Source organism: Ochrobactrum sp. MYb379, assembly GCF_037479515.1.
Lineage (GTDB): Bacteria > Pseudomonadota > Alphaproteobacteria > Rhizobiales > Rhizobiaceae > Brucella.
This window is the reverse complement of the sequence record NZ_JBBGYW010000003.1, coordinates 115344-229188: the sequence shown is the minus strand read 5'-3', so window position 1 is coordinate 229188 and position 113845 is coordinate 115344. Positions and strand designations below refer to the sequence as shown.

Here is a 113845-nt window from a genome sequence, read left to right as displayed (position 1 = left end):
AGCAGATATGATCTGGGGCACTGTTCTCTCGGCCGCATCAGCCTATGTTGGCTATTGGGTTGCGTCGCGGATAAGTGGCTAGTTTGGAGTAAACATATGCATAGATTAGGTCTTTTGGCTGTCTTCGCTTTTGTTATCGTTGTCATTGGAATGGCTATTGGTATCGGTTTCCCACCCGGGGAATGGTACGCATCGCTTCAGAAGCCTTGGTTTACTCCGCCGAACGCAGCATTTGGGCCAATCTGGACGATACTTTATATCTTCATTTCGATTGCGGGTTGGCGCACCTGGATCAGTGATAGTGGGTGGCAGCGGCGTGGACCATGGTTTGGACAAATGGCCCTGAACTTCATCTGGTCGCCGATTTTCTTTGGCGCACATATGACTGTATTAGGGCTCTGCGTGATTATCGGCGTTTGGCTTTGCGTGCTGTTGTTTATCGTTCGCGCCTGGCGACCAGACCGTATTTCAGCGCTGCTCTTTGTGCCGTATCTCGTGTGGCTTTCGCTTGCGACAGCTTTGAACGCGGCAATTGTCGTGTTGAACTAACAAAAAAGGCGGCATATCTGCCGCCTTTTCTTTATATGCCAACCAATGGCTGTACGAGCCGCATAAGCCAGCTCTGAAATTTTAACGGTGCGTCAGTCACAGCAAGGCAGATGCAATCGCCATCGGGCGAAGCAATAGGCTGGTGCACGAGATCGGCATCCGCCTCTTCAATGTCGCCACGCGCGAAAATCCCGGTGCCATCGTCAAAACTTCCACTAAGCACCAGCGTCAACTCACGGCCACCGTGGCCATGTTCGGGTACTGGCTTGCCGGCTGGAATTCGTAACAGGCGAACCTGTGTTTCTTTATCGCGTGTTTTGATAGGCACTTGATAAGCACCCCGACCCAGCGATTTCCATTTCAAGTTTGGCAAGTCGCCACCGACATAGGATCGCAGCGGCTCCGGTATTACGACAGGCGTTTTCACTTCCGATCGCGGCACGGAATGTTCTTTGGGCTGCGGCACCTGTTGTAATTTGCCTTTTAAGCTTTCCCATGAGCTTGCTTCGAATTTTGCTGGCTCAACTGCTTCAAGAAGCTGCCCGCCGATCTGTTCAAACTGCTTAAGTCTTGAACGGCAAGCGGGGCAAAGTGCAAGATGGGTAGCGACAGCAATGCTCCAACCTTCTGCAAGTGAACCCGCAGCATAGCTCGTGAGTAGTTCGTCGCTGAGATGATGTTTGATATCCATTAGTGCGCTCCCGAATTATCGAGTGCGGCACGCAATTTGCTGAATGCCAGACGAAGGCGGGATTTTACCGTGCCAAGCGGGAGATTAAGCTTCTTGGCTATAGCGCTATGTGTGCTTTCTTCGAAATAGGCGAGTTCAAGCAGGGTGCATTGCTCTTTCGGTAAATTATCCATGGCCGCACGCAACTGGTTGGCCGATTGTCGTTGGACGATCTTCATATCGGCTGGCTGTTCTTCGTCTGGAACAAAGGCCGGGTCGGTTGCGTCATATTCAGGGCGGCGGGTGCGACGCACAGCATCAATGCGCTGGTTGCGTGCGATGGTGAATATCCATGTCGACAAGGCGCCTTTTGAAAAATCATAGTGGTCTGCCTTGTTCCAGACCGCAATCATGGTTTCTTGCATTAATTCTTCCGCTGTTTGCGTATCGGCAGACAGTTTGGCCATATAGGCCTTCACCCGAGGAGCGAAATGTTTGAAAATCACCTCGAATGCGTCCACATCGCGTCGAGAACTGACCGCCAGCATCAATTCCTCTAATGAGGGCTGATTTTCAGAAGCAGTCCGTTCAATCATTCGGTTCGTATCCCGTACGCGCTGATATGGTGAAGACAGAAGCCGCAAATCGCGCCCCATTTTCTTTTGCCATGTCTGCGGGCTTAAGGAAATGCTTGTATTCATATCTCGTGATACGAATAGTTTGAGACATTGGATCACAGCGTATTGTAAATGGATTTTTTTTTTGCGTAGAAAGACTTTGCAGAGCGTAAGCTGGATCGGTCGTTATATTGACCAAATTCGCGTAGAATTTCGGTGGCTTTTTCGCACTCTACAGCTTTTGAAAATGCATAGCCTTGCCCAAGTTGGCAACCCATTTTTTGAAGTGTTTCAGACAGTTCAAGAGTCTCTACTCCCTCTGCAACAAGTCTGATATTTAAGTCTCGTGCGATCTGCACAATTCCTTTGACAATGGCGACACTCGGATCGCCGGGCGCGAGGCGGCATACAAATGATCTGTCTATTTTGATGATATCGACGGGAACGGTAAGAAGATGAGCGAGCGCCGCGAATCCTGTACCAAAATCATCGAGTGCGACCCGTACACCCAGTAATCGCAGGTTTCGAATGCCTGATGCTACTACATCATCACGTTGCCCGATATATGCGTTTTCTGTCACCTCTATAATGAGATGATTAAGTGGTACGTTGTAATCTGAGAATTTTTTTGAAACAAAAGCAGCAAGGTCACCTACGTAGAAATCCGCTGCTGTTACGTTAACTCCGACATGTTGAACTGGCAAACCCAGATCAAGCCAATGTCGTATATCCTGAGCAACAATTGAAAGCATATATTGGGTGATTTCTGATGCAATGTGGACATCAGAGAACGACTCCTGAAACATTGCGGCGGAAAGAATATCACCCGATGGAGTTGTCATTCGACTTAATGCTTCAAAGCCAACAACCTCGCCAGTATCAAGCCGAATAATGGGCTGATAATGCGCTGTGATACGTTTTTCCTCGAGTGCTTCGCGTACTTCTTTAATTGAGTTGCGACGGTGTAAAATGCGTGTTCCCAGGTTGGCTTGATAAAGCACAAAACTGCCACGGGCGTTGTCTTTGGCGTGATAGAGAGCAAAGTCTGCATTGCGACGCACTATTTGCGGGTGGGTATCAAGTGCAGAAAGTACAGCTCCCCCGATGGTTGCGCGAGGCAAAATAGTCTGACCATCATAATCAATTGGTGAAGAGAGCGCTTGGAAAATCAGGTCTGCAGTATGATCAAGGTCATAAAGCGCCTTATGATTTTGGATGATAACGGTGAATTCGTCGCCACCTGTTCTAAAGGTTATATCAGGCGCTAACGTAGCTGAAACCCGCGCGGCAATTGTACTGATCAAGAAGTCGCCGACATCATGGCCAAAAGTGTCGTTGGTTATTTTGAGATTGTCGACGTCAATGACAAAGAGAGCCCAACTTCCGGGCAGTTCGCAGCGCAATTGCGATAGAGCATCGTCAAATGCTGAACGGTTTGCCAGTCCTGTTAATACATCTACAGTTGCTCTGCGTTCATAGTTGAGAATGCGCATTTCGCGCATCATCGCGAGCTTGCAGAGTTGGGCGCCGGCCTTGAGTATATCGCTCTCTTCCGTGGTAGGAGTATGCTTTCTGAGAAAATAGATAGCGATTGCACCAATGACTTCATCGGCGTCATTGATGACAGGTAAAGAGCTACAGGCCAGAAGGCCTATTGGTAAAACAAGGTGCCTGTAAGCAGCCCATTTCGGATCTTTTTCAATGTCGTGGACAGTCACTGAAACGTTATTGTAGATAGCACTGCCACAAGAGCCAATCTCCGGGCCAACTACAACACCATTCAAAGCATATGTATAACTGGTGGGCAGACTTGGTGCTGCCAACATATGTATCATCCCGGCGTTGTCCACGGAGCAGACCATAACGCGAGAGTCCTCTATGAGTTCCTCGATGCCAAAGCACATTTCTTCCAGTGTTTGCCTGAGAGGTTTTCCCCTAGCGATTAACTCAAGAACTGTGTTTTGAAATTTGAGCACGAATTCCTCGTATGTTCCTATGATTATTATAACCGCGGATTTATTCGCTTTGTCAATTTTCAGAACATTATTTTAGCTCGTAATATTATATTTATTTGTATTTTTTCTCATGTCTATGAGAATTGTTTAACCGTTACTTAATATCATTAATTGCTCGATTGAAGTTTCTCACAGATTTTGAGACAGCATAAACATGCTTCGGATAAAACATTGAGCATCACATTTATCAAGTAGAGCGCAGAAAGACGTTTTCACATTGTAGTTAGTCTGCGAATGAGCGTTTGAGTATTCGTAATTGATAGTAACTTATCATTGCGCCTGCATTTATATGGTCATGTGGTGTGAGGCGAGGCATACTTAGTCTCCGTAGTGGCACGCCTGTTTCGCCAATTGGTGGCACCGTTGCTGACCGAGTGTATCTCCTGCGATTATTTGATAAGGTGAATAGCTCACTGGTGTGTCATCCGGCTGTCATGCAGCCGGAATAGAAGCGCGCAAACCATTAAGATTGCGCGCTTATGTTACATGAAACTAAAATACACGCAGATGTTGCTGTCGAGGCAGAAGGCCTGAGCCTCGCCTATGGCAATAATACGATCCTGAGAAATATTGATCTGACCTTACCAAAAGGCCAGACGCTTGCTCTGCTTGGTCCGTCGGGTTGTGGAAAGACCACATTGCTTCGTCTGGTGGCAGGTCTTCTGGCACCCACGAGCGGATCCGTTACGATCAATGGCGTAAAAGTTGCTGATGCTGCGACGGGCAAGTTTTCGCCGCCGGAAAAGCGTCATCTTGGCATGGTGTTTCAGGATTATGCGCTTTGGCCGCATATGACTGTTTACGGGAATGTTTCATTTCCGCTGGAAATGCGCGGCATTGGACGCGCTGAGCGTGAAACGCGTGTGAAATCGGCTTTGGACCGTGTTGGTCTTAAAGGCTTTGGTGATCGTTCGATCAGCGATATGTCGGGCGGTCAGCAACAGCGCGTGGCGATTGCGCGCGCAATCGTTGCTGAACCCGGTCTCGTGCTTTTTGACGAACCGCTCTCCAATCTTGATCGCGAATTGCGCGAGAATATGGTCACCGAAATTGGTCAGCTTGTCGCAAATCTTGGCCTGACGGCTATCTATGTGACCCATGATCAGAGTGAGGCTTTTTCGCTTGCTCATCAGGTCGCGATCATGCGGGCAGGGGTTATCGAACAGCTGGCAGCGCCAGAAGTTCTTGTCGCGCAGCCCAATACGCCTGCCGTTGCTGATTTCCTTCGTCTTGGCTGTGTGATGCCCGTTGAGCGTGAAAGTGCTGGTTATCGTATCGCGCAAACGGAAATCCGGCTTGCGAACAGCATAGCGCCCGCTCAGGCGACGCATGTGCTTCTGCCATCGCGGTCGGTGCGCAGCGTCGAATTGTGCAGTTTATCCATTCCGGCAACGGTTCTGCGCACGCAGTTTCGCGGTGACGGTCATCTAACGACGGTACGCATCGGTTCGCAAACCGTGTCGCATGAACTCACTTATCTCGACAGTCATCGTCTTACACCCGGCGTGCCGGTTGGTATCGCAATCGATGCGGAGCAACTCCGCTGGTTCTCCCGCTAAAACTTCTGTCTCAGGCACATCTCAGGAGAGATTAATGAAAAAGTCCCTTATCGGCGCAGGCATGGCGTTTGCCGCAGCTCTGCTCGCAAGCTCGGTAGCTTTCGCCGACATCACCGTTTATTCGGCTGGTCCCGGCAAGCTGATCGAAGGTCTGGCCGCTGGCTTCACAGCCAAGACCGGCACCAAGGTCAATGTGTTTCAGGCAACGACCGGCAAGGTTATGGCCCGTATTGAAGCCGAAGCTGCCAATCCTGTTGTGGACGTTCTGATTTCTGCTTCCTGGGATACAGCAACTGATTTCGCCAAGCGCGATTGGCTGGTTGCTTACACCAGCCCGAATGCTGCAAAAGTTCCTGATTTTCTGAAGAACGAAACCGCTGTTGCACAGGGTGTTTCGGCGCTTGGTATTGCGTGGAACCCAAACAGCAAGACGCCAAAGCCAACCGAATGGGCTGATCTGGCCAAACCAGAATATAAGGATCTGGTGAACCTCCCAGATCCATCGCAGTCGGGTGCAACATTTGAACTCGTTGCCGCACTTTCGGAAACACAGGGCTGGGACCTGTTCAAGAACCTGCAGGCAAATGGCGCAGTTGCAGCCGGTGCCAATGCAGAAGCGCTGAACCCAGTGCTTCAGGGTGCAAAGGCCGCTGTTTTTGGTGCTGTCGATTATATCTCGCTGGCTGGCAAAGCCAAGGGCGAAGCTATTGACGTTATCTTCCCGGCATCGGGTACGGTAATTGCGCCACGTCCTGCCATGATCCTCAACTGGTCGAAAAATCAGGACGAAGCCAAGCAGTTCATCGATTACATGCTTTCGGATGAAGGCCAGAAGATGGTTGCTGACACTTACCTGATGCCTGCACGTTCCGACGTTGTGGCTAACCGTCCGCTGATCAATGATCTGAAGATTCTCAAGATCGATGCAGCAGCTGTTTACGGCAAGCGCAATGAAACGTTGAAGGAATTCAACGCGATTTTCGGCGTGAAGAAGTAAAATCCGGGTGGCTCTCCTCAAATTGAGGAGAGCCATTTCTTTTGGCTATTTTTAGATTGCTGTCATTTTTCATGGCAGCTGGAATACCGTAGAGGCAATCATGAGTGCAAAGACCGCTACCGCTGCAAATCCGCTTGGGCTTGTGGCCGTTATCGGCCTCGCTATTGTCGTCGCGGTTCCGTTTATTTTCATTGTCTTACAGGCGATTTTCCCGCAGATCGGGCAGGGCGTGTTCAGCGCACCTTTTGTGCATCTGCCAGCTTTGTTTGAAGATCCAAGACTTCTGCGCATGACCGGCAACACCATTTTGCTTGGTGTCAGCGTCGTGATTTTATCGGCGATTATTGCGGTGCCTCTCGCTGTTTTTCGGGCGCTATATAAAGTGCCGTTTGCGCTGGTGTGGGACGTGCTGATGCTCGTGCCTTTCATGATACCGCCCTATATTGCGACGCTTGGCTGGATCATGACTCTGCAGCCACGCGGCTATCTTGATCAGCTTGCAGGCTTTAACCTCGCGCCTTTTCTGTTTTCGCTTGCCGGCATGACATTCGTGATGGCGCTCAACACGTTTCCGCTGGTTTATTTCGCCGTGTCGCGGACGATTGAAGCTGTTGGCGCACGTTATTCTGATGTTGGCCGTGTTTTTGGTGCGTCGCCTTGGCGGTCGTTTTTCCGCATTACGCTGCCACTTGCAACGCCGGGACTGGCAGCAAGCCTGCTTCTCGTCTTCGCTTCGGCAATTGAGGAATATGGCACACCGGCAGCACTTGGCAGCCGATCCGGTTTTGAAGTGCTGGTAACGGAAATCGATATGCGCATTTCCGATTGGCCGATTGATCTTTCGGGCGCCGCGGTCTTTTCGCTGGCATTGGTTTTGTTATCGCTCGCAGCTTTTATGCTGCAGCGCTGGATTTTGACGCGCCGTTCTTATGTGACAACGGGTGGTAAGCCACAAAACAAAGACAAGCGCGAACTTGGCGTGTTCAAGGTTCCGGTTGTCATCCTGTTTGGTGTAGTCGCTTTTGCTGCAACCGGCGTGCCGCTGCTCGCAATTCTTGCGACAGCCATGTCGAAGACTATTTCCGGTGGGCTTACACTATCCAATCTCGGCTTTGATAATTTTGCAGATATTGCAGATAATAGTGCAGGTGCTATGCGCGCATTGACCAACAGCCTTTCCTTGGGTGTTGCGAGCGCGTTGCTAACCGGATTTCTGGGTGCCGTAGCTGCTTATGCGGTTGTCAAAATGCGCTTTCGTGGGCGGTTCTGGCTTGATGTTCTGACGGTGTTGCCAAACTCTCTTCCCGGTGTCGTAGTTGCGGTCGGTTTGATCCTTGCATGGAACCAGCCATCTTTGCTGATTTCGCCGTATAATACGCCACTGATCCTACTGCTTGCCTATTGCTGCATTCTGTTGCCACAGCCAATCCGCTATGCAACTGCAGCGTTTCATCAAATTGGCGATAATCTTGAAGCCGCCGCGCGCGTTTGCGGTGCAGGTAGTTTTACAACTTTCCGCCGCATCATGCTGCCGCTGATCGCGCCAAGCCTAATTACCGCAATGCTGCTGGTTTTTGCTGTGGCAACGCGTGAGCTGGTCGCTTCGATACTGGTGGCACCTGTTGGGATGCAGACGATCTCGATCTTCATCTGGCGACAGTTTGAGCAAGGTTCGATCGGCCTCGGCATGGCGATGGCTTTCATTGCGATCCTGCTCACAACGCTGCTGCCGCTATTACTGATGGGCCTTCTCAAGCGCACAGGTCTGGTGAAACTCTAATATTGTCGACAAATTGCGTACAGAGATTTATCCTTTCAGCATGTCACCGAGTCCGTGGCAGGCTGAAAGGAATAAGCAATGTCTCTCACTACCCAACGCCCCAGCATTTCCAATGATGAGCGGCTTGAGCGTATCAATGTTCTGCGCCGCAATTTAACCGAAAAAAATATCGGTGCCTTGCTGCTAGGGTCGACTGAGAGCCTGCTTTATTACACTGGCCTTGTCTGGCATTCGAGCGAACGCCTGCTTGGTGCAGTGATTACGCAAAGCGAGATTGTCTATGTCGTTCCGGGTTTTGAGCAAAGCCGTGTGGAAAGCCTTCCGCATCTCCCCGGTGAAATCCGCATCTGGCAGGAAGAGGAAAATAGCGCTGCTCTCGTCGCTTCGCTTCTGAAAGCCGATGAGACACTTGCCGTTGACGAAGCAGTCCCGCTGTTTGTCTATAATGCGTTGCGTCGAGAAATTGGCGCGGATCGTCTTATTGACGCTGGCCCGGTCATTCGTGAGCAGCGTATCGTCAAGTCACAGACTGAAATCGACATTATCAAATATGCCATGGGGCTGACGCTTGAAGTGCATCGTCGTGCGCATCAATTCATTCGTCCGGGCATTGCCGCATCCGATGTGGTGCGCTTTATCGATGAGCAGCATCGCGAAATGGGTGCAAGCGGCTCGACCTTTTGCATCGTTTCTTTTGGTGAAGCGACGTCCCTCCCACATGGTGCCGATGGCGAGCAGTTTTATAAGAATGGCGATGTTATTCTCGTCGATACAGGTTGCCGAATTGATGGCTATCACTCCGATCTGACCCGCACCTATATGCTTGATGAGCCGACAGCCGATTTTGAGCGTATCTGGACTATTGAACGACAGGCACAACAGGCCGTGTTCGATGCTGCAAAGCTTGGTGCTGCCTGTTCCAGCCTCGATGACGCTGCGCGCGCCGTGTTGGTCAAGCATGGCTTGGGGCCGGATTATCAGCTTCCCGGTTTGCCGCATCGTGCAGGTCACGGTCTTGGATTGGAAATTCATGAAGCGCCTTATATCGTGCGTGGCAATCAGTTGCAGCTGGCAGCGGGTATGTGCTTCTCAAATGAACCAATGATTGTCGTGCCGGGGCAGTTTGGTGTGCGTCTGGAAGATCATATTTACATGAGCGCTGATGGTGCGCAGTGGTTTACGCAGCCTGCAAAAGGACCAACGGAACCATTCGCCTAATACTTTCATGAGGAGCTGCCGATGACGGAAAGCGATAACAACGCCATCCCTGAACGCAAGCGCGGTTCTGGCGGGAAGATGGTCTATGACCTGTTGCGCGATGAAATTCTCGATCTGGTGCTGCCGCCTGGCAGCCCGATCGATGAAGTGCAGCTTGCCGAACGGTTTAAAATGTCCCGCACGCCAATCCGTGAAGCTTTGGTGCGGCTGGCGGGCGAGGGGCTGATTGATACGCTGCCTAATCGTTCGACGATGGTGTCGAACATCGACTTCCTCAACATGCATACCTATTTCGACGCACTGACTTTGATGTATCGCGCCACAACACAGCTTGCCGCTAAAAATCATCGGCAGGAAGATCTGGATATCATCGCTTTGCATCAAGCTGAGTTTACCGCAGCTGTGGAAGCACAGGACGCGCTTGGGATGATTGCGACCAATGCAGCTCTGCATCTTGCAATCGCAGAAGCGGGCCGCAATCCATATTTCACCAGTCTTTTTAAACGATTGCTGGATGAGGGGCGGCGCATTTTGCGGCTCTACTATCAGTCTTATAATGATCGTCTGCCACGGCGTTTTGTCGAGGAGCATGAGGAAATGATCGCTGCAATCGCTGCGCGCGACATGAAACTAGCCGAACAGCTGGCGCATGAACATGCAGAGCAGATCGTGCGTCAGGTACAGAAGCTGGTGATGCGCGATGACCGTCTGGAAATAAACCTGTAGCGCCGTGTAATTTCTGTCGACAAATAAAATACAGACTGATATATCAGTTGCAGCGAACTGAAAATGGCCAGATCCATGACAGTCCAATCGCTTTGGTTTTTGTTTGTTGCATTGCCCGTTGTAAAACTGCACCGCAGTTCGACGGTAATGCTCTGAGAGGAGTTTTCGATGGCTGCCAATATTTTTTCCGGCGTGATTCCGGCTCTGATGACCCCGTGCAAGGACGACCGCACGCCTGATTTCGATGCGCTGGTGCGCAAGGGCCAGGAACTGATCGACGCTGGTATGTCGGCTGTCGTTTATTGCGGTTCGATGGGCGACTGGCCTCTGCTTACCGATGAACAGCGTATGGAAGGCGTTGCTCGTCTGACCGCCGCTGGCATTCCGGTTATCGTGGGTACTGGCGCTGTGAACACCGCTGTTGCTGCGGCTCATGCTGCACATGCTCAGAAAGTTGGCGCAAAAGGCCTGATGGTCATCCCGCGTGTTCTGTCGCGTGGCTCGGTGATTGCAGCGCAAATGGAACACTTCAAGGCTGTGCTTTCGGCTGCTCCTGATCTTCCTGCCGTCATCTACAACAGCCCTTATTATGGCTTTGCAACGCGCGCTGATCTGTTCTTCGCACTGCGTGCGGAGCATCCGAACCTCGTTGGCTTCAAAGAGTTCGGCGGCCCAGCCGACATGCGTTACGCAGCCGAAAACATCACCAGCCGCGATGACGATGTCACGCTAATGATCGGTGTTGATACGGCTGTGTTCCATGGATTTGTGAACTGCGGTGCAACAGGTGCTATCACCGGCATTGGCAACGTTCTGCCGAAGGAAGTCATCCAGATGTGCAAGCTTTCGCAGGCTGCAGCAAAGGGTGATGCGGATGCGCGCCAGCGTGCGCTTGAACTTGAACAGGCGCTTGCTGTTCTGTCCTCTTTTGATGAAGGCCCGGACCTTGTGCTTTACTTCAAGCACATGATGGTTCTGAAGGGTGACAAGGAATATACGCTGCACTTCAACGCAAGCGATAAGCTCTCCGACAGCCAGCGCGGTTATGTTGAAGCGCAGTTCAAGCTCTTCAACAACTGGTATGCCGAGTGGAGCAAGTTGCCCGGCGCTGTTCAGACCTACAAGGCTTGAATATAGAAATAGATTGAAAAAGCCCTCCGTTTGGAGGGCTTTTTTGTTTTGGTTTTTAGTTGATGGCGTCGAGGCCTTTTTCCAGCAGAAGATCGAGTTGGTCGATCTCCGCTTTGGTGAGTTTGATGCCTTCGCTTTCAGACTCAGCGCGTGCCTTGAAGCGACGCTGCGAGGGAAGGCGGGCGCCTTGTCCAACAATAGCGTCAAACAGCATTTCGGCACGCGTAAACGGATCGCCCGGACGGCCTTTCGCAAAAGCTTCCGGTGAAAACGCGATGATCAGTTCGCCATGCACTGGTGACAGAGTCGTCGTGCCGAGGAAGTCGAGTACTTCGGGGCTGGTCAGGTCACCAATCATGATGGCCGCAAGCAGTTCGACCATCGTGCTGATCGCAGAACCCTTATGGCCGCCAAATGGCAGCATGGCACCGGCGAGTGCTGTTTCAGGATCAGTTGTCGGGTTGCCTTCCGCATCCAGCGCCCAGCCTTCCGGTAGTTGTTTACCAGCGCGGCGATGTAATTCGATTTCGCCACGTGCTGCAACCGATGTTGCAAAGTCGAAGACATAAGGCGAGGTTTCCTTGCGCGGCCAGCCAAATGCAAAAGGATTGGTGCCGAGCAGTGGTTTGTTGCCGCCCGTTGGCGCAACGGTCGCGTAGCTTGGGCACATGACGAGGGCGGCCAGTCCTTCGTTCGTCAGTGCTTCGACCTCTGGCCAGAGTGCTGAAAAATGTGTGCAATCATTGATAACAAGCGCTGCAATACCATTCTTACGCGTGCGCTCGGCAAGCACAGGAACACCTGTTTCAAATGCAGCATTGGCGAAGCCAAAGTTGGCGTTCACCCGCACGATGCTTGAAGCTTCATCGGCCACAATTTCAGGAATCGCGTCTGCTTTTACCTTCCCGGCCTTGACTGTGCGCAGCGCACCTTCGATACGATATATGCCGTGGGATTTGCAGTGATCGCGTTCACCCGCGATAATAACATGCGTGACAGCAGCAGCCTGTATAGCGTTCAGCCCTGCTTTACGAAAAATCGCCTCTACGCGGTCGTGAAGCGTGGCAATGCTCAGGATGGTGGTCTCGCTCATCATGCATCTTTCATGGCTAAACCTGCATGGAACGTCCCGCAGGCAATTGATATGTGCGCACACACTGTATACAAACAAACAGGGTATACAATCATTAGACAAGTACAATTTAGATGCAGTGAGATACTGGCTTAATTGTGCGTTGATTTCTACAGGAGGATGGACGAATGGCATTTACGCCCAAAGGGAAACACTTTGTTGCTGGCGAATGGCTCGATGGAGCCGGGACTTTTCAATCTTCACCAGCAAGTGGGCCAGCGCATTCGTTTGCAGTCGGTACAGTCGAGCTGGTGAACCGCGCTTGTGAAGCTGCGGAAGATGCTTTCTGGTCTTATGGCTATTCGACCCGCACTGAGCGCGCCACATTCCTGCGCGCTATCGCCGACGAAATCGAAGCACGCATTGCTGATATCGTTGTTATAGGCTCGCAGGAAACTGGCTTGCCGGAAGCGCGTCTTCAGGGCGAAACCGGCCGCACCACTGGACAGCTGCGTTTGTTCGCTGATCATATCGAAAAAGGCGACTATCTTGATCGCCGTTTTGATGCTGCACTTCCTGATCGTCAGCCAGCACCACGTCCAGAAATTCGTCTCGTTCAGCGCCCAATTGGTCCTGTTGCAGTCTTTGGGGCGTCCAATTTCCCAATGGCGTTTTCGACAGCCGGTGGTGACACAGCAGCAGCACTTGCAGCTGGTTGCCCAGTTGTCGTGAAGGGCCATTCGGCGCATCCCGGCACAGGTGAAATCGTGGCGCAAGCCGTTGAAGCCGCTATCAAGAAGACCGGCGTTCATCCGGGCGTGTTCTCGCTCATTCAGGGCGGCCGTCGTGATGTTGGCCATGCGCTGGTTCAGAACCCTTATATCAAGGCTGTTGGCTTCACCGGTTCACTCGGTGGTGGTCGTGCATTGTTCGATCTTTGCGCTGCACGTCCTGAGCCAATCCCATTCTTTGGCGAACTCGGTTCGGTTAACCCGATGTTCCTTCTGCCAGAAGCAATGAAGGCACGTGCTGAAACGCTCGGACAGGGTTGGGCTGGTTCGCTCACCATGGGCGCAGGTCAGTTCTGCACCAATCCGGGTATCGCCGTTGTTCTCGATGGCGCAGATGCCGATACCTTCACAACTGCTGCTGTCGAAGGTCTCAAAAAAGTTGCTCCGCAGACCATGCTGACTGATGGTATTGCGCAGGCATACCACGAAGGCAAAGAGCGTTTTGAAACGCGCAATGCCGTGAAACCGCTTTATGAAACCGAGTCATCGGGTCGTCAGGTTTCGCCAAATCTGTTTGAAACAACTGGCGAGCGCTTCCTGTCTGACCATGCGCTTGGTGAAGAAGTGTTCGGTCCTCTTGGACTGGTCATCCGCGTTGGTTCCGTCGATGAAATGGAAAAGCTTGCGCGTGGCTTTGAAGGTCAGCTGACTGCAACGATTCACATGGATGCAGGCGACATTGCTGAAGCACAAAAGCTTCTGCCGGTGCTGGAGCGCAAAGCGGGCCGCGTTCTCGTCAATGGCTTCCCAACTGGCGTTGAAGTTGTGGATTCAATGGTTCACGGCGGACCATACCCGGCATCGACAAACTTCGGCGCAACCAGCGTTGGAACAATGTCGATCCGCCGCTTCCTGCGCCCAGTTTCTTACCAGAACTTCCCGAAGGAACTTCTGCCAGAAGATTTTGCGTAAGCGCGCGAATACGTAGTAGAAAGCCCCGCTTAGGCGGGGCTTTTTTGTTAAAAGTCCTGCTTCATGCCGCCCGGCAAAAGTATCGCTGCTTTTTCAATTGTTGCGGGATCGCGGCCTGTTTCCTGGCAAAAGCGAAGCAGCGTTGGCTCGTGGCTTAAGTAGAATTGCAGCACGCCTGCAAGAAAACCAGGCTCTTGTGCAGCAGAGCGAATTGAAGAGACTTCGATGCCCGTCAAAGCGAGAAAACGCGGCATCAGATCGTTATCTTGTGCCATCCACACGAGTGCTTCCACCGCAAGAGCTTCTGCCTCTGTCTCACTCATGACAGTTTTCATATTAGTTCTCTCCGCTTTAAGCTCAGTCAGTGTGCCGTAGATCGCTGAAAATTCGATTCACGCTGATTTGCACTATACGCTAAAATGAAAGGCAATTTCAGTTGTTGGGTGAAATCACTGCAATGTCGGATTTGGTAGAATATTTGCTATTCGTCAATCAAATACGCTTAAACTACATAGAATCCATGTGGGCGTAATGGGCACAACAAACCTGTCGTGTGGCGGACAAGAATAAGGCCAGGGAATATTCGATGACCAAAACTGTGATGATCGTCGAGGACAACGAACTGAATATGAAGTTGTTTCGCGATCTAATCGAAGCCAGTGGATATGAGACCATCAGGACCAGAAGTGGCCTTGAGGCGCTTGATCTTGCCAGTGAACATCGCCCCGATCTGATTTTGATGGATATTCAGTTGCCTGAAGTTTCCGGTCTGGAAGTCACAAAATGGCTTAAGGACGACGAGGAGCTCAAGCATATTCCGGTCATCGCCGTCACCGCATTTGCGATGAAGGGTGATGAGGAACGCATTCGACAGGGCGGTTGCGAGGCTTACATATCCAAGCCAATTTCTGTTCCGCGTTTTATTGAGACGATAAAGTCTTATCTCGGCGATGCCTGATTATTTTGAATAAAGGCACGTTCGCGGTATAAGGTTTTAGGGGGGGGCAGGGGATCATGACAGCACGAATTCTCGTCGTGGACGATGTAGAATCGAGCGTAAAGCTGCTCGAAGCTCTGCTTTTGCGCGAATATTACGAAGTTGTGTCCGCTTATAATGGTGCGGAGGCGATCGAAATCTGTCTGGGTGGGCAGATTGATGTCGTCATTCTTGATGTTTTGATGCCGGGTATCAATGGTTTTGAAGTCTGTCGTCGTCTGAAAGACGATCCGCGCACGACAAATATACCCGTTGTGATGTTAACGGCGCTTAATAGCGCTCAAGACAAGATCACAGGTCTTGAAGCTGGCGCAGACGATTTTATGACGAAGCCAGTGAATGATCAGCAACTGCTTTCGCGCGTCAAAAGTCTTGCCCGTTTGAAGATGGTTTCAGATGAATTGTTTCAAAGAACCGGCACGGTCGCCGATACAGAAGTTGAAGCACTGCTCGTTACCAAGCTTTCCGGTCGTTTCGGTGGTGGAGAAGACGCCGCGCGCATTCTGATCGTTGACGAGAACGAAATTGCGGCTGCACGACTGCGCGTGATTCTGGGCGAAGACTATTTCGTCGATGTGGCCAATGATGCCAATGATGCGCTCATTAAGGCGATTGAGAACGACTATGACAGCATCGTCATTTCAGCTGATTTTACTTATTATGATCCGCTGCGCCTCTGTTCGCAGATACGAACGATTGAACGCACGAGGCTTGTGCCGATCATTCTGATCGTCAATGAAGATGAAGGCTCGTTAGTTGTTCGTGCACTTGAGTTGGGTGTGAATGATTATGTCATGCGTCCATTGGAGAAGCTGGAGCTTTATGCGCGATTGCGCACACAGATCAAACGCAAGTGCTACAATGATCTTTTGCGCCAGAGCCTGCATCGTACCATAACTATGGCGGTTACAGACAGCCTCACAGGGCTGCATAACCGCCGTTACCTTGATACGCACCTGCCAGTGCTTCTATCGCGTGCTACAGGCCGTGAGAGGCCGTTAACGGTCATCATGATCGACTTCGACCACTTCAAGCGCGTCAATGATCAATATGGTCATGATGGCGGCGATGATGTGTTGCGAGAATTTGCTACGCGGTTGCGCACAAAGATTCGCGGCATGGATGTAATGTGCCGCTACGGCGGTGAAGAATTTGCCATCGTGTTACCGGATACTGATTTGGCTTCTGCTGCGGCCGTTGCAGAGCGAATTCGTGATGCAGTATCAGAAGAGCCATTCTTGCTTGCTGGCGGCAAGCATCAGATTGCTATGACAATTAGCATCGGCATTGCGTCGCTTCGCTTGATGGGTGGCGATACGGTCGAAGCGCTTTTCGCGCGTACGGATGCAGCCCTTTATGAGGCCAAGAAAAAAGGTCGCAATCGGATCGTTCTTTCGGCGGCCTGAATGCCTTAAACAGCGCCTAACAAAAAAGCCGTCTCATAAGAGACGGCTTTTTGATTCCTGCCAGTTATTCTGGCGGCAGAAACGAATTACTTAATCTTCGTTTCCTTGAAGTCGACGTGCTTGCGCGCGATCGGGTCGTACTTAGTCTTTGTCATCTTATCCGTCATCGTGCGGCTGTTCTTCTTCGTTACGTAGAAGAAGCCGGTGTCAGCGGTCGACAAAAGCTTAATCTTGATGGTCGTAGCCTTGGCCATATCGAAATACCTGCTCTTTTATGATTAAACCGCTACGAGTCTCACCTGTTGGTAAGAAGCGGAAATTCGGCGCGACACTACGGTTTAGCGGCGAAAAGTCAACCCCGCTTCTTCTTTTGAACGAGCCTAATCGTAGCAAAGAGTGCAAAAGCCGCAAAAAAGATGCCGAGTGTGAGCGGGAATCCCTTGGGTCCCATCGCATCCATGCCGACTCCAACCGCTTGCGGGCCTGCCAGCATTCCGATTGCATAGCAGAAGATGAATGCAGCATTGGCGGATGCAAGTTCGCGTCCCGTCAGCTCAGAACCAAGATGGGCAAGGCCTACGGTATAGAGACCGGCGACCACGCCGCCCCACAAAAACAGTACGGCGGCCATAAGATACCAGCTGTGCATAAGGTAGGGCAGGGCGATCATTCCGATAAGGCCGGTGACAGCGCAAAACAGCAGCAATTTGCGGCGATCTGAAATCTTGTCGCTGATGATTCCCAATGGAATCTGCATCAACACATTGCCAAGGCCGATCATGGTCAGCAGCAATGCGGCATCGCCTTCGCTAAAGCCTACGCGTGCGCCAAAGACCGGGAACAGTGCGAAGCCACCAGTTTCAACAGCGCCGAAAACGAAGACGGCCATCGTCGCGGCTGGAACTGCAAAGATAAACGGCAGGAAGGGAACATGTTCGCCCTCCTCGAAATCTGGACTATCGCGCCATGCGATCAATACTGGAATGATGGCAATCAGAATGATTGCGAAACCGACATAGAAAGGCATGCCACCAGCACTGCCGATCTTTGAGAACAGCCAAGGTCCAAGGGCAAAGCCCATTGATAGGGATGTCGCATAGATGCCAAGCACCAAGCCTCGCTTTTCTGGCGGAGCGGAAGCATTGATCCAATATTCCGAGAGAACGAAAAGCACGGTCAGTGCGAAATGCAGTACGATTCGCAGTGCGAACCATGCCCAAAGTGGCTGGAAAAAGTGAAAACCAAGAAATGCGAAACTGCCGATAACCAGCATAAGAACGATTGCTTTGGCCACGCCGAGGCGCGCTGCAATCGGTGCTGCAAGGGGTGCTGCAACAATGGAAGCAAGGCCAGCGACAGCAGTATTGGCACCAATCAGACTGGCCGAGTGACCGCGACTTTCGAGCAAAACGCTTAAAAGCGGAATGCCAAGACCGATAGCGGCCCCCATAGCGCTGATCGTGGCAATTGCTGCCGCAAGCGAACGCCAATGCAATTCGCCTTCATTAGGCCCGTTGCCAGGTTGCCGCGCTGCGAGATCGGCAGGATGAATTTCTTTGTTCATAAGGTTAGATCACTTCACGCACAAAGCGGCCATGCCGCTTGCTGTATTGTACCACCGGAAGGGTGGCTGGCAATTCGTGCCGGGTTTCTGTCAGCAGCGTCTGCGCTTCTTTCAGAATGGCCTGAGTAATACGGGCAACATCCAGTTTATCAACCTCATCGATAGAAACCCAATTCAAATCCTGTAGTTCTCCACCGGGAACAAGTTGCTGGTTCGGCAGTTCTGGCAGGCTGTCACGAAAAGCAATGAAAAAACGCGCATCAAATCGGCGGACATTTCCGGGCGGCGTGATTGCGCGTGCAAAATAGCGCAGATCGCCTAGCGCAGGCAGCGCACCACCTTCCAGAAATGATAACCAGTCCTTGTTTGCAGGAGAATTGCCACCGTTTGATGACATGGCTTCGTGGTGATTTCGTCGGGCAAAACGAAGCCCGGTTTCCTCAAATGTTTCGCGAATGGCGCAAAGTCCGAGCGCTCGTGCTCGGCGTTGTGAGGCACGCGATCCCATCCCTGTAACGAGCTTGACCGTGTCCTCAGCGGTTAATTCGGATGCAGCAGCCATGCTGCCATCGCCGGGGTCGGCCCGACCTCCCGGAAACACGTATTTTCCGGGCATGAAAGCAAGAGATGGATGGCGACGTCCCATCAAAATACGCGGGATACTTTCTGTCCGATCAACAAGAAGAAGCGAAGCTGCATCGCGTGGGCGAAGCAGCGGTTTTATTTTATCATTTGTGGTGTGTGAGGCGGAGGTCACGGGGAAAACCCTGTCAGGTAACGTCGCCGTATTCACCTTCGCCTTTTCCGCCAAAACCATGCATGAACAAGGCCCATTGCAGTCCAATGGTAGCACCCTTGATCGGTTGCAGAAGCGCCAGCGACATGAGAACGATCATCGGTCCCCAAATGGCCATATGCGCTACGAGCGAAAGGTTTGTTGTTGCTTCAACGCCCATGAAGGCACCGACAACGATATGACCGACAATCAAAATTGTCAGGTAGGCAGGAAGATCATCGGCGCGCTGCTCCGTATAATCTTCATCGCAAACGGAGCAATGATCGACGGGCTTTACAAAAGAGCGAAACAGTTTGCCTTCGCCGCAATGCGGGCAGCGAGACTTAAACCCGCGCCACATAGCTTGTCCAAGATTGCGTGTTGGCCGGGCTGTTTTCTCGCTATCGCCACCGAAAACGTGGATTTGATTATCTGTTGAACTGGCCTCTAACGTGCTCATTTGCGACCTTTTCTTTTTGAGCGCGAAACGCCTGCTGGCTTTCCTGTGCGCCCGCGCATTCCCTTGGTTGCCTTATGATGCGAACGCGTCGACATCGGCAGGGAGTGCGGTTCCGAAACCATCTCAAAACGAAGCGCACCCGCGACAGGGAGCGCTTCCACTAGCTTCACCGTCACCGTATCGCCGAGACGGAAGCCTTTTCCGCTTCTTTCACCCGCGAGTGCGTGGTTTGCTTCATCATACAGATAGTATTCATTGCCCAAAGTTGAAATGGGCACAAGTCCGTCTGCGCCATATGTCGCAAGAGATACGAAAAGTCCGGCTCTTGTAACGCCGGTAACACGGCCCTCATACTCGTCGCCGAGATGCGCTGCGAGGAAATGCGCAATCAGGCGGTCAACGGTTTCGCGTTCGGCCAACATGGCACGGCGTTCGGTTGACGAAATAAGTGCCGCTGTTTCCACGAGCTGCGCTTCTTCAGCGGTGGTCAGGCCGTCATTGCCAAGTCCGAGCGCCTTCACCAATGCGCGATGCACGATCAGATCGGCGTAGCGGCGAATAGGCGAGGTGAAATGCGCATATTTGTGCAAATGCAGTCCGAAATGGCCAATATTATCAGGGCTATAAATCGCTTGGCTCTGCGTGCGCAGAACAACTTGATTGACCAGATCCTGATGATCGGTGCCGTCAACGGCTTCAAGAATACGGTTGAACTGGCCGGGCTTGAGTTCCGCGCCTTTGGCAAGGCTCAGATCAAGCGTACGTAGAAATTCGCGGAGCGATTCCTGTTTGGCAAGCGCTGGGGCATCATGGATACGGAAGATGAGCGGCTGGCGTTTCGCTTCCAGAGCTTCTGCCGCAGCCACATTGGCCTGAATCATAAACTCTTCAATGAGCTTATGCGCATCCAGGCGTTCCGGCACGATGACCTTTTCGACCTTGCCATCAGGCGCGAGAATGATTTTCTTCTCAGGTAAATCAAGCTCAAGCGGCTCACGCGCATCCCGTCCGCGTTTAAGCGCTGCATAGGCAGCCCAAAGCGGCTTCAGGATGGTTTCGAGGATCGGTGCGGTCTTCTCGTCCGTTGCGCCGTCAATCGCTGCCTGTGCCTGCTGATAGGATAGCTTGGCATGTGAGCGCATAAGGATGCGATGGAACTTATGCGACTTCTTATGACCGTTTGCGTCAAACACCATCCGCACGGCAAGCGCTGGGCGGTCTTCCAGTTCACGCAACGAACACAGATCGTTTGAAATGCGTTCAGGCAGCATCGGCACCACCCGATCCGGGAAATAAACTGAATTGCCGCGCTTCAATGCCTCGCGATCAAGGGCTGAGTTGGGGCGAATGTAAGCGGCAACATCGGCAATCGCTACAACAGCGACAAAGCCACCGAGATTATTCGGATCGGTATCTGGTTCTGCGTAAACCGCGTCATCGTGGTCTTTTGCATCTGCTGGGTCGATGGTCAGCAGAGGCATTTCGCGCCAGTCTTCACGACCATCCAGCGTTGCGGGCTTTGCAGCCGCTGCTTCACGCAGAACTTCCTCAGGGAAGATATGCGGGATTTCATGCTCATGAATAGCGATCATCGACAGCGCTTTTTCACTGTCAACGGAACCAACGACCTGACGAACCTTACCGCTTGGCAGACCATAGCGGCGCGACGACAGAAGTTCCACTTCGACCAGATCACCACTTTTCGCATCTAACAGCGATTGCGCGTCAAGCTGTACTTCTGGCTGTTTGCGATTGACCGGCTCAAGCCGCCATTCGCCATTGCTCAGCTTGCGCAAAACGCCAAGCACAGCATTGTTGTTTTGCTCAAGAACCTTGATGACACGCGCCGAGTATTCCGGACCGTCATGCTCTTTGCTGCGGAAAATTTTTGCCAAGACGCGATCACCGACGCCCACAACCGGACCATCGGATGTTTTGTTCAAACGCGTGCGACGGATCAAAATGACGGGTGGTTTGCCATATTCCGCCTCGTCCCAATCGACCGGGCTAGCGACGAGGCCACCTTCTTTATCGCGACCAGTGATGTTCAAACTGGCAATCGGCGGCAAGGAACCCGGACGTGACAGGCGACGGTCGCGCTTTTCGACCAAGCCTTCATCGCTTAGTTCACGCAACAGGTCTTTGAGATAAACCCGTGCATCACCTTTGATGTTGAACGCTTTAGCCAACTCGCGCTTGCCTGCACGGTCAGGATTTTCCTCGATAAATTTGAGGACTTCCTCACGCGTTGGCAGATAAGCAATCGGGTCGGCTGATTTTGCTTCGTTCAATTTCGCTGTTGCTGCACGCCGTTCGGTCCGTGCGGATCGTCCGGTATCGGGTTTTGGGAAACGACGTGCCAATTCTTACTCCTCTGCCGACTTAGCTTTTGCTTTAGACGGGGCCTTTGCTTTGGGTGCGGCTATTTTCTTCGCTGCTGGCTTTTTAGCCGCAGCTTTTTTCGGCGCGGCTTTCTTCTCGCCATCTGCCGATTTAGCGGCTGATTTACGAGCCGGAGCCTTCTTGGTCTTGGTGCTGCCAGCTTTGGCAGCGATCAGAACCAACGCTTCTTCCATGGTCACACTTGCCGGGTCTTGACCCTTTGGAAGCGTAGCATTGACCTTGCCCCAATTCACATATGGACCGTAACGACCGTCACGAACAGTGATTGAACCGCCATCCGGGTGATCGCCAAGTGTTGCAAGTGCGGTAGGGGTTGCACGGCCACGACCGCCACCGTTGGACTTCTTGTCTGCAAGCACAGCAACAGCGCGGTTCAGACCAACAGAGAAGACTTCTTCTGCGTTTTCAAGGTTCGCGAAAGTTCCATCATGGCTGACATAAGGGCCGTAGCGGCCGATGCCTGCCGAGATCATTTTGCCGGTTTCAGGATGCTGTCCGACGTCGCGTGGCAGTGACAGAAGAGCAATCGCCTTTTCATGATCGACCGTATCCAGTGACCAACCCTTTGGCAGGCTGGCGCGCTTGGCTTCCTTGCCTTCGCCACGTTGGATATACGGGCCAAAGCGCCCACTGCGTGCCGTGATTTCTTCGTTCGTGAATGGGTCTTTGCCAAGTGATTTTGGCTCATCGGAAGCTGCGGCGTCACCATTGCCTTCGCCATTAAGCTGACGGGTGAACTTGCACTCAGGATAGTTGGAGCAGCCAACGAACGCGCCATATTTGCCGAGCTTCAGCGAAAGCTGACCCGTGCCGCAGGTTGGGCACGAGCGTGGATCGCTGCCATCGCCACGATCAGGGAAAGCGAGCGGTGCAAGTTCTTCATTCAACGCATCAAGAACATTGGTAACACGCAGCTCTTTGATATCATCGATGGAGCCTGAGAAGTCGCGCCAGAAATCGCGCAATACGTCTTTCCACAGCAACTTGCCGTCAGAAATCAGATCGAGCTTTTCTTCCAGATCAGCGGTGAAATCATATTCCACATAGCGTTTGAAGAAGCTTTCGAGGAACGACGTAACCAGACGACCTTTCGGATCGGGTGTCAGCTTGCGCTTGTCGATAGTGATATATTCGCGGTCGCGAAGAGTTGCGAGTGTCGCGGCATAAGTCGATGGACGACCAATGCCCAGTTCTTCCATCTTTTTGATGAGCGAAGCTTCAGAATAACGCGGCGGTGGTTCTGTCGAATGCTGTGTGGCATCGATTTTTTCGCGTGCAATCGCTTCGCCCGAACGAATTTCAGGCAGCTTTGCGCTATCTTCATCCTCGTCCTCTTCCTCACGGTGGTCGGTATAGGCGGCGAGGAAGCCGTCGAACTTTGTTACCGAACCGTTGGCGCGTAGCATTGCTGATTTCGAGCCATTGGTGGCTTCGATGTCTGCGGTCGTGCGTTCAATGTCTGCTGCCTGCATTTGGCTGGCAATTGTACGCTTCCAGATCAGTTCATAGAGGCGGGCCTGATCTTCATCAAGGAAACGGCGCATTTCTTTTGGATGACGTGAGAAATCCGTTGGGCGGATTGCTTCGTGCGCTTCCTGCGCATTCTTGGCCTTGCTGGAATAATAGCGCGGCTTTTCCGGCACGTAATTCGGACCGAAGTTTTTGCCAATCGTTTCACGCGCAGCGGTAATTGCTTCCGGTGCAATCTGCACACCGTCAGTACGCATATAGGTGATCAAACCGGCAGTTTCGCCGCCAATGTCGACACCTTCATAAAGACGCTGCGCAACCTGCATGGTGCGCGAGGCCGAAAAACCAAGCTGGCCGGATGCGGCCTGCTGCAGCGTTGAGGTGGTGAATGGAGGGCCGGGATTGCGCTTGGTCGGCTTTGCTTCGACAGAAACAGCCTTAAAGCTTGCGCCTTCAAGCATTGTGCGAATTGCCGTTGCCTGCTCTTCATTTTTAATGTCGAGCTTGCCGAGCTTCTTGCCATCAACTGCCGTGAGGCGTGCGATAAAGGCATCATTGCGCGGCGTTTTCAACGAAGCAGCAATATTCCAATATTCTTCACGGATAAAGCGTTCGATCTCAGATTCGCGATCACAAACCAGACGCAATGCGACCGACTGAACACGTCCAGCGGAACGAGCGCCCGGCAGCTTGCGCCACAGAACCGGCGATAGATTGAAACCGACGAGATAGTCCAGCGCACGGCGTGCCAGATAGGCATCGACCAACGGCACGTCGAGGTCACGCGGATTGGCGATGGCGTCGAGAACCGATTTCTTGGTGATGGCGTTGAACGCTACACGCTTTACGGTTTTGCCCTTAAGCGCCTTTTTCTGGTTCAGAACTTCAAGCACATGCCACGAAATAGCTTCGCCTTCGCGATCCGGATCGGTTGCGAGAAACAATGCGTCGCTATCTTTGAGCGCCTTGATAATATCGGCCAGTCGTTTGGAAGAATTGCTATCCACTTCCCATGACATAGCAAAGTCTTCATCCGGGCGAACTGAGCCATCCTTAGCTGGCAGATCGCGCACGTGACCGAACGAGGCCAGAACCGTATAGTTCGAGCCAAGATATTTATTGATTGTTTTTGCCTTTGCAGGCGATTCTACGACGACAACATTCATTAAAGCAGCCCAGATTCGCGATCTTCACAGGCAAAATGCCAATTCATCGCGTTCAAATTGTTGCCATTCACATGAACAGCGGTTTGCGTTTGGTCAAGAGCGACATGCGAAAAATCGTCAAATACAACCTAAGATTGATGTTGTTAATTATAAACCAGATGGTAGTATTGCTGTGGGGTATATCCAAATGCAGATATCAAATGGATGATTTTAGGATGGAGATAAACGAACGATCTTGGGGGCAAGTATGGTTCAACGGGTGGCGACACGCCGGGAGTTGTTGATGTATATTGAGCAAATGCTTGAGGAATTGATTGTCATGGCTAAAGAAACTAATCAGCCTTTGCTTGTTTACATGATGGATATGGCGTTGCAGGAGGCAAAAGAAGGCAGCCGCAAACGCAAATCTGCAAAATAATATTCAAATATATTTTCTATTGAGGCACCAATGCCACCTGATTGCCGGGATAGCGTAAAAGCCGCCCGGCAAGATCAAGTTCTAACAAAATGAGTTGCGCGCTGCTGGCATCAAGGCTTGTATGGCGCACAAGACTATCCACATCAATCGGCACAACACTTAGCGCATCAAGCAGAATGTCGCGCTGCTCGTCGGTGGTTATTGCATGTGGCGGTTCTGGCGGTTCGTCAAATTGTTTGAGCAGGTCCGGTTGATCTTCGTCACTGTGAATTGCTTCTCGACCTATCAGTGGGTTCAGGGCTTCAATAACGTCATCGGCATTTGTGACGAGTGTGGCCCCTTGTTTCAGCAATGAATTGGTTCCGCGAGCGCGTGGATCAAGCGGAGAGCCGGGTACGGCAAACACCGTGCGGCCCATTTCGCCTGCCATACGTGCACTGATAAGCGAACCTGAGCGTTCTGCTGCTTCGACGACGATCAATCCGAGCGACAGCCCTGCGATGATACGGTTGCGACGGGGGAAATCGCGTGAGCGTGGTTCTGCACCCATCGGCATTTCGGTGATTAATGCGCTCTCATGTTCCGGTATTGCGCGATAGATGGGCAGGTTTTCGGGTGGATAGGGTCGATCAAGACCACCTGCCAGTACAGCGACGGTTCCACTTGTCAAACTCGCCTTGTGTGCCGCTGCGTCAATTCCGCGTGCTAGGCCTGAAACAATTGCGAAGCCAGCGTCACCAAGATCGCGTGCTAGTCTTTCCGTGAAGCGGGCACCGACAACGGATGCATTGCGCGATCCCACAATTGCAACGGGTGGTTTGCGAAAGACATTTGGATTGCCCTTGATAATGACAAGCGGCGGTGGTGCCTCGCAGTTTTTAAGCTGTTGTGGGTAGTCAGGTTCGCCCATGCCGACAAGCCGCGCGCCTATGCGCTCAATCGCTTCAATCTCGCGTTCGGCATCTTCAAGCGGCGTAACACGTACGGGCTTTGAACCACCGCCACGTATATTAAGATCAGGAAGCCGTTCTATGGCACTGGCCGCAGAGCCACAAAACATGATGAGATCGCGGAACGCGACGGGTCCGATATTTTCAGTACGAATGAGACGCAGCCAATTGAGCCGCTGCTTATCTGAGAGGCGAATTCCGTTTTTTGAATTCGCGCTCTGCTTCATCCCTTTTTGCCAATCTTGCTTTCAGTGCCGCTTAGAAGGCGTGAAATATTGGCGTGGTGTTTGATGAAAATGATAATTGTCATAATTGCAAACAGGGTCGCAATCGACAGATCACCACGAACATAAAGCGCGATTGGGACAATGAGGCTGGCCACAAGTGCAGACAGCGACGAATAGCGGGTGAGTAGGGCGGTTACGATCCAAGCAGCGATGAAAATCAGTGCGCTGGGCCATGCGAGGCCAAGCAGAATGCCGAGATAGGTCGCAACACCTTTACCGCCTTTGAAGCCGATCCAAACCGGAAATAGATGGCCGATAAACGCACCAAAACCGGCAGCGATAGCCGCATCCTGACCGAATTTTGAGGCAATGAGGACAGCTGCTGTGCCTTTCAGTGCATCAAGAATAAGTGTTGCCGCGGCGAGTTTCTTATTTCCGGTACGCAAAACATTGGTTGCGCCAATGTTGCCCGAGCCAATTGAACGTACATCGCCCAGTCCTGCCAGCCGTGTCAGGACAAGCCCGAAGGGAATGGAACCAAGGATATAGCCAAATATCAGCGTGCCGAGTGTCACCAAATTGATCAGACCTGCTTCGGCCATGAAACTCCCCATATCTTCTTTATGAATTCAGTTGAGAAGAAAAGCCGTCTAAAATCAAGACGGCTTTTCAAAATTCGTGTGAGCGGCAAGAAAAGCCTAAGGCATTATTCTTGATGCTTATTTAGTGACTGCTAAGCCGTATAAACGGTTTTCCCGCCAACGATCGTGCGGTTGACACGGCCCTGGAAGCGGGCACCTTCAAAACAGCTGTTTTTCGAGCGCGAATGCAGGTCTTCTTCACGAACCACCCATGGCTCATCCAGATCGACAATCGCAAGATCAGCCTTTGCGCCAGGCTTCAGTGTGCCAGCGTCCAGACCGAAGATACGGGCAGGAGCGGTTGAAAGCACTTCCACCAGACGAAGCAACGGAATGCTGTCATTGTGGTGAAGGCGAAGAGCCGCTGCCAGCAGTGTTTCCAGTCCAATTGCGCCCGCTTCTGCATCCGCAAAAGGCAAGCGTTTAGTATCCACGTCCTGCGGATCATGGGCTGATACAACAATGTCGATGGTGCCGTTTTTGACGGCTTCAACCATTGCCAGACGATCCTGCTCACTACGCAAGGGCGGTGACAGACGGAAGAAGGTGCGGAACTCACCAATGTCATTCTCGTTGAGTGAGAGATGATTGATGGAAATGCCAGCGGTGACATTTGCGCCAAGGTCTTTTGACCGCTTGAGCGCATCAGCAGACATGGCGCAGGAAATCTGTGCCGCGTGATATTTGCTGCGGGTGAGCGCAGCCAGACGCAGATCACGTTCCAGTGGAATCACTTCTGCTTCACGTGGACTTCCCGAAAGACCAAGCCAGCTCGCAAACAGGCCTTCATTCATAACGCCATTGGCACCGAGATATGGATCGCGGGTTTCACAGGCAATGACGGCATCGAAGTCGCGCGCATAGGTGAGTGCGCGACGCATCAACTGCGTGTTGGCAATCGTATGGCGACCTTCGGTGAAGGCAACGGCTCCTGCATCTCGAAGCAGGCCGATTTCGGTCATTTCTTCGCCGTGCAAGCCCTTAGTAATGGCTGCTGCGGGGTGCACATTGACGATGGCGGTGTCGCGCGCCGTGCGCTTGACAAACTCAACCAGTGCCACATCATCAATTACCGGATCGGTATCGGGCATCATGATAATCGAGGTTACACCGCCCGCCGCTGCGGCCTGACTGGCCGATGCAATGGTTTCGCGGTGTTCCGCACCCGGTTCGCCGACAAAGACGCGGGAATCAACGAGACCCGGCAAAATCGCCATGCCATTCAGGTTAATGACTTCAGCACCTTCAGGTACGCCCTGATTGCGGGCGTCAGCACCGCTGGCGACGATTTTATCGTCTTTGATCAGCAGGCTTCCGATTTCATCAAGCCCGCGTGACGGATCAATGATGCGGGCATTTTCAAAAAGGATCGCACTCATGAGCGTTCTCCTGCAATTTCTGCGCGGCGCGGATCGAGCAGGGCTTCCATAACCGCCATACGCACCGCCACACCCATTTCCACCTGCTGCTGGATCATACTCTGCGGACCGTCTGCGACGTCGGATGCAATCTCGACACCTCGATTCATCGGGCCGGGATGCATAACCAGTGCGTCAGGCCGTGCGAGTTTCAGCTTTTCTTTGTCGAGACCGTAGAAGCGGAAATATTCACGCACTGAAGGTACGAAGGAACCAGCCATACGCTCGCGTTGAAGGCGCAGCATCATGACCACGTCGGCGTCTTTCAGGCCTTCTTCCATGGTGTTGTAAACTTCAACACTCATATCGGCGATGCCGGAGGGCAGCAGGGTCGAAGGGGCGACGACACGAACCCGTGCGCCAAGTGCATTGAGAAGCAGAATGTTGGAGCGCGCAACGCGCGAGTGAAGCACATCACCGCAAATGGCAACGATCAGGTTTCCGATGTCGCCTTTGGCGCGGCGGATGGTCAGTGCATCAAGCAGCGCTTGTGTTGGGTGTTCATGCGCGCCATCGCCCGCATTGACGACTGCACAACCGACTTTTTGCGCAAGGAGTGCTGCAGCACCGGCAGACGCATGGCGTATAACCAGAATGTCTGGCTGCATGGCGTTCAACGTCATCGCGGTGTCGATGAGCGTTTCGCCCTTCTTGACCGATGAATTGCCGACCGACATGTTCATCACGTCCGCGCCCAGCCGTTTTCCGGCGAGTTCAAACGATGATTGCGTTCGCGTCGATGCTTCAAAGAAGAGGTTGATCTGGGTGCGACCGCGCAGCACGGACTTTTTCTTCTCGGACTGTCTTGAGACAGCCACTTCCTGATCTGCAAGATCGAGAAGACAATTAATGTCCAGGGGCGATAGCCCCTTGATGCCAAGCAGGTGGCGATGAGGATAAATCGGTGAGACCGTTTGATTTGTCATGGCAAGTCACCCGTATAGAGCCGCAAGAACTGGACCGCAACCGCCCTTATAATGGCTTTGGCCGATTCACAAAGAAAAACCTGTATTCTTTGGGCATAAAGCGGTGGGCTGTGTGAAAATGTTAGGAAATTACGATGCAAGAAAGCATAGAATATTAAATCGCTGAGCTTCAAAAGGCTCGCGAGCTGATTTTGAATTGACCAGAACCAAACGGATGAGCCTGTGAAAACGCACGAAGTCACCAACCAGACACCGTCCATGACGGGCACAAATGCATATCTGGGCGATCCGCTTCTGATACAGATCGCAGCACGCTTTCCCAAAGAACTGCATTCTGATCTGGAAAACACCGGACGTTTTGTCATGTCGGCGGAAGCGCAGGATCTGGCGCGCCTTGCCAATACAGAGCTTCCAAAGCTGCGTACCCATGATCGTCAGGGTCGGCGATCTGATCTGGTGGAATATCACCCCGCCTATCATGCGCTAATGCGCCGTTCGATTGCACAGGGTCTACATTGCTCGATTTGGGAAGCCAATCCAGCTGAAGCCGGACGTCGCCATCAGGCACGCGCTGCGCGCTTCTTCTTGACCGCACAGCTTGAGGCAGGGCATCTGTGCCCGCTCACCATGACCAATGCGTCGCTTGCTGCCGTCATGGCGTCGCCTGATCTTTACAAGGAATGGTCGCCGCAGATTTTGTCGCGCAAATATGATTCCTCGCAAAAGCCTGCCTTGCAAAAGCATGGCATAACGCTTGGCATGGGCATGACCGAGAAGCAGGGCGGCACGGATGTGCGCGCCAATACAACCAGCGCCGAACGCAACGAAGACGGCACCTATACAATCAGTGGTCATAAGTGGTTTATGTCGGCTCCAATGTCGGATGCTTTTCTGGTGCTGGCGCAGGCGGAAGAAGGTCTGTCCTGTTTCTTGTTGCCGCGCCTGACCAATGAAGCGGCTGGCAACGGCTTCTTCTTCCAGCGTCTCAAAGACAAGCTCGGCAACAAATCCAATGCCTCCGCAGAAGTCGAGTTCGATGGCGCTATCGGTCATCTGGTCGGCAATCTGGGCGAGGGCGTCAAAACCATCATGGATATGGTCACGCTGACGCGGCTTGATTGTGCTGTTGCCTCTGCTGGCCTTATGCGTTCGGGACTGGCTGAGGCCGTTCATCATGCACGTCATCGCGAAGTGGGTGGGCAAAAGCTGATCGAACAACCGCTGATGAGCCGCGTTCTCGCTGATATGGCGCTTGATGTGGCGGGTGCGACTGCACTGTCCATGCGTCTGGCGCGTGCCTTTGACATGGCTGCAAGTGACCGCGCAGAAGCGGCTTTTGCGCGCTGCATGACGCCGGTTGTTAAATATTGGGTCTGCAAGATTGCACCGGCATTGCTTTATGAAGCGATGGAATGCCTTGGCGGCAATGGCTATGTTGAAGATGGCAATCTTGCACGCGCTTATCGCGAAGCGCCGGTCAATGCGATATGGGAAGGCTCGGGCAATGTCATGGCGCTTGATGTGGCGCGTGTGCTTTCGCGTGCACCGGCACTGTTCGACGAAGTTCTCGACTGGATTAGCGGACAGTTGGGTGTACGCGGGCAGGGCACCATTGATGTGTTGCAGGCAGCTTTGCAGCTAACCGAAACCGATCAGGGTGTTGCACGCCTTCTGACGGAGCAGCTCGCTTATGCTGCTGCAGCTGCAGAACTGCGCAATCTTGGGGCAGATGATGTGGCAGACGCGTTTATTGAGACACGTCTTGGCGGGCAGTGGCGTTCGACCTATGGCATGCTGGATGCACGACACAATGCCAACCGGATATTGGATCAGCTTTATCCTGCGTCGTAATCGCTGTCGTCAAAATGCGATGAGCGCAGCATGTGCAGACGATCCAGTGCACCTTGCAGGATGAAGGAAGCTGCGGCCGAATCGATGCGTTCGGCCCGCTTGCCGCGGGAAACATCCATGCCGATCAGCGCGCGTTCGGCAGCGACTGTTGAAAGCCGCTCGTCCCAATAGACGAAAGGCAGATCGGTCAGGGGCTGCATGGTGCGCACGAAGGCACGCGTTGCCTGAACGCGTGGTCCGGCTGAACCATCCATGTTCATAGGCAGGCCAATAATGATGACGCCAACTTTGTCGGCTTCAAGCGCTTTGAGCAGCACCTGTGCATCGATTGTGAACTTGGTGCGTTTAACCACAGGACGTGGATGCGAGAACGACAGGCCGAGATCAGAAACTGCAAGGCCAATAGTTTTAGTGCCAAGGTCCAGCCCGGCGACAGTCTGGCCGGGTTGCAGGATTTCCAAAACGTCTTCGATTTCAACGACGGCCATGTGTCCTCATAGTATTTTGATCAGGCTTCATATTGCCTGATGGAATTGAGCCGTAATATCTGTTTTAGAGTTGAAAATCGAGCCACACGGAGAAATACAATGAAAATCACTTGGTTGGGCCATGCAGCCTATCGCGTTGAAACAGATAAGGCCGTTATTCTTATTGATCCGTTCATCAATGGAAATCCGGGTGCTAAGGGCATCGATTTCAAGGAAGCCACCAAGGGCACCACGCATATCGCGCTGACGCACGGTCACGGCGATCATATTGGCGATACGGTCGCGATTGCTAAGGAACATGGTGCGACCGTTATCGCCAATGCTGATCTGGCCACATGGCTCGGAAGTCAGGGCGTTGAAAAGCTTGACGCTGGCAATACTGGCGGCACGCTGGCGCATGAAGGCTTCACTGTGACTTTCGTCAATGCCCTTCATTCATCGGCTATGCTGACCGAAAATGGCGTCAGCCAGGCGCTTGGTAATCCAAACGGGTTGGTTTTCCATTTCAACGATGCACCGACACTTTATCATATGGGTGATACGGATATTTTCTCCGATATGGCGCTGATCAATGAATTGCATCAGCCGGAAATCGGCATTGTGCCGATTGGTGATCGCTTCACAATGGGCGGGGCTGTGGCGGCTCTTGCCTGCCAGCGTTATTTCAACTTCAAAACCGTTCTGCCATGCCATTATGGTTCGTTCCCGATCATCGATCAGACGGCAGACAAGTTTTTTGAAGCTATGGCTGACCATAAGCACACAAAGGTACTGGTGGCGAAACCGGGCCACGCTCATCGCTTCTAACTATGGATGGGAGCGCAAGAAATGTTGCGCTTCCGCACCCACACCGTTATAGCCGGTAAAAGAACCTTTTCGGGGTGGCGGTCCGCCGCCCTAAACATGCATTTGCGGAGAACAGGATGTCCGTCGATATTTCAACCGTCAAGCGCGTCGCGCATCTTGCGCGTATCGCCGTCACAGAAGACGAAGCCGAGCGCATGACTGGCGAACTCAATGCAATTTTGGGCTTTGTTGAGCAATTGAATGAAGTTGATGTTGAAGGTGTTGAGCCTATGACCTCGGTTTCGCCGATGAAAATGCGCTTACGTGAAGATGCCGTGACGGATGGCAATATTGCCAATGCCGTTGTTGCGAATGCGCCTGTTACCGAAGACAATTTCTTCGTGGTGCCAAAGGTCGTTGAATAGACCTTTTATCATTCACCACGAATGCGCCGGTTGCGGCGTGACTTTACAGGATTTGATGATGAGCGAACTGACCGCACTGACCATTGCCGAAGCGCGCGACAAGTTGAAGGCTAAAGCCTTCACAGCGACCGAACTGACTGACGCCTATATTGCGGCTATTGATTCCGCCAATGACAAGATCAATGCCTATGTCGCTGTGACGCCTGAAAAGGCGCGCGAAATGGCAAAGGCTTCCGACGCTCGCATTGCCGAAGGCAAAGCCGGTGCGTTGGAAGGTATTCCGCTTGGCGTAAAAGACTTGTTCGCGACCAAGGGTATTCACACGCAGGCCTGTTCGCACGTTCTTGACGGCTTCAAGCCTGAATATGAATCAACCGTCACTTCCAACCTCTGGGCTGACGGCGCTGTCATGTTGGGCAAGCTCAACATGGATGAATTCGCGATGGGTTCGTCCAATGAAAGCTCCTATTACGGTCCGGTGAAGAATCCTTGGCGCGCAAACGGCTCGGATGTTGATTTGGTGCCGGGCGGTTCTTCGGGTGGTTCCTCCGCAGCTGTTGCAGCGCATCTTTGCGCAGGCGCTACGGCATCTGATACCGGCGGCTCGATCCGTCAGCCAGCTGCGTTCACCGGCACAGTTGGCATTAAGCCGACCTATGGTCGCGTTTCGCGCTGGGGTGTTGTCGCTTATGCATCGTCGCTTGATCAGGCTGGTCCGATTGCGCGCGACGTTCGCGACGCTGCAATCCTGCTCAAATCAATGGCATCGGTCGATCTGAAAGATACAACGTCTGTTGATCTGCCGGTTCCAGATTATGAAGCAGCTATCGGCAAGTCGCTGAAGGGCCTCAAGATCGGTATTCCGAACGAATATCGTATCGACGGTATGCCGGAAGAAATCGAAGCGCTTTGGCAGAAGGGCGTTCAGTATCTTAAGGATGCTGGTGCAGAAATCGTCGATGTTTCGCTGCCGCACACTAAATATGCGCTTGCCGCTTATTACATCGTTGCACCTGCTGAAGCTTCGTCCAACCTCGCGCGTTATGATGGCGTGCGCTATGGTCTGCGCGTGCCGGGCAAGGACATTGCCGATATGTACGAACAGAGCCGCGCCGCAGGTTTTGGCAGGGAAGTAAAGCGCCGCATCCTGACGGGAACCTATGTTCTGTCGGCGGGCTATTACGATGCTTATTATCTGCGCGCGCAGAAGGTTCGTACACTGATCAAGAAAGACTTTGAAAATGTCTTTGCAAGTGGTGTTGATGCAATTCTGACGCCGATTACGCCTTCTGCTGCGTTCAGCATTGGCGACAAGGAACTCGCAAACGATCCGGTTAAGATGTATCTCAATGACATCTTCACCATCACGCTCAACATGGCGGGTCTGCCGGGTATTGCTGTTCCTGCGGGCCTTAACGATCAGGGCTTGCCGCTTGGTTTGCAGTTGATCGGCCGTCCATTTGAAGAAGAAACTTTGTTCCAGGCAGCCAATGCAATTGAGCAAGCAGCTGGGCGCTTTACCCCAAAGAAATGGTGGTAAGATCTGAAACTCTCATTCGCCGGGCATCGCCCGGCGAATTTGTTTTGATGGCTGAGCTAGCAGTTCGGGCATGGCAAACCGCAGCACGCAACATTACGCTCACGAATGAAAGCTGGGCAGGGCTTCAGGCCAAATTCCTTCGTGATTTGTATGAGAATGCCGATGGTGTTCTGCTCGCGGAACGAAGCAGCGAGATTTGCGGCTGGGGGGCTCATGTCCCGAAATCAAACTATATTTCCGACCTCTGGATTGATCCTGCCCATCACGGTCAGGGACTGGGCGGCGCGTTGCTTGATGCGTTGATGGCTCAGATTGTTCTCAATGGCTTTTCAGATGCCGAAATCGGCACACATGCCGATAATCTCCTGGCAATTAGACTGTATGAGAAATTAGGCTTTCGCATTTATCAGCGTAGCGAAGAATGGTCGGCAAGCTTTGAGCGCAATGTTGAAAAAGTCCGAATGCGCGCAGACTTATAAAGCGTCATTGCCATTTTAAGACATGCGCCTATCCTCTTATAAGGAATCGTTTTTCAGAGGAGGGGCTTATATGTGGATTATGCTTACGGACGTCAGCGGCGAGCGAGTCGCGGTCAATTTCAACCACGTTTTGTCATATAATGCCTATGGTACAGGAACGCGTATTGTAACGCTGAGCACTGATCTTACATTCTTTGTCAAAGAATCGATTGATGATATTCAAACCAAGCTCGGCATTGATGTAAAACAATAAATCACCTGTGGGGGCGTGCTTTCGTTTATTTTAGTTTTTGATATCTAATTGCTTGACCTTCCAACGATGGCAAGCCTCATCTTTTGGCATGAGATAAACCACGGAGGTTCTCATGCCATTTTTGAATATGTTTTTGGTTGATTATAAACGCGCGACAAAGAGTTTTTTAGCGGGTGTGGTGGTCGTATGTCTGGGAGCAGGCATTGCTCAGGCGCAGACAAATGCTGGCGATTCACACATGCATCATGGTAGCAGTGCTGCGAAAGCTGATGCGACTTCCGATAATTCTGCGGTTTCGGCTTATAAGGATGCGAATGACCGTATGCATGCAGGCATGAGCATAGAATATACGGGCGATGCGGATGCAGATTTTATGCGGGGAATGATTCCACATCATCAGGGTGCGATTGATATGGCTCGCGTTGTACTCAAATATGGCTCTGATCCGAAGGTGAAAGCCCTCGCGGAAGAAGTCATTTCCGCACAGGAAGCCGAAATCAAAATGATGCAGCAATGGCTGGCAGATCATAATAAATGATCTGATGGCGGGCGAATATATGCGCCCGCAATCCTTCACGGATCTGTATTCCGACTTATTGCTTACATGCCGTTAAGCTGAGCTAAATATCAAGCTCTTCTACGAATGCAGCGCGATCCTGAATGAAGCGGAAGCGGGCTTCCGGCTTTGTACCCATCAGATCATCAACAGTGACGCGTGTTTCTTCGATATAATCTTCATCAACATGGACGCGCAGAAGGGTACGCTTCTTAGGGTCCATCGTGGTTTCTTTGAGCTGTTCGGCGCGCATTTCGCCGAGGCCTTTGAAGCGGCCAAGCTCTACCTTACCGCGACCTGTAAACATTGTGCGCATCAACTCATCTTTGTGCGCATCGTCACGTGCATAGGCAACTTTGCCACCCTGACTAATGCGGTAAAGCGGCGGAACGGCCAGATAAAGGTGCCCGTTACGGATAAGGTCCGGCATTTCCTGGTAGAAGAACGTAATCAACAGCGATGCAATATGCGCGCCATCCACGTCCGCATCTGTCATGATGATAATGCGATCATAACGCAAATCTTCTTCGCGATAGTTTTTACGCGTGCCGGCACCCAAGGCCTGCACGAGATCGGCAATCTGCTGGTTTGCTGTTAGCTTTTCGCGGCCAGCACTGGCGACATTCAGGATTTTACCACGCAGCGGCAGGATCGCCTGATTGGAGCGATTGCGCGCTTGCTTGGCAGATCCGCCAGCGGAATCACCTTCCACGATGAACAATTCAGCACCCGCAGCCGCATTTTGCGTGCAGTCAGCAAGCTTACCCGGAAGACGCAGCTTACGCGTTGCGCTCTTGCGAACGGTTTCCTTTTCCTGACGACGACGCAGACGTTCCTCTGCACGGTCAACAACCCAATCGAGAAGGCGTGATGCCTCTTGCGGCGACGCGGTAAGCCAATGATCGAATGGATCGCGGATTACATTTTCTACAATTCGCTGCGCTTCGACGGTTGCAAGCTTATCCTTGGTCTGGCCGACAAATTCAGGCTCGCGAATAAAGACGGACATCATAGCAGCGGCAGATATCATCACGTCATCGGTGGTGATGATTGAAGCGCGTTTGTTGTTGGTCAGTTCCGCATAGGCTTTGAGGCCACGTGTGAGGGCAATACGAAGACCCGCTTCATGCGTGCCACCATCGGCAGTCGGGATCGTATTACAGTAGGAATTGACGAAGCCGTCGCCGCCATACCATGAGATCGCCCACTCAACGGCACCATGACCGCCTTGCTTTTCGGTTCGGCCAGAGAAAATCTCACGCGTAACCTGATGCTCTTTGCCAAGTGACGCCGAGAGATAATCTTTCAGACCACCGGGGAAATGGAAAACGGCCTTTTCAGGTGTTTCTTTCTTTGGGTCGAGAAGCGACGGATCGCAACTCCAACGAATTTCGACACCACCAAACAGATACGCCTTTGAGCGCGCCATGCGATAAAGCCGGTGCGGATCAAAATGGGCGCTCTTGCCGAAAATATCGGGGTCCGGATGGAAACGTACGCGCGTACCACGACGGTTGTGGACTTCGCCGACATCTTCAAGACCACCCTGCGGAATGCCGCGCGAAAAGCGCTGGCGATAAAGGCGTCGATTGCGCGCAACCTCTACTTCCAGAACATCGGAAAGTGCGTTGACCACCGATACACCAACACCGTGCAGGCCGCCGGAGGTTTCATAGGCTTTGCCATCAAACTTACCGCCTGCGTGCAGCTTGGTCATGATGACTTCAAGCGTCGACTTTCCCGGCACCTGTGGGTGCTCATCAACCGGAATGCCGCGTCCGTTATCGCTAACTGTCAGGAAGCCTTCAGTATCCAGGCTGACTTCAATAAAATTGGCATGGCCTGCAACCGCTTCGTCCATCGAGTTATCGATGACTTCTGCGAACAGATGATGCAGCGCCTTCTCGTCAGTGCCGCCGATATACATACCGGGGCGCAGACGTACAGGCTCAAGGCCTTCAAGAACGCGGATGGAAGATGCGTTGTAATCATCGCCACTCGACGAAATAGGTGGAGCTTTTGTTGTCACTGAAGCAGGTTTCGGTGCAGATGGCGGTGTGACCGTTTGGGCAACAGGCTGTGGTGCCGGAGCCTTATCGGGCTGTCGGTCCGTCTGCCGTTCACGGGCATTGCTGACTACTCTGGAAAAGAGATCGTTATCGTCCATCTTTGTCCGAAAAGCTTTCTGTCTGAAACCTATAGGACCGCCCCATGCGAACGGTACCAAATCTATATCTGCGAATCACACAGATGATGCCACGATAATACCCGTAACGCGAACAAAGTTCGCCTTACGTTCCGCTTTTGCCCGAACTTATCAAGTGGTTTTGTGCGTTGCGAGACCGATTTGCACCACAAACATGGCGAAAGTCAAACCGCAGGCTCAATTACGCGGATTAAGATAGAAACAAGCCGATCATTCGCGTAAGCGCAATTGCAGTGATGAAATTGTGAGTGATAAAATGCACGGCACGGCGACAGGCGGTACAGAAGCGCATGTAAAGGGCATGGCGATCATGGTGCTTTCGGTGCTGCTACTGCCGCTAATGGATGCCATCGGCAAGTGGCTTGCCATGATGGATAACATGCCTCCGGCGACCGTTACCTTCATGCGCTTTTTCATTCAGTCCGGACTGATGTTTGCAGTTTTGATTGCCATGGGCGGCTTAACCGCGCTGCATACGAAACATCTTACAGGCAATCTTGTGCGTGGCGCGCTGATGGGCTTTGGCGGAACGTGTTTCTTCACCGCCGTTAAATATATGCCGCTCGCCGACGCCATGGCGGTGTTTTTTGCCGAGCCGCTGATCCTCACATTGCTATCTGCTATATTTCTTAAAGAAAAGGTCGGTTGGCGCCGGTTCAGTGCGGTCGGTATCGGGTTGATTGGTACGATGATCGTTATTCAGCCGAGCTTTGAGATTTTTGGTGCGGTATCGCTGTTGCCGTTGGCAACTGCCGTTACTTTCGCGATCTATCTGATTTTGAACCGCAAATATGGTGCGAAAGAAGGTCCTGTCGTCATGCAGTTTTATGCAGGCGTCGGTGGATCGCTGATCGCAGGTCTGTTTATGATTTTTGGCACGGCTGCTGGCGTTGAAGATCTAAGCTTCGCGCTGCCTCATAGCCTACAGCCTTGGTTGTTGCTGTTTCTGCTGGGCGCAATTGGCACAGTCAGCCATTTGTTGGTTGTGCAGGCATTTAAGCTTGCCCCAGCATCCATGCTAGCACCGTTTCAGTATTTGGAAATCGTCAACGCGGTTCTGGTTGGGCTGATTATATTTGGTGATTTTCCGACGCCGTCCAAATGGTTCGGCATCTTCATTATCGTAGGGTCGGGCTTTTACGTCTTCATGCGCGAGAGGCGAATAAAAGTCGTCTGATTATTTCGTCTGACGAGGGCCGAAGACGCTTTCAAAAGCTACTCCAAGAGCAACATCCACGTCGCCCATGGTGATCGGCAAGCCAAGATCGACAAGGCTGGTCACCCCATATTCCGCAATGCCGCAAGGGACGATGCCGCCAAAATGTTCGAGCTCTGGCTCGACATTGATGGCAATGCCGTGGAAGCTCACCCAGCGGCGCAGGCGAATGCCGATAGCAGCGATCTTATCTTCACACATTCCACCATTGGCAAGCAGCGGCTTTTCTGGGCGTGAAACCCATACGCCAACACGATCTGCACGACGTTCACCTTTGACGTTGAACTGGGCCAATGTCTCGACGATCCATTGCTCAAGTGCGGTTACAAATGCCCGGACGTCTTCACGGCGACGCTTCAAGTCCAGCATGACATAGGCCACACGCTGACCGGGGCCGTGATAGGTGTATTCACCGCCACGTCCGGTGTTGAAAACCGGGAAGCGATCTGGCGTCAGAAGATCTTCAGTGTGAGCGCTGGTGCCGGCAGTGTAAAGCGGCGGATGTTCGACAAGCCAGACAAGCTCGCTGGCAGTGCCCTCGCGAATAGCTTGCACGCGCTGTTCCATGAACGTGAGCGCTACTTCGTAATCCGTTAATCCGTCCGCGACGAGCCACTCCACGGACTGATCTCCTGACTGCGGCAGAAAATGCGTCAATCGTTTTGGTTCGTTGTCTGGATGAGCGGTAGGGCAAGCGGAGCTATCATTCATAGCAGCAGCATATGCAGCTTTTTCAATCTCGCCACCAGATGTCAAAATGCCTCTATAGAAGATGACGGATAAAATTCAAAGATCGATGCCGTTGATGGCAAATTGCTGGAGCGATCAAGGCGGTCAGTATTGGTGAATTGAAACTCATAAAGTAAGCATCTGTTAGGTCCTAGAACCAATAGGTTTCATAAATGTTTTAACCATGCTGATGCGATGTGGAGCGCGCAGCTTGCCATACCATTAGGGTGACATATATTTCTAACCATCATTCAGCACAGGTTCATCTTTCTTCTGTGATGATGTGTGCAGTTGAACTGGAGAATAAGATGATAAACTCTCTGAAAAAAATAGTAGTCGGCCTTGTAGGCGCTACTTTTCTGATCGGTGCGATGGTACCGGTTTCGGCGGCTCCGGTCCTGCCAACTGCGCAGATTGCAGGCAGTGATAATGTTCATCAGATTCGGGATGATCGCTGGCGTCGTCATGGTAACGGAAATTGGAATGGCCATCGTCCGGGAAACCGCCCTGGCTGGAATGGTGGGCGTCCAGGCCATCGTCCGGGCTGGAACGGCAATCATCGCCCGCGTCCAGGCTATTGGAATGGTCACCGTGGCTATAATAATTACCGCCATGGCTATCGTCGCCATAATGATGGGTGGTGGTACCCTCTGGCAGCGTTTGGTGCTGGCGCGATTATAGGCGGAGCAATTGCTTCCCAGCCTGCGCCACAGCCGGTGTATCGTCAGGGCAACAACCATGTTCAGTGGTGTTATAACCGATATAAGTCGTATCGCGCTTCGGATAACACTTTCCAGCCGTATAATGGCCCGCGTCAGCAGTGCTACTCACCTTATTGATGAGTTTGGAATAGCTTCTCAAATGACAGCCGCCTCGCAAGGGCGGCTGTTTTGTTTAAGGGTTTTTTAGCCCCCGCGCTGCTCGTAACCTTCAACATCGTCATTCGCAATTTTACGCCCGAGATATTGCTTGAGTTGCTCAATCCGGTCGCTATCCCAGCCGTTGATATCTGTCACTTTTATCCATGCATCAACATAGTCTTCAGGGGAGTAGACGTGGCCGTAGCCCATAGGTGTTGTTGTTGCGAATGCCATATCGAGGGCCAATTGTAACATCGTTACTACCGGATACCACCGCAATTGAGGTGAAACGTCCGGGCCGCGGGGCGCTTCCATCCAATCGGGCTGGCGATAAAAGGCGTGGCTATCAAAGAACACGACGGCATCACTGGCATATTGCAGATAGACAATTCGCAATGGTCCCCAGTGATCTCCATTGCCTGGTGCCTCTCCATTTTGATTCATGAAGCGTGCGAAAGAGCCATCTCTGAATACTGGTAACCATTCCGGTGTACCCGGATTTCGGTCTCTTGTGATTTCTTTCCAGTCACGGCTTGGAAATGGCGGACCACTCCACAATGCGCCGTTGATTGGGTCTTCGAGCATTTCAAATAGGGCTACTGATTTTTCAGAGTTCATCGCACCAAGGCTTAAGCCGTAAAGATATAAACGTGGACGTTGATTTTTTGGAAGCGTTTTCCAGTAGTTATAAACACTGGTAAACAAAGCACGGGAGGACTCAGCACCATATTCGGGCTGGAACAGCAGAGATAGTGGACTGTTGAGATAGGAATATTGCATCGCGATACTCGCGACATCGCCATCATGCAGAAATTCGAGGCCATCCATAGCGGCTGGATCAACCCAGCCGGTGCCTGTTGGAGTGACTATGACGAGCACCGACCGATCAAAGCCATTTTGCCGCTTCAGTTCTTCAAGCGCAAGTTCAGCGCGTTGCTTGGGCTTGCTTGCCACATTCAAGCCTGCGTAGACACGAATGGGGTCAATTGCAGGCCGTTTGGTAACTGAAGATATCTCTGAAGCCGTGGGTGTCGAAGATATATATTCCCGGCCTGCTCGTCCCAGTTCTTCCCATTTGAGCAACGAGAAAGCGCTTCCGGTTTTGTTTGATTGGGTCGGTTGCGGGCGCTCAGGTTCAATCAGCGCATCATATTCACTAAACGACCGGTCAACTACCTTGAAAGCCGATTGGATGAGAAGACCGTTCGCTATCGTCCATACAATGATAACGGTCAGGACTGCGCCTAAGACGTTTGAAACCCGGCGGGGTATCAGACGATGCGTTGTTCTCGAAATAAACAACCCAAGGAGGATTAATGCGCGGCTTAGCAAGAGAAGAATAAGGAACGTAACAATTGCGAATGCGCATACGCTTGCTGGATAAGCGCTTGGAACTGCGTCCATGCCCATCACCGAGCGTACAGAGTTTTGCCATCCAGCTGAAAAATAAAGCGCTGTGATTGCTATTACCGTGCACGTGATTCCAACAAAGAGATTAGTGATGCTTCGCAAGCGGTTGCTTGGCGCAGGCAATTCAAGATAGTTCCATGTCCAGCGCCATACGACGCCAAAGCCGTAACCGAAACCAAACGCAGTTCCGCACAATATTCCTTGCATGACATATGTTCGTGGGACGAGGCTTGGCGTGAGGGCGGCCGCGAACAATAACGTTCCGAGTGCCAGGCCGATGCCCGAGAGTGAGTGCCTGAATCGGAATATGATATTTGTTATGAGGGACATGAAAGACCAATATTGTTGGATTAATTATATGAGAGCGCGTCTGTCGTGCCGTATTACAAATCGCAACCTGAGCGAAGGTTACAATGTCAGCTGCGTAGGCGGTATCGTTTTATAACGTTCTAAGCATTGTGCAGAACCGAATCTAAGGGATTTGATCTCTATGCGGTGATCAAATCGCCCAGATTTGGTGTGCTCACATTATTCTTTATAAAGCTGGATCTGATTTTTCTCTTAAATGGCCGATTTTTTTGAATTTATGTGGGAAAACTTGAACTTATGGTGTTGACCAATCCGAAAGTCGCCCGTATGTTCCGCGCACTTCCTGGGATGATTTGTCCCTCTTGGGAGCGCGTAGCTCAGCCGGTAGAGCAACTGACTTTTAATCAGTAGGTCCAGGGTTCGAATCCCTGCGCGCTCACCAAAATCAATTACTTAGCAACTTTTTTTATCGCTTCAGTTGCGTTCCATCCGCCAGATGATTTGTTCAAATTACGCTCTCACATTCTGAACATGGAATGGCGTGACGTATCGCGGATGTTGTTGATCTTCAGGCCCTGCACGATATGCATGTATGAGTGCCGTTTTGCGTGATCTGTAGAAGGTCGCTCAGGATATTTCGAATTAAATGACGACAGGGTGAGGGGTGCTGCCAGATGTTTCAACGGTGGCATTTACAATTAGCATTGCCGTGCCGCCCCTATGCTGGAATCTGCAGGTCAGTCGGCCTTATGAGTTCAATGAGATTGTGTTCAATGCATGGGACGGTATTGGAAACAAAACAGGCGCTTCAGCGCCTGTTTTTCTGTTTCTCAATTAACGAGGTAGGCGATCTCTGATTTCTGTAAGTCGGTCAAGTACCTTAAATGAAAGAATAAGACCTTCGCAGACAACGCGCCAAAACAACGTTCCAACAGCGAGCAAAACTACTGCTCCAATAATATTTTTGAAGCCCCCGAACGCTGAAAACGCCGAAAAGAATATAACTAAAGATGAAATTATTATGCCAATTAGGCCAATCCAATAAATTACATTGACCAGATAGGGCGTAAGAAATTTGTTAAATGTCAGGAAATCTGAAAACTTCATTTTTATCTCCAGTAAGGTTTTCGCTGATACCTGCTTTCGTTAATTTTGATGTTGTTTCTAGAGTTAATTTATATGAATTTCTGATTTCAACAGAATATTATAGCCGTCCAGCCTGTTACGTATTGGTACTGTTGCTTGAGTTGGTCGCAAAATATAGCTGACTACATATTTTTTGCGCTTTGCGGTGCTTCACGTCGCGGCAATGCGTATGTCAGCCTCGTATGCGTCAGTAGTCCTCATATGCGGGGCGTAAGTCTAAATCGATGTGTGTTTGATAAAATAGAGGGCTTACAGCGCATGAAGCTTACGCCGTAAAGGAATGCTGTCTGTCCGACAAAATATAAAGATGCATCGCGAAGTTTTGGATAATGCTCTGGGATCTGAATTGGTTCGATGGGGATTTGTGTGCCTAAACCTGCGGAGCAATCATTACCAATAGTTGAATGCAGTTTAAAGGCGGGGCCTAAGCCCCGCTTAATATTTATCTCGCAGCCAAGATGCCGGCAATAAGGCCTGTCGCACCAGCGATAAGCAAATATTGATTGTCGACTTTTACCCAATGCTGACCGCGGCCTGGCTTACGAAGGCCATAGCGCTGATAGTCTTTAATTTCCTGATGACGGCGCCAATCACCATATCGCTCACCACGTGACCAGCGCTTTTGTTTTTGGTCGCGCCGGTCGTGACGTTCAAAGTTTTTCCCATGAGAAGGGCGGGAGTTTTCAGTGTGGCTATACCCAGGCTTGCGTGGCGGATTGTGATTTTGTGCCTGCGCAAGTGGTGCGCCAACAAATGAAAGAGCGATTGCAGCGAGGATGGCTTTCTTAATCATGGGACACTCCTTTTGTGTTGAACCAAACGTATCAATCGAGGAGTGAACGCCAGATGAATGAAATAGGATCAAAACATTAATTAAAATCAATGTTTTGTTATCGGGTATTGCGGCTCAAAATTCGGGGTTTTGACGTGAGGCTGGGGAAGAATGAGTGTTACATCAGTTATACTGTGTGAGATATTCAAGTTGGCTTTAAAGGCGGAAGTCCACGCTGATACCGAAGCTTGCCAACTCCCCCCTATTAAGCAGGGCAACAATGGGAAGTAGCCTATTAGTAATGCTGATGGATGAGTTGGAAATCTAAAAAACGATGCAAAATGCGCCGTGGATTATCAGAAAAATATATTCGAGATACCAATTCGAAGACAGTAATTCAGTATTTTAAAGCTTTTAAATGCTCTATTTTTAAACTGAGATTTTTATGCAACCTACTGTTTTCATTAAGAAAGCAGTGGCTCCCCGGGCCGGATTCGAACCAGCGACCAACCGGTTAACAGCGGGTTGCATAGTATAATTAGATAAACACCTATAACCTTGTATGAATTAAATTTGTTATTTTTTTCAATCGCTTGCAGTTTATCCGGTATTATACTTGTCTATCCCCGTATCGACATAGCTGAAAACATCCCGTAGATCTTTCCGTAGATAGCAATAACCGGTTGGTCGAGGGATTATGCCAAAGTTGGAATTAACGGATCGTGGTATACGTGCAGCGAAAGTGCCTCAAGGTGCTAAAAAACTCGATCTGTTCGATACACTGGCAAGGGGTCTGACGGTAAGGCTGAGCGCAAGCGGATCCCGAACATTTTACCTTGTTTATTCTGGCCAAGACGACAAGCGGATATGGCACCGCCTTGGAGAGTACCCCGTCCCATTGTCGTTAGCAGTCGCCAGAGAGCAGGCAAGGCAGCTTCGAGGGCAAATTCAAGCAGGCAAAGATCCTCAAGCTGAGAAACGCGCTCAGGAAGCTTCTCTGACGGTTTTTGATTTAGTGGAGTCTTATCTGAAAAAAGCGGTGGCATCTCGCCGTTCGGTTGATGAAATCGCTCGCAGACTTCGTAAAAACGTCACCGGTAAGGATTCTGATGGCAAGCCTTTGGCTGGAGCATCAACCGGAGCTATCGGTGATGTAAGACTGGCAGAGCTACACCGCCGCGATTTCACCAAATGTCTAGATGCTGTGGTTGATCGTGGAGCAACGACCGAAGCAAACCGTGTCTTTGAAGATGCACGTGCGCTTATTCGATGGGCGAGAGGCCGGGGCGATGTCGATCAAAACCTCATGGAAGGGATGAGAAAGCCAAGCGAAACTTCTCCACGAGATCGTTGGCTAACCGAAGCGGAGATCTCCATTATGTGGAAAGCCTTAGAAGATGCCGATATGCGGGAAAGCACGCGGCGCATTCTTCGCTTGTGCCTCATAACCGGTCAACGGGTGGGAGAGATCGCAGGAATAACTAAGAGCGAACTATCCGCTGACGTAACACTGTGGAAAATCCCAGCCGAAAGATCGAAAAACGGCCAGCCCCACACTGTCCCATTATCCGATTTTGCAATAGCAATCATACTCGCACAGTTTCAAGACGTTGAGGATTTGGCAAGAAAGAAAGCCCGGAATATACCGGAGCATCTTTTTCCTTCGCCGGGCTTTAACGGGGCTGTCACACCCGGATCGATACCAAAAGCATTAAAGCGACTTGAAAAGAATGGGCTAGTACTGGGAGTACCGACGTGGACCCCTCATGACCTCCGACGCACGGCCGCAACCGCAATGGAATCTCTAGGTGTTTCGCCGCATGTTATTGGTCACGTTTTAAATCATCTGACTACAACACGAGCTGGAATAACGAGCAGTACATATGCTCGATATTCTTACGATCGTGAAAAGATGGATGCATTGAAAATATGGGCTGAGCGTCTTGAGGCAATTACTCGTGGTCGAGGTGCAATAGTTGTGCCCTTGAGACAACCCAAATAAAGTTATCCCCAATTTTAATATAATTAAATATCAGCCACTTAGTTGATTTCTATTCTACGACTCACACTGGTGTGTTTCCGCTTGCGCTGACACAAGATCATCGCGGATCATCTCGGATGAAGGCATTCATCAAAGGAGATCTGCAAATGAATAACCTGATACAAGACCAAGTAAATCAGACTTCGCAGCTTGAGACCGATCCATTAATTGACGAGTCGGCAGTCCGCCGTTTGCTAGGAGGTTTAAGCAGACCCGGCCTTTATGCCCGCATTCGACGCGGTGCTATCCCAAAGCCCATGAAGCTTGGGCAGCTTTCGCGCTGGCGACGGTCGTGGATCGAAAACGTTGTCGCCGACGCTGAGCGTGCTCGGGAGGTCGCGCAATGACCTTTGACATCAACAAACTATATTCCATCGGCTTCAATTCGAAAAACCGTGCGCAAGCTTTGCTTGATCTTCTGAAGGATAGCCCACCGCAAATTTTCTGGCCAGCTTTTCAGCAAGTCTGGCCAGACTGTGACGATACTTGGCTTCTGCAGGATGATATTGTGGCTGCGATGCGTCTTGCCGGTGATGCAAGGCCGTTTCTTCAAGGCGCTGACAAATCATTCATCGAAGCCTTGCCGAAAGACGTCACGATCTATCGCGGCTGCTCTCGCAGCAGGGTGCGCGGCCTTTCTTGGACCACGGACCTTTCCACTGCCAAGGCTTTCGCACGCGGACACCGCGGAATCAAATTTCCAGATGCAGTGGTTGCCACATCGATTGTTCCAAGCTGGTGCGTGAGAACTGCATTCACAGTCCGTGACGAAGCAGAAGTGCTGATCGATCCAGCCAGTTTATCCGGCTTCAGCACGGAGGCAGTTCAATGAGCGACAAAATGAAAACCCCCGTAACCGGCGGCAACCGGTCACGAGGCGATAGTTCAACAGAAACGAGTTCAGCATACCAAACTGCACTGGCTGCGTACAGGTCGCTTCGTAACGATGCTGGATTCGATGAGAGGTTTTTCGAGCTTTACCACGCGGACCGGTTCTGTGCGAAGCACAACATTACCGCTGAACAACTGCTCGAGATCTCCCGCGAGACACGTCCTAAAGCCGATGCTGGCCGCTTTGTATGGCTGGAGGCCGTCACCATTGCTTGCGGACGGGGCCGCATCTCACAGAAAGGTATGCTGGTTGGAGTGGCATTGTTCTGCTGCTTCAACGATCGATCGCCTTATGCGTGGCCATCGCAGCAAACGATTGCCAGCCGTGCAGGCTGGAGTGGCATTCGTGCAGTCACATACGGTCTGACACAGCTCACAGAACTTGGTGCCATTGAGCGCGTCCTTGCACGCAATCTGCCAGTCGATGTTGCGGCATCGGTTTTAGGGGCAAAAGCGGAAGGCGGAAGCGGCCGCAATCTGCGTTCCGTGGCTTACAAACGCGTGCCGCCAAGTGAGTGGCAAAACGTCGATACCCGCACAGATCGTTCTACCAACAATAGGAACAGTTCGTTCCACCTTAATCATAAGGCTAAACCTAAACCGCTTCGCGGGGATTCTTCAGATCATAGTGCTCTAACGTCAGACGTAGAGGCACTGGATACGTTTAAAGGCGTTCACGACGTTTCAGGACTTAGTGTCTACGAGGAGGCTATATCACATGGCTGAGATCTTTTGCTTTCCCAATGATTTGCAAAACCGCGTTCGTGTTCTCGCAGCGGAATTGTGCAAACGCAGAAAATCGGTTCAACGCCGCGAAATCTCGACAGCTGCTGGCCGTTTGAATGAGGAGATCCGCAACAATGGCGGCGAACGCTGGCAAGCCGTCCAGTGCGAAGATTACTTCATCAGGGCTGCCTATGCCCGGCTCAATGAGCTGGAAGGCATCGAACGTAACAATCAATGCGCAGTGCTGCCGCTGGCAGCCGCAGGAGGTCGCTCGTGAGCGTTTTAGCAATGTGGGCCGCAGCTCACAAAACCATCAATAAGCCGCTCCAGAAGCCAGAGCAGAAGCCGCAGACGAAGGATGAGGCAAATGAGTAGGTTCCTCGTAAGCAGTGCCATCGTGCGGCATCAGTCGGTTGAGCTGCCAGATGGTCAGCTTTGCGCAATCGAAATGGCGACCCCGGCAGCGGCATTTGTCGTCATGTTTGAATGCGGCGGGCACCGCGAGATTATCAGCCTGCACCCCGATGAAGAAACGGCCGTCCACCGCTGCAAAGAACTGGCCAGCCTTCTAGAGGAAACAGGAGAGGGTGAATACGCCGGAGGCGGGAGGACATTGCAATGATCGATCTGCACGCCGTCACCCTTGGATCAGTAGATCTGCACGCATTGTCATGGGTATCTCACGGGCAGCTAGTCGAGTGCCCGATCCCGTCCTTCAGCCGCGTGTTCGTGGTCTATGCTTGCGGTAAGCTGGAAGCACTGCTCACAAGCTATGAAGAAACACTGATCTTAGCAGAGCGCATAGGCAAGCAGCGCAGCCTTCCTGTCATCGACTTCATGCTTGAGACGATGCCAGTGCATGAGCGCGTAGGGACTGACATGCACGATCATCCCTCAAGGGGTGATGCACCCCCCGGCCTCTAGGTTCTATTTGGGCCACCCCCACCCCACCGCAGGTAGGAAGCACCGCAATAGCTTGCATGTTCGCCACAAAAACAAGACCGGTTGCCATTACCGGACTGCCGTATTCAGGAGAATAACATGAACGAAATCAATCAACTTGAAGTCAGTGCCGCACAACTTGGTGACATATTCAACGTCAGCGACCGACGAATCCGGCAACTGGCTGTTGCTGGCAGCGTTGTCAGATCCACAAAGCACGGCCGTTATCAGCTGATAGCATCCGTCAAGGCGCACGTTGCTGCTTTAGAAGCCGAGCACAACGCACCTGCCAAAGCGCGCCGAGAGGCTAAAGAAGTTCTTGAGCACGAATTGTTTCTCGAGAAAAAAGCGGCTGAAAAAGGCGACGTTATACCAGCCGCAGCCTTCAATCATGCTGTGGAAGCTTTGGAAAAGTCAGGTCAACGTGCAATCAACGCTATGGAGCGCGAACTGATTAGCCATCTTTGGCCGAAAGGCATCAAAGACATGAGCCTTGTCACAAGCATCGCGAATGCGGCTGATTCCAGTTTCTGTGCTTGGATGAATGCCGCGATCGATATGATCCGCCGTGGGGCTAACGCTGACGAGGTTCGTCTGCATCTTTTCAACTCGCACGCATCGCCGCCAGTGGGCCAAGTCGAATTTGGTACCAAGCAGACCCGGCAGCGGCGACAAAAGAAAGTCGAAGCCGCAGCCGACGAATGAAATGAAGGGCGCCAGATTGGCGCCCTTTTCAGTTATGCATCGCCGTAAGACAAATTCCCGAAAGTCGTCTGCGCTGACCTCGTCAGCTTTGAATCGAGTTGATTCATGGCTTTGCTCAACGCATTTTCAGCAGCTGATCCCGCAGCCTGTGCGATTTTAGCAAGCAGATCTGAATCGGTGTTACCACCAGCAATATGGAAATTCTGCTCAATGCGCACGCTGATTGGAGCGGATGCGGGTGCGACTTGGACCGGGTTAGCAGATCCGCCGCCACCAAGAGCCTGACCGACCTTGTGATGAGGGATGATCGTGCCATCGGCACCGGGCGCAAATAATTCTTGGCCTTTTTCGTTGATCTGATAAACGCCACCAGCTTTTACCGGACCACCGCTTGCCCTCTTGCCGTCAAGCTTAGGATCGAGCGAGCCGACTGAAGGCGCGGCAACAGATCCGCCACGAGCGGTTGCAATGGCACTGGCAAGGTTTCGGGCCTTCGCAATTGCGATATCCAACGCAGATGAATCAACCGTCAGCTTGCCATCGATTGTCAAAATGGACTCAATCTGAGCGGCGGCAGCAGCGGCTTTTTGCTCACCCTTCGTTCCGCCTTGTGCAACCGCTTGGACAAAACCGCGCATGGCTTCCTGAGCCTGAAGAGGCCAACGGTTTGTTGAAAGCGCAAGATCCACTTCACTAGCATCAACGGCTTTTTTATTGATTGCTTCAACGGCCGACTTTTTCATGCCAAGCCATGACTGAGGCGTGCCAATGTTTTTCTCGAGCCATGCGTTCCAGCCTTCGGAGCGTTCGGAATTTGCCTTCATAAACTCCTGAAGCTCTTCCGGATCTGTCGGGGTGTTGGCAATTGCGTTAATCGCGCCAAGGCCGCCCAAGAGGAAAGACCCGCCACCTGCAACGCCAATGCCAGCCTTACGACCGCTACCGCCTGCAACAGATCCCCGGGCAGATGTCCTGGCTGCCTTGAGACTACCGTTACCGGTTCCAAGAGTACGGCCCAGCAAAGCCTTGCCGGTTCGCAATGCGGCGAAACCAGCCAGACCTACAGCCAAAATCCCCATTGCCTCAATGACACGGCGAACGCTTGGCGGCAGATCCAAAAATGCTTCAGCCGTCGCATCGATTCCGCGGATCAGAGGACGTGTGACAACTTCGAGATCCTGAGAAACGCGGGTCAAAACGGTTTCGATCGAACCTGTCATCCGCAGCCAGTCGCCACTAAGCCCCATCGTGGCTTCGTCACCGATCTTCTTCGCAATGCCGTCCGGCGTTGCGGCCATCTTCTTTTTGTTTTCCTCGTAATTCTGCTTATTCTGAGCCAGAATTGCGATTCTGCCGCCCTGTTTGTCAGTAAACAAGCCGTTTGATTGCAACAGCGATGGGTTCTTTTTCAGGATGTCATCGAGCAGCCTTTCGGCATCAACTGACTCGGCGCTCATGCGATGAAAATCACGGATCTGAGCTGACACTTTTTTCAAGTCGTTAGCGCTCATACCATCGAAAATCGCGGAAAGAGCCTCCATGGTCTGGGTGACAAACTCACCAGTGTCAGAAGCGACGGGTATCAATTCCCCACTTTCTGGATCGGCAAACTCAGCGTCCCATTTTTCCAGAAGCTGAGCACGCAAATCTTCCGTCAATCGGACGCCGAAGTTTTCCTTCAACCCGGCTTCAAAACCCGACAACGAAAATGCATCTGGACTTGAGACGTAATCGTTATAATCCAGATCCATCGTTTGCAGTGCGAGTCGACCCTTGCGGGTTGGAGCAACCAGTTTTGATGATAATGCTCTTGCTGCAACGCCGCCTTCATCGCCTCGGATGTTAGCACGTCGAAGTGTCATCGCGATTGCCGACAGAGTATCATCAGAAAGGCCTGCAATCTTGCCCGGAGTGCCGCCATATTTGCTGAATTGGCGCAGATCTTCATCCGACATACCGCTGTTTTTCGACATCCAAACTTGCCGATCGACAAGCTTTTTTACAGCACTTTCATCACGGAGATCGATGCCTTTAACGAGTGCCATGCCGGTGACGCTTTCAGCACCTTGCTCCAGCGTGACGCCGACTGCTCGAGCATAGTTCGTCACGGCATCGGTCAAAAAGACAATCTGATTGGAGTCGCGGATACCACTCTGAAGAATTGTTTTTTGCGCACCCACGACATCAGAGTTTGTGAATTCCGTGTCGCGGCCGATCTTTTCGGCCTGAGTGTTCAACCGCGTGGATTCTTCTTTGCTGAAGCCTCCAAGAGCATCGCGGAAGTGGTACGCTTTATCGAAATCGAGGCCAGCCTCCAGAGACTTCCTTCCAAGCCGCTGACCACCATAAGCCAAGCCTGCACCGCCTACAGCGGAAGCCGCATTAGCTACTGCGGAGGCATTGCGGCCTCCCGGGTGGGGCTTTGGCTTGCGGCTTTCACGCTCCATCTCGCGCATTAGGCGGACATTCTGTGACATAGCCCGGCGCAGCTCGCCTTGCGCACTGGCAGCCGTTCTCGTGTTTAGGCCGAAGATTTTCAGACCTTGAGCAGCGGAATTTGCAGCAGTCCGTGACTGCCGAAAAGCACTGTCCGTTGCTTTGAGTGCGGTTCGTGCAGCGCGCAATTCAGCGTTCATTCGAGCCGTAGGCTTTGTGACAGAGCCGAGTGCCTTTTCCAGTTCGTGCACGCGAGATCGAGCGTTCCGAAACTCGCCGTAAGTCTGCACCAATCCACGACGGAGCTGACTGAAATTGCCCACCGCATCGGCTTTACGCTTCAGGTGTTCGAACTGGTTGCCAAGGTTCTTTGCTCCAGCAACACCGGTCTTTCCTAGCTTGGTAATGTCTTTTTCCAGCTGGCCCATTGCTGCCGATGTTTTCTTTGCAGGACCGGAAACGGCATCCTGAAGCTGAAGTCTGAGATTTGCGATCCGCGTAGTCATTTATCTGTTTCCTTATGGCCCGATTGATCCTAATTGATCAGTTTTCTTGATTGGTTTGCACTGACTCATTCATATCTGTTATTAAATTAACACAAGAGCGTGTGTCAGCGTTATGCGATAATTCAAGAGGTCTAAGATGAACGAAAAGATAACTCAGGCGGACATCGGCAGATCATTAAAAGTAACCAGCATGACGGTTTCCCGTGTAATGCGTTCGCTCAACAGTGAAGCAACCACAACGAATGAAACTGACGTTCTGAAAACGCTTATTGTCGGTGAGCTTCAGAAGTGCGGCTTCACGCTTTCCGTATGTTTAGAGCTTATGACTGAAGTATCTCAAGATCTTCAATATGTTCTTCATGACGCAAGCAATCAGTGCTGGGTCATTTTTGTTGAGCGTGAGGGCCAGCGCAGTTATCGCCTGACCGCTTTGAATCCAGCTCAGCTCGTTGCGATTGTCGACGGCCTTGGCATGGTTTTGGTTCTGCCGCTGCACCGCATCGTTGAAGACGCACGCATAGCTCTGAGCCGTATCGAACCGACTGGCACGCGGCCTCGTAAAGGAGCCGCAGCATGAGCAAGCCGGAAACATTCACTCGTGCCGCTCCTGTAAGCGGATCTGCAAATGCGGATGATCGAACGGTTGAAATCGTTTTTGCGAGCAGCGCAGCGGTTAAGCGCTATTCCTATGAGGATGGCTATTATTCGGAAGTGTTGGCCATCTCGAAAGATTCCATCGATGTCAGCCGTATGAATGAAGGCATGAGCCTTCTGGACACGCACGATCAATACTCGATGGATTCACGACTTGGCAGCGTTGTGCCCGGATCTTTCCGCATCGAAGGCGACAAGGCTTTATGCCGCGTGAAATTCAGCCGCCGTGAAAAGTCTGATCAGTTCTTTCAGGACATTCTCGACGGGCACAAGACCCCGGTTAGCGTCGGCTATCGCATCTTGGAAACTACACGAACCGAAGGCGCAGGCGATGCCCTGCCGACAGTTACCGCAACTCGCTGGATGCCCTTGGAAGTATCGATCGTGCCAATTCCGGCCGACGCCAGTGCCAGCACCCGTTCCGAAGAGGAAACCTTTATGCCAAACGAAACCACCACCACTGAGCAGCGCCAGCACGCTCCAAACAACATCGTCAACGAACGCCGGCGCATTTCAGACATTCGTGCAGCCGGCCGCAGTGCTCGCTTGGAAGATTCCGTCATCGATCAGGCGATTGAGCGCGGTGACACGGTCGACTCCTTCCGCAATCACGTCTTTGAAGTTCTGGTTGCGCGCCAGAACGAAACGCCGACTTTTGCGCATGTGGAAACGCCAACGGGCCGCAACACAAATATCCGTAGCGCGATGGCTGATGCTTTGATGGTTCGTATCGATCCAGCACACAAGCCGCAGAACGATTCCCGCGAGTTTATTGGCCTGAGCCTTGGTGAACTTGCTCGCCGCTCGCTGGATGCCACTGGCGTGGCAACACGCGGCCTTTCAACGGGCGAAGTAATCACGCGCGCGCTGCACTCGACCAGTGATTTTGGCCACGTCATCAGCCAGACTGGCCAGACAGTGCTGGCAGCAAGCTATGCGGCCGTGCCATCCGGCATCAAAGCAATCGCTCGCCAGACATCAGCACGCGACTTCAGACTGAAAACTACTGCACGTCTGAGCGGGTTCTCGGATCTGGAGGCGGTTAACGAAAGTGGCGAGTTCAAGCGCGGCACCTTTGCTGAAGGCGCTGAAGGCTACAAGATCGCCACTTTCGGCAAAGTCTTTGCCATGACGCGTCAGATGCTTGTGAACGACGATTTGGGCGCATTTGCTGACGTATCGCGTGAACTTGGCTTGAGCGCAGCGCGCTTGGAAGCAGACGTTCTGGCGAAGCTGGTTAATGGCAACCCGCTGATGAGCGACGGCAAACCTGTTTTCCATGCTGATCACAAGAACCTCGGTGCCGGTGCAGCCTTGAGCGAAGCAAGCTTGAGTGCAGCGCGCTTGGCGATGGCGCGACAAGTTGGCCTCGCCGGTGAGCTGATCGATGTCACCCCGGTGTTTCTGGTTGTCGCTCCTGAGCAGCTGACAGCAGCGGAAAAGATTTTGGCAGCCATCCAGCCAGCCAATAGCGAAAACGTAAATCCTTTTGCTGGCAAGCTTCAGCTGGTTGTGGATCGCCGTTTGACCGCTGGAGCGTGGTATCTGGTTGCAAGCCCCGGCCTCGTGCCATCGCTTGAGTATGCGTACTTGGAAGGCGCAGCAGGACCACAGTTTGATACTCGCCTAGGCTTCGATGTCGATGGTGTGGAAGTGAAGGTTCGCGTGGACTTCGGCGCAGGCTGGACCGATCACCGCGGCTGGTACAAGAATCCCGGCCAATAGCCGGACGAAATTGGGGGAGCGCTTTCCCTCAATACCGGGTTGGTGCACCGGCTCCAAGACGCACCCGAAGGCTGCCCTTACGGAACCAGAGGGTGAGTCCGGGTGCTCCACGAATGGCTTCGTGGGGCACCTTCTTATTCAGGAGATCAAAATGGCTATATTTGACCGCATGGAACGCACGTTGAGCCGGACAATCGACCGCACATTTTCAATCAGGTTCGTGCTTTGGGCGAAGACTTCAACACCAAACGGCCGCTATAAATATGACACTGACCGTTCTAATTGGATTGGCAAAGGCATTCTGGAGCAAAACGCGGCAGATGTTCCGGCTGAAATCGGCCGCCGTGACCGTGCTGGCAACTCGCTTCAAAGCCTCGTTAATGGGCACACAACTGAGTTTTCAGTCGACACAAACAGTTATGCATTCGCACATGAGGCGCGGCAGGGCGACCAGATCCAGCTCGATGATTTGCGCAAGTTCCAGATCACAGAGACCCGTCGCGACGGCATGAGCCGCGTTGTGTGGGTGCTAAGTGAACTAAATTAAAAAATTACATCAAGAGCGTTGATCGGCATTCTTGTTATTTTTGCTGCCATGGTTTTGGCCTGCCGGGAAAATAAAGATCTCGAAGTCGGTGCACCATCGCAAAGCAGGACATGATCCTCGCAGCAAGGACTCTTAGTTCGTCGTTTGATACATCTCTCGAAGTTATATAGTTCGGTTTATTAGTTTTTTTATCAATAGTCGGTTTGAAACGTATAGCTTGTTTATTATCAGGTTCATTGATCCAATAGTCATGGGCTAGTCTATTGCGCTCTTCTCTCAAGTTCCCATGAATGTACTTTTTGAGTTCCGTCAGATGTTTAGTCCACCGTGGGTCCGGCGAATCCAGCAAGGTTATTGAAGCTATAGCATCGATCTTTTGATAAATATCTAACTGCCCAACAGTTGCTAGGAAGTGGTCTATTCTTATGCTCAGCAACTCCATCAGAAAAGATTGAAGAGCGCCCTCTAATTGGCTCCACGAAATAATTACCCGTCCAATTGAAATTGCAAGCTCAGGGCCACCGAAATCATCAAACTTCTGAATGAAATCATCCGCATTATCGGAACTTATATTTTCCCATGGTTTATAGCTTTCGGCCATTTTCCCTCCAAAAATAATTAATACGATGCAATGTGAAGGGAGTCGTTAAAAATGCAATCGAAGAGCAATTCGATCCCATGGAAAAATGGAAGTAGCTAGAGACTAATCCGTAGATATTCCGTAGATCGTAGATTTTTTGAAGATTTGCTTTCTAAGCTAAGCCATTGAAAGTAATGGCTCCCCGGGCCGGATTCGAACCAGCGACCAACCGGTTAACAGCCGGTTGCTCTACCACTGAGCTACCGGGGAAGAGGCGCTCGCTGTGTCAGCGATGTGGCGTATAGCAGGAGGATTTCTGATTTGCAAAGCCCTATTTTTCATTTTTTCTAATTTTTTGCTTTTCGCCTACGAAACCCCATATTTCCCGGGGTATTTATGTCTGTGGAATACCCACGTTAGGATCAGAAAGTACGAATGTTCTATGAGTGAAGCCTATGAAATACCTGTCAAACGCACCATTTTGATTCTTGGAAAGCGAATCCCTGTGCCCAAATCGGTTGCAATGCGCCGAACTTTAGGCGGTGCATTGGTTTTAGGTGGTGCGCTGGGCTTCTTACCAATCCTCGGTTTCTGGATGCTTCCGCTCGGATTGGTAGTTCTTTCCAATGATTCTCATCGCGTCCGCCGTTGGCGTCGCAAAAGTGAGGTCAAAATATTACGCAAATGGCGTAATAGGAATTAGGGGGGGGCAGCTGCTTGCTGGAGTGTCATTGGAAATTCAGGCTGTGATGCCGTGCAATGCTCATGGGAATGGTGGCCTGGCAGTGTCATCGCCCGCTTAATTGCCAATAAGCTTCGGTCTTCCTTCGCCTGTTTATGATCGTGGGTGTGCTTTTGTCTGTTTTTTTGCTGCTTAAACCAGTGGGTACTATTAAGTGTAAATTTTGACGTTTACGGAAACGTAATAGTAGGCTAGTTTCTATCTGAAACTTCGCCTTTCTCATCAAATCTTGATCGGGAATGGTGTCAAAAGTGGATTAAACGGCTGGATTTATGCGTTTTCAGCCCAATTTTAGGTAAAGACGTGCTGTCACGCATTTGAGTTTTTGATGTGGCAATCATGTCGTCGACGCAAGCTAATGTATGTTTCGTCTAGGCGAAACAGCAGGTAATTGATTTGGAGGATTTCGATGCCGAGCTATCGCGCGCCAGTTGAGGATACAAATTTCGTTCTCAATGACGTTCTGAATTATCAGCGTTATAACAATTTGCCGGGTTTTGCCGATGTATCGCCCGATGTCGTCGAGGCGATCTTGTCCGAAGGCGCGAAGCTCGCCGAAGGTACGCTGTTTCCGGTCAATCATTCTGGCGATCAGGAAGGCTGCGTTCGCGCATCCGATGGTTCTGTTAAGACGCCGAAGGGTTTTAAGGCGGCCTATGACCAGTATCGCGAAGGCGGTTGGCTTGGTCTTGCTGTACCGGAACAATATGGCGGGCAGGGACTTCCATATCTGCTGCATACCGCTGTTGGCGAATACATGTCGTCGGCGAATATGGCGCTTACCATGTACCCCGGCCTCACGCAGGGTGCGATTGCTGCGATCCTCACCCATGGCACGGATGAGCAGAAAGACACTTATCTGCCTAAGATGGTCGAAGGCACATGGACCGGCACCATGAACCTGACCGAGCCGCATTGCGGCACCGATCTGGGGCTGCTGCGTTCAACGGCTGCACCACAGGAAGATGGCTCCTACAAGATTTCCGGCCAGAAGATTTTCATCTCTGCTGGCGAACACGACATGTCGGAAAACATTATTCATCTGGTGCTGGCCCGTATCGACGGTGCGCCGGAAGGTGTTAAGGGCATTTCGCTGTTTATCGTGCCAAAATTCATTCTGGATGCTGATGGCAATCCGGGCGAGCGCAATGGCGTATCTTGTGGTTCCATCGAAGAAAAGATGGGCATTCACGGCAATTCCACCTGCGTTATGAATTACGATGACGCAACCGGTTATCTGATTGGCGAGGCACACAAGGGCCTGCGCGCCATGTTCACAATGATGAATGAAGCGCGTCTCGGTGTGGCTTTGCAGGGGCTTTCGATAGCGGAAACTGCTTATCAGAACGCCGCAATTTATGCGCGTGAGCGTATTCAGGGCCGAGCACTTTCGGGTCCGGCAGCGCCTGACAAGAAGGCCGATCCGATCATCGTGCATCCGGATATCCGCCGTAACCTTATGAATATCCGTGCTTACAATGAAGCCGGTCGTGCGCTTATCCTTTGGACGGCGTTGAACTCCGATATTGCGCATCGTTCCGGCGATGAAGCAGAGCGTCAGGCTGCAGATGATCTAGTTGGTCTGCTTACGCCGGTGTTGAAAGGTGTTCTGACCGACAAGGGTTTTGAACATGCTGTCATGGCGCAGCAGGTGTTCGGCGGTCATGGTTATATTGAAGAACACGGCATGAGCCAGTATGTGCGCGATGCACGTATTGCCATGATCTATGAAGGTGCCAACGGCATTCAGGCGCTTGATCTGGTTGGCCGCAAACTGGCGCTGAATGGTGGTCGTGCGATCACTGCTTTCTTCAAGGAAGTGGGCGAATTCTGCGAAACCAACCGCGAAAATGAAAAGCTTAGCTTTTTCACGAAGCATCTGAAGAAGGGCGTCAACGACCTTCAGGCCGCAACCATGTGGCTGATGCAGAACGCGATGGCAAAGCCTGACAATGCCGGTGCAGCATCGAACGATTACATGCATCTCTTTGGTCTGGTGGCGCTCGGTTACATGTGGGCGCGCATGGCGAAAGTTGCCGAAGAAAAGCTTGCCGCAGGAGAAGGCAACAAGGCCTATCTTGAAGCAAAGCTTGTAACCGCACGCTACTATTTCGAGCGCATCATGCCGGAAACCGTTGCACATCTTGCACGCATCCAGTCCGGTGCGGATAGCATGATGGCGCTTAACGCAGACGCATTCTAAATTTTGATATTGCGCCAATGCTGCTTGGAATTGGCGGGAAGGAGAAAAAATGGCTGAGGCTTATATTTACGATCACGTTCGCACACCGCGTGGACGTGGCAAGAAAGACGGTAGCCTGCATGAAGTGCCTGCCGTTCGTCTGGGCGCGAAGGTTCTCGAATCCTTGCGCGACCGCAACGGCATCGACACGGCAAAGGTCGATGACATTATTTTCGGCTGTGTCGATCCGGTCGGCGAAGCGGGTGCTGTCATTCCGCGTTCTTCGGCTTTTGAAGCGGGGTATGATTTTAAAGCGCCGGGTATCCAGATTTCGCGTTTCTGTGCGTCGGGTCTTGATGCGATCAATCTGGCTGCGGCTAAGATTGCCTTTGGCGCGGATGATCTGGTGATTGCCGGTGGCGTTGAAAGTATGTCGCGCGTTGGCATGGGTATGTCGGGCGGCGCCTGGTATATGGACCCATCAGTGGGCTTTCCCGGTCGTTTCATGCCGCAGGGCGTGTCGGCTGATCTGATCGCTACGAAATACGGCTTTTCGCGTGATGATGTCGATGCCTATGCAGTCGAAAGCCAGAAACGCGCTGCAAAATCGTGGGAAAAGGGCTATTTCAAGAATTCCGTCATTCCGATCAAGGATCAGAATGGCCTTACCATTCTTGATCATGACGAGCATATGCGTCCCGGCACCGATATGCAGGCGCTCGGCCAGCTCAACCCGTCCTTTGTGATGCCCGGCGAAATGGGCGGCTTCAATGCTGTCGGCATTCAGGCGCATCCAGAAGTCGAAACCATCAATCACGTTCACCATGCCGGTAATTCGTCTGGTATCGTTGATGGTGCAGCAGGCGTTCTCGTTGGCTCGAAGAAGGCTGGCAAAGCCTTTGATATTAAACCGCGTGCGCGTATCCGTGCTTTTGCCAATATCGGTTCTGAACCAGCGCTTATGCTGACTGGCCCGGTCGATGTGACGGAAAAGCTTCTCAAACAAGCAAAGATGAAAATCTCGGATATTGATCTGTTCGAGTTGAACGAAGCCTTCGCTGCCGTGGTTCTGCGTTACATGCAGGCTTTTGACATTCCGCATGACAAGATCAACGTTAATGGCGGCGCGATAGCGCTTGGCCATCCGCTGGGTGCAACGGGCGCGATGATCCTCGGCACGGTGCTGGATGAGTTGGAACGCCGCGATCTCAACACCGCACTGGTCACGTTGTGTATCGGCGCTGGCATGGGTACGGCCACGATCATTGAGCGCGTGTAAGGGGAGTTTCAGAAAATGACTTATGTAAATTTCAAAGTTGAAACTGACACCGATGGCATCGCTCTCGTCACTTGGGACATGCCTGAAAAGTCGATGAATGTTTTCACCGTCGAAGCGATGCAGGAATTAAACACCATCATCGACGCGACGACTGCTGACGAAAAGGTCAAGGGCGTAGTCATCACGTCTGGCAAAGACACGTTCTCCGGTGGTGCTGACCTGACCATGCTTGAAGGCATGTTCAAGGAATTCCAGAAGCAAAAGGCAAAGGACAAGCAAGCTGCTGTCCAGTCTCTGTTTGATAATGTCGGCCGGATGGGCGGACTGTTCCGCAAGCTCGAAACTTCGGGCAAGCCATGGGTCTCGGCCATCAATGGCACCTGCATGGGCGGGGCATTTGAAATGTCACTTGCTTGCCATGCCCGCGTTGCATCTGATGCGCCGGGCGTGAAGATGGGCCTGCCAGAAGTGAAAGTCGGCCTCTTTCCGGGCGCTGGCGGCACACAGCGCGTTCCACGCCTTGCCAACCAGCAGGACGCGTTGCAAATGATGACCACAGGCTCAAGCCTAACGGCGCAGCGCGCCAAGGCGATGGGTCTTGTTACTGAAGTTGCACCTGCCAAGAAGCTCGTTGAAACCGCTAAGAAGCTCATCAAGAGTGGCCTCAAGCCAGTTCAGCCATGGGATGAAAAAGGCTTCAAGCTGCCGGGCGGAGCGATCTATTCGGCTGCCGGTGCAAATCTTTGGCCTGCGGCAACTGCTATTTTGCGTCGTGAAACTTCCGGCAATTATCCAGCGGCACTGGCTATTCTGAAGTCGGTCTATGAAGGCCTTCTAGTGCCGTTTGATACTGGTCTCAGGATTGAACAGCGCTACTTCACCGAAATCCTCCAGACGACTGAAGCGGGCATGATGATCCGTTCGCTCTTCGTGTCGTTGCAGGAGTTGAACAAGGGCGCACGCCGCCCGGTTGATGAAAAGCCAAACAAGTTCAAGAAGATCGGCGTTATTGGCGCTGGTTTCATGGGCGCAGGTATTGCTTATGTGACTGCTAAGGCTGGCATTCCGGTGGTATTGATCGACCGCGATCAGGAGTCTGCTGACAAGGGAAAAGCCCATGCTGCTGACCTGATCACCAAGGAAATGCAGAAGGGTCGTGCGACAGAGGCCGACAAGGAAAAGCTTCTATCGCTCATCACCGCAACGCCTGATTATGGTTTGCTTGAAGGGGCTGACCTCGTGATCGAAGCGGTGTTTGAGGATCGCGAAGTCAAACGTGTCGCGACCGAAAAGGCTGAGGAAGTGCTGAAAACTTCCGCGATTTTCGCTTCCAACACTTCAACTCTGCCGATCAGCGGTCTTGCCAAAGTCTCCAAGCGTCCGAAGAACTTCATCGGCATTCACTTCTTCTCGCCCGTCGATAAGATGCTGTTGGTTGAAGTGATCCTCGGCAAGAAGACATCCGACAAGGCGCTTGCCGTAGCCCTTGATTACGTTCGTGCGATCAAGAAGACGCCAATTGTCGTCAACGACACCCGCGGCTTCTACGTCAATCGTTGCGTACTGCGTTATATGTCAGAAGCCTACAACATGCTCGTTGAAGGTGTTCCTGCTGCGATGATCGAAAATGCCGCCCGCATGGCCGGCATGCCGGTTGGCCCGCTTGCGCTCAATGATGAAACAGCGATCGACCTTTCGCAGAAAATCCTCAAGGCAACGCTTGCCGATCTTGGCGAAAAGGCCGTTGATCCGCGCCATGTGGAACTGGTGGACAAGCTCGTTAATGAGTTTGATCGTAAGGGCCGCAAGAACGGTAAGGGCTTCTATGAGTATCCAGCCAAGCCTGCCAAGAAGCATCTCTGGACCGGTCTCAAAGATCTTTATCCGCAGCAGAACCCTGACAAGATTGACGTGAGCGAACTTAAAGAGCGTTTTCTCGTGACGATTGCTTTGGAAGCTGCACGCGTGATGGAAGAAGGCATTGTCACCGATCCGCGTGAAGCCGACGTGGGCTCCATTCTGGCCTTTGGTTTCGCACCTTATACCGGCGGTACGTTGTCTTATATTGATGGCATGGGTGCGAAGAAATTCGTCAAGCTTGCCAAAGAGTTGCAGCGCAAATACGGTCAGAAGTTCAAGGCACCGAAGCTGCTTGTTGATATGGCAGAGAATGGCGAAAGCTTCTACCAGCGCTTCAATCCGTATAAAAATGAAGCGAAGAAAGCCGCTTAACGTATAAACGTTTGACTGAAATGAAAAACGCGCGACATTCCGATGTCGCGCGTTTTGTCTATGTATAAGAAAATTTGCCTGTAAAATCGCACATCTTGCGTCGTTTTAGGAATTCTGTTAAGTTCGCCACAATATATGTTAGGTAATTAGGTTTAAAATCCTCTTTTGTAGGTTGCGGCAATGTTTTCTCACGATAGCGTATGGGCTGCGATTGATGCCTTGGCAGAACGCAGCTCTTTAAGTGCGTCCGGTCTTGCGCGTCGTGCAGGGCTGGATCCAACCACTTTTAATAAGTCCAAGCGATATGCATCAGATGGCCGCGCGCGTTGGCCTTCGACAGAGTCACTTGCCAAAGTGATGGAAGCCACCGGGGCAACATTGGATGAATTTACCCGGCTCATCCGTGGTGAAAATTCGACGCCCAATTATGGTGAATATTTGCAGGAGCCAAGCGCCATTCCGCTGCTTGGCATGGCTGAAGCGGGGGCTGGCGGCTATTTTGATGATGCCGGTTTTCCAGCTGGTCAGGGCTGGGATGTGGTTCAGTTTCCCGCGGCTCCCACAGATAATGTCTATGCGCTGGAAGTTTCTGGCGACTCGATGTTGCCGCTTTATCGTGATGGCGATACGCTGGTTGTAGCACCCAATGCAGCGGTTCGACGCGGTGATCGTGTTGTGGTTCGCACGAAAGACGGAGAGGTTATGGCCAAAATTCTACATCGCCAGACGCCACGCACAATCGAATTACATTCGTTCAATCCTGAATTTCCGAACCGTGCTTTTGAAATGAAAGATGTTGAGTGGGTCGCGCGCATTCTATGGGCCAGTCAGTAATGGCCAGGCCGCATCGTAAAAATAATGCCCGGATTGTTTTCGGTAGCTTGGCTGGTTTAACCGGGGCCATTCTCGTCGCTGCATTCGTTGCACCGTTTTACGGTGCGTTGGATCGCCCGGTGACGATTGTCGAAAGTGGCGACGGTCAAAGCAAACCTGATGCTTCTACTGGCAATGGGATTGTTGTTGAGCAGTTTGATTATAACGAGCCTGATAAAAATGTGGGTGAGGACAATCCCGCACCCCAAGAGACATCAACTCCTGACACCGCGCCAACGACTACAGAGCAGAATTCTTCCACGCAAACAGGACAAGGTGGACTTGAGCGTGAATCTGCACGGCCGCCACTGAGTGATCTTGGGTTGGCTTCAACACCAAAACCACCTGAGCCGCCAGTACCTGCAACGCCAGTGGATGATGGGGAGCCGATGCAGCTTTTGCAGCGACCTGTCGCAATAGCGGCAGGGCGGCTTGAAAGTCAGGGGCGTATTGTTGATTTGCAAGGCATAGACGTCATGCCGGTCGAGCAAATGTGCCAGTCGTCAGCGGGTGAAAGCTGGCCATGTGGTATGCAGGCGCGCACAGCTTTTCGTCAGTGGTTACGCGCTCGGGCAATTATGTGCCGACTACCGCAGGATGATAGCGGCGCTGCTATTGCGACGCAGTGCAGCGTCGGCAATGACGATGCAGCGCAGTGGTTGGTCGCCAACGGTTGGGCGAAAGCTGTTGCGGGTGGTGCATATCAGGAAGCGGGTGAAAAAGCAGAGGCAGGAAAACTCGGGATCTATGGAAATAAGCCTGAAACCGCGTTGCCAGAGTTTAGCAATGGGGGCAATCAGCCATCAATCCAAGTGCCACAGACGCCTCTTCAACCGACAAGACCACAACAGCTTGATGGTGAATTTCCGCCTGCGCCGCAAAATTAGAGCGTATCTCTAAGAATGTGAAACGGTTTTTGGGATATGCGTATTGAACATTTGATGTCTTCCCCCCTGCTTAGTTTTAATCAGAGTGGAAGATGATATAAAATAAAATGCCCTGCGCTGATTGATCGGCGCAGGGCATTTTTCGAATTATTTGTCACTTACGACAATGTGCCAGCAAGAGCCTTCTGAATGAGCGCACGGGTTTCATCGATGCCATAAAGGGCAACGAATGAACCAAAGCGTGGGCCGCGTTCCTGACCGATCAGCACTTCATAGAGCATCTGGAAGAAGGAAACCGAAACGCCGGGGCCGCCTTCAGGGCTTTTCTTCGTGTGATCCTGATAGCGCTCGATTGCACGGGCAACGTCCAGAATTGAGTTCTGAATGTCATTGCCGTCGCTACCAGCTGGAAGCGTAGCAAGCTTCGCATCAAGACCTTCAAGAGCTGCGCGTTCAACGTCGTCAGGGGTGCGGAACTGCTTGGTCGGCTTCACAAAATCGTTGAAGTAACGGATTGCATAGCCAACAAGCGCGTCGAGTTCCGGATTGTTTTCAGGCGTAACACCCGGCACATGGCGGGAGATGAAACCCCAGAGAACGCTTGGGTTTTCCGCATTCGATGCGCTGACCAGATTGAGCATCAGCGCGAATGTAACCGGCAGTTCAACTTTTGGCGGATTGCCGTAATGGATGTGCCAGACCGGATTGTTCAGGCGGTCTTTCCACTCCTGACGGTTATAAGCCGAGAGATAGGTGAAATATTCGTCCACGGCCTTCGGGATCACGTCGAAATAGAGCTTCTTCGCGGTCTTTGGCTTCTGGAAGTTATAGAGCGCAAGGCTTTCGGTTGGCGCATAGGCCAGCCACTCGTCAATCGAGATGCCATTGCCCTTTGACTTTGAAATCTTCTGGCCAAGTTCGTCAAGAAACAGTTCGTAAACGAAATGCTCTGGCGCGCGACCGCCAAGAATTTCACAGATGCGGTCGTAAATACCCGCATTAGTCTGATGGTCCTTGCCAAACATTTCGAAATCGACGCCGAGTGCAGCCCAGCGCATACCGAAATCTGGCTTCCACTGAAGCTTCACTTTGCCGCCGGTGACGGAAAGCGTGGTTTCAACACCGTCTTCATCGTCAAAAGTGATGGTGCCAGTCTTGGCGTCCACACTCTTCATCGGCACGTAAAGCACGCGGCCAGACTTTGGCGAAATTGGCAGAAATGGGCTGTAGGTCGCCTGACGCTCTTCGCCGAGCGTCGGCAGCATCACTTTCATGATGTCGTCATAGCGTTCAACAGCTTTCAGTAGAACTGCATCAAACTTACCGGACTGGTAATATTCGGATGCGCTGGCAAATTCGTAATCGAAACCAAAGGTATTGAGGAAGCGGCAGAGCATGGCATTGTTATGCTCGGCAAAGCTCTTATATTCGCCGCCAAACGGGTTTGGCACGGCGGAAAGCGGCAATTGCAGATAAGGTTCCAGCGCTGCCTTGTCCGGCACATTTTCCGGGATCTTGCGCATCCCGTCGAGATCGTCCGAGAAACAGATCAGGCGCGTCTTGACCTTGTCTTCCGTGAGAATGCGGAAGGCATGGCGGACCATAGAGGTGCGTGCCACTTCGCCAAATGTGCCGATATGTGGCAGGCCCGATGGGCCGTAACCAGTCTCGAAAATCACGGTTTCTGGCATGCCGGTTTTGGCATAGCGCTTGAGGATTTTCTTCGCTTCTTCAAAGGGCCACGATTTCGCTTCCGCAGCCGCCGCGGTCAGTTCCGGGGTCAGCGTAATTTCGGGAAGGCGGTGCGAAGTCATGATGTTATCCTGATGTCCTGTGAAGGGCTTTGTTTGCTGAAATTTTTTGCACACTTATGTACCATTGCTCTATGGCGCGGCGAAGCCTACACGTCAATCTTTGGCACAGTGATTACGTCCGAATTTGCTTGCGTAAGCCTTATATGCTCCTTAATTTTCTCCAAAATTAGCCGAAACTATGATTCCGGTTGGACGATGCAGGAGCATTCGATGAAAAACATTTCGCCTCATGACGCGCTCGTTTACATCATGGTGACGACTTCCGCCGCAGATACAACGATGACCGATGCGGAATTGGCATCCATCAGCAATGTGGTTTCCCGTCTGCCTGTGTTTCAGGGGTTTGATGCTACTCGATTGCCGAAGCTGGCCAGTGATTGTCTTGAGATGCTTTCCTATGACGATGGTCTGGAGCGCATTCTCGATTTGGCGCATGATGCTCTGCCAGAAAAGCTCTATGATACCGCTTATGCGCTGGCTGTTGAGGTGGCTGCTGCTGATTTACATGTTGAGCAGGAAGAGCTTGAGTTTTTGCAGATGTTGCGTGACCGTTGGTCGTTGGACGAATTGACCGTTGCAGCCATTGAGCGCAGTGCGCGCGTACGCTTCCGCAAGCTTTGAATTATAGATTGTGATTGGAAACGGGCGGGGCAAATCCCGCCCGCAGCATAAGTTAGTCTGGCTTAGCAGACGACGGGAACGCGCCTAGCTTTGCGCCATTCCAGTGCTGTGCGCATGAGATGGGCAGCTTCGGCAAATGTAGCGCTGTCTTTCCAGCGTTCCGCATGGATAAGGTTTGATGGAACGATATCCCTTAACGCTTCAAGCGTATGACGCGGGACGGTATCGGTACAACTCCATAGCCGCCGAAAAACGACGCTAATACGCGTTATCTTGCCATTGATTGCGACGACTGGTTCAGCCGATTCAAGGTTCCAGTCCTCATAAGCATCGATTGCGTTCTGAAATGCGTGATGCAAATAGATCGGTGCATGACCGTCATGAAGTGGGGGCAGCAAACTAGACATTTCTGTTTCCTCTCTTCCAATATGATTGGCTTCAGGCACTTACGGAAACTACAATACAGGACTCCGCAAATGCGGTTAAAAGAGCTGTAAAAGCTCGCCATGTATGTGCCGTATCGAACATCTCCTCACGAAATACGACAACACATAATTAACCATGATCTATGCAAGGGTGGGTGTTTGGCAAGGAGAAAATTTCTTTAATAAGGCCGGTAAGAGAAAATCAGTTCCGTTGGGTTCAGAAATCATCCGCGTGCATTTTGTGTAATATACGGTGAATGATTGGAGCAAACATGATGCTGAAGCCCGCCAGGAAAAAAATATTGGCGTACAGGCCATATATTCCAGCGAACATTCTGCCTGCAGTAGTTGCAGGAACGGTGATCAAACCAAAACCACTGAGAATGAAGGTTGAATGCAGTATTGCATCTTCAAGCCCAAGGCCTTCGAAAATAATAAAGCCAACTGCACCGATTGCCACCGAGATGAGCATGACGACTATTACATAAAGAGCATGTTTCATCATCCGTTCAATGAAACGGCTTTGAATCACTGGTGGAGTGGTACGCTTCTCGTACATTCTATTACATCTCTCATGCCAAAAGCTGTGATTGGTTTTGCTTTTGATTTATTTTCAAGATGTAAGCAAGTTTCTTTGATCAATCCAATACTGTCCCACCCAACTCTTTTATTTTCTTTAAGACGTTGGTTGTCGTGGGTGCATGTTCTTCACATGCAGCTGGAGTTGTGAGTTTCATCATTGCCGGTTGAACGTAGCTGGTGATGTAAACATCCATAGTCAAATTCATGTGGCTGGCCACGGCTTGTGCTGTTCCGCCGATCAGTGCCGCATCGCCTTTTGTCACGCCACTGATCTCGCAGTTTGAAGCAACGAGATTGGCCAGAGCGAGTTCATGCAGGGATTGTTCACCTGAAAGCGCGGCGATAGCGGATGCTGGCGGTGTCTGAATTGTTGATGCAACCTGTGAATAGACTGGCGAAGTGATCAAAAGCATTGCGCCGAATGCGAAGCTAATTTTCCGTTGCATTTGGCTATCTATAAAAGTCATCAGAAAATCTCTTCCTTTGAGCATTGCTTGGCAGTGTATTGCATGGCCGAATTTGCCAGTGGAGATGTTTAAGCGTTTTTGCAAAGTCTGTGTATTTAGGCAATGTATGTTCAGTGTTTTCACAGCACGATCTTGATCGCGTTAGGAAATAGATGATTTTCTAGCGAAATTGCTTCATGTTTTTGCCTGATATGCATTAGTTGAGGCCCGCATCTATTTTATGCAGTCCCTAATTGGATCGAAATGAAGGGATCGTCATCTGTGGTGGACAAAGACACGATATTGGGTGGCGTCGTTTCAGTCGGCCTGCATGGTGCTGTGCTCGCGCTATTATTGATCACCTTTCCGGTATCGACGCATTCTGTCCAGCCTGAGGATGTAAAGGTCGAACTCGTTCCGCCACCACCCTCGGCACAGGCTGAGAAACAGTCGGATAAGACGGATGATGCTGCCAGAGCCGCATCTGAACAAAAGGCGTTTGAGACAGCTGCAAACGAAGAGAAAGAAAACACCAAAATCGAGCCCTCAACGCCTTCTGAACAAGAGGGTGAAGATGCGGCTCAACCGACGGACAGCGAAACCGAACCCAATCAGAATAAATCATCTGCCACTGATCCAATTTTGAGCGCCGAAAGATCGGCTGTGAGTGTAGCCAGTTTGGCGAAGCAAGAAGTGCAGATGACAAAAGCCAAGAAAATATATTCGAAGGATGCGCTTTCAAACCCAAATGTCAAACAGGCTTTGGGCAAGCTTTCTCCCACGGATCGCGTCATTCAGATTTGCGGAATAGAGGCATTGGAGCAAATCCGGCATCACCGGCCTGATATTATTCCTGATATGATGGCGCGAACGGGTGGGGCGCTGACAGCATCGAGTCTGAAAATGTCCGATGGTGCCTTCAGAAGTCATGCAAAATGGTACAACCTCGATTTCAATTGCGAAGTTAACCCAAAAGACATGGCGGTTTCGTCTTTTCAATATGCGATTGGTGACCCTATCCCTAAAAAGGACTGGTCCCACAGAGAGCTGCCAGTGGATTAGCCTTACGAAAAGAGAAACAAGTTTCGATATTTATTGCCACTGTGACAGGATTTACCCTGCAATTCCCGTAGCGCCGTTGTAGACAATGGAAACGGAATTTCGGAGGCAGGTATATGGCTCGGTTTGTTGCTTCACGCAGGGCATTTCTGGTTGGTTCGACATCGCTTGCGGCTTTGCCGCTGTTGCCTCGCTTGGCACGGGCTGAAGATGCACCACAAAAAGGCGGTCGACTGGTTGTTGCAGCAGATTCAGAGCCACGCAATCTCAACCCGGCCATTGTCGCTTCCAACGGCATTTTCTTCGTGGCGAGCAAGGTCATCGAGCCTTTGGCTGAAGCCTCATTTGATGGTGAAAACGGTCTGGCGCCACGCCTTGCAACCAGCTGGGAAGGCTCTGATGACGGTCTGACCGCAACCTTCCGCCTGCGTGATGGCGTCAAATGGCATGACGGTAAGCCCTTCACATCCGCAGACGTTGCTTTTTCGGCGCTGCAAGTCTGGAAGCCGCTGCAAAATCTCGGTCGTGTTGTGTTCAAGGCCTTGGAGAGAGTCGAAACACCGGATGAGCATACGGCAGTTTTTTATTTCAGTGAACCAACACCGTTTCAGCTTATTCGCAATGCGCTGCCAGCGCTCACCGCAGTATTGCCGAAGCATGTGTTTGAGGGCACGGATATTGCCGCCAATCCCGCCAATGAGAAGTTGATTGGCACTGGCCCGTTCAAATATGCAGAGCACAAGACCGGTGAATATTATCGCCTTGCGAAAAACGAAGATTATTGGGGCGAGGGCAAGCCTTATCTTGATGAAATCATTTACCGCGTGCTGCCGGATCGTGCTGCTGCAGCAGGTGCGCTGGAAGCCGAGGAAATTGATCTTGCTGCGTTTTCCGCCGTACCGCTGGCCGATCTCGACCGCATTTCAAAAGTGCCGGGGATCAATGTCATTTCTAAAGGCTATGAGGCGCTGACCTATCAGCTGGTCGTTGAAATCAATCATCGCCGCAAGGAACTCTCAGACCTTAAAGTTCGTCAGGCAATCGCTCATTCGATTGATCGAGATTTCGTCGTGAAGACGATTTTCTTGGGCTATGCCAAGCCTTCGACCGGACCCGTTCCGCAATATGACAGCCAGTTTTATACGGGCGATGTCACCGATTATCCTTTCGATGTGGCGAAGGCCAATGCGCTGCTGGATGAGGCGGGTTATAAGCGCGGCAAGGACGGCACGCGCTTTGCACTAAAGCTGCTGCCAGCCCCATATTTCAATGAAACCAAGCAGTTTGGTGATTATCTGCGACAAGCGTTGGCGGAAATCGGCATTGATGCGCGTATCGTCAATAATGATTCAGCAGCACATCAGAAGGCAGTCTATACGGATCACGATTTTGATCTCGCCATTGCACCGACCGTCTATCGTGGCGATCCGGCTATTTCGACGACCATTCTGGTGGAAAGCGGTATTGCAGCAGGCGTGCCGTTTTCCAATCAGGGTGGTTACGCCAATGCGGAATTGGACGCGGTAATTGCTAAGGCTGCACATGAAATTAACGAGGAAAAGCGCACAGCACTTTATCATCAATTCCAGCAGCTGGTCGAAGCTGATTTGCCGCTCATCAATGTGGCGGAATGGGGCTTTATCACGGTTGCCAATGACCGCGTTAAGAATGTCTCCAACAATCCGCGCTGGGCAGTTTCCAACTGGGCAGATGTGTTTATTGAACAGTGACGAAATATTGTGACGAAGCGCTGCTTTGATTGTACGTTCACGACGTGGCGCAGATTCTAACTCTTTTCAGGAAACGACTGATCAGCAGCATGATTGTGCTGCTGATTGTTATTGTCGGCTGTTTCTTGATGTTGGAACTGGCGCCCGGCGATGCGGTTGATGCCTATGCGGTAAGCTTCGGCGGTGATGCGAGTGCCATGGCTGAAATGCGTGCGCGCTGGGGGCTGGATCAATCCGTTTGGCACAGGTTGACTGCTTATCTTGCCGCACTTTTGCAAGGCAATCTTGGTTGGTCGGTCAGTTTCAACCGCCCCATTGTTGGCATCATTCTTGAGCGCCTTCCCAATACGCTTTTGCTGATGGGCGCTGCGACGGCGCTGTCATTCGCGGTGGGGTCGGCTCTGGGTATTGTCGCAGGCGCAAGACCCGGAAGTTTTCGCGATCGTTTTTTGTCGGTTGCCTCGCTTGTGCTTTATGCCATACCCGGTTTTTGGCTGGCACTGGTGCTGGTCATCCTGTTTTCAATCCGGTTGCGCTGGCTGCCTTCAAGCGGCATTGAGACGATTGCTTCTGGTAAGGAAGGTCTTGCACGAGCCTTAGATATAGCGCGTCATCTTCTGCTGCCGGTGGTCTCGCTGGCGCTGATTTACTTGGCGCTTTATCTGCGTGTGATGCGCGCTTCTATGGCTGACATCTGGCGTATGGATTTCGTCCGCGCACTGAAAGCGCGAGGCATATCACGCCCGCGTATCGTGCTGCGCCATGTGGCGCGCAATGCTGCCTTGCCACTCGTGACCATGCTTGGCCTACAAGCCGCTTCTATGCTGGGCGGCAGCGTGGTGATTGAAAGCGTCTTTGCAGTTCCCGGCCTTGGAAGGCTCGCACAGGAGGCGGTTGCAAGCCGCGATACACCTTTGCTGCTGGGTGTTATTCTGACGAGTGCCATCATGGTGATCGCCGTCAATTTTGTGGTCGATCTTCTCTATCTCTGGCTTGATCCGCGCATATCTGCGCAAAAGGTGCGGCCATGATGAGTGGTATGAAACGCTATTTCGGATCGGGCGAGGGCGTTGCAGGCGCGATTATTCTGTTCCTGCTGATCGCAGCAGCGCTTTTTGCGCCGCTGCTTTTTCCCGGTGATCCGCTGCGTATTGTTGCGACGCCGATGCTTGCGCCATTCGACAATGCATCCTTCCCGCTTGGAACTGACCGGCTGGGTCGTAATGTGCTGGCCGAGCTTCTCCATGCGAGCCGTACATCGCTGATTGTGGGGCTGGCGGCGGCGGCGGCATCCATTCTGATTGGCAGCATTGTCGGTACGCTGGCAGGTTTTGCCGGTGGTTTGGTCGATGAAGTGCTGATGCGGATTACGGAAGCTTTTCAGACCGTACCGGGCTTTTTGCTTGCACTGGCATTGGTCAGCATTGCCGGGCCTTCGCTGCCGGTACTGGTTGCGGCGATTGCGCTTTCTAGCTGGACGCAGGCTGCACGTCTTACGCGCGGGCAGGTACTGTCCATCCGTGAGCGCGATTATGTGGCGTCAGCCCGTGTTATTGGTATGCACCCGCTGGAGATTGCTTTTCGGCAAATCCTCCCTAATGCCTTGCCGCCGGTGCTGGCGCTTGTTCCGGTAATTGTCGCCTCTGCAATTCTGATTGAAGCAGCGCTGTCATTTCTGGGACTTGGTGATCCCAATCGCGTGACATGGGGCGGCATGATTGCCGAAGGCCGCACGGTTTTACGCTCTGCGCCGTGGTTGTCCATTCTGCCCGGGCTTGCGCTGGCTTTGACTGTCGTTGGTGTCTATCTCGCGGGCGAAGGCATCACACAGGCTGCATCGCGGCGCGAGGTGCAGGCATGAGTGCGCTCGCCCATATTGAAAAGCTAGGCGTGCACTATGGCAGCGATACAGCGCTCAACAATCTTGACCTCGATATATATGCCGGCGAGACACTTGCCATTATTGGTGAAAGCGGTTCTGGAAAAAGCACATTGGCGTTGGCTCTTGCTGGCCTGCTGCCAGCCAATGCTCGCGTTTCAGGCGCGATCCTATGGCCGAATGGAAAACCAAAGCCGGGCTGCGATGTGGGCTTTGTGTTTCAGGATCCAGCTTCAAGTTTCGATCCCTTGATGCGTGTTGGTGCGCAACTGGTCGAAACTATCCGTGCTCACGAAAACATTGATCGTCATGCGGTAGAAGATAAGGCGCTCAAGTTGTTAGCGCGCGTTCAGATAGCAGAGCCGGACATAAGTTTTTCGCGTTATCCGCATCAGTTTTCCGGTGGGCAGAAACAGCGCATCGCAATAGCACTTGCCATAGCAGCAAACCCCACTCTGCTGATTGCTGACGAGCCAACCAGTGCGCTCGATACCATTGTGCAAAGGCAAGTCGTGGCACTGCTGCGTGCCTTGGTTCAGACTGATGGCATGACGCTAATCTTCATCACACATGATATTGCGCTGGCTTCCAATCTGGCGGATCGTATTGCCGTGTTCCGTCATGGTGAACTGGTGGAGAGCGGCCCAGCGCGTGCGATCATAACAAACCCGAAGAGCGATTATACAAAAGCGCTGATTGCAGCCGTTCCCGTGCTGGAGCCTCAACATGGATAGACATTTGTTGCAGGCGACTGATCTGACCGTGCGTTATGGCGATAAGCTCGCGCTGGATCATGTAAATCTTGAGATTGCAGCAGGTGAAACGCTGGCGTTGGTCGGGCCTTCCGGCAGCGGTAAATCCACATTGGCGCGCGCACTTCTACGGCTGCATCCGCTTGAATCCGGTTCAATCCAGTTTGAGAATGAGAATTGGCTTGCGTTCAAAGGCAGCGAATTAAGAAAGCGCCGCGCGCGGATGCAGATGGTGTTTCAAGACCCACTTTCGGCATTCAATCCACGCGCAACGGTGTATGACCTGCTCAACGAACCGCTGCGTATTCATGGGATAAGGCGCGATATTTCAGAGCTTCTGCAAAAGGTTGGCCTTGATTCCAAATTGAGCAAACGCGGTGTGCATGAGATTTCCGGTGGCCAGCGTCAGCGTGTGGCAATTGCACGGGCCTTCGCAACAACACCGTCGCTCATCGTTCTGGATGAAGCAGTGTCGGCGCTCGATGTGACGGTGCGGGGCTCAATTCTGAAACTATTGCAGGAGATACAGAAGGCCGAAGGCACGGCATATCTCTTCATCACGCATGATCTGGCGGTTGCAGCACAAATGGCGGATCGGATTGCCGTGATGGAGCGCGGGCGTATTGTTGAATGTCGCCCGGCGCGAGAGTTGATAGCGGCACCGCAAGCGCCTGTTACAAAGGCGCTGATTGAAGCCGTGCCGCGTGTTTTGGTTTAAGCCTTTCCAAGCTCAATCGAACGCTTCCGTGCCGCATCGACAGCTTCGGCAACCAAATTCTTGAGGCGATCCTCACCCATCAAGACGTCCAGTGCCGCTGCAGTTGTGCCGTTCGGGCTTGTAACCTGCTCGCGCAGCTTGGTTGGGGTGTCGCTGCTTGCTGCGGCCAATGCACCTGCACCCATGACGGTCTGCATGGCAAGAAGCGCTGCTGTTTCGCGCGGAAGACCAGCTGTCACGCCAGCATCTGTCAGCGCTTCGATGAAGTGGAATACATAAGCAGGACCGGAACCGGAAACGGCAGTCACGGCATCCATCTGCGCTTCGTCAGTAATGCTTGCGATCTTGCCTGATGTCTTAAGTAAGCTCTTTACGAAAGCTGCATCATCGTCACTGACATTGGCATTTTTGTAGGTAACGAGCATGCCTTTGCCAATGGCTGCTGGCGTGTTCGGCATGCAACGCATGATCTTTGCATCGCTACCGAGATGCTGTTCAAAAAATGAAACGGGAATGCCTGCCGCGACGCTCACAAAGGTCGCGTTTGGCGCAAAGCGCTTATAGGAAGGCAAAACTGTGCCCATGACTTGTGGCTTGACGGCAACCAGCACCATGCGCGGGTTAAGATCGTCGGGCAGCGAATCTGCACTCGAACATGCATTAACGCCAGCAAGCGCAGCACGGCTCTGAAGAGCTTCGGATGGTTCAACCACATACACATTCTCGGATTGCAGAATGCCGCTGTCGAGCCAGCCCTTGAGCATGGCAAAGCCCATATTGCCGCAACCGACGAGAATGACTGTATCTTGCATGAGAATGTTCCACCTTCATGAATCGAGTGTTTAAGCACTATCGTTTGTTGGGTCCGATATAGCCCTCCATAAACACAAACCGCAAGGCGCGAAGGCAAAAACTCTGGAGAAGAGACGCGCTATAATGTTTCAAACTTGCAATCAATTCTTTGTTGAACAGATACTGTTTTATGGATAGGTCTCTATCTGGAAATAATTATGATCTGACAAAATCTGTTGTAAATCATTGCTTTAAAAGGTGAGCGAATGCTGGGAAAAGCTTTCCAAATCGTGCGTGTGGCTGCAATGGCAGCTGGTGTTTTGGCCGCAGGTGCAGCAGTTGCTGAAACACCAAATAGTCCTGAGTGGGCAGTAAAAGAGATCAGCAAGCTCTCTGATGCCGATCTTGTCATTTCCTCGCCCGCAGGCAAGGCCTTTATGGACAAGCTGGCTCCTGATCACGACAAGGCTTGCGGCAAGCCTGACGAAAATCGCCCAGACTTTGACGAATATTGCTCATGGGCTTTCAACAATGAAGAGAGCGATTTCGATATTCTTCTTGGTATTAAAGACAACAAAATCGTTAGTCTCGTAGCGTCGACAGTTCCTGACAATAGCGATGTTTGGGTGTGTGAAAAGACGCATCAGGATATTCCTGAAAGCGATTTGCAGACCTGTAATATCCGCTCTGCTGATGAAAAAAGCCGCGCAAACTGGTCGGAAAACTGGTCAGGTTTCCTTGGTTCGATTAACTAAGTCGACTGTTTGTCGATATCGGGTTGTGAACGACGCTGACGCAAGTTGGCGTCGTGTTTTTATACTTAGTTGTTTATTGAAATATAAGGTTTTTAAAACAGAATAACTAATAATTGAACTAAGAGGGAAACAATGGATCCGTTGTTAACAACCGGCGTGCCGCCCGCGGAAGCTTTCACGCATGTCCGCATTATCATCGGGATCATACTTGGCCTTAGCGTTTCACGCCTTCTGACGGGGCTTGCGCGTTTTATTCAGCATCCGGGCAAACAGAATATCTATCCGGTGCATATTGCGTGGGTCGCTTTTATTCTTCTGTCGGTCATCCATTTCTGGTGGTTTGAATTTAGCCTTCGCACGATCCACCTCTGGACCTTCGAAATCTACTTCTTTGTAATTTTCTATGCCGGGCTTTATTTCCTGCTTTGCACTCTGCTGTTCCCTGACAGTATGGGGGAATATACCGGCTATCGTGACTATTTCATCTCTCGGCGAAAATGGTTCTTCGGCATTTTGGCACTGCTCTATGTCGCTGATGTTGTTGATACTTTGCTGAAAGGTATGGACCATTACTATCTCTACGGCTTCGAATATCCCGTTCGTATTGCATTGTTGATAGCGGCCAGCCTTGTGGCCATATTCACTGATAACCGGCGCTATCACGCGGTGTTTGTGACAGTTGCGCTGCTCTATGAAATCGCCTTCACGCTTCGGCATTTTGCGACTTTATCCTGAAACTTGCCGCTTAGAGATTGTCATCGTCGCTGATGACGCTTATTGGCATGTCTTTAGGACGAAGGCGGTGTATCCCAAGGCATCGTCTGTTAGATCGGAGCACTCAATATGGCCCAATTGATCGATGGCAAGAAGCTCGCCGAGGATGTGGTTTCAACGGTGAAGCGTGAGACCGAAAAGCTCGTGGCTGCGACCGGCGTTGTCCCTGGCATCGCTGTGGTGATTGTCGGTGAAGACCCAGCAAGTCAGGTCTATGTTACTTCTAAAGGCAAGAAGGCTAAGGAGTGCGGTTTCGTTTCCGTGCAGCACGATTTGGCCGAGGATGCTTCCGAGCAGGAACTTCTTGATCTGATCGATAGCCTAAACAACGACCCAGCTATTCACGGTATTCTCGTGCAGCTGCCGCTCCCAAAGCACATCGATTCAGGCCGTGTGATCCAGACGATTGCGCCGGAAAAAGACGTTGATGGCTTCCATTTCATCAATGTTGGCAAGCTTGGCACCGGCGAAGTCGATACGGCTTTCGTTCCATGCACGCCAGCAGGCGCGATGATCATGATTGAGCGCGTTCACGGTCGTGATCTGTCGGGTCTTAATGCTGTTGTGATTGGCCGTTCCAATATAGTCGGCAAGCCGATGTTCAACCTTCTGCTTGCTGCTAATGCAACAGTTACTGTTGCGCATAGCCGCACCAAAGACCTCTCCGCGATTGCGCGTACAGCCGATATTCTGGTGGCAGCTGTTGGCCGTCCGCAGATGGTTAAGGCTGATTGGGTGAAGCCGGGCGCTACTATAATTGACGTCGGTATCAATCGCATTCCTGCGCCTGAAAAGGGCGAAGGCAAGACGCGTCTGGTTGGCGATGTTGATTTTGCGGATGCGGAAAAGGTGGCTGGCGCCATCACGCCGGTTCCGGGTGGCGTGGGTCCGATGACCATCGCAATGCTGATGGCGAACACGTTAACAGCTGCTTGCCGCAGCGTTGGCTTCGAAAAGCCAGTATTCTGAAAATAAAAGAAAGGCCGCATGTATCATGCGGCCTTTCAATTAGAAGCATGTCTTTATCTCAAAACACCGATGCGCCTTCATCAGCCCGTCCGGCGATGTTGCGGAAGGCGCGGAAAAGCTCGCGACCCATGCCATGTTCATTGGCCGATAGATCAGGGCAGCGCTCAATCCGCTCATCCAGAAGCGCGTTGTTTATAAGTACGCCTAATGTGCCATTTACTGCATCGAGCCGGATAATATCGCCATTGCGGATTTTTCCAATGGCGCCACCGTCGAGCGCTTCCGGTGTCACGTGAATGGCAGATGGCACTTTGCCAGATGCGCCTGAAAGACGACCATCGGTGACAAGGGCTACACGCTGTCCGCGATCCTGCAAAATGCCAAGCACAGTCATCAGCTTATGCAGTTCGGGCATACCATTGGCTTTCGGTCCCTGATAGCGGACGACGGCGATAAAATCACCCGTCAGATCGCCAGCCTTAAAAGCCGCCTGCAATTCAGCCTGATCGTTGAAAACTTTGGCAGGTGCTTCGATAACATGACGGTCGGGCTTCACTGCGGAAACCTTGATGATAGCATTGCCGATATTGCCGGTCAGAACTTTGATGCCGCCGCTCGGCTGGAAGGGTGCGCCGATTTTGGCCAAAACCTTGTCGTCGCCGCTCTTTTCAGGAACCGGTTCACGAATAACCGTGCCATTCTCGCCAAGTTTCGGTTCAATGGCATAAGGGCGTAGACCTTCGCCCCAGACAGTTCGCACATCTTCGTGCAGAATGCCCCCGTCAAGCAATTCGCGGATGAGAAAGCCCATTCCGCCAGCTGCATGAAAATGATTCACATCGGCAAGGCCGTTTGGATAGACGCGTGCCAAAAGCGGCACAACATCAGATATTTCAGAAATATCTTTCCATGTGAGCTTGATGCCCGCAGCCGCCGCCATGGCGATGAGATGGATAGTGTGATTGGTCGATCCGCCGGTGGCGTTCAACCCGATAATGCCATTGACGAAAGAGCGCTCGTCGATCATTTCCCCAACCGGCGTATATTCATTGCCACAAGCTGTAATGGCCAGCGCGCGTTTTGCCGCTTCGCGGGTGAGGGCATCGCGCAAGGGTGTGCCGGGATTGATGAAGGACGAGCCGGGCAGATGTAGCCCCATGATCTCCATAAGCATCTGATTGGAGTTGGCCGTGCCATAGAATGTGCAGGTGCCGGGGCCGTGATAGGATTTTGATTCCGATTCCAGCAATTCGGCACGACCAACCTTGCCTTCGGCATAAAGCTGGCGGGTCTTTGCCTTTTCGTCATTCGGTAGTCCGCTTGTCATTGGACCTGCCGGAATGAAAACTGCTGGCAGATGACCGAAAGTCAGCGCGCCGATGATCAAGCCCGGTACGATCTTGTCGCAGACGCCGAGATAAACGGCAGCATCGAACATATCGTGTGACAGGCCGACAGCGGCTGCCATGGCAATAACTTCTCGCGAGAACAGCGAGAGTTCCATGCCGGCAAAGCCCTGCGTGACACCATCGCACATGGCAGGCACGCCACCTGCAACTTGCGCAACGCCGCCAGCTTCGCGTGCGGCTGCGCGGATCAGTTCCGGATAGGCTTCAAACGGCTGATGAGCCGAGAGCATATCGTTATAAGCGGTGATAATGCCAAGATTTGGAACAACGTCGGCGGTCAGCGCAGCCTTGTCATTCGGGCCACAGGCTGCAAAGCCGTGCGCGAGATTGGCGCAGCCAAGCACCGAGCGGTGCGGCTTACGGGAAGCCGCCTCACGCACACGTCCGAGATAGGCTTCGCGGGTGGGTTTTGAGCGTTCAACGATACGCTCAGTGATGGCCTTGATGCGGGTATGCGCAGTTTGCGTCGTCATGGGTATCACCTGTGAAATAATTTCAGGCTTGCCTGTGGCTCAGTTTAACGCCGACAGTCCCAAACGCAAACTGCGTCTTTATTGAGACTGTTAGCTCGTCCAGTAGAGTTGTATCGGCTTGCGCGCGTGACGGAATACGGCGCGAACCGGCATTTCCTTTTCGTCGTCGCCTGCCAGTGCTTTCTCAAGCGTCGCCTGTTTAGCGGCACCTTCGATATGCAGAACCAGCATGTCTGCTTCCACCAGCAGCGGCAAAGTCAGTGTCAGACGCTTTTCGCCAGCACCTTCTGCATGAATTGGAAGAACCACAGCTTTGGTCTTTGGATCGATTGCCTGATCGAGCCTGTCGGCATTCGGGAAGAACGAAGCCGTGTGGCCATCATTGCCCATGCCAAGTACAACAACATCAAACGGACGATGCAGCGCGTCAATGCGGTTAGCTGCAGCAAGAGCAGCAGTTTCAGCCGTTGCTGCCGGATTATAAAGGCCGACAAATTTCGCAACACCTGCATGGTCGCGCAGCAGGTGATCGCGCACCAGCTTCTCGTTCGAGCGCTCATTGGTCGGAGCCACGAAGCGTTCATCAACAAGCGTGATGGTCACAAGCGTCCAGTCGATCATCTTGCGCGACAAAATATCGAACAGCTTAAGCGGCGTTGTGCCGCCGGAAACAGCGATTGTCGCATGTCCCCGCTCAGCGATAGCGCTCGACAGCTTGTCCGCAATTGCTTCAGAGAGCGACTGCGCTAGTTCTGTCCCGCTGGTAAAATCGTGCCGTTCGATGCTCATGCCGTACCTTTCAAGTCCATACGTCCAGAACGGGCGCAATCTCATTGGATATTCGCGCTCGTTCTTTCTTTTTTGGCACAAAGACTGATCCGGAAATGTCTGTCAACGTCTCCGGTCTCAGCATTTTCAGCTTTCGTGCCAGGTCCGACCGTCGCGCTCGATAAGAGCGATTGACGAGGATGGACCCCAAGTGCCTGACGTATAGCCCTGAACCTGCTGGTTGTTGACATCCCAACCCTTCAGAATTGGGTCAACCCAGCGCCATGCTGCTTCCACTTCATCACGACGCATGAACAGCGTCTGATTGCCGCGCACAACGTCCATAATCAAGCGTTCATAGGCATCCGGGTTACGTTCATTGAACGACTCGGCGAAGCTCATGTCGAGTGGAACGTGACGCAGACGCATGCCGCCCGGACCCGGATCCTTGATCATCAGCCACTGTTTCACACCTTCATCAGGCTGCAAACGGATGACGAGCTGGTTGGCCACGACCTTGCCTGCATTATCGCCAAAGATCGAATGCGGGATTGGCTTGAAGGTGACGACAATTTCCGAAACGCGCGAAGCAAGACGCTTGCCTGTGCGCATGTAGAATGGAACGCCAGCCCAGCGCCAATTGTCGATTTCGGCTTTCAGGGCAACGAAAGTTTCCGTGTTGCTGTCATCACTGCCGAGATCGTCGAGATAACCCTTAACTGGGCCACCTGCCGATGCACCGGCGCGATACTGGCCGCGAACCGTCACATCTTCGACATTGGCAGTGGTGATAGGCTTCAACGAACGCAGCACCTTGACCTTTTCGTCATGCACGGCATCGGCTTCGAGCGACGATGGTGGTTCCATGGCGACGAGGCAGAGAAGCTGGAGAATATGGTTCTGTACCATATCGCGCAGCGCGCCAGCGGTGTTGTAGTATCCGGCGCGGCCTTCGAGACCAACTTCTTCCGCAACCGTGATCTGGACATGGTCGATATGTGCAGAATTCCACAGTGGCTCATAAAGCGCATTGGCAAAGCGCAGAGCCATAAGGTTCTGAACGGTTTCTTTGCCGAGATAATGGTCGATACGGAAAATCTGATCTTCGCGGAAAACGCTGCCGATTGTGTCGTTGAGTACATTGGCGGATTCGAGATCGCGGCCAATAGGCTTTTCAACAATGATGCGCGTGTCGCGGGTGATCAGGCCGTGTGATTTCAAACGGCTGGCAATGTCGCCAAACAGTGTTGGGCTAACGGCCAGATAGAAAGCGCGAATCTTTTCAGGTTTTTTGCCAATCGCTTCTTTCAGAGCAGCCCAGCCGTCTTCTGATTTTGCATCGACGGCAACATAGGAAAGGCGAGCAATAAAAGTCTCGACTTCCTTGGCGTCAATTTCGGCAGGCTTGACGTGTTCGTTGATCGCATCGCGCGCGAACTTGCGATATTCCTCATCGGTCATCGCACTGCGCGATGCACCAATGATGCGCGTTGGCTCACTGAGCTGACCCGCACGCTGACGCTGATACAGCGCAGGAATCAGTTTGCGTTCGGCAAGATCGCCGGAGCCACCAAAAACGATGCAATCGAAGGGCTCTACCGGTATTATCTGGCTGGTCATATATTGCTCTCTTCCAATTCTGACGCAAATCACTTCGCTCATAGCAGATTGCGATTTTCGTGCATCCTTTGTCTATAATCTAATCGATTTAAATTCAACACTCCAATGTAACATTCTCGCGAATGTTGCCAATTACAGCTGTCTTTGCCGTTTAGTTAACTGCATATGCACAGATGGCATGTTCAACATAGAGCCATATTTATGCCAGAACACATCTGTGCAGAAGAAAGTTTACTGATTTGACGGGCGGATCATATCGCGCATCCGCAAAAGGAGAATGACATGAAAAGGCTGCAAGATAAGGTTGCGATTATCACGGGTGCAGGATCGGGTTTCGGTTCTGCCATAGCGCGCCGTTTTGCAGCCGAAGGCGCAAAAGTCGTGCTGGCAGATGTCAATGTAAGGCGTCTTGAGGACGAGGTAGCCGATATTGGCGAGAATGCATTGTCTGTTCAGGCGGATGTGTCGCGCAAAGACGATGTGGAACGGCTGGCACGAGCGGCTTTCGACAAGTTCGGACGCATTGACATTATGGTCAATAATGCTGGCTTCACGCATCGCAACATGCCGCTGATGGATGTGGATGAACATAATTTCGATCTCATCAACGCGGTCAATATGAAGGCGATTTATTATTCCACACTGCTGGTTGCGCCGATTATGGAGCATCAGGGTAGTGGCGTGATTATCAATACGGCATCAGCTATGGCTAACCGTCCGCGCAAGGGGCTGACATGGTTTGCGGCCTCCAAAGGCTGGGTCGTGAGCGCGACCAAGGCGATGGCACTGGAATTGGCTGATAAGAATATCCGCGTCAATTGCATCTGCCCCGCAGAAAGTGATAGCGAGGCGTTGGGGATGTTCTTGGCAGAAGATACCCCGCAGGCGCGCAAAAACCTGAAAGCCACCATTCCACTTGGCCGTTTCTCCAAGCCAGAAGATGTGGCGGAAGCCGCACTTTTCTTGGCATCGGACGCATCATCAATGGTGACGGGAACGGCGCTCAGTGTTGATGGCGGTTACTCGATTTAGAGCATTTCCGGTTCTTATTGAATCGTTGGAAATGCTCTATTTATTTGCACTTCCGCGCATCTTGTTCCGATCGTAGCGGGGGTAGAAATCAGTCCAGTGGACTGATTTCCCCGCGAAGGCGCTCCGCACTTTTCGGTATGCGCTCTAATAACCAGCTTCGCTCAGGAAGTCATTGAATATGGCTTCCAGTTTTTCATGGCGTGCCACCGCCATCTGGCTTCCGGTTTCAGTTTTGAAGCCGGAGGCAAGTTTGAAAAGCTTGGTGCGGAAGTGATCCAGAGCATAGATTTTATCATCCAAGGGACGGTTTTCGGCCATCGGATCGGTGCTATCGTAAAGTGCGCTGCCCATGCGCCCTGTAATGTAAAAGCAGCGCGCGGCACCAATCACGCCAATCGCATCCAGCCGGTCTGCATCCTGCAATATCTTTGCCTCAAGCGTGCGCGTCTCGATATTGGCCGAAAAGCTGTGCGCCTCGATCACATGAGCGGTGGCGGCAATACGTTCTTCATTCCATCCAAGCTCACGCAGGAGATTGGACGCTTTTTCTGCGGCCAGTCCTGATGCGCGATGACGATCCGGCGAATTCTTTTCGACGCTGACGCAATCATGGAGCAGGGCGGCGGCGAAGAGTATTTCCGCGTCGCCACCTTCTGACTTTTGGATCGCAGCAGCATTTTTCCATACGCGCGCAATGTGGGACAGATCATGCGAGCCGTCGGCTTTTGCCTCCAGCGCATGCGGCAGAAGCTGTTCTGCCAGTGCATCGAAGGGCGCGAATGGTTGGAATGTCATGTTAGGCTTTCAAAAGGGACTCAATTGATGGGTGTACCTATTTCCACCATACGTCAGTTCTGTGAAGCCCGGCGCCAAACCATCCAGTTATAAAGCGCGCCCATCGCCATCAATATGCATGTGCCGATGAAGACGGCTGGCATTCCAATGCGTCCGCCGACAAAGCCGCCAGCGACAGGACCCGCAACCTGACCGACATATTGCGCCGAAACAGAAAGACCAAGCACACTACCCGCAACGCGATCAGGGACATTGTGCCGGATGACACTGCTGATGCAGGGTAAAAGGCCGCCGAGTGCCAAGCCCATCAGAAAACGCAGGCCGATGAGTTGCCATGCTTCGGTTACGAAAGCTTGTGGTATCAACAGCAATGCGGCAATTGCCAAAGCGCCAGTGATAACGCGGGTATGGCCGATACGATCTGCGAGACGGCCAAGACGCGAGGCAGACAGTATGCTGCCGAGTGCTGCCGCAGCCATCACGACACCTGAAATCAGGGTGACCTTGGCTTGGTCGTCCATCAGTTGCATCACATAGACGGTTATGATCGGCTCAATCGACATATTGGCGAACATCAGCAACATGCCGGTAGCCAGCATTGCAATGACCGGTCTGCGGTCTGGAATTGCTGCCCATATCGATTGTTTCTTCTGTCCTTTGTTGCGTTTGGGCGGTTTGCGGTCTTCGCGGATCAGAAATGTTGTCGCAAGAAAAGTCAGAAAGATCACGCTGCCAGCCAACCAGAAGGTTGCACGGATACCGATCAAAGGCGGCAACGCGCCGCCCAGCAACGGGCCAGCCAGATTGCCGCCCATAATGCCAGCAGACAATGCACCCAGCGCCCAGCCGGTTTTGTTCTTTGGCGTCTGGGTTGCAACGAGAATCATCGAACCCGATGAATAACCGCCCGCGATGCCTACAAACAGGCGCAGCGCTACCAACTGCCATATGTCAGTCACCATCCCCATCAACGACATGGCAATCGCCATGCCAAGGCTGGCGCGGATCAGCATCAGCTTGCGGCCATAAAGGTCGCCGAGCTTACCCCAGAACGGAGCCACAATAGCGGCCGCGAGAAAGGTTGCGCCATAAGCGATACCAGACCATTGCACGATAGCAGCTTCGTCAACTACGCCCAGCTGCGCCACATAAAGTGGTAGGAACGGTAGAAGCAGCGACATAGCAACAAGGGTGGTGAACGATCCGACGAGGCAGATAAGCAGGTTCTGCTTCCAGTAGCGTTCATGGGTTTCATCTGCGGCGGTAGCGCTCTGCGCATCCGCGTTGATTGTGGCCTTGCCGCCGCTTGTGGCGTGCTGGGTGCTCATGCTGTGTTCCGTTAGTTTTATGTATGATTGCATTGTATTCCATTTTGGGATACCAAAATGGAATACACACATGCGCTTGTCGCCGCGGCTTGTCAATTGGCCGCTTGCTAGAATTATTGAGGGTACAATGTCACAGATGCGTCAAGTCGAAGAGCAGCTTCGCGATATGATCCTCGGACTTGAGTTGGGGCCGGGCGAGCGATTGACCGAGCGTGCAATTGAAGCGCAGTTCAATGCGTCTCGAACGCCGATCCGCGCTGCACTCTTACGTCTTGAGGCGGAAGGGCTTGTCGGGCGGGAAGGGCGCGGGTGGACCGTGTCACCGATTAATCTGGCGGAGATTGAACAGATCGGCGTTTATCGCGAGGCGTTGGAGATTGCTGCCCTCAATGTCACCTGCGCGATGGAAGATCGTAGTGGCGTCGAGGCAGTTGCTGAGATGCTCAACAGTTGTGATGCGACGAGCACACGCGAGGAATGGCATCGTGTGGGCATGGACTTTCACATAGAACTCGCACGACTTTCAGGCAATGAGTTCCTGAGTCGTGGTGTTCGCGATGCCATGCAGCGGCTTTCTCGGGCGCGCTGGCTTGAAGTGCGCGATGTGGATGCGCTGGCGCGGGCATGGCAACAGCATCACGCAATTCTGGATGCGGTAAGAGAAGGCGATGCTTCAAAAGCGATAGCTTTGATGACATCGCATCTGGGAGGCAGCCGGTCGCGCCTGATTGATAATCTGCGCGAAGACCGGCGCGGTTTGAAAGCGCGTGGCTTTGCGGTGGTTAGTGGTTAAAGCATTACCAGCAAAAGTGCGAAGCGCCTCCGCAGGAAAATCAGTTCGCCGGACTGATTTCTTTTCCTGCTGCGATGCGTAGGATAATGCGTTAAAGCAAACCACTTTCACCATTCGGGAAGCTTGTGACCATCACGGTTAAAACGGGATGGTCGTCCCTCTTTGATGCCCACATCGCGCAGTAGATATTCCGGCGAATGTTCGCTGATGATGTAAGGGCTTGGCTTTGCCCTGAAAAAGCGTGCAATCCACGCACGAAGACTAAAAGGCGTTATTTTTTCAGGGCAAGCGGAAACAATCGCTGATGAGCTGATCTCAACATCACGCATGGTCGGTCTCTATTTTTCTTAGTTTAAAGCCGAGTGGGAAGTTCGGCTGTCGATTAAATTCTGCCTATGCTTATGACTGAATAACGCGTTGTTTTCCAATTGAACGTCGATTATGATACATAAGGAGAACTTATGCACTATGTCGAAAACTCTGCCGCCGCTCTCAGCCATTCGCGTTTTTGAATCCGCCTCCCGCCACGCAAGTTTCACGCGTGCAGCGGAAGAGCTGGGAATGACGCAAGCTGCCGTCAGCTATCAGATAAAATTACTGGAAGAGCGTGTCGGCGCACCGCTTTTTCTGCGCAAACCACGACAGGTGGAGTTGACCGAACTGGGCAAGCGTTTGGCACCTGCGATCAACGAAGCCTTTGAAACAATGCGCACGGCATTTGCCTCTGCGCGTGAAGATACGCAGGGCGTGTTGACAATCAGCGCTGTGGTGACGTTTGCAGCCAACTGGCTGGTACAGCGGCTGGGATCGTTCCAGATGCAGCATCCGTCACTGGCTGTCAGGCTTGATACATCCAACGATATGATCGATTTTTCGACCTCGAATATAGACATGGCCATTCGAAGTGGCAGAGGCGACTGGCCGGAACTCGACGCGCATGAGCTTATCAAAGCGCAGTTCTCGCCAATGCTTAGTCCTATGCTCATAGAGTCGGTTGGAGGTATTAAAGAGCCTGCGGATTTGTTGCGCCTTCGTGCCGTTGATCCCACCGACCCATGGTGGAAGATCTGGTATGAAGCAGCTGGAATCGAAGATCCAAAAATACAGGGAAATGCATTTAGCCGTTATGGTGCGCAGCATCTGGAAGGTCGAGCCGCAGCTGCCGGGCAGGGCGTTGGTATCCTGACGCCTGCTTTTCACGAAGCAGAACTGGCATCAGGCCAACTGATCCAGCCTTTTGATCTTCTTTGCGATGATGGACAGGCTTACTGGTTGGTTTATCCAAAAGCACGAAAGAATATGCCCAAAATCCGTGCATTTCGCGAATGGATTTTGGGCGAATTATCGAAAAAGAATTAGCCCATCAGATAGCGGAAAAAGCCCGCCGAGCAGATACCGATGATGACGGTTGGCAGCATCGAAAAACGCGTTGCAGCAAGAATGGTGATCGCAAGCGCTGCGAGATCAGCCGGTTTGTCGGATACGAAATCAGGCGCAATAACCGAAATTAGTACACAGCCGGGTGCAGCTTCCATTACGGCTGTTGCGCGCTTGCTGAGTGTGCGATTGCGCAGAAGAATATATCCGCCGATGCGTGTGAGATATGTTACGCCTGCCATCAGAACGATTGCTGCAACTGCTAATGGATCAATCATTGTCGTCACCTGCAAGAACATAAGCTGCAATCAGGCCGGAAATCGCACCGGCTGCGACATACCACGCGCCGGGAATGGTGAGGTAAGTAACGGCTGCAACAACAAGGCTGACGAGCCATGGGCGTGCAGCGGCAACACCTTTCCACATGCCTGCCAGCAGTACGAGGAAGACGGCCGGGAAGGCCATGTCAAATCCATAGGGACGCAGATCGCCCATCATTGGGCCAAAGGCAGCGCCGAGCGTAGTGAAAAATACCCATGCGACGTAGAACGGCACCGCAACACCAGCATAGAATTTCAGGCTGAGAGCAGGATTGATACCTTTGGCCTTGCGGCGTCTGGCATCAGCAATCCCGATAGCCCAGCTTTCATCACACATCAGAAACAGTGTTGCGAAGGCTTTGCGCTTCGGCAGATGGCGGATGAAGGGAGCAAGTGCTGCGCCCATCAGCAGATGGCGACTGTTGACCAGAAACGTAATCGCGGCGATTAGCAGAATATGCGGCGGGGACGTCCAGAGCTGGATGGCTGCAAATTCAGAGCCGCCCGCAAAGTTGAGGCCAGTCATCAATGGGACTTCAACAATGCTCAGCCCTTTTTGCGTCGCAAGCGCACCCAGAACCACCGCATAGGGGATGATGCCTAGCAGAACTGGAAAGCCTGCAACGGCACCCCGGCGAAACCCCGAGTTGCGTGCAGTCTTGCTTTTCTGCGGTGCGTAGTCTTGCGAAATATCCATATAAATTCCGTTGGCGGGCCTTTAGGCTGCCCCTCATGCATTGCGTGATCTGCTTGATCGATGGGCAATGTAGCCAATGTCTCGCGCAATCGGGTTGCAAAGATCGCTCTCATGCATCAATATTTGGCACAGAGTGCTAATAATATTTGCAGAAATGGAATTGAGAGCCAATGAAGCTGGATGACATCGATCGACGGATTCTTCGCGTGCTTCAGCGCAATGGCCGAATTGCGAACAACGATCTGGCGCGGGAGGTGGGGCTGTCGCCGTCGCCGTGTTTGCGCCGCGTTCGGCTTTTGGAAGAGGCGGGTGTGATTGATCGCTATGTTGCGGTGCTTAATCCAGCCAAGATCGGCAAAGGGCTGACCTTCTTTGTGCGTATTCGCCTTGACCAGCAGGACGAAGAAACGCTGCAAACATTTGCCAAAGCGATCCTCAAGCTGCCGCAGGTGGTTGAATGTTATTTCATGCTCGGCGATTTCGATGCAATGATCCGCGTTGTAGCAGCGGATATTGAAGACTATCGCCGGTTTCAGTCAGAGCATCTTAGCCGTATCAAAGGCGTGCAAAGCCTGAAAACTGACGTTCCAAGCCAGACGGTTAAGCAGGTCTCCGAAATCCCTGTTTAAAACAATTGATATTCGGGCTCTGTCGGCCTGCAAATGTCACCTTCTTGCGCTTCCGGTGCTCATGTACCTTTAAGTACACTCCGCTCCGGTTCTCAGAATGCACCATTTTCGGCACGACAGAGCCCGAATCTCAAGTGTTTTAGCAACAAAAAACGGCCCGAATTAACCGGGCCGTTTTTAGTTCATTATGGTGCGAGGGTCGCGCTGTCGATGACAAAGCGATACTTCACATCGCTCTTCTGCATACGTTCATATGCATTTTCGATGTTCTGGATCGCGATCATTTCGATATCGGAAACGATGCCTTTTTCAGCACAGAAATCGAGCATTTCCTGCGTTTCAGCAATGCCTCCGATAAGCGAACCAGCAATCGAACGGCGCTTGAAGATCAGCGCAGCCACGCTTGGCGATGGATGCGCATGTTCAGGCACGCCAACGAGCGTCAAAGTGCCGTCACGCTTCAGAAGCTGCGTGAAGGCATCAAGATTGTGGCTGGCTGCAACAGTGTTGAGAATGAAGTCAAAGCTATTGGCATGAGCTTTCATCTCTTCTTCGTTGCGCGATACGATCACTTCGTCCGCACCGAGCGCTTTTGCGTCTTCACGCTTGCTTTCGGATGTGGTGAAAGCGACCGTGTGAGCGCCGAGCGCATGTGCAAGCTTGATGCCCATATGCCCGAGGCCACCGATGCCGACGATACCCACCTTCATGCCCGGACCAACGCGCCAGTGACGCAGAGGCGACCATGTCGTGATGCCTGCGCAGAGCAGCGGTGCAACCGCTGCAAGCTGTTCTTTCGGATGGCTGATCTTGAGGACGAACTTGTCCTTCACAACGATCTGCTGCGAATAGCCGCCCAGCGTGTGGCCGGGTGCGTCTGACGTTGGCGAATTATAGGTGCCCGTGAAGCCATGTTCGCAATATTGTTCCAGTCCGTCATCGCAGGCATAGCAATGCTGGCAGCTGTCGACCATGCAGCCGACGCCGACTGTATCGCCAACTTTAAACTTGCTGACATTTGCGCCAACAGCTGTGACATGGCCGACGATTTCGTGGCCGGGAACGCAAGGATAGACCGTGCCGCCCCATTCCGAGCGCACCTGATGGAGATCGGAATGGCAGACGCCGCAATAAGCGATTGCGATCTGAACATCGTCTGCACCCGGATCGCGGCGGGTAATGTCGATCGGTTCAAGTGGCTTGTCACCGGCATAAGCACCATAGGCTTTAACGACCATGAGGTTGCTCCTTGTTGTGGTTGGGGATGAGCGCACATTGATGCGCGTCACTCAATCTGAAATCTCGTTTAGTGCCGCTCGATGTTCGGACGAGGAATATGATCAAACCTTTGAGACAGGTTCATGAAGGGTAGCACCCATCGTCCTTTAAAAATTGCCGAGTCGGCAGGAGAGCTAAGATGGAGCGAAAACGGAAAAAGGAAAGAGGGAGTTTGAAGTTACTGGTCACAAATGCGTGCGCCGAGTGCTTCGATTTCCGTATCTGAAAAGACCTCTATGCCATTGCTGCGCAGAAGCGTTGCGGTAACACCCGCGCCTGAATGTTTTTGTCCGGCAAAATTGCCATCATAGATCAGGCGACTGCCGCAGGATGGGCTGCCATCAATCAGCAGCGCAAAGCGGCAGTCATTTGCGCGGGCAACGGCGAGCGCCGCACGAGCGCCAGCGACGAATTGTGCGGTAACATCCTTGCCGTTTTCCTCAATCACCCGGCCTTCGCCAGCAAGCACCGCTGCGCCATTGCTGCCTTCGGCAATTTCTGCCGATGGGCGCGGTACGCTGAACCCGGCCATGAGTTCCGGACAAACGCTGACCAGCCGACCTTCAGAACGCCACTGCTCGATCAGCGGATGATTGAGCGGCTTTGCCGATCCGTTGTAACGGACCGGATGTCCTGCGAGGCAGGCGCTGATCAATATTTTGCCGCTCATGGCGAGGACTTTCGTTCAGGGATGCGGATTGGGGAAACCGTGCCGCTCGGAAAGCACTGCCATAATCGCATCCTTGTCGGAAACAAATGCATTGCCTTCATATTCGCCTGTCTGATGGACCGAATGCTGGCCTTTCGTCAATATCAGCAAAGGTAAAGATTGGTTTTCTTCACCCACAAGCGCGATCACGTCATGTCGTGGTCTTGGCCAGGCGATACGCTTGATGTCGAGGTTTTTGCCGAGCTGTGGAAAGGAAGCGAGCACGCCTTCCATAAGCGCACAATGCTCGCAGTAAAATGTCTGGCCCGGATAGGCTGGATCTTCAAAGCCCGGCGTCAGAAGGAAAAGTGTGTCGCGGTTCATGTGCTTGATCTCGCATTGTTCGGGGAAATTACTTTTATGACCATGCCTTTTAGGGTCGCAATAAGTATTTCATATGTCTAAGTTGCAATGTGCCTTATTCATTTGAAAGTTCAATCAAGACCAAGCGAGTTTAGATGCAGCACACCTCCGCCAGTCACGCCAACAGAGATTGGTTGAAGCAGCTTCTGGCATTCAAACCTGCAAAATGGGTGTGGGGGCGATCAATACGTGCTGGAATTGGCGTTGGTTTACCGCTGGCAATAGGCATCGCGACCGGACATGTAGCTGAATCGCTGTTTGTTTCTATGGGATCTTTGACACAGGCGCCCGGTGAACGCGATGAGGCTTATCAATTCACATTTCTTAAAATTGCTATTTCGGCACTTTGCGGTGCCATAGGGCTGCTGCTTGGATATCTGGGCTTTCTGCCATGGATTGCCATTATCGGCATTATGATGGTTCTCGCATTTTTCTCGACCATCATCAGCTTTCATAGCAGCGTGCTGTCTTCGGGTTGCATGATGATTTTGATGTTCGGGACAATTGCTTTGTGCAATCCGGATATTAAATCGTTCATTCCGCTGGCAGGTTTCTTTATTCTCGGTTCGGCTTTTTATGCGCTTATGCTGGGAATTGAAGCGCTTTTCAGCGGAAACTCCCCTCGGCGGAAACTCCTGATAAAGCTGTTAAGTGCACTGCAAAAGCTGGCGCAGGCGCGGTCTGATGGCAAGATGGTCGAAGCGGACCGAGAGCAGGTGACGACTCTTCTTGATTCACTCTATCAGATGATGTTGGAGACACGATTCAATGCTTGGGGAGCTAGCCCGCAGAGCGAGCAAACGGCTGCAATTGTCCATAAGGCAGATGCTTTATTCACGCTGGTTCTTGGGACAGATAAAATCGATGTGTTGAAAAAGGCTGCCAGCAATCTTGCTCTCATGCATGACATGCTTGCCACCAAAGGCAGTATTGATCGACAGCAGATCGAAACTGATGAAGGGCGGATCGGCGATGCTGTTGCGCAGCTCGCCGAAAGCATCACGAATAAACGCGCCTTTGTTCTTGATAACATGAACGTGCAAACACCGCAGACTGCGCCGCTTTTTGAGCGACTGCGCATGACGGTGGATATTATGAGTGTTGGCAAAGACACGATTCTTTCGGCCCTTGCCTTTGCGATTTGTCTGGGAATTGGCCTGTCATTTAATTTTATCGATCGGGTGACGCATTGGTACTGGATACCGATGACCATCGTAATCGTCATGCGCCCAGATCTGGGCTCTGTTTTTGGAAGAACGATATTGCGCTGCATCGGAACCAGTGCAGGTGTGCTGATCGGTGCCGCGATCTTGATTTTCGTGCCGCTTGGCGTGACCTTTGTTGTGGTCCTGACGGCCATTGCCTTTTTGATGCCGTGGGCGATCCAGAAGTCTTATGCCTTGTTTGCAATGGTTTTGACGCCGCTTGTTCTCGTGTTGATTGACTATGTCAGCCCCGAAACAAAGGAAGCCAATTATGCTATTTGGCGTTTCGTTGATACGCTGACAGGCGGCTTAATTGTAATTCTTTTCGGATATCTGGTTTGGCCAAAGCGAAAATATGAGACTTTTGAACGCTGTTTTACTGCCGCGCGAACGGCGATTGTCCACTATCTGGGGCAGGTGCTGAACAGTTCAAAAAAGACCGGTGTGAAAGACGAAGCCGTCAATCTCATTGCTGCACGCAGGCTAGCTTATGGCAAACTTGCTGACATGCGAGCAACCTTGCAGAAGACACTTGGTGATCCACCACATGCTGGCTTGCAAGCCATTGTCTGGTATCCGGTTATTACGTCGATGGAGCGCTTGTGTGATGCCATCACCTCCTATTCTATCACAGATGTAGAAACGGAATATGCAGCACATGGTGAGGCGCTCGATCAGCTTGTTTCCGAACTTAAAGCCATTGGTAAAACCGTGCAGCTGGATGAAAACGCATCATCGGCAGATGGCGACACAGATGACATTGCTGTGAAATTTATCACGAATATGCAATCTGAAATCGCGCATCTAAACGATTGGCATCATAAGGCTTTGGCTGGCAGAACCTTATAAGTGCGCTTCATTGAGTGTTTGTTCAAGCGTGGCCGCCAGCTCAAAAAAACGCTGGCGCACCATGGGGGCAAAGTCGTTTGCGCGTTCTATTGCATGGAAAACCTCCGGTGCATCATGGCGCACCATGCCGACCGCCTGCATGATCAGATCGAAGCTCTTCGTCGTCATGCGCGTTGGCAATGGCTCCATCTGCACCAACACTTTTGCGATCAGATGCGTGAGCCCCTGAACCATGGCCGCATCGCGATCATGGTCTTCGGGTGTTGTCATAATTACATCAAGCGCCAGTTGCTTGCGCAAGAATGCGCCGATGCGAAGCGCTTGCGTGCCGCGAACCGGACAAATGGCAATCTTCAGACCAGCGATCCCATTGCGTGCACTTTGCGGGCCAAACAGAGGATGCGTGGCGACAATATCTACATGATCCGGCAGGCCCTTGAGCATGATACTGGCCGGGCCAACCTTCACCGATCCAACATCCATAACCAGCGCGCCGGGCCGCAGATGTGGCGCAATAGCTCTAACAACACCTTCGAGAGTTGATACGGGTGTTGCCAGAATAACGATGTCGCAACCGGCTGCATCTTCGATTGTCGCAAGTGTTACCGATAGCGCGCCAGCAACATTATCTAGGCTTGCGACAGGATCATAAGCATACAGCCGGTAATATGGGCTGAGGTAACGGGCGATGAGCTGCCCGAATGCACCGAAGCCGATAATGCCGATTTTTTTATGCTGATGATTTTCGTCGAAAGACACAGACTGACCTCTGAATGGCTGGATCGCCAGAGGCACCGTCTTCAAACTAAACCGCTGGCAATGCAGCGGTTGAACTATGACAAAGCAAAACCACCGCTATATGAGCGGGGCGTAATAAGACCGAGTGTTGATGAGCGCTTTAATCATGGTGCTTTGCTATTCCTGACGGGCCGCATTGTCAATGGACGAATGCGACCTTGCAGGTTTGATTAGTCAGAGGTTAGTCACGCCGCCATCAACTCGAATTTCTGATCCGACGACGAATGTGGATTCATCAGAGGCGAGAAATACTGCGGCTTTCGCAAGCTCAATGGGACGTCCCATTCGTCCAATTGGCACGAGTTTGTGTATATCCGCACGTAAGGCTTCTTCTGCAGCGGCAGCTAGTCCTAGCTTGCCAAAAGCCGGGGTTTCCGTCGGACCGGGACTGAGGCCGTTCACGCGGATGCCGCGATCAACAAGCTCGCCTGAAAGTGTCCGCGCGAGCGACAAAAGCCCGGCTTTGCTGGCAGCATAGACACTGCTTTGCGGCAAGCCGATATGTGCGCTGGCCGATCCGCACAGGATGACAGATGAGGGATTGGCAAGAAGTGGTAGCAACGCTTTGATGAGAAAGAATGGCCCTTTCAGATTGATCGCCATCAGGCGGTCATAGGCTTCTTCGGAAAAGTCATGCAGCGGGCTATGGGTGACGTCGCCCGCATTGATGTAAAGGGCATCCAGGCGCGGCCACTGTTCCGCAAGCATTTTTGCAAGCTGCTCCTGTGCTGCGACATCTCCTGAATCACTTTGTATTTTGAGAACACTGTCAGGCAGCTCACGAGCCGCCGCTTCCAGGCCTTCCGCCTTACGGCCTGTAATGGCCACGGTCGCCCCTTCAAGGGCGAACTGTCTGGCTGTTTCAAGCCCGATACCGCTCGTACCGCCTGTGATAAGTGCATATTTTCCTTCGAGACGACCCATAGTTTACCTTTCTGCAGTCGAAGCATTTAGCTTCCGGGAGAAAGGACATTGTGTCCATTAGTATCTAATGTATAGTAGGCACCAATTTGGTACTAAAGGAATAATTTTCTAATCTGAGGATCGGGCCTATGGGCGACATGTCCGAAAATGCGTCGACCGACACACGCTGCCCGATGGTGGATTTTGTCAATCTTATCGCGGGTAAATGGGCGATACCGATCCTGTATCGCTTGATCGTTACGGATGGTCCCATACGTTTTGGTGAATTGCAGCGTGCTGTCGCGCCGATCACCCAGAAAGAGCTGACGCGGCAGTTGCGGTTGTTTGAAACGCGCGGTTTGATCACGCGTGTTGTTTATCCGGAAATGCCGCCAAGAGTGGAATATGAGGTGACTTCGCTCGGCAAAACCCTGCGCGATACGCTTGATTCACTTGCCTGCTGGATGCGAGATAACGGTGCGTCTCTTAAGAGATAAACGTCATACCCGATCCATCAGCGCGTACCATGATAGTGCAACAAACAGCAGCGGTGCTCGCAGCGTGCGTCCACCGGGGAAGGCGGGAATGCGCAACTCTTCAAAGAGTTTGAACTTCTCGCGCTTGCCGCTGATAGCTTCCGCATAAAGCCTGCCCATGTAGTTGGCGAGCATTACGCCGTGGCCGGAATAACCGCCCGCCGCGATAACGCCCGGCATCACTTCGCGCACATAGGGTTGTCGCGGCATGGTGATGCCAACCGAACCACCCCATGCCTGGGTGATTTCGACCTTGTCGAGTGCGGGGTAGATTTCGGCGATCTGTCTGCGGATATGCTCGCTGATGTCTCGTGGATTGTCAGCTGTATAGGCTTCACGGCCACCGAACAAAAGACGTCCGTCTTTTGATTTGCGGAAATAGCGCACCACAAAGCGGGAGTCGTCAACCGACTCTCCGCCAGGAATAATCGGGCTATTATCACCCAAAGGGGCCGTCGCGCCAATGAATGAGCGGATCGGCATGACATGGGATGCACTTGTAGGTTCTAAATTGCCGCCATGCGCATTGACGGCGAGAAATGCGTGCTTTGCTGAGATCGTACCACGAGCCGTTTCGACTTGGACGCGACCGCTTGCTGTGGTTATTTTGGTGGCTTTGGTGTTCTCAAAAATATGTGCGCCAGCCTCTGCGGCAACTCTCGCCAAGCCAATCAGCAATTTGAGCGGATGAATATGGCCGGTGCCGGCATCATAGGCACCACCGTGATAGCGACTTGAGCCGAGAAGCGAGGTCATTTCATCGCGCTCGACATATCGAATATGGGGATAGTTGAACCGCGTGGCCATCTGCTTCGCATGGTCACGGTAGTGTTTTAAATATCGTGGTTTATGTGCCGCAGAAATCTGACCCGGCATATATTCCATATCGATATGATGTTCGCGGGCAAAGCCAAGCAGATGCGCCTTGGCTTCTTCCGCAACATCAAACAGTGCCTTGGCCCGTTCAAAGCCATATTGCTTTTCGAGATCTTCGGCCCATGTGCGCTGACCTGTTCCGAACTGCCCACCATTACGCCCGGATGCGCCGTCGCCAAAACGGGCGGCCTCAATCAGAACGACATCGGCTCCCTGCTTTGCAAGATGATATGCCGCTGAAAGCCCGGTATAACCACCACCAATGACGACGACATCCGCCTGTCGTGCGCCATCCAATTCGGGATATTGCGGTCGTTCCGCTACGCTCGCTTCATACCAGGAGACGCCGGGCGAGATTGGGCTTTGATAGGGCATTTGGAACCGGTCAGACGTTGAGCAGCAGGAACTCACGTTCCCACGGGCTGATAACTTCCATGAAAGTTTCGAACTCGGCACGCTTGATTGCCGCGTAAGTCGTGACGAATGAACTGCCAAACAGGTTCCGCAGTTCCTGATCGTTTTCAAACAGTTCCACGGCATCAATCAGGCCACGTGGCAGATCAATTTCTTTGGTGTTGACGCTGGTCGAGGCGGGTTGATCTGCCTCGATCTTGTTCACCAAGCCGATCAGACCACATGCCAGCGATGCGGCGAGCGCAAGATATGGGTTTGCATCTGACGATGGAATGCGGTTTTCGACGCGACGACCACCCGGCTCAGAACGTGGTACGCGGAATGCGGTCGTACGGTTGTCATAGCCCCACTTCACATTGACGGGTGCCGAAGCCGATGGCGTCAGGCGACGATAGGAATTCACATAGGGCGCAAACATGACGAGCGCATTGGGAACGTGGCGTTGCATGCCACCGATGAAGTGGCGGAAGGCTTCGCTTTCCGTACCGTCTTCATTGGAGAAGATGTTACGCCCAGTCTTCTTGTCGACGATTGACTGGTGGATATGCATGGCCGATCCCGGCTGGCCCTGAATAGGCTTGGCCATGAAGGTTGCATACATATCGTGCTTGAGAGCCGCTTCGCGAATTGTGCGTTTGAACAAGAAGACCTGATCGGCCAGTTCAACCGGATCGCCGTGGCGCAGGTTGATTTCAAGCTGGGCTGCACCTTCTTCATGGATCAGCGTATCGATCTCGAGACCCTGACCTTCGGAGAAGTGGTAAATGTCGTCGATCAGTTCGTCGAACTCGTTGACGCCTGCAATCGAATAACCTTGTCCGCCACCAATTGCACGGCCAGAACGTCCAACAGGTGGTGTCAACGGATAATCCGGGTCCGGGTTTTTGCGCACCAGATAGAATTCGATTTCCGGTGCTACGACGGGCTTGAGGCCGCGTTTGCTGTAGGCAGCAACGACCGAGCGCAGCACGTTTCGCGGCGTAAATTCTACTGCACGTCCATCCTGATAAACGAGATCGCAGATAACCTGCGCCGTTGCATCAGATTCCCACGGCACAGCGGAAAGGGTTGAAAGATCGGGCAAAAGTCGCAGATCGCCATCATCTTCCGGATATTGGAAGCCGTGGCCATCTTCTGGGTAGTCACCCGAAATCGTGGTCATAAACACAGCCGAAGGCAGTGCCAGCGACGTATTTGAGGTAAACTTTTTAGAGGGCATCATTTTGCCACGGGCAACGCCCGCCTGATCAGGTGTGATGCATTCGATGTCTTCGATGTCGCGCCATGCTAGCCATTCGGTGGCCTGCTTCCAGTTTTTCACACCGCGAAGCGATTTAACATGGGGTGGAGTACGGCGACGCGGCGCACGCGTTGCCTTTTTTTCCGTCGTATCAGCTGACATCCAACACCAAAAAATGATTTCGTATAACAGCATGATAGCTGTGCAAGGTCGCGTTGACAAATGAAGCTTTTCAGAAAATCGCAGTTAAATTCGGGGGATGGGGCCGTTCTTGCTATCGTTTTGCCATGATTGCTAAAATAGTTTGCGGGCAAAGAATAACAGGAGAGTTTTGATGCCAAAACCCCATGCCCAATTTGCCAGTATGTTGGTTGCTTCGCTCGCGCTTTTGCCCCTTTCAGCTGTGCACGCGCAGGCGTTTGAAAAGACGATGGCTTGTATGCTGGTTGTTGAAGCCGATAGCGGAAAAGTGCTGACAAAGGAGGGCGATGGTTGTGCCACACGTGTCAGCCCAGCATCGACTTTCAAAGTACCTCTGGCAGTAATGGGCTTTGGGAGCGGCATTCTCAAAGATGCGCATGCTCCGGTCTGGCCCTATAAAAAAGAATATCCATCTTGGCGTGAAGGGTGGAAGCAACCAGTCGATCCGACATATTGGCAGGATCAATCGGTTGTTTGGTTCTCGCAGGAGCTGACCCGCAAGCTCGGGAAAGACAATTTCCAGAAATATACCGATCAAATTGATTACGGTAATCGCGACCTTAGTGGCGATCCGGGCGAAAACAATGGCATGCAGCGTTCGTGGATCAGTTCATCGCTTAAGATTTCTCCGGATGAGCAAATTGTTTTTCTGCGCAAATTACTCGGCGGAAAGCTGCCTGTTTCGGCTGGTGTTGCAGAAAAAACTATGGCCATTCTGCCAACGCAAAATCTTAAAAATGGTTGGCAGGCTCACGGTAAGACGGGATCGGGTTTTGAACGTGATGCACAGGGCAAAATCGACCGCAGCCGTCAGTTTGGCTGGTATGTCGGTTGGGCAGAAAAAGACGGCAAAAAAGTCGCATTTGCGCGACTGAACCGTGACGCTGAGAGTCAAAAGGGCGGCATGGGTGTGCCAACCAAAAATGAGACATGGGCTGAGCTTGAAAAAATACTAAAGTAACACTGGCGCATTGCGAGAGTTTGGGCGTATAGCCGTGCTCTGTTTAAAATGTCAGAGCGAGTTTTGTGCGCCTCATAAGGCGCACGACGCTCTAATCGTCTTCTGGACAAGTGTAATGATCGTTCGCCCGCGCCCGCCTTTGTGGAAACTATTTTTTATCCTCAAAGGATCGATTATCACGCGGATATTGCCGCAGATATTTGCGGTTTTCGTGTTGTCGATGGTCGTTGTATGGGCGCATCGCGCCTTTCCCGGCTGGGTTCCAGCATTCAATAATGGCACAGCCTTCGCGCTGCTGGGTATAGCGCTTTCGATCTTTTTGGGCTTCCGCAACAACGCCTGCTACGACCGCTGGTGGGAAGCGCGTAAAGTCTTTGGCAAACTTGTTTATGTCACACGCGGTTTTGCACGCGCGACGCTGGTTCTTGATCAGTTGGCGGGAATGGAAGGCGCCCGTGAAAAGCTGCTTCACTATACAATCGCTTTTACGCAATCGATGGTTCCGCATTTACGTCCGGGTGACGGACAAGCAAAAGCGCACAAGTGGCTGACGCTTGATGAACAAAAAGCCTTTGCAGCTAGCCGAAACGGACCTGATTTTATCTTGCGCAAGATTGGCGTGATGCTCGCGGAATTGCGTGGTGCCGGGCGCATTGATGCGATTGATTTTCAGACGCTGAATGCGTCGGTGAACGGTCTTTCGGAGGTGCAGGCCGCGTCTGAACGGTTGCGTTTTACGCCGGTGCCATTTGGCTATACGCTTCTCTTGCACCGCACCGCTCATCTGTTTTGTTTTTTCATTCCGTTTGGATTTGCAGATATGCTCGGCTGGGGAACGCCTTTTGCGACGACGCTGGTCGCTTACACCTTCTTTGGTCTTGATGCGCTGGGCGATGAACTCGAAGAGCCATTTGGTACGCTGCCCAATGACCTGCCAATTGGCGCGATTGCCGATACGATTGAGATCAATCTGCGTGAAGCATTGGGTGAAACGGATTTGCCAGACCTGCCGCAGCCAAAAGATTACCTGCTTATGTAAAAAAGAACCCGACTGGCAGGGCCAGCCGGGGAGGTCAGTTGAGCCAGTCCAACATGGATGAACTGGTATATCAAGTTCTAATATACGGTTTTTAGCAAATCATGGGTTTCGGGTAACGATAACGGGTGTCAGCAGATCGCCCCAGTTGCCTTCGCCACCATGATGACGCGCGGAGCGAACCAGTTCTACCGAAACGCCAGCCTCAACCGCATTCATAACAGATTGATTGAGACGATGCAGATCATTGGCCAGCATGCGGATTGCGCTTTGCTGATCAGTACTCATTGAGGTTGATTGCTCTTCTGCTCTTTCCTTAACGCGTGCAATCGAAGCCATTTTTATTCTCCTCTCAAGTATTGGGCGTCACTCAGCAGCAGGACGGAACTGCGCTGTTTCAGTGGATTCCTTCATAGCGGTTGTCGAAGACTGACCGCCGGTGATTGCGAGTGATACGGCATCGAAATAGCCGGTGCCGACTTCGCGTTGGTGTTTGGTTGCGGTGTAGCCGTTGACTTCGGCTGCAAACTCCGCTTGCTGCAGCTCGGAATAGGCTGCCATCTGACGATCCTTGTAGTCGCGTGCCAGTTCGAACATGCCGAAGTTGAGCTGGTGGAAACCGGCCAGCGTGATGAACTGGAACTTGTAGCCCATCGCCCCAAGCTCACGCTGGAACTTGGCAATCGTTGCGTCGTCGAGGTTCTTCTTCCAGTTGAACGACGGCGAGCAGTTATAGGCGAGCTTCTTGCCGGGATGCGCCTTATGTACGGCCTCTGCAAAGCGACGAGCCTGTTCGAGGTCGGGCTTGGATGTTTCCATCCAGATCAGATCACAATAGGGCGCATAGGCAATCGCACGCGCAATACATGGCTCAATGCCGTTCTTCACGTGATAGAAGCCTTCCGCTGTGCGGCCTGCATCGTAATCAACGAAGGGTTGATCGCGCTCGTCGATGTCCGAGGTTAGAAGCTTCGCGGCTTCTGCGTCTGTACGCGCGATAACCAGCGTTGCCGTTCCCATCACGTCCGCAGCCAGACGTGCCGCGTTAAGGTTACGGATATGTGCTGCGGTTGGGATCAGAACCTTGCCGCCGAGATGTCCGCACTTCTTTTCAGATGCTAGCTGATCTTCATAATGCACACCGGCAGCACCCGCTTCAATGAAGGCCTTCATGATTTCAAATGCATTGAGCGGTCCGCCAAAGCCTGCCTCCGCATCGGCAACAATTGGCGCAAACCACGTATCAACCGACAGGCCTTTGCCTTCTGCTGTTTCAATCTGGTCGGCACGCTGCAATGTCTTGTTGATGCGCTTGGCGAGTTCTGGGGCTGCATTGGCCGGATAAAGCGACTGGTCGGGATACATGCTTGATGCCGTGTTCGCATCCGCTGCAACTTGCCAACCGGAGAGATAGATCGCTTTCAAACCTGCGCGAACCATCTGCATCGCTTGATTGCCGGAAAGCGCGCCAAGTGCGTTGACGAAATCTTCCTCGTGGATCAGCTTCCACAGACGGCTTGCACCCATCTCGGCCAGCGAATACTTGATCTCCACCGAACCGCGCAGCCTTTTCACATCTTCGGCTGTATGCGCACGCTGAATGCCGTCAAAGCGACCTTTGGGTGCCGAAGGGATAAGGCTGTAAAAATCTGTCATTTCGGTGTCTCCTCACACTTTAATCAGGTTCTGGAAGAGCAGATTGTCGCCGCTCTTTCTGTGACTAGATTTACAATTGTGGAACTTGAACAGCCAGAAAAAGCAGTAAAATGGCCTGATAATTGAAGTCATGCTGTCTGAAAATTGACTGCGGCAATCTGTAAATTTGTAAATATTGTCAATGCTCGGCTTTGCAGCTATTTTGTCACGAGTTGTAAAACTCATCACTGTTGGTTTGGGAGGACCTGATGAGCGAACGCAAGATATTTGCTGGTCCACGCATCAGGCGTATCCGCAATGAGCGGAGTCTGACGCAGACAGCCATGGCAGAAGCGCTTGGCATTTCGCCGTCCTATCTCAATCTTATTGAACGCAGTCAGCGCCCGCTGACGGTGCAGCTCTTGTTAAAGCTTGCCAGCGTCTACAAGCTTGATCTCGATGGTCTTCAGGCTGAGAGCGGAACAACGGTGGCGGGCCTCAAGGAAGTGTTTTCCGATCCGCTTTTGACAGGTGAGTTGCCGGGTGATCAGGAGCTGGTGGAAATCGGCGAGGGGGCGCCCAACGCGGCAAGCGGTATCGTTAAACTTTACCGCGCCTATCGTGAGCAACAGCAACGCCTTTCGGATCTGTCGCAATTGCTTTCGCATGAGGGCAGCGATGCGCAGCTTTCCGCAACGCGTTTGCCGCTCGATGAAGTGCGCGACGTCATGGCGCGAAGGCCCAATCATTATCCGCGTATCGAGGAAGAGGCAGAGAGCTTTTATGCCTTGTTGAAACCCGAAGGCGATTTGTCGGCTGCGCTGAAGGAATGGCTGCGGCGCGAGCATGGCATTACCGTGCGCACATTGCCTGTTGCGACCATGCCCAACTGGCGCAGACGGTACGACCGCCATTCGCAGCGGCTGTTTATCTCGGAGCGACTGTCGCCCTTTGATCAGTTACAAGAGATAGCCATGGAAGCAGCGCTTATCCGTATGCAGGTGATGATCGGCGCCGAAACGGAAGCCTTGAAACTCTCGTCGAGTGAAGCGAAGCGCATAGCGCGTTTTGAACTTGCGCGTTATGCGGCGCAGGCTTCGATGATGCCCTATCGCCAGTTTCGCGATGCAGCTGTGCGGGCGCGTTATGATGTTGACGTGTTGCGTTCGCGCTTTGGCGTGTCGTTTCAGCAGGCGGCGAACCGGCTCACAACGCTTCAACGACAAGGTAATGCTGCTTTGCCGTTTTTTCTGATGGAAATTGACCATGCAGGCAATCGCTTGCGCATGGCAGGTGCGGAAGGATTTCCCGTGCGATTTGGCGGGCAATGTCCCAAACTGCCGGTCTATGCGGCGTTTACTCAAGCGGGGCAGGTACTTGTGGAGCCAGCCGAATTGCCCGATGGGTCCGCTTTTCTAACAATCGCCCGAACGCTTGAAGGTCCGCAAGGCGCTTTCAACGAGCGCCCGCGGCGCACCGCCATTCTTCTTGGCTGTTCGCTTGATGCAGGTCGTGACACAATCTACGGAGCGATTAATTCTCTAAGCACGGAAATCGGCCCGGCTTGTCGATTGTGTGAACGACAGGGATGCATCACGCGTGCCGAGCCGCCGCTGACGCGTCCATTAGGACTTGATGAAATGGTGGCGGGAATCTCTGCCTTCGACTTCCAATAGAACAGCAATATTCCGGCTCTGACGGTCTGCAAATGGCGTGTTTCTATGCTTCCGGTGCTCATGTACCCAAAAGTACATTCCGCTCCGGTTCTCGAACCCCACCATTTTCGACACGTCATAGCCAAAATCTTGGCGGCTTTAACGTGTGAGCATCGCAATTTTTATGTTCGTGTTGTCATCAGCCGGTTGACGAATGCTGCACAATCTAAAAAGGTAGTGAGTGAAACAGTTTACCCACCCTTAAGCTGTACCGGAAATTACGGTGCAGAATGGAGCACGCGATGAGGATGAAATCCTTTCTTCTGGCGACAACAATGGTCTCGGGCCTTGTGAGCGCTGCCGTATTTCCCGCAAGCGCGCAGGAGCGGGTGGTCAATATCTATAACTGGTCGGATTATATCGACGATTCGATCCTCAAGGACTTCACCAAGGAAACCGGAATTAAAGTCGTCTATGACGTTTATGATTCCAATGAAATTCTTGAAACCAAGCTTCTTGCTGGCGGTAGCGGCTATGATCTTGTCGTGCCATCCGGCGAATTTCTTGGCCGTCAGATTCCGGCAGGCGTGTTCCTGAAGCTTGATAAAGACAAGCTGCCGAACCTCAAGAATATGTGGGACGAAATTTCAACCCGTGCGGCGACTTATGATCCGGGCAATGAATACTCCATCAACTACATGTGGGGCACCACTGGCATTGGCTATAACAAGGCCAAGATCAAAGAAATCCTCGGCACCGATAAGATTGACTCGTGGGACGTTCTTTACAACCCAGAGATCTCGGCAAAGCTAAAGGATTGCGGCATTTACCTGCTGGATACATCCAGCGAAATGCTTCGCCCGGCTCTGAACTATCTCGGTCTTGATCCAAATTCTCCATCGTCGGAAGATATGGAAAAGGCGCAGGAACTTTATCTGAAGATCCGCCCAAATATCCGCAAATTCCATTCGTCGGAATATATCAATGCGCTTGCAAACGGCGACATCTGCATGGCAATTGGCTATTCGGGCGATATCTTTCAGGCGCGTGATCGTGCAGAGAAAGCCAATCAGGGCGTAGAGATCGGTTATTCGATCCCGAAGGAAGGCGCGCTGATGTGGTTTGACCAGATGGCGATCCCTGCTGATTCAAAGCATGTGCCAGAAGCGCTTGAATTCATGAATTATATCATGCGTCCGGAAGTTGCTGCCAAGGCATCGAATTTTGTTTTCTATGCTAACGGCAACAAGGCTTCGCAGGAATTCATCGACAAGGAAATTCTGGACGATCCAGAAATCTATCCAAGCGAAGAAGTGCTCAAAAAGCTCTTTGTACCAACGCCTTATGATCAGAAAACACAGCGCTACGTTACACGCGCCTGGACCAAGATTGTCACAGGCCAGTAATAGTTAAATCGTAAGACGGCTTGATTAAAGCGTATCCTGAAAAGTGTGAAACGGTTTTCGGATAAGATGCGCGTTAAAACAAACAATTAGAGTACAAATCTGATGAAATCGGATCTGTACTCTAACCGGCGCGTTAAGCGTTGAAATTAAGAGCGGCTCACTGTTCATACAGGAGGGCCGCTCTACGTCTTAAAATATACCTTAATGGCAGGCTCTGCCTGTGAATGTCAGGTTCCTGATAGAGCGATAGGGGAACGGAATGGAATCTTTTGGCAGTTTTCGCCGCAAATTCGCGCCTTGGAATGATCCGGCAGCGAAGCCTTATATTTCATTTGAGAATGTAACGAAGATTTTCGGCGATTTTACTGCCGTTGATAATCTGTCGCTCAATGTCTTTAATCGAGAATTCTTTTCGCTTTTGGGTGCTTCCGGTTGTGGCAAGACCACGCTGATGCGCATGCTGGCAGGTTTTGAAGAGCCGACGTCGGGGCGTATCACGCTGGATGGTCAGGATATGCGCGGCATTCCTCCTTATAAGCGTCCTGTCAACATGATGTTTCAGTCCTATGCGCTGTTCCCGCATATGACGGTTGAGAAGAACATTGCTTTTGGTCTTAAGCAGGACGGTATGGCGAAGTCGGAAATCGACGCGCGTGTTGCTGAAATGTTGAAACTCGTGAAGCTTGAGCAATATGGCAAGCGCAAGCCGCACCAACTGTCCGGTGGTCAGCGGCAACGTGTGGCGTTGGCTCGTGCTGTTGCTAAACGTCCGAAGGTGTTGCTGCTCGATGAACCGCTTGGCGCGCTAGATAAGAAGTTGCGCGAAGAAACCCAGTTCGAACTGATGGATTTGCAGGTTAAGCTTGGCCTCACCTTCATGGTCGTTACTCACGATCAGGAAGAAGCGATGACCATGTCCGATCGCATTGCCGTTATGGACAAGGGCCGCATTATGCAGGTGGCAACACCTGCAGAAGTATATGAAGCGCCGGGTTCCAAATTTGTGGCTGACTTCATCGGAAATGTGAATATCATTGAAGGCGAAGTGGTCAAATCCGCGAACGGTGAGGCGGAAATCGCCACCGAGAAGTTCGGCTTCCATATTCACACTGAAACGCGTGAACAGCTGAATACTGGTCAAAAGGTCTGGTATGCCGTGCGTCCTGAAAAAACACGCATTACGCGCGAGAAACCGGAAGAAACGTCAGTCAATGCGGTTGAGGGCGAGCTTTGGGATATTGCCTATTTCGGCGATATGACGGTTTTCCATGTTCGCCTCGAAAATGGCCGCACCATAAAGGCTGCGAGCCTGAATGCTGTGCGCAGGACGGAAAATCCGCTGACCTATGATGAGCGCGTATGGGTTTCATTTGATACCGATGCCGGTCTGGTGCTGACGGCTTAAGGAGGGGAGGCACATGCAAAAGCTGATTGCTTCCATAACCAGTCGCCTTGTGATCGCGGTGCCATATTTTTGGCTGCTGCTGTTCTTTCTGGTTCCGTTTTTCATTGTCTTTAAGATTTCACTTTCCGAAGTCACGATGGCTATTCCGCCATATCAGCCAACGGTTGATGTGACGCAGGGGTTTGCTGCTGCCTGGGAGAAGGTGAAGCAATTCTCCTTCGATAATTATTTGTGGTTGGTAGACGATCCGCTTTATTACAAAGCCTATCTCTCCAGCGTACGAATTGCCGCAATCTCGACATTTCTTGCGCTACTCGTCGGCTATCCCATGGCCTATGGCATAGCGCGTGCGCCGCAGAGCCTTCGCGCCACGTTGTTGATGCTGGTCATTCTGCCTTTCTGGACGTCGTTTCTCATTCGCGTTTATGCGTGGATTGGCATTTTGAAGCCAGAAGGCCTGCTCAATCAGTTCTTGATGTGGCTCAATATCATCGACACGCCGCTTAATATTCTGAACACAGATACGGCTGTGTTTATCGGCATCGTCTACTCCTATCTGCCATTCATGATCTTACCGATTTATTCGGCGCTCGAAAAAATGGACTATTCCCTAATCGAAGCGGCACAGGATCTTGGCTGCACAGCGTTCTCGGCATTCTGGAAAATCACTTTCCCATTGTCGCTCGCGGGTGTTGTGGCAGGTTGCTTCCTCGTATTCATTCCGGCTGTTGGTGAGTTCGTGATCCCTGATCTTTTGGGCGGATCGCAGACATTGATGATCGGTAAAACAATCTGGAGTGAGTTCTTCTCCAATCGCGACTGGCCGGTTTCGTCAGCGGTGGCAGTGGTTCTGCTGCTCTTGTTGATCGTGCCGATTGTGATTTTCCAGCAGGTGCAGGCGCGCCAGCAGGAGAAGGGGAAATAAGATGCAGAACAACTGGTCCCGTTTTAACATCGCATCAGTCGCACTCGGCTTTGCGTTTCTCTATCTGCCAATCGTTTTGCTGGTGATCTATTCATTCAACGAATCCCGCCTGGTGACTGTCTGGGCTGGGTTCTCGACGAAGTGGTATGGCGAACTTTTCCGCAATCAGGCGCTGATGGATGCAGCATGGGTGACAATCCGGGTCGGGCTTTTGTCCGCCACGATTGCGACCCTGCTAGGCACGCTGGCAGCATTGGCATTGACGCGTTACACACGGTTTCGCGGACGTATCTTGTTTTCTGGCATGGTCTATGCGCCATTGGTTATGCCAGACGTCATTACCGGCCTTTCGCTGCTGCTTTTGTTCGTGGCGATGAACTTTGACCGTGGTTTCTGGACGGTAACGCTTGCCCATATCACATTCTCAATGTGTTTTGTGGCCGTGGTTGTGCAGTCGCGTCTGGTGAGCTTTGATCGTTCTCTGGAAGAGGCGGCAATGGATCTCGGTGCCCCACCTGTGACCACTTTTATGAAGATTACCCTGCCGGTCATCCTGCCCGCTGTTGTTTCTGGCTGGATGCTCGCCTTCACCCTTTCGCTGGATGATTTGGTGATCGCAAGCTTCACTTCGGGTCCGGGCGCAACCACGCTGCCAATGAAAATCTACTCGCAGGTGCGGCTTGGTGTGACACCGGAAATCAATGCGGTTTGCACCATCTTGATCGCTGTAGTGACGACGGGTGTGATCATCGCGTCAGTCGTAAACAAGCGCCGCGAAGTACAGCGCCGTCGCGACGAACAAGCAGCGTTCCGTATGGGTTAAACGAAAAAGGAACGGCGCAGCTTACTGCGCTGTTCCGCTTCCCATCGTTGATGGGGAAATGAAGGGTCGATCCCACGAACCGCCAACAAAGAAATGCAGTGGCGGTTTTGTTGGCGAAGGTTGCGCCTGCTGGCCGTTTGTATTTTCTTGCTGCTGTTGGGGCTGGCTGTTGGGGAAGATAACTTCGCCACTCAGCGCGAGGCTGCGGTCAACAAATGGCACAATGCCAGCAAGATTGAGTGTGCCTTGCGATGTTATAAGCGTCGCATTTTCCAATGATGCAACACCATCGGAAAGGTTTGCTTTCATATCAAGGCGGTTGAAAGCGAGCGAAACATTCTCCTGTCGCTCCAGCGCGAAGAAGCCCTGACTTTCTGCCTTTGTCAGAAAATCCTGAACCGAAAAGCCCTGCATTTGACCATTGTTCAGCTGTACTGAAACATTGCCCTGGGCATTGTTGAGCAAGCCAGACCAGCGATTTGCAGGAGCCTTCATGAACAGCGAGACATTGCCTTTGCCATTCACGAACGGTTTGTCGAAACCGAGCGCTGCAAACAGTTGTGAGCTATCAATGTCGGAAGCATTAAAGCGTAACTCGCCAGTCGCTGTTTTCAGGTCACGCACAATCTGAAGATTGGCCTGAAGAATGCCGTTAAAGGCCTTGGCATCGCCAATATCAAACATCGCCCGACCGCCTCTGATCTGAACGGCTGCTGCGACGCCGGTCATAGAGACGGGCCCCGCTGTGGCGGTTTGTGCAGAAAGGCGAAGGTCAAGCTCCGATCGGTCTATAAAACTTGTATTGATGATATCGCGTTCGTTCAGATCACGTTCGCTGGGCGAACGTGGCTGGTTTTCAGGCAAAGGCACGAAGATCGAAAAAAGGCGGCGCAGATTGAGCTTTTCAAAGGCCAGCGTTCCGGTGATTGCGGGCGTATCCTGTTCAAAGCCAACTTCAATCACGCCTTTTGCCGGACTTTCGTCCGTGGTCATTTCGACATTGTCGAACTTCAGGCGACGCGGTGTCGAAGTGATTGTGGAATCAAGAGAAAAGGCTCCAATTTCGGTGCTTCCCGCAACAGGTGGTAGGGCCAGCCAGCGCAGGGAGTTGCTTAATGAAGGCGTCTTGGCGCTCAACGCGCCTTCAAAGAAACGATCATTGGAAATATTGGCTTTGCCCTCAAATGTGATGTTGAGAGGCGTCGATGTGAAACTCGCCGTTACATCGGATGTGCCGCCTGCAAGAAGCGGCAACGCTTGTGCCGCTGTCAGGCTGAATTGCGTATTTTCACCGCGCCACAATGCGCTGCCGCGCAGCGTTGCGGCGCTTGAGGTGCGCGGCCATTCAAGCGTGGCATTCAGCTTGGTGATCTGCTGATCGTCTTTGGGCTCTTCCTGCGAATCTGGATCATTGAACGAAATCGTTCCGTCACGAAGAACAACGCGACCAAACGGCTGAGATGCTTGCTGTGTGGCAAGAGTTTTGTCATTCGCACCGTTCTGCTGCAAGGCACGTTGCGCGCGGATCGCTGTCCCCAACCTGCCATTCGAACTTGCAATTGCATCCAGAAGCTCTGCAAAATTATCAACCGGTCCACCGATGTTAAAATGTGGCCGGACAATTTGCGTTTCGGAAAATGACAGTCGCCCCATAATAGCATCAAGCGGAGAAAGCTCAATTTCAATGCGATTGGCGCTCATAAAGGGCTTTGCACCCTGATCGGACAGTTTGCTCAGCGTCACGCCATCAAGCGACGCACGCAGAACTGGGAACACGCGCAAACGTGGTGCTTCACGCAGTTCGACGCTATAGCCAGTCCAAGCACTGATTTCCTGCGCAACGCGAATCCGGATCGCATCGGTTGAGACGATAAAAGGTATGACCGCGAGCAGGGTAGCCACTGCTGCTGCACCAAGAATGATGACCGCAATAATAAGGCGCATAAATCGGGGCCAGCGCATCAACCATCCTATCAGTGAGACATATTCCGTAATCTAACCCAGCACTGTGGCAAAGCAAAGCCGCCTATGCTGATTCCTGCATATGGTTAAACAATTGTTTCTAAGAAATTAACCCTGATTTTTCTCGAGTTTCTAATGTGTGAATTTGAACGTCCAAATTTCACGCACGATCAATCGGCGTGGCACGATAAAGAATGCAACACGGAGTAAGGATCGAGCCATTTCCGGCTCTGATCTATGATTGCTTTGGCGTCTCTTTGTCTGTGAAACTTGTGCGCTGGCTTTTGTCGGCGCTTTTCAATCAAAAAGCCCTCTGAAGGGAGGGCTTTTATTTATTTGAAATTAGTCAGCCAGCACACGTGTCGGGGGGAAGACAATTTCAACGACTGTTCCCTGACCGGGTGTCGAATCAATTGTAAACTGAGCACGATTAGCTTCAACCATTGCTTTTGTCAGCGGAAGCCCAAGCCCTGTGCCTTCATTGCGCCAGTCTTTTGCACTTTCAGTTTGACGGCGCTGCATGGTGTTAACCTGACGGAACGGCTTGAGCGCTTGCTCAATTTCAGCCTTGGTCATGCCTATGCCGGTGTCGCGCACACGCATGACGACATCACCGTTTAATTCGTAATTCGTCGATACAATCACCTGTCCAGCCGTCGCAGTAAAACGCACTGCATTGGAAAGCAAATTCAGTGCGACCTGCTTGATCGAACGCGCATCTGCAACAATATCCGGCAGGTTGGATTGGAAGCTGGAACGGATAATCACGCGTTCACGATTGGCCTGCGGTTGCATGAGGGCAATTGCTTCGCCAATCGCGTCGTTGAGTGAAACGGCTTCGAACTGCATGTCAACGCCGCCTGCCTCAATCTTGGAGATATCGAGCAGATCGTTGACCAACGCCAGAACGTGATTGCCAGAACGGTTAATGTCGCGCAGATAATCACGATAGCGCTCATTGCCAATCGGACCAAATTTTTCGTCCGACATGAGTTCAGAAAAACCGATGATCGCATTCAGCGGTGTACGAATTTCGTGACTAATACGGGCGAGAAATTCTGTCTTCTGATTGGATGCGCGTTCCGCTTCCTTGCGGGCATTTGTCAGTTCTTCTTCTGTGCGTTTCCACTGTGTGATGTCGCGCAGAACGGCACAAAAGCCATTGGTATGGGGCAGTTTTCCAATGGTCATGAAAAGAGGAATGAAGCCGCCTTGTGCTTCACGGCCAATGACTTCACGTCCATCATTGAGAACACTGAGAACACCATTGTCGGAAAGGCCATGGAGATAATCCATCGCTGCGCGCTGGCTTTCGATGGCAAAGAGCATCGAGAAGAACTTGCCTTCGGTATCCGCCTGATCATAGCCGAACAAAGCGGCTGCGGAATGGTTCATGGACCGCATACGCCCATCAGTGTCAATGAGCACGACGCCATCTGTGGCCGTATCAAGAATAGTTCTGAGTTCTTCGATGTGCCCCTGAAGTTCGCGCGTTTCTGTGCTATTTGCATTCTCGGACAAGGTGACAGCGGGAGCATTTGGCATGGGCATAAGGCTCAGCATCAAAGCACGACCATCTCGCCAGCTAATCGCATTCAGATGCGCTTCTACAGGTTCTTCGCTGCCATCGGCACGACGTAGGACCATGCCGACCGCTGTCTCGTCGTCACTACGGTCACTATTGAATAACGCCGCAAGGCCGCCGGCCCGTTGGATTTCTGCAAGCGCTGCATAGCCAGTCAGGTCCAAAAGAGACTGATTGACGTAATGGATTACATCGCCCGAATGAATGATAACGGGGATAGGAAGATTGGCGAGTAGTGCGGTTTCGTCAGCAAGCTGTTGTTTCGCAGGTATTGCAGGCGTGGACGTCTTACCCGCAACGGATGTGCTTTCCGATACAAGCGCTACAGGCGCAACGCGCTCTGCTGCGGGTGGCGTAAGCGTGACGTCTTCCGACAAAGCATCTTTTTCTTGACGCGAGTTTGCCAGTCCTTGCTTCCGCAGCCGATCTGCAATTTCGCGAAACGCATTGCGTTCTGTTGTGGTTAAACCACCTTCCGGGCGTTGCTCTTTGCCTTTTTGCTGTTTGCTCTGGTCCGCTTCTACTTTTCCGCGGGCTGCGGCATTGAGCAGTTCGATAACCTTATCAGACTCGCGACGACCGGGATTGGGCGTTAGCTCGAATGGAAGCGTGGGTGCGTCTGTTTGCAGGTGCGGTGCTTCTGGGCGATCATCATTGGCCACTTCTTCTGAAAGGGCCAGAATGTCGTCTTCATCATCGGCGCTAAGCATTTCTTGAATAGTCGGTGCCGCTTCTCGCTTTGCTGGGGTTCCGCCTGCGAGGACTGTACCAATTGTTTCGGGGTCTTGCTCTGCGTCTTCTGGGCGGACAAGGCCAAAGCCACGGAATCCGATAAATTCACGATCACGCGAATAGACGGGCAGTGCTGCAAGTTCTACCGGCACGCGCAAGCTTGTGCCTTCAACGGGCCAAAGCAGCTTCTTGCCAGACCATGTGTCGCGCTGTTGTAAGAGTGCGCTGATGCTGCCATCGGTGTCGAAGCCGAAAACATTAGCCACTTCCGCAAAGCGTCGACCAACAACATCTGCTGCGTTTTGCCCGATAATGTTGCCGAGTTCAGGCGAAACTTCGGTAAAGGTTCCCTCTGCATCTACTTTCCAGATGAATCGAGCAGGCGGTCCCTCAGCGTCAAAAACAAAGTTTTTCGGCGCAGTGGGCTTTTCGGCCTGTGTCTCATCTTTAACGATTGCTGTTGTTGCGCGCGCATCCGTTTTGATCGCGGTTTCCGCTTTCCCTACAACACAGATGAGATGTAGCGCAGGATTGTCGCGGAGCTTGGCAATTGCGCCGGGAACTGAGTTTTTTCCAGCACGAATGCGGCGCTTTACAACCCCCTCGGCTGCATCGCGCGTTTCTATCATCAGGTCTTCAAGTGTTGAAACGGAAATATCGAGCGCTGCAAAGCGCTCGCTTGTAGCAATCAACTGGGCCTTATCGTCAATTAGTGCCACATGTGTAGTCTCATCGTCGAGACCGGCAATAATCGCGTCTGGCGTGCTACCTTTTTGTTCTGATGCAAGCAAGAGCGCTTCAACGCCGTCGGGCATTGTGAGATGCGAAATGTTTAGACGTATAATTTCAGAACGAAGTCCAGAATTGAGACGCACAGAGACGACGCGTGGTGCGATACCCGTTTCACTGCTGGCACCAGCGATTTGGCGGCGCGTTGCAATGGGCAGTTCGAGTTGGCCGCCAATAATGTCTTGGATACGTTCAAAGCCGAAGAGTTTGGCACCGGAACCATTGATCCAAAGGACAGTCGATAGGTCGCGCGTCAGCACCAGCTGCGCATCGCCTCTGGCAAAGCCTTCGCGGATGTTGTCCAGCGCGGCTATATCAATGAAGGGGTATGATACTGACATACCGGTCCTTTAACTGTTCTCGTTGTCACTCAAAGTGCCAATTAATAGCTCTTTAATAAGCTTCTTACGAGGTGTGGTCTATATTCGCGTTAGATATGGGCCTGATTTTCTATTTCATTAGTTAATGTAGGTAAGCCAATTTTATGTCTCGGTAAATAATCCTTGTTTATGCACAACCATGCATAAAACTTGGTAACCGGATTGCGTAGAATTTTAACGATTGAAGCTTTCCAGCTAACAAACGGGGATATCTTCAAAAAAGATCGTTATTATGACTTGCAATGCTGATCGATTCTCCGTATGTGACCCCCTATCAGCGGAAATCGAAAGATAGTTCGTTGAGATTTAGGTACGCGGTCGTAGCTCAGTTGGTTAGAGCGCAGGATTGTGGCTCCTGAGGTCGGTGGTTCGAATCCACCCGTCCGTACCATCTAAAATCTCCTAAGTAATTGATTTCATTACATAAAACAGCAATACAAGAAATTGCGATTGTGCTGTGCTCGATTTTTGAGCCACATTTCGCTCCACATTTTGCGCCACACGCGCAGCCTAGGAGCGAGTTAAAATGTCACGAAAACGCGAAGACAAACGTCCCGATAGACACCTCCAGCAGCGTAACGGAAACTACTTTTATAAGCGTCGTGTGCCTCGTGAGGTCGCCGCTTTTGATGCTCGTGGCGAACACATTCGAATCTCACTCAAGACCGATGATCTGGCCGCTGCCTTTGCGAAGCGTGATATTTATGAAGCAGCCGACAACGACTATTTGTCATCGCCCGTGCTCGGTTAAATGGCGAGCATTCCAATACCCTCAATATAACTTGTAATA

109 protein-coding genes and 3 tRNA genes (1 of these 112 running past the window's edge) are annotated in these 113845 nt (G+C 52.1%); 64 read left to right on the top strand and 48 right to left on the bottom strand.

Annotation, left to right across the window (positions count from 1 at the left end):
- Together WH356_RS08330 and WH356_RS08325 are read left to right on the top strand one after the other, a co-directional pair.
- On the top strand, window positions 1-82 hold the 3' end of the coding sequence (locus tag WH356_RS08330) for a DUF2177 family protein (RefSeq protein WP_339509742.1). 323 nt of this gene lie to the left of the window's left edge; only the last 82 of its 405 coding nucleotides appear in the window; its start codon lies beyond the left edge, outside the window; its stop codon occupies window positions 80-82.
- Window positions 83-96: 14 nt separating this feature from the next.
- Complete coding sequence (locus tag WH356_RS08325; protein ID WP_339509740.1) at window positions 97-549, top strand: TspO/MBR family protein; 453 nt, start codon at window positions 97-99, stop codon at window positions 547-549.
- Window positions 550-580: 31 nt separating this feature from the next.
- Here the strand turns inward: WH356_RS08325 and WH356_RS08320 are convergent, their stop codons facing one another.
- The 3 genes from WH356_RS08320 to WH356_RS08310 all read right to left on the bottom strand — a co-directional run bounded on the left by WH356_RS08320 (window position 581) and on the right by WH356_RS08310 (window position 3812).
- Window positions 581-1240 carry a ChrR family anti-sigma-E factor gene (locus tag WH356_RS08320; RefSeq protein ID WP_339509738.1) on the bottom strand — a complete coding sequence of 220 codons (660 nt, stop codon included), beginning with the start codon at window positions 1238-1240 and terminating at the stop codon, window positions 581-583.
- Entirely contained in the window at window positions 1240-1815 is a 576-nt protein-coding gene (locus WH356_RS08315) for a sigma-70 family RNA polymerase sigma factor (protein WP_339509736.1), read from the bottom strand. Before WH356_RS08315 ends, WH356_RS08320 begins: the two co-directional genes overlap by 1 nt.
- Before the next feature lie 137 nt (window positions 1816-1952).
- On the bottom strand, window positions 1953-3812 hold the full coding sequence (locus tag WH356_RS08310; RefSeq protein WP_339509734.1) for a sensor domain-containing phosphodiesterase: 1860 nt from the start codon (window positions 3810-3812) through the stop codon (window positions 1953-1955).
- Between the two features lie 518 nt (window positions 3813-4330).
- On the opposite strand from WH356_RS08310, the gene WH356_RS08305 reads away from it, so the two are divergent.
- The 6 genes from WH356_RS08305 to WH356_RS08280 all read left to right on the top strand — a co-directional run bounded on the left by WH356_RS08305 (window position 4331) and on the right by WH356_RS08280 (window position 11262).
- A complete protein-coding gene (locus WH356_RS08305) occupies window positions 4331-5410 on the top strand; it encodes an ABC transporter ATP-binding protein (RefSeq protein ID WP_339509732.1) in 1080 nt (359 codons plus the stop codon).
- 34 nt (window positions 5411-5444) lie between these two features.
- Window positions 5445-6407, top strand: a complete 963-nt coding sequence (locus WH356_RS08300) for an ABC transporter substrate-binding protein (protein ID WP_339509730.1) — start codon at window positions 5445-5447, stop codon at window positions 6405-6407.
- 100 nt (window positions 6408-6507) lie between these two features.
- Window positions 6508-8187 (top strand): ABC transporter permease, encoded by a 1680-nt coding sequence (locus WH356_RS08295; protein WP_339509728.1) that lies wholly within the window; start codon window positions 6508-6510, stop codon window positions 8185-8187.
- A 78-nt stretch (window positions 8188-8265) separates the two neighbouring features.
- Entirely contained in the window at window positions 8266-9405 is a 1140-nt protein-coding gene (locus WH356_RS08290) for a M24 family metallopeptidase (protein WP_339509725.1), read from the top strand.
- 21 nt (window positions 9406-9426) lie between these two features.
- A complete protein-coding gene (locus WH356_RS08285) occupies window positions 9427-10131 on the top strand; it encodes a GntR family transcriptional regulator (protein ID WP_339509724.1) in 705 nt (234 codons plus the stop codon).
- Between the two features lie 168 nt (window positions 10132-10299).
- Complete coding sequence (locus WH356_RS08280) at window positions 10300-11262, top strand: dihydrodipicolinate synthase family protein (protein WP_339509721.1); 963 nt, start codon at window positions 10300-10302, stop codon at window positions 11260-11262.
- A 55-nt stretch (window positions 11263-11317) separates the two neighbouring features.
- Here WH356_RS08280 and WH356_RS08275 read toward each other — a convergent pair whose 3' ends face one another.
- Window positions 11318-12355 carry an Ldh family oxidoreductase gene (locus tag WH356_RS08275; protein WP_339510323.1) on the bottom strand — a complete coding sequence of 346 codons (1038 nt, stop codon included), beginning with the start codon at window positions 12353-12355 and terminating at the stop codon, window positions 11318-11320.
- Between the two features lie 167 nt (window positions 12356-12522).
- On the opposite strand from WH356_RS08275, the gene WH356_RS08270 reads away from it, so the two are divergent.
- Window positions 12523-14037 carry an aldehyde dehydrogenase (NADP(+)) gene (locus tag WH356_RS08270; protein WP_339509719.1) on the top strand — a complete coding sequence of 505 codons (1515 nt, stop codon included), beginning with the start codon at window positions 12523-12525 and terminating at the stop codon, window positions 14035-14037.
- A 47-nt stretch (window positions 14038-14084) separates the two neighbouring features.
- On the opposite strand, the gene WH356_RS08265 is transcribed toward WH356_RS08270, so the two are convergent.
- Complete coding sequence (locus WH356_RS08265) at window positions 14085-14372, bottom strand: DUF3572 domain-containing protein (protein WP_339509717.1); 288 nt, start codon at window positions 14370-14372, stop codon at window positions 14085-14087.
- Between the two features lie 251 nt (window positions 14373-14623).
- Between WH356_RS08265 and WH356_RS08260 the strand changes: the two genes are divergently transcribed.
- Together WH356_RS08260 and WH356_RS08255 are read left to right on the top strand one after the other, a co-directional pair.
- Window positions 14624-14995 (top strand): response regulator, encoded by a 372-nt coding sequence (locus tag WH356_RS08260; RefSeq protein ID WP_339509715.1) that lies wholly within the window; start codon window positions 14624-14626, stop codon window positions 14993-14995.
- A gap of 56 nt (window positions 14996-15051) precedes the next feature.
- The gene (locus WH356_RS08255) at window positions 15052-16440 is read left to right on the top strand and encodes a PleD family two-component system response regulator (protein ID WP_339509713.1); all 1389 of its coding nucleotides are present in this window, start codon (window positions 15052-15054) and stop codon (window positions 16438-16440) included.
- Window positions 16441-16526: 86 nt separating this feature from the next.
- Here WH356_RS08255 and rpmG read toward each other — a convergent pair whose 3' ends face one another.
- The 6 genes from rpmG to topA form a co-directional block, all read right to left on the bottom strand.
- On the bottom strand, window positions 16527-16694 hold the full coding sequence (rpmG, locus tag WH356_RS08250) for a 50S ribosomal protein L33 (protein WP_094508422.1): 168 nt from the start codon (window positions 16692-16694) through the stop codon (window positions 16527-16529).
- 98 nt (window positions 16695-16792) lie between these two features.
- A complete protein-coding gene (locus WH356_RS08245; RefSeq protein ID WP_339510321.1) occupies window positions 16793-17935 on the bottom strand; it encodes an MFS transporter in 1143 nt (380 codons plus the stop codon).
- A gap of 73 nt (window positions 17936-18008) precedes the next feature.
- Entirely contained in the window at window positions 18009-18620 is a 612-nt protein-coding gene (locus WH356_RS08240; protein WP_339510319.1) for an NUDIX hydrolase, read from the bottom strand.
- Window positions 18621-18774: 154 nt separating this feature from the next.
- Window positions 18775-19239: a DUF983 domain-containing protein gene (locus WH356_RS08235; RefSeq protein WP_339509709.1), complete on the bottom strand. Its 465-nt coding sequence runs from the start codon at window positions 19237-19239 to the stop codon at window positions 18775-18777.
- Window positions 19236-21602, bottom strand: coding sequence for a ribonuclease R (gene rnr / locus WH356_RS08230; RefSeq protein WP_339509707.1), 2367 nt, complete (start codon window positions 21600-21602; stop codon window positions 19236-19238). Before rnr ends, WH356_RS08235 begins: the two co-directional genes overlap by 4 nt.
- A gap of 3 nt (window positions 21603-21605) precedes the next feature.
- The gene (gene topA, locus WH356_RS08225; RefSeq protein WP_339509705.1) at window positions 21606-24278 is read right to left on the bottom strand and encodes a type I DNA topoisomerase; all 2673 of its coding nucleotides are present in this window, start codon (window positions 24276-24278) and stop codon (window positions 21606-21608) included.
- Between the two features lie 283 nt (window positions 24279-24561).
- Between topA and WH356_RS08220 the strand changes: the two genes are divergently transcribed.
- The gene (locus tag WH356_RS08220) at window positions 24562-24696 is read left to right on the top strand and encodes a hypothetical protein (protein ID WP_339509703.1); all 135 of its coding nucleotides are present in this window, start codon (window positions 24562-24564) and stop codon (window positions 24694-24696) included.
- Between the two features lie 16 nt (window positions 24697-24712).
- Here the strand turns inward: WH356_RS08220 and dprA are convergent, their stop codons facing one another.
- The 4 genes from dprA to WH356_RS08200 form a co-directional block, all read right to left on the bottom strand.
- Complete coding sequence (dprA, locus tag WH356_RS08215) at window positions 24713-25873, bottom strand: DNA-processing protein DprA (protein WP_339509701.1); 1161 nt, start codon at window positions 25871-25873, stop codon at window positions 24713-24715.
- Window positions 25870-26475, bottom strand: coding sequence for a glycerol-3-phosphate 1-O-acyltransferase PlsY (gene plsY / locus WH356_RS08210; protein ID WP_339509700.1), 606 nt, complete (start codon window positions 26473-26475; stop codon window positions 25870-25872). Before plsY ends, dprA begins: the two co-directional genes overlap by 4 nt.
- 131 nt (window positions 26476-26606) lie before the next feature.
- Window positions 26607-27893 carry a dihydroorotase gene (locus WH356_RS08205; protein WP_339509699.1) on the bottom strand — a complete coding sequence of 429 codons (1287 nt, stop codon included), beginning with the start codon at window positions 27891-27893 and terminating at the stop codon, window positions 26607-26609.
- Complete coding sequence (locus WH356_RS08200) at window positions 27890-28858, bottom strand: aspartate carbamoyltransferase catalytic subunit (protein WP_339509698.1); 969 nt, start codon at window positions 28856-28858, stop codon at window positions 27890-27892. The genes WH356_RS08205 and WH356_RS08200 overlap by 4 nt, the downstream gene beginning before the upstream one ends.
- 222 nt (window positions 28859-29080) lie before the next feature.
- Between WH356_RS08200 and WH356_RS08195 the strand changes: the two genes are divergently transcribed.
- Entirely contained in the window at window positions 29081-30709 is a 1629-nt protein-coding gene (locus WH356_RS08195; protein WP_339509697.1) for an acyl-CoA dehydrogenase family protein, read from the top strand.
- Here WH356_RS08195 and ruvX read toward each other — a convergent pair.
- Window positions 30694-31197 (bottom strand): Holliday junction resolvase RuvX, encoded by a 504-nt coding sequence (gene ruvX / locus WH356_RS08190; protein WP_339509696.1) that lies wholly within the window; start codon window positions 31195-31197, stop codon window positions 30694-30696. The genes WH356_RS08195 and ruvX overlap by 16 nt on opposite strands.
- A 99-nt stretch (window positions 31198-31296) precedes the next feature.
- On the opposite strand from ruvX, the gene WH356_RS08185 reads away from it, so the two are divergent.
- From WH356_RS08185 to copM, 6 genes are all read left to right on the top strand, one after another.
- Window positions 31297-32004 carry a metal-dependent hydrolase gene (locus WH356_RS08185; RefSeq protein ID WP_339509695.1) on the top strand — a complete coding sequence of 236 codons (708 nt, stop codon included), beginning with the start codon at window positions 31297-31299 and terminating at the stop codon, window positions 32002-32004.
- Window positions 32005-32120: 116 nt separating this feature from the next.
- Window positions 32121-32408 carry an Asp-tRNA(Asn)/Glu-tRNA(Gln) amidotransferase subunit GatC gene (gene gatC, locus WH356_RS08180; protein ID WP_113499140.1) on the top strand — a complete coding sequence of 96 codons (288 nt, stop codon included), beginning with the start codon at window positions 32121-32123 and terminating at the stop codon, window positions 32406-32408.
- Window positions 32409-32466: 58 nt separating this feature from the next.
- A complete protein-coding gene (gene gatA / locus WH356_RS08175) occupies window positions 32467-33948 on the top strand; it encodes an Asp-tRNA(Asn)/Glu-tRNA(Gln) amidotransferase subunit GatA (RefSeq protein ID WP_339509694.1) in 1482 nt (493 codons plus the stop codon).
- A 47-nt stretch (window positions 33949-33995) separates the two neighbouring features.
- Window positions 33996-34427 (top strand): GNAT family N-acetyltransferase, encoded by a 432-nt coding sequence (locus tag WH356_RS08170; RefSeq protein WP_339509693.1) that lies wholly within the window; start codon window positions 33996-33998, stop codon window positions 34425-34427.
- A 70-nt stretch (window positions 34428-34497) separates the two neighbouring features.
- Window positions 34498-34680 carry a hypothetical protein gene (locus WH356_RS08165; protein ID WP_310011354.1) on the top strand — a complete coding sequence of 61 codons (183 nt, stop codon included), beginning with the start codon at window positions 34498-34500 and terminating at the stop codon, window positions 34678-34680.
- A gap of 112 nt (window positions 34681-34792) precedes the next feature.
- Complete coding sequence (copM, locus tag WH356_RS08160; RefSeq protein ID WP_339509692.1) at window positions 34793-35218, top strand: CopM family metallochaperone; 426 nt, start codon at window positions 34793-34795, stop codon at window positions 35216-35218.
- 82 nt (window positions 35219-35300) lie between these two features.
- On the opposite strand, the gene parE is transcribed toward copM, so the two are convergent.
- Entirely contained in the window at window positions 35301-37403 is a 2103-nt protein-coding gene (gene parE / locus WH356_RS08155; protein WP_339509691.1) for a DNA topoisomerase IV subunit B, read from the bottom strand.
- A gap of 295 nt (window positions 37404-37698) precedes the next feature.
- Here parE and WH356_RS08150 point away from each other — a divergent pair, with 295 nt between their 5' ends.
- Window positions 37699-38619, top strand: a complete 921-nt coding sequence (locus WH356_RS08150; protein WP_339510317.1) for a DMT family transporter — start codon at window positions 37699-37701, stop codon at window positions 38617-38619.
- On the opposite strand, the gene lipB is transcribed toward WH356_RS08150, so the two are convergent.
- Window positions 38620-39369 carry a lipoyl(octanoyl) transferase LipB gene (gene lipB, locus WH356_RS08145; protein WP_339510315.1) on the bottom strand — a complete coding sequence of 250 codons (750 nt, stop codon included), beginning with the start codon at window positions 39367-39369 and terminating at the stop codon, window positions 38620-38622.
- 326 nt (window positions 39370-39695) lie between these two features.
- Between lipB and WH356_RS08140 the strand changes: the two genes are divergently transcribed.
- Complete coding sequence (locus WH356_RS08140; RefSeq protein ID WP_339509690.1) at window positions 39696-40226, top strand: BA14K family protein; 531 nt, start codon at window positions 39696-39698, stop codon at window positions 40224-40226.
- 66 nt (window positions 40227-40292) lie between these two features.
- Here WH356_RS08140 and WH356_RS08135 read toward each other — a convergent pair whose 3' ends face one another.
- A complete protein-coding gene (locus WH356_RS08135; RefSeq protein ID WP_339509689.1) occupies window positions 40293-41987 on the bottom strand; it encodes an alpha/beta hydrolase in 1695 nt (564 codons plus the stop codon).
- A 345-nt stretch (window positions 41988-42332) separates the two neighbouring features.
- On the opposite strand from WH356_RS08135, the gene WH356_RS08130 reads away from it, so the two are divergent.
- Window positions 42333-42408, top strand: a tRNA-Lys gene (locus WH356_RS08130).
- A 392-nt stretch (window positions 42409-42800) separates the two neighbouring features.
- Here WH356_RS08130 and WH356_RS24030 read toward each other — a convergent pair.
- Both WH356_RS24030 and WH356_RS08125 read right to left on the bottom strand, forming a co-directional pair.
- The gene (locus WH356_RS24030; RefSeq protein ID WP_421565546.1) at window positions 42801-43073 is read right to left on the bottom strand and encodes a DUF4282 domain-containing protein; all 273 of its coding nucleotides are present in this window, start codon (window positions 43071-43073) and stop codon (window positions 42801-42803) included.
- A 481-nt stretch (window positions 43074-43554) separates the two neighbouring features.
- Window positions 43555-43905, bottom strand: a complete 351-nt coding sequence (locus WH356_RS08125) for an RcnB family protein (RefSeq protein ID WP_339509688.1) — start codon at window positions 43903-43905, stop codon at window positions 43555-43557.
- Between the two features lie 676 nt (window positions 43906-44581).
- Here WH356_RS08125 and WH356_RS08120 point away from each other — a divergent pair.
- The 8 genes from WH356_RS08120 to WH356_RS08085 all read left to right on the top strand — a co-directional run bounded on the left by WH356_RS08120 (window position 44582) and on the right by WH356_RS08085 (window position 49189).
- Window positions 44582-45886, top strand: coding sequence for a tyrosine-type recombinase/integrase (locus WH356_RS08120; protein WP_339509687.1), 1305 nt, complete (start codon window positions 44582-44584; stop codon window positions 45884-45886).
- A gap of 146 nt (window positions 45887-46032) precedes the next feature.
- Window positions 46033-46272, top strand: a complete 240-nt coding sequence (locus WH356_RS08115; protein WP_339509686.1) for a helix-turn-helix transcriptional regulator — start codon at window positions 46033-46035, stop codon at window positions 46270-46272.
- Window positions 46269-46757 carry a hypothetical protein gene (locus tag WH356_RS08110; RefSeq protein WP_339509685.1) on the top strand — a complete coding sequence of 163 codons (489 nt, stop codon included), beginning with the start codon at window positions 46269-46271 and terminating at the stop codon, window positions 46755-46757. Before WH356_RS08115 ends, WH356_RS08110 begins: the two co-directional genes overlap by 4 nt.
- A complete protein-coding gene (locus WH356_RS08105) occupies window positions 46754-47542 on the top strand; it encodes a hypothetical protein (protein WP_339509684.1) in 789 nt (262 codons plus the stop codon). Before WH356_RS08110 ends, WH356_RS08105 begins: the two co-directional genes overlap by 4 nt.
- Window positions 47535-47819 (top strand): hypothetical protein, encoded by a 285-nt coding sequence (locus tag WH356_RS08100; protein WP_339509683.1) that lies wholly within the window; start codon window positions 47535-47537, stop codon window positions 47817-47819. The genes WH356_RS08105 and WH356_RS08100 overlap by 8 nt, the downstream gene beginning before the upstream one ends.
- A 90-nt stretch (window positions 47820-47909) precedes the next feature.
- The gene (locus tag WH356_RS08095) at window positions 47910-48164 is read left to right on the top strand and encodes a hypothetical protein (RefSeq protein ID WP_339509682.1); all 255 of its coding nucleotides are present in this window, start codon (window positions 47910-47912) and stop codon (window positions 48162-48164) included.
- Window positions 48161-48466: a hypothetical protein gene (locus WH356_RS08090; RefSeq protein ID WP_339509681.1), complete on the top strand. Its 306-nt coding sequence runs from the start codon at window positions 48161-48163 to the stop codon at window positions 48464-48466. The genes WH356_RS08095 and WH356_RS08090 overlap by 4 nt, the downstream gene beginning before the upstream one ends.
- A gap of 117 nt (window positions 48467-48583) precedes the next feature.
- Window positions 48584-49189 carry a hypothetical protein gene (locus tag WH356_RS08085; RefSeq protein WP_339509680.1) on the top strand — a complete coding sequence of 202 codons (606 nt, stop codon included), beginning with the start codon at window positions 48584-48586 and terminating at the stop codon, window positions 49187-49189.
- A 32-nt stretch (window positions 49190-49221) separates the two neighbouring features.
- On the opposite strand, the gene WH356_RS08080 is transcribed toward WH356_RS08085, so the two are convergent.
- Entirely contained in the window at window positions 49222-52131 is a 2910-nt protein-coding gene (locus tag WH356_RS08080) for a phage tail tape measure protein (protein ID WP_339509679.1), read from the bottom strand.
- A 136-nt stretch (window positions 52132-52267) separates the two neighbouring features.
- On the opposite strand from WH356_RS08080, the gene WH356_RS08075 reads away from it, so the two are divergent.
- The 3 genes from WH356_RS08075 (at window position 52268) to WH356_RS08065 (ending at window position 55057) form a co-directional block, all read left to right on the top strand.
- Complete coding sequence (locus tag WH356_RS08075; RefSeq protein WP_339509678.1) at window positions 52268-52708, top strand: hypothetical protein; 441 nt, start codon at window positions 52268-52270, stop codon at window positions 52706-52708.
- Complete coding sequence (locus WH356_RS08070; protein ID WP_339509677.1) at window positions 52705-54510, top strand: prohead protease/major capsid protein fusion protein; 1806 nt, start codon at window positions 52705-52707, stop codon at window positions 54508-54510. Before WH356_RS08075 ends, WH356_RS08070 begins: the two co-directional genes overlap by 4 nt.
- Window positions 54511-54661: 151 nt before the next feature.
- Window positions 54662-55057, top strand: a complete 396-nt coding sequence (locus tag WH356_RS08065) for a hypothetical protein (protein ID WP_339509676.1) — start codon at window positions 54662-54664, stop codon at window positions 55055-55057.
- A 34-nt stretch (window positions 55058-55091) separates the two neighbouring features.
- Here the strand turns inward: WH356_RS08065 and WH356_RS08060 are convergent, their stop codons facing one another.
- Together WH356_RS08060 and WH356_RS08055 are read right to left on the bottom strand one after the other, a co-directional pair.
- Complete coding sequence (locus WH356_RS08060) at window positions 55092-55658, bottom strand: hypothetical protein (protein WP_339509675.1); 567 nt, start codon at window positions 55656-55658, stop codon at window positions 55092-55094.
- A gap of 174 nt (window positions 55659-55832) precedes the next feature.
- Window positions 55833-55907, bottom strand: a tRNA-Asn gene (locus tag WH356_RS08055).
- A 172-nt stretch (window positions 55908-56079) separates the two neighbouring features.
- Between WH356_RS08055 and WH356_RS08050 the strand changes: the two genes are divergently transcribed.
- The 6 genes from WH356_RS08050 (at window position 56080) to WH356_RS08025 (ending at window position 63832) form a co-directional block, all read left to right on the top strand.
- Window positions 56080-56340: a hypothetical protein gene (locus WH356_RS08050; RefSeq protein ID WP_339509674.1), complete on the top strand. Its 261-nt coding sequence runs from the start codon at window positions 56080-56082 to the stop codon at window positions 56338-56340.
- A gap of 448 nt (window positions 56341-56788) precedes the next feature.
- Window positions 56789-58582 carry an acyl-CoA dehydrogenase C-terminal domain-containing protein gene (locus WH356_RS08045; protein WP_339509673.1) on the top strand — a complete coding sequence of 598 codons (1794 nt, stop codon included), beginning with the start codon at window positions 56789-56791 and terminating at the stop codon, window positions 58580-58582.
- 49 nt (window positions 58583-58631) lie between these two features.
- The gene (locus WH356_RS08040; RefSeq protein WP_339509672.1) at window positions 58632-59840 is read left to right on the top strand and encodes an acetyl-CoA C-acetyltransferase; all 1209 of its coding nucleotides are present in this window, start codon (window positions 58632-58634) and stop codon (window positions 59838-59840) included.
- Window positions 59841-59855: 15 nt separating this feature from the next.
- Complete coding sequence (locus tag WH356_RS08035) at window positions 59856-62072, top strand: FAD-dependent oxidoreductase (protein ID WP_339509671.1); 2217 nt, start codon at window positions 59856-59858, stop codon at window positions 62070-62072.
- A 180-nt stretch (window positions 62073-62252) separates the two neighbouring features.
- Window positions 62253-62906 carry a S24 family peptidase gene (locus WH356_RS08030; RefSeq protein WP_339509670.1) on the top strand — a complete coding sequence of 218 codons (654 nt, stop codon included), beginning with the start codon at window positions 62253-62255 and terminating at the stop codon, window positions 62904-62906.
- Window positions 62906-63832, top strand: a complete 927-nt coding sequence (locus tag WH356_RS08025; protein WP_339509669.1) for a thermonuclease family protein — start codon at window positions 62906-62908, stop codon at window positions 63830-63832. Before WH356_RS08030 ends, WH356_RS08025 begins: the two co-directional genes overlap by 1 nt.
- A gap of 158 nt (window positions 63833-63990) precedes the next feature.
- On the opposite strand, the gene WH356_RS08020 is transcribed toward WH356_RS08025, so the two are convergent.
- The gene (locus WH356_RS08020) at window positions 63991-65646 is read right to left on the bottom strand and encodes a lysine--tRNA ligase (protein WP_339509668.1); all 1656 of its coding nucleotides are present in this window, start codon (window positions 65644-65646) and stop codon (window positions 63991-63993) included.
- 210 nt (window positions 65647-65856) lie between these two features.
- Between WH356_RS08020 and WH356_RS08015 the strand changes: the two genes are divergently transcribed.
- Window positions 65857-66267, top strand: coding sequence for a tellurite resistance TerB family protein (locus WH356_RS08015; RefSeq protein WP_339509667.1), 411 nt, complete (start codon window positions 65857-65859; stop codon window positions 66265-66267).
- Between the two features lie 62 nt (window positions 66268-66329).
- On the opposite strand, the gene WH356_RS08010 is transcribed toward WH356_RS08015, so the two are convergent.
- The 3 genes from WH356_RS08010 to WH356_RS08000 all read right to left on the bottom strand — a co-directional run bounded on the left by WH356_RS08010 (window position 66330) and on the right by WH356_RS08000 (window position 67864).
- Window positions 66330-66674: a hypothetical protein gene (locus tag WH356_RS08010; protein ID WP_339509666.1), complete on the bottom strand. Its 345-nt coding sequence runs from the start codon at window positions 66672-66674 to the stop codon at window positions 66330-66332.
- A 235-nt stretch (window positions 66675-66909) separates the two neighbouring features.
- Window positions 66910-67251 carry a hypothetical protein gene (locus WH356_RS08005; RefSeq protein WP_339509665.1) on the bottom strand — a complete coding sequence of 114 codons (342 nt, stop codon included), beginning with the start codon at window positions 67249-67251 and terminating at the stop codon, window positions 66910-66912.
- Window positions 67252-67330: 79 nt separating this feature from the next.
- A complete protein-coding gene (locus WH356_RS08000) occupies window positions 67331-67864 on the bottom strand; it encodes a hypothetical protein (protein ID WP_339509664.1) in 534 nt (177 codons plus the stop codon).
- 120 nt (window positions 67865-67984) lie between these two features.
- On the opposite strand from WH356_RS08000, the gene WH356_RS07995 reads away from it, so the two are divergent.
- The 6 genes from WH356_RS07995 (at window position 67985) to WH356_RS07970 (ending at window position 73858) form a co-directional block, all read left to right on the top strand.
- Window positions 67985-68782, top strand: a complete 798-nt coding sequence (locus WH356_RS07995; protein ID WP_339509663.1) for a DUF930 domain-containing protein — start codon at window positions 67985-67987, stop codon at window positions 68780-68782.
- Window positions 68783-68895: 113 nt separating this feature from the next.
- Window positions 68896-70509 carry an ABC transporter substrate-binding protein gene (locus tag WH356_RS07990; RefSeq protein WP_339509662.1) on the top strand — a complete coding sequence of 538 codons (1614 nt, stop codon included), beginning with the start codon at window positions 68896-68898 and terminating at the stop codon, window positions 70507-70509.
- Between the two features lie 29 nt (window positions 70510-70538).
- Entirely contained in the window at window positions 70539-71540 is a 1002-nt protein-coding gene (locus tag WH356_RS07985) for an ABC transporter permease (protein WP_339509661.1), read from the top strand.
- On the top strand, window positions 71540-72370 hold the full coding sequence (locus WH356_RS07980; protein WP_339510313.1) for an ABC transporter permease: 831 nt from the start codon (window positions 71540-71542) through the stop codon (window positions 72368-72370). Before WH356_RS07985 ends, WH356_RS07980 begins: the two co-directional genes overlap by 1 nt.
- The gene (locus WH356_RS07975) at window positions 72367-73122 is read left to right on the top strand and encodes an ABC transporter ATP-binding protein (RefSeq protein WP_339509660.1); all 756 of its coding nucleotides are present in this window, start codon (window positions 72367-72369) and stop codon (window positions 73120-73122) included. Before WH356_RS07980 ends, WH356_RS07975 begins: the two co-directional genes overlap by 4 nt.
- A complete protein-coding gene (locus WH356_RS07970; RefSeq protein ID WP_339509659.1) occupies window positions 73115-73858 on the top strand; it encodes an ABC transporter ATP-binding protein in 744 nt (247 codons plus the stop codon). Before WH356_RS07975 ends, WH356_RS07970 begins: the two co-directional genes overlap by 8 nt.
- Here WH356_RS07970 and proC read toward each other — a convergent pair.
- Window positions 73855-74670, bottom strand: a complete 816-nt coding sequence (gene proC / locus WH356_RS07965; RefSeq protein ID WP_339509658.1) for a pyrroline-5-carboxylate reductase — start codon at window positions 74668-74670, stop codon at window positions 73855-73857. The two genes, WH356_RS07970 and proC, sit on opposite strands and share 4 nt — an antisense overlap.
- Before the next feature lie 246 nt (window positions 74671-74916).
- Here proC and WH356_RS07960 point away from each other — a divergent pair, with 246 nt between their 5' ends.
- The 3 genes from WH356_RS07960 (at window position 74917) to folD (ending at window position 77148) form a co-directional block, all read left to right on the top strand.
- The gene (locus WH356_RS07960; RefSeq protein WP_339509657.1) at window positions 74917-75405 is read left to right on the top strand and encodes a hypothetical protein; all 489 of its coding nucleotides are present in this window, start codon (window positions 74917-74919) and stop codon (window positions 75403-75405) included.
- A 132-nt stretch (window positions 75406-75537) separates the two neighbouring features.
- A complete protein-coding gene (locus tag WH356_RS07955; protein WP_339509656.1) occupies window positions 75538-76140 on the top strand; it encodes a hypothetical protein in 603 nt (200 codons plus the stop codon).
- A 108-nt stretch (window positions 76141-76248) separates the two neighbouring features.
- Window positions 76249-77148 (top strand): bifunctional methylenetetrahydrofolate dehydrogenase/methenyltetrahydrofolate cyclohydrolase FolD, encoded by a 900-nt coding sequence (gene folD / locus WH356_RS07950; protein WP_339509655.1) that lies wholly within the window; start codon window positions 76249-76251, stop codon window positions 77146-77148.
- A gap of 58 nt (window positions 77149-77206) precedes the next feature.
- On the opposite strand, the gene edd is transcribed toward folD, so the two are convergent.
- The 3 genes from edd to zwf all read right to left on the bottom strand — a co-directional run bounded on the left by edd (window position 77207) and on the right by zwf (window position 81418).
- The gene (gene edd / locus WH356_RS07945; protein ID WP_339509654.1) at window positions 77207-79030 is read right to left on the bottom strand and encodes a phosphogluconate dehydratase; all 1824 of its coding nucleotides are present in this window, start codon (window positions 79028-79030) and stop codon (window positions 77207-77209) included.
- Window positions 79031-79120: 90 nt separating this feature from the next.
- On the bottom strand, window positions 79121-79819 hold the full coding sequence (gene pgl / locus WH356_RS07940) for a 6-phosphogluconolactonase (RefSeq protein WP_339509653.1): 699 nt from the start codon (window positions 79817-79819) through the stop codon (window positions 79121-79123).
- A 126-nt stretch (window positions 79820-79945) separates the two neighbouring features.
- Window positions 79946-81418: a glucose-6-phosphate dehydrogenase gene (gene zwf, locus WH356_RS07935; protein WP_339509652.1), complete on the bottom strand. Its 1473-nt coding sequence runs from the start codon at window positions 81416-81418 to the stop codon at window positions 79946-79948.
- A 282-nt stretch (window positions 81419-81700) separates the two neighbouring features.
- Between zwf and WH356_RS07930 the strand changes: the two genes are divergently transcribed.
- Window positions 81701-82450 (top strand): glucose 1-dehydrogenase, encoded by a 750-nt coding sequence (locus tag WH356_RS07930; protein ID WP_339509651.1) that lies wholly within the window; start codon window positions 81701-81703, stop codon window positions 82448-82450.
- 144 nt (window positions 82451-82594) lie between these two features.
- Here WH356_RS07930 and WH356_RS07925 read toward each other — a convergent pair whose 3' ends face one another.
- Complete coding sequence (locus WH356_RS07925) at window positions 82595-83245, bottom strand: HD domain-containing protein (RefSeq protein ID WP_339509650.1); 651 nt, start codon at window positions 83243-83245, stop codon at window positions 82595-82597.
- A gap of 53 nt (window positions 83246-83298) precedes the next feature.
- Window positions 83299-84606 (bottom strand): multidrug efflux MFS transporter, encoded by a 1308-nt coding sequence (locus WH356_RS07920; protein ID WP_445253646.1) that lies wholly within the window; start codon window positions 84604-84606, stop codon window positions 83299-83301.
- A 94-nt stretch (window positions 84607-84700) separates the two neighbouring features.
- Between WH356_RS07920 and WH356_RS07915 the strand changes: the two genes are divergently transcribed.
- A complete protein-coding gene (locus WH356_RS07915) occupies window positions 84701-85366 on the top strand; it encodes a GntR family transcriptional regulator (RefSeq protein WP_339509648.1) in 666 nt (221 codons plus the stop codon).
- Window positions 85367-85473: 107 nt separating this feature from the next.
- On the opposite strand, the gene WH356_RS07910 is transcribed toward WH356_RS07915, so the two are convergent.
- On the bottom strand, window positions 85474-85695 hold the full coding sequence (locus WH356_RS07910) for a hypothetical protein (RefSeq protein ID WP_339509647.1): 222 nt from the start codon (window positions 85693-85695) through the stop codon (window positions 85474-85476).
- A gap of 139 nt (window positions 85696-85834) precedes the next feature.
- Here WH356_RS07910 and WH356_RS07905 point away from each other — a divergent pair, with 139 nt between their 5' ends.
- Complete coding sequence (locus WH356_RS07905) at window positions 85835-86725, top strand: LysR substrate-binding domain-containing protein (RefSeq protein ID WP_339509646.1); 891 nt, start codon at window positions 85835-85837, stop codon at window positions 86723-86725.
- Here WH356_RS07905 and WH356_RS07900 read toward each other — a convergent pair.
- Window positions 86722-87021, bottom strand: a complete 300-nt coding sequence (locus WH356_RS07900) for an AzlD family protein (RefSeq protein WP_094508155.1) — start codon at window positions 87019-87021, stop codon at window positions 86722-86724. The two genes, WH356_RS07905 and WH356_RS07900, sit on opposite strands and share 4 nt — an antisense overlap.
- The gene (locus WH356_RS07895; protein WP_339509645.1) at window positions 87014-87760 is read right to left on the bottom strand and encodes an AzlC family ABC transporter permease; all 747 of its coding nucleotides are present in this window, start codon (window positions 87758-87760) and stop codon (window positions 87014-87016) included. The genes WH356_RS07900 and WH356_RS07895 overlap by 8 nt, the downstream gene beginning before the upstream one ends.
- Before the next feature lie 170 nt (window positions 87761-87930).
- Between WH356_RS07895 and WH356_RS07890 the strand changes: the two genes are divergently transcribed.
- On the top strand, window positions 87931-88389 hold the full coding sequence (locus WH356_RS07890) for an Lrp/AsnC family transcriptional regulator (protein ID WP_094508151.1): 459 nt from the start codon (window positions 87931-87933) through the stop codon (window positions 88387-88389).
- Between the two features lie 185 nt (window positions 88390-88574).
- On the opposite strand, the gene WH356_RS07885 is transcribed toward WH356_RS07890, so the two are convergent.
- The 3 genes from WH356_RS07885 to WH356_RS07875 all read right to left on the bottom strand — a co-directional run bounded on the left by WH356_RS07885 (window position 88575) and on the right by WH356_RS07875 (window position 90700).
- The gene (locus WH356_RS07885; RefSeq protein ID WP_339509644.1) at window positions 88575-89627 is read right to left on the bottom strand and encodes an NAD(P)-dependent alcohol dehydrogenase; all 1053 of its coding nucleotides are present in this window, start codon (window positions 89625-89627) and stop codon (window positions 88575-88577) included.
- 218 nt (window positions 89628-89845) lie between these two features.
- Window positions 89846-90337, bottom strand: a complete 492-nt coding sequence (locus WH356_RS07880; RefSeq protein WP_339509643.1) for a DUF523 domain-containing protein — start codon at window positions 90335-90337, stop codon at window positions 89846-89848.
- Window positions 90338-90352: 15 nt separating this feature from the next.
- Entirely contained in the window at window positions 90353-90700 is a 348-nt protein-coding gene (locus WH356_RS07875; RefSeq protein WP_339509642.1) for a DUF3088 domain-containing protein, read from the bottom strand.
- A gap of 134 nt (window positions 90701-90834) precedes the next feature.
- On the opposite strand from WH356_RS07875, the gene WH356_RS07870 reads away from it, so the two are divergent.
- A complete protein-coding gene (locus WH356_RS07870; RefSeq protein ID WP_339509641.1) occupies window positions 90835-92793 on the top strand; it encodes an FUSC family protein in 1959 nt (652 codons plus the stop codon).
- Here WH356_RS07870 and WH356_RS07865 read toward each other — a convergent pair.
- Entirely contained in the window at window positions 92788-93552 is a 765-nt protein-coding gene (locus tag WH356_RS07865; protein WP_339509640.1) for a prephenate dehydrogenase, read from the bottom strand. The genes WH356_RS07870 and WH356_RS07865 overlap by 6 nt on opposite strands.
- 213 nt (window positions 93553-93765) lie before the next feature.
- Window positions 93766-94515 carry an SDR family oxidoreductase gene (locus WH356_RS07860; protein WP_339509639.1) on the bottom strand — a complete coding sequence of 250 codons (750 nt, stop codon included), beginning with the start codon at window positions 94513-94515 and terminating at the stop codon, window positions 93766-93768.
- Between the two features lie 128 nt (window positions 94516-94643).
- On the opposite strand from WH356_RS07860, the gene WH356_RS07855 reads away from it, so the two are divergent.
- Complete coding sequence (locus tag WH356_RS07855; RefSeq protein WP_339509638.1) at window positions 94644-94991, top strand: winged helix-turn-helix transcriptional regulator; 348 nt, start codon at window positions 94644-94646, stop codon at window positions 94989-94991.
- Window positions 94992-94994: 3 nt separating this feature from the next.
- Here the strand turns inward: WH356_RS07855 and WH356_RS07850 are convergent, their stop codons facing one another.
- The gene (locus tag WH356_RS07850; RefSeq protein ID WP_339509637.1) at window positions 94995-96281 is read right to left on the bottom strand and encodes an NAD(P)/FAD-dependent oxidoreductase; all 1287 of its coding nucleotides are present in this window, start codon (window positions 96279-96281) and stop codon (window positions 94995-94997) included.
- Window positions 96282-96291: 10 nt separating this feature from the next.
- Entirely contained in the window at window positions 96292-97722 is a 1431-nt protein-coding gene (locus WH356_RS07845; RefSeq protein ID WP_339509636.1) for a glutamine synthetase family protein, read from the bottom strand.
- Between the two features lie 172 nt (window positions 97723-97894).
- Between WH356_RS07845 and blaOXA the strand changes: the two genes are divergently transcribed.
- Both blaOXA and WH356_RS07835 read left to right on the top strand, forming a co-directional pair.
- A complete protein-coding gene (gene blaOXA / locus WH356_RS07840; protein WP_339509635.1) occupies window positions 97895-98722 on the top strand; it encodes a class D beta-lactamase in 828 nt (275 codons plus the stop codon).
- A gap of 115 nt (window positions 98723-98837) precedes the next feature.
- Window positions 98838-99761: a bestrophin family protein gene (locus WH356_RS07835; RefSeq protein WP_339509634.1), complete on the top strand. Its 924-nt coding sequence runs from the start codon at window positions 98838-98840 to the stop codon at window positions 99759-99761.
- Window positions 99762-99860: 99 nt separating this feature from the next.
- Here the strand turns inward: WH356_RS07835 and WH356_RS07830 are convergent, their stop codons facing one another.
- Window positions 99861-100097 carry an SMc00767 family acetate metabolism repressor gene (locus WH356_RS07830; RefSeq protein ID WP_339509633.1) on the bottom strand — a complete coding sequence of 79 codons (237 nt, stop codon included), beginning with the start codon at window positions 100095-100097 and terminating at the stop codon, window positions 99861-99863.
- A gap of 27 nt (window positions 100098-100124) precedes the next feature.
- Window positions 100125-101414: an isocitrate lyase gene (gene aceA, locus WH356_RS07825; protein WP_339509632.1), complete on the bottom strand. Its 1290-nt coding sequence runs from the start codon at window positions 101412-101414 to the stop codon at window positions 100125-100127.
- A 248-nt stretch (window positions 101415-101662) separates the two neighbouring features.
- Between aceA and WH356_RS07820 the strand changes: the two genes are divergently transcribed.
- The 5 genes from WH356_RS07820 to WH356_RS07800 all read left to right on the top strand — a co-directional run bounded on the left by WH356_RS07820 (window position 101663) and on the right by WH356_RS07800 (window position 107607).
- Window positions 101663-103069 carry a helix-turn-helix domain-containing protein gene (locus WH356_RS07820; protein ID WP_339509631.1) on the top strand — a complete coding sequence of 469 codons (1407 nt, stop codon included), beginning with the start codon at window positions 101663-101665 and terminating at the stop codon, window positions 103067-103069.
- Window positions 103070-103350: 281 nt separating this feature from the next.
- Entirely contained in the window at window positions 103351-104454 is a 1104-nt protein-coding gene (locus WH356_RS07815; RefSeq protein ID WP_339509630.1) for a polyamine ABC transporter substrate-binding protein, read from the top strand.
- A 259-nt stretch (window positions 104455-104713) separates the two neighbouring features.
- Complete coding sequence (locus WH356_RS07810; RefSeq protein WP_339509629.1) at window positions 104714-105859, top strand: ABC transporter ATP-binding protein; 1146 nt, start codon at window positions 104714-104716, stop codon at window positions 105857-105859.
- A gap of 13 nt (window positions 105860-105872) precedes the next feature.
- The gene (locus WH356_RS07805) at window positions 105873-106784 is read left to right on the top strand and encodes an ABC transporter permease subunit (protein ID WP_339509628.1); all 912 of its coding nucleotides are present in this window, start codon (window positions 105873-105875) and stop codon (window positions 106782-106784) included.
- Window position 106785: 1 nt separating this feature from the next.
- The gene (locus WH356_RS07800) at window positions 106786-107607 is read left to right on the top strand and encodes an ABC transporter permease (RefSeq protein ID WP_339509627.1); all 822 of its coding nucleotides are present in this window, start codon (window positions 106786-106788) and stop codon (window positions 107605-107607) included.
- 21 nt (window positions 107608-107628) lie between these two features.
- On the opposite strand, the gene WH356_RS07795 is transcribed toward WH356_RS07800, so the two are convergent.
- Together WH356_RS07795 and WH356_RS07790 are read right to left on the bottom strand one after the other, a co-directional pair.
- On the bottom strand, window positions 107629-109569 hold the full coding sequence (locus WH356_RS07795; RefSeq protein WP_339509626.1) for an AsmA family protein: 1941 nt from the start codon (window positions 109567-109569) through the stop codon (window positions 107629-107631).
- A gap of 342 nt (window positions 109570-109911) precedes the next feature.
- Window positions 109912-113016 carry a PAS domain S-box protein gene (locus tag WH356_RS07790; RefSeq protein ID WP_339509625.1) on the bottom strand — a complete coding sequence of 1035 codons (3105 nt, stop codon included), beginning with the start codon at window positions 113014-113016 and terminating at the stop codon, window positions 109912-109914.
- A gap of 353 nt (window positions 113017-113369) precedes the next feature.
- Here WH356_RS07790 and WH356_RS07785 point away from each other — a divergent pair.
- Both WH356_RS07785 and WH356_RS07780 read left to right on the top strand, forming a co-directional pair.
- Window positions 113370-113446: transfer RNA gene (locus WH356_RS07785), tRNA-His, on the top strand.
- A 135-nt stretch (window positions 113447-113581) separates the two neighbouring features.
- Window positions 113582-113806, top strand: coding sequence for a DUF6538 domain-containing protein (locus tag WH356_RS07780; RefSeq protein WP_339509624.1), 225 nt, complete (start codon window positions 113582-113584; stop codon window positions 113804-113806).
- Window positions 113807-113845: the final 39 nt, after the last annotated feature.

What these genes read in the sequence shown, in the direction of transcription:
- WH356_RS08165 (WP_310011354.1), top strand. Translation starts at nt 34,498, where the DNA reads ATGTGGATTATGCTTACGGACGTCAGCGGCGAGCGAGTCGCGGTCAAT.
- rpmG (WP_094508422.1), bottom strand. Translation starts at nt 16,694, where the DNA reads ATGGCCAAGGCTACGACCATCAAGATTAAGCTTTTGTCGACCGCTGAC.
- ruvX (WP_339509696.1), bottom strand. Translation starts at nt 31,197, where the DNA reads ATGGCCGTCGTTGAAATCGAAGACGTTTTGGAAATCCTGCAACCCGGC.
- WH356_RS07870 (WP_339509641.1), top strand. Translation starts at nt 90,835, where the DNA reads ATGCAGCACACCTCCGCCAGTCACGCCAACAGAGATTGGTTGAAGCAG.
- WH356_RS08100 (WP_339509683.1), top strand. Translation starts at nt 47,535, where the DNA reads ATGGCTGAGATCTTTTGCTTTCCCAATGATTTGCAAAACCGCGTTCGT.
- WH356_RS08315 (WP_339509736.1), bottom strand. Translation starts at nt 1,815, where the DNA reads ATGATTGAACGGACTGCTTCTGAAAATCAGCCCTCATTAGAGGAATTG.
- parE (WP_339509691.1), bottom strand. Translation starts at nt 37,403, where the DNA reads ATGGACGATAACGATCTCTTTTCCAGAGTAGTCAGCAATGCCCGTGAA.
- topA (WP_339509705.1), bottom strand. Translation starts at nt 24,278, where the DNA reads ATGAATGTTGTCGTCGTAGAATCGCCTGCAAAGGCAAAAACAATCAAT.
- WH356_RS08290 (WP_339509725.1), top strand. Translation starts at nt 8,266, where the DNA reads ATGTCTCTCACTACCCAACGCCCCAGCATTTCCAATGATGAGCGGCTT.
- WH356_RS07910 (WP_339509647.1), bottom strand. Translation starts at nt 85,695, where the DNA reads ATGCGTGATGTTGAGATCAGCTCATCAGCGATTGTTTCCGCTTGCCCT.
- WH356_RS08040 (WP_339509672.1), top strand. Translation starts at nt 58,632, where the DNA reads ATGGCTGAGGCTTATATTTACGATCACGTTCGCACACCGCGTGGACGT.
- WH356_RS07845 (WP_339509636.1), bottom strand. Translation starts at nt 97,722, where the DNA reads ATGTCAGCTGATACGACGGAAAAAAAGGCAACGCGTGCGCCGCGTCGC.
- WH356_RS08005 (WP_339509665.1), bottom strand. Translation starts at nt 67,251, where the DNA reads ATGTACGAGAAGCGTACCACTCCACCAGTGATTCAAAGCCGTTTCATT.
- WH356_RS08065 (WP_339509676.1), top strand. Translation starts at nt 54,662, where the DNA reads ATGGCTATATTTGACCGCATGGAACGCACGTTGAGCCGGACAATCGAC.
- WH356_RS08080 (WP_339509679.1), bottom strand. Translation starts at nt 52,131, where the DNA reads ATGACTACGCGGATCGCAAATCTCAGACTTCAGCTTCAGGATGCCGTT.
- WH356_RS08280 (WP_339509721.1), top strand. Translation starts at nt 10,300, where the DNA reads ATGGCTGCCAATATTTTTTCCGGCGTGATTCCGGCTCTGATGACCCCG.
- WH356_RS07805 (WP_339509628.1), top strand. Translation starts at nt 105,873, where the DNA reads ATGCAAAAGCTGATTGCTTCCATAACCAGTCGCCTTGTGATCGCGGTG.
- WH356_RS08025 (WP_339509669.1), top strand. Translation starts at nt 62,906, where the DNA reads ATGGCCAGGCCGCATCGTAAAAATAATGCCCGGATTGTTTTCGGTAGC.
- proC (WP_339509658.1), bottom strand. Translation starts at nt 74,670, where the DNA reads ATGCAAGATACAGTCATTCTCGTCGGTTGCGGCAATATGGGCTTTGCC.
- WH356_RS08170 (WP_339509693.1), top strand. Translation starts at nt 33,996, where the DNA reads ATGGCTGAGCTAGCAGTTCGGGCATGGCAAACCGCAGCACGCAACATT.
- WH356_RS07780 (WP_339509624.1), top strand. Translation starts at nt 113,582, where the DNA reads ATGTCACGAAAACGCGAAGACAAACGTCCCGATAGACACCTCCAGCAG.
- WH356_RS08275 (WP_339510323.1), bottom strand. Translation starts at nt 12,355, where the DNA reads ATGAGCGAGACCACCATCCTGAGCATTGCCACGCTTCACGACCGCGTA.
- copM (WP_339509692.1), top strand. Translation starts at nt 34,793, where the DNA reads ATGCCATTTTTGAATATGTTTTTGGTTGATTATAAACGCGCGACAAAG.
- WH356_RS08255 (WP_339509713.1), top strand. Translation starts at nt 15,052, where the DNA reads ATGACAGCACGAATTCTCGTCGTGGACGATGTAGAATCGAGCGTAAAG.
- WH356_RS08235 (WP_339509709.1), bottom strand. Translation starts at nt 19,239, where the DNA reads ATGAGCACGTTAGAGGCCAGTTCAACAGATAATCAAATCCACGTTTTC.
- WH356_RS07905 (WP_339509646.1), top strand. Translation starts at nt 85,835, where the DNA reads ATGTCGAAAACTCTGCCGCCGCTCTCAGCCATTCGCGTTTTTGAATCC.
- WH356_RS07970 (WP_339509659.1), top strand. Translation starts at nt 73,115, where the DNA reads ATGGATAGACATTTGTTGCAGGCGACTGATCTGACCGTGCGTTATGGC.
- WH356_RS07820 (WP_339509631.1), top strand. Translation starts at nt 101,663, where the DNA reads ATGAGCGAACGCAAGATATTTGCTGGTCCACGCATCAGGCGTATCCGC.
- WH356_RS08320 (WP_339509738.1), bottom strand. Translation starts at nt 1,240, where the DNA reads ATGGATATCAAACATCATCTCAGCGACGAACTACTCACGAGCTATGCT.
- WH356_RS07920 (WP_445253646.1), bottom strand. Translation starts at nt 84,606, where the DNA reads ATGCAATCATACATAAAACTAACGGAACACAGCATGAGCACCCAGCAC.
- WH356_RS08015 (WP_339509667.1), top strand. Translation starts at nt 65,857, where the DNA reads ATGAAAAACATTTCGCCTCATGACGCGCTCGTTTACATCATGGTGACG.
- WH356_RS08150 (WP_339510317.1), top strand. Translation starts at nt 37,699, where the DNA reads ATGCACGGCACGGCGACAGGCGGTACAGAAGCGCATGTAAAGGGCATG.
- WH356_RS08300 (WP_339509730.1), top strand. Translation starts at nt 5,445, where the DNA reads ATGAAAAAGTCCCTTATCGGCGCAGGCATGGCGTTTGCCGCAGCTCTG.
- WH356_RS08325 (WP_339509740.1), top strand. Translation starts at nt 97, where the DNA reads ATGCATAGATTAGGTCTTTTGGCTGTCTTCGCTTTTGTTATCGTTGTC.
- WH356_RS08095 (WP_339509682.1), top strand. Translation starts at nt 47,910, where the DNA reads ATGAGTAGGTTCCTCGTAAGCAGTGCCATCGTGCGGCATCAGTCGGTT.
- WH356_RS08240 (WP_339510319.1), bottom strand. Translation starts at nt 18,620, where the DNA reads ATGCCCGGAAAATACGTGTTTCCGGGAGGTCGGGCCGACCCCGGCGAT.
- WH356_RS07885 (WP_339509644.1), bottom strand. Translation starts at nt 89,627, where the DNA reads ATGGTCGTTAAAGCCTATGGTGCTTATGCCGGTGACAAGCCACTTGAA.
- WH356_RS07790 (WP_339509625.1), bottom strand. Translation starts at nt 113,016, where the DNA reads ATGTCAGTATCATACCCCTTCATTGATATAGCCGCGCTGGACAACATC.
- WH356_RS07815 (WP_339509630.1), top strand. Translation starts at nt 103,351, where the DNA reads ATGAGGATGAAATCCTTTCTTCTGGCGACAACAATGGTCTCGGGCCTT.
- WH356_RS08075 (WP_339509678.1), top strand. Translation starts at nt 52,268, where the DNA reads ATGAACGAAAAGATAACTCAGGCGGACATCGGCAGATCATTAAAAGTA.
- WH356_RS08035 (WP_339509671.1), top strand. Translation starts at nt 59,856, where the DNA reads ATGACTTATGTAAATTTCAAAGTTGAAACTGACACCGATGGCATCGCT.
- lipB (WP_339510315.1), bottom strand. Translation starts at nt 39,369, where the DNA reads ATGAATGATAGCTCCGCTTGCCCTACCGCTCATCCAGACAACGAACCA.
- WH356_RS08090 (WP_339509681.1), top strand. Translation starts at nt 48,161, where the DNA reads ATGATCGATCTGCACGCCGTCACCCTTGGATCAGTAGATCTGCACGCA.
- WH356_RS08285 (WP_339509724.1), top strand. Translation starts at nt 9,427, where the DNA reads ATGACGGAAAGCGATAACAACGCCATCCCTGAACGCAAGCGCGGTTCT.
- WH356_RS07890 (WP_094508151.1), top strand. Translation starts at nt 87,931, where the DNA reads ATGAAGCTGGATGACATCGATCGACGGATTCTTCGCGTGCTTCAGCGC.
- WH356_RS08125 (WP_339509688.1), bottom strand. Translation starts at nt 43,905, where the DNA reads ATGATTAAGAAAGCCATCCTCGCTGCAATCGCTCTTTCATTTGTTGGC.
- WH356_RS08265 (WP_339509717.1), bottom strand. Translation starts at nt 14,372, where the DNA reads ATGAAAACTGTCATGAGTGAGACAGAGGCAGAAGCTCTTGCGGTGGAA.
- WH356_RS08185 (WP_339509695.1), top strand. Translation starts at nt 31,297, where the DNA reads ATGAAAATCACTTGGTTGGGCCATGCAGCCTATCGCGTTGAAACAGAT.
- WH356_RS07830 (WP_339509633.1), bottom strand. Translation starts at nt 100,097, where the DNA reads ATGGCTTCGATTGCACGCGTTAAGGAAAGAGCAGAAGAGCAATCAACC.
- WH356_RS07795 (WP_339509626.1), bottom strand. Translation starts at nt 109,569, where the DNA reads ATGCGCTGGCCCCGATTTATGCGCCTTATTATTGCGGTCATCATTCTT.
- WH356_RS08260 (WP_339509715.1), top strand. Translation starts at nt 14,624, where the DNA reads ATGACCAAAACTGTGATGATCGTCGAGGACAACGAACTGAATATGAAG.
- WH356_RS07860 (WP_339509639.1), bottom strand. Translation starts at nt 94,515, where the DNA reads ATGGGTCGTCTCGAAGGAAAATATGCACTTATCACAGGCGGTACGAGC.
- WH356_RS08020 (WP_339509668.1), bottom strand. Translation starts at nt 65,646, where the DNA reads ATGACTTCGCACCGCCTTCCCGAAATTACGCTGACCCCGGAACTGACC.
- WH356_RS07900 (WP_094508155.1), bottom strand. Translation starts at nt 87,021, where the DNA reads ATGATTGATCCATTAGCAGTTGCAGCAATCGTTCTGATGGCAGGCGTA.
- WH356_RS24030 (WP_421565546.1), bottom strand. Translation starts at nt 43,073, where the DNA reads ATGAAGTTTTCAGATTTCCTGACATTTAACAAATTTCTTACGCCCTAT.
- WH356_RS07855 (WP_339509638.1), top strand. Translation starts at nt 94,644, where the DNA reads ATGGGCGACATGTCCGAAAATGCGTCGACCGACACACGCTGCCCGATG.
- WH356_RS07995 (WP_339509663.1), top strand. Translation starts at nt 67,985, where the DNA reads ATGAAGGGATCGTCATCTGTGGTGGACAAAGACACGATATTGGGTGGC.
- WH356_RS07925 (WP_339509650.1), bottom strand. Translation starts at nt 83,245, where the DNA reads ATGACATTCCAACCATTCGCGCCCTTCGATGCACTGGCAGAACAGCTT.
- edd (WP_339509654.1), bottom strand. Translation starts at nt 79,030, where the DNA reads ATGACGACGCAAACTGCGCATACCCGCATCAAGGCCATCACTGAGCGT.
- WH356_RS08200 (WP_339509698.1), bottom strand. Translation starts at nt 28,858, where the DNA reads ATGACAAATCAAACGGTCTCACCGATTTATCCTCATCGCCACCTGCTT.
- WH356_RS07930 (WP_339509651.1), top strand. Translation starts at nt 81,701, where the DNA reads ATGAAAAGGCTGCAAGATAAGGTTGCGATTATCACGGGTGCAGGATCG.
- zwf (WP_339509652.1), bottom strand. Translation starts at nt 81,418, where the DNA reads ATGACCAGCCAGATAATACCGGTAGAGCCCTTCGATTGCATCGTTTTT.
- WH356_RS07980 (WP_339510313.1), top strand. Translation starts at nt 71,540, where the DNA reads ATGAGTGGTATGAAACGCTATTTCGGATCGGGCGAGGGCGTTGCAGGC.
- WH356_RS08070 (WP_339509677.1), top strand. Translation starts at nt 52,705, where the DNA reads ATGAGCAAGCCGGAAACATTCACTCGTGCCGCTCCTGTAAGCGGATCT.
- WH356_RS07810 (WP_339509629.1), top strand. Translation starts at nt 104,714, where the DNA reads ATGGAATCTTTTGGCAGTTTTCGCCGCAAATTCGCGCCTTGGAATGAT.
- WH356_RS08010 (WP_339509666.1), bottom strand. Translation starts at nt 66,674, where the DNA reads ATGTCTAGTTTGCTGCCCCCACTTCATGACGGTCATGCACCGATCTAT.
- WH356_RS07850 (WP_339509637.1), bottom strand. Translation starts at nt 96,281, where the DNA reads ATGCCCTATCAAAGCCCAATCTCGCCCGGCGTCTCCTGGTATGAAGCG.
- WH356_RS07895 (WP_339509645.1), bottom strand. Translation starts at nt 87,760, where the DNA reads ATGGATATTTCGCAAGACTACGCACCGCAGAAAAGCAAGACTGCACGC.
- aceA (WP_339509632.1), bottom strand. Translation starts at nt 101,414, where the DNA reads ATGACAGATTTTTACAGCCTTATCCCTTCGGCACCCAAAGGTCGCTTT.
- WH356_RS08060 (WP_339509675.1), bottom strand. Translation starts at nt 55,658, where the DNA reads ATGGCCGAAAGCTATAAACCATGGGAAAATATAAGTTCCGATAATGCG.
- WH356_RS07875 (WP_339509642.1), bottom strand. Translation starts at nt 90,700, where the DNA reads ATGAACCGCGACACACTTTTCCTTCTGACGCCGGGCTTTGAAGATCCA.
- WH356_RS07960 (WP_339509657.1), top strand. Translation starts at nt 74,917, where the DNA reads ATGCTGGGAAAAGCTTTCCAAATCGTGCGTGTGGCTGCAATGGCAGCT.
- WH356_RS07975 (WP_339509660.1), top strand. Translation starts at nt 72,367, where the DNA reads ATGAGTGCGCTCGCCCATATTGAAAAGCTAGGCGTGCACTATGGCAGC.
- plsY (WP_339509700.1), bottom strand. Translation starts at nt 26,475, where the DNA reads ATGGCCGAAGCAGGTCTGATCAATTTGGTGACACTCGGCACGCTGATA.
- WH356_RS08050 (WP_339509674.1), top strand. Translation starts at nt 56,080, where the DNA reads ATGAGTGAAGCCTATGAAATACCTGTCAAACGCACCATTTTGATTCTT.
- WH356_RS07955 (WP_339509656.1), top strand. Translation starts at nt 75,538, where the DNA reads ATGGATCCGTTGTTAACAACCGGCGTGCCGCCCGCGGAAGCTTTCACG.
- WH356_RS07835 (WP_339509634.1), top strand. Translation starts at nt 98,838, where the DNA reads ATGATCGTTCGCCCGCGCCCGCCTTTGTGGAAACTATTTTTTATCCTC.
- pgl (WP_339509653.1), bottom strand. Translation starts at nt 79,819, where the DNA reads ATGAGCATCGAACGGCACGATTTTACCAGCGGGACAGAACTAGCGCAG.
- WH356_RS08295 (WP_339509728.1), top strand. Translation starts at nt 6,508, where the DNA reads ATGAGTGCAAAGACCGCTACCGCTGCAAATCCGCTTGGGCTTGTGGCC.
- WH356_RS07800 (WP_339509627.1), top strand. Translation starts at nt 106,786, where the DNA reads ATGCAGAACAACTGGTCCCGTTTTAACATCGCATCAGTCGCACTCGGC.
- WH356_RS07880 (WP_339509643.1), bottom strand. Translation starts at nt 90,337, where the DNA reads ATGAGCGGCAAAATATTGATCAGCGCCTGCCTCGCAGGACATCCGGTC.
- folD (WP_339509655.1), top strand. Translation starts at nt 76,249, where the DNA reads ATGGCCCAATTGATCGATGGCAAGAAGCTCGCCGAGGATGTGGTTTCA.
- WH356_RS08110 (WP_339509685.1), top strand. Translation starts at nt 46,269, where the DNA reads ATGACCTTTGACATCAACAAACTATATTCCATCGGCTTCAATTCGAAA.
- blaOXA (WP_339509635.1), top strand. Translation starts at nt 97,895, where the DNA reads ATGCCAAAACCCCATGCCCAATTTGCCAGTATGTTGGTTGCTTCGCTC.
- gatC (WP_113499140.1), top strand. Translation starts at nt 32,121, where the DNA reads ATGTCCGTCGATATTTCAACCGTCAAGCGCGTCGCGCATCTTGCGCGT.
- gatA (WP_339509694.1), top strand. Translation starts at nt 32,467, where the DNA reads ATGAGCGAACTGACCGCACTGACCATTGCCGAAGCGCGCGACAAGTTG.
- WH356_RS08135 (WP_339509689.1), bottom strand. Translation starts at nt 41,987, where the DNA reads ATGTCCCTCATAACAAATATCATATTCCGATTCAGGCACTCACTCTCG.
- WH356_RS07915 (WP_339509648.1), top strand. Translation starts at nt 84,701, where the DNA reads ATGTCACAGATGCGTCAAGTCGAAGAGCAGCTTCGCGATATGATCCTC.
- WH356_RS08115 (WP_339509686.1), top strand. Translation starts at nt 46,033, where the DNA reads ATGAATAACCTGATACAAGACCAAGTAAATCAGACTTCGCAGCTTGAG.
- dprA (WP_339509701.1), bottom strand. Translation starts at nt 25,873, where the DNA reads ATGAAGCAGAGCGCGAATTCAAAAAACGGAATTCGCCTCTCAGATAAG.
- WH356_RS07990 (WP_339509662.1), top strand. Translation starts at nt 68,896, where the DNA reads ATGGCTCGGTTTGTTGCTTCACGCAGGGCATTTCTGGTTGGTTCGACA.
- WH356_RS08140 (WP_339509690.1), top strand. Translation starts at nt 39,696, where the DNA reads ATGATAAACTCTCTGAAAAAAATAGTAGTCGGCCTTGTAGGCGCTACT.
- WH356_RS08220 (WP_339509703.1), top strand. Translation starts at nt 24,562, where the DNA reads ATGTATATTGAGCAAATGCTTGAGGAATTGATTGTCATGGCTAAAGAA.
- WH356_RS08030 (WP_339509670.1), top strand. Translation starts at nt 62,253, where the DNA reads ATGTTTTCTCACGATAGCGTATGGGCTGCGATTGATGCCTTGGCAGAA.
- WH356_RS08305 (WP_339509732.1), top strand. Translation starts at nt 4,331, where the DNA reads ATGTTACATGAAACTAAAATACACGCAGATGTTGCTGTCGAGGCAGAA.
- WH356_RS08045 (WP_339509673.1), top strand. Translation starts at nt 56,789, where the DNA reads ATGCCGAGCTATCGCGCGCCAGTTGAGGATACAAATTTCGTTCTCAAT.
- WH356_RS08120 (WP_339509687.1), top strand. Translation starts at nt 44,582, where the DNA reads ATGCCAAAGTTGGAATTAACGGATCGTGGTATACGTGCAGCGAAAGTG.
- WH356_RS08085 (WP_339509680.1), top strand. Translation starts at nt 48,584, where the DNA reads ATGAACGAAATCAATCAACTTGAAGTCAGTGCCGCACAACTTGGTGAC.
- WH356_RS08105 (WP_339509684.1), top strand. Translation starts at nt 46,754, where the DNA reads ATGAGCGACAAAATGAAAACCCCCGTAACCGGCGGCAACCGGTCACGA.
- WH356_RS08205 (WP_339509699.1), bottom strand. Translation starts at nt 27,893, where the DNA reads ATGAGTGCGATCCTTTTTGAAAATGCCCGCATCATTGATCCGTCACGC.
- WH356_RS08270 (WP_339509719.1), top strand. Translation starts at nt 12,523, where the DNA reads ATGGCATTTACGCCCAAAGGGAAACACTTTGTTGCTGGCGAATGGCTC.